Annotated in this window: 107 protein-coding genes, 7 tRNA genes and 2 pseudogenes (2 of these 116 running past the window's edge); 78 read left to right on the top strand and 38 right to left on the bottom strand. The window is 72.3% G+C overall.

Going from position 1 to position 111,747, the window contains the following annotated elements; translation table 11 throughout:
- Window positions 1-404 carry the 5' end (the start) of a RecB family exonuclease gene (locus IE207_RS18165; protein ID WP_373304725.1) on the bottom strand. Its footprint begins 523 nt before the window's first position, so only the first 404 of its 927 coding nucleotides appear in the window; its start codon is at window positions 402-404; the stop codon falls past the left edge of the window.
- Here IE207_RS18165 and IE207_RS18160 point away from each other — a divergent pair.
- From IE207_RS18160 to IE207_RS18150, 3 genes are all read left to right on the top strand, one after another.
- Complete coding sequence (locus IE207_RS18160) at window positions 403-1,779, top strand: site-2 protease family protein (RefSeq protein ID WP_373304724.1); 1,377 nt, start codon at window positions 403-405, stop codon at window positions 1,777-1,779. The genes IE207_RS18165 and IE207_RS18160 overlap by 2 nt on opposite strands.
- Before the next feature lie 18 nt (window positions 1,780-1,797).
- Window positions 1,798-2,706, top strand: coding sequence for a tRNA (adenine-N1)-methyltransferase (locus IE207_RS18155; RefSeq protein ID WP_190185276.1), 909 nt, complete (start codon window positions 1,798-1,800; stop codon window positions 2,704-2,706).
- A 216-nt stretch (window positions 2,707-2,922) separates the two neighbouring features.
- The gene (locus IE207_RS18150) at window positions 2,923-3,525 is read left to right on the top strand and encodes a hypothetical protein (RefSeq protein ID WP_373304723.1); all 603 of its coding nucleotides are present in this window, start codon (window positions 2,923-2,925) and stop codon (window positions 3,523-3,525) included.
- Window positions 3,526-3,529: 4 nt separating this feature from the next.
- Here the strand turns inward: IE207_RS18150 and IE207_RS18145 are convergent, their stop codons facing one another.
- Window positions 3,530-3,850: a ferredoxin gene (locus IE207_RS18145; protein ID WP_190185275.1), complete on the bottom strand. Its 321-nt coding sequence runs from the start codon at window positions 3,848-3,850 to the stop codon at window positions 3,530-3,532.
- Window positions 3,851-4,114: 264 nt separating this feature from the next.
- Here IE207_RS18145 and arc point away from each other — a divergent pair, with 264 nt between their 5' ends.
- The 6 genes and pseudogenes from arc to prcA all read left to right on the top strand — a co-directional run bounded on the left by arc (window position 4,115) and on the right by prcA (window position 9,989).
- Window positions 4,115-5,881, top strand: coding sequence for a proteasome ATPase (gene arc / locus IE207_RS18140; protein ID WP_190185274.1), 1,767 nt, complete (start codon window positions 4,115-4,117; stop codon window positions 5,879-5,881).
- A 251-nt stretch (window positions 5,882-6,132) separates the two neighbouring features.
- Window positions 6,133-7,644, top strand: a complete 1,512-nt coding sequence (dop, locus tag IE207_RS18135) for a depupylase/deamidase Dop (protein WP_190185273.1) — start codon at window positions 6,133-6,135, stop codon at window positions 7,642-7,644.
- Between the two features lie 204 nt (window positions 7,645-7,848).
- Entirely contained in the window at window positions 7,849-8,061 is a 213-nt protein-coding gene (locus IE207_RS18130; RefSeq protein ID WP_030016348.1) for a ubiquitin-like protein Pup, read from the top strand.
- Between the two features lie 144 nt (window positions 8,062-8,205).
- Window positions 8,206-8,388: pseudogene (locus IE207_RS18125) on the top strand (endonuclease domain-containing protein); the annotation flags it as partial.
- A complete protein-coding gene (gene prcB, locus IE207_RS18120; protein WP_190185272.1) occupies window positions 8,340-9,179 on the top strand; it encodes a proteasome subunit beta in 840 nt (279 codons plus the stop codon). The pseudogene IE207_RS18125 and the gene prcB, both read left to right, overlap by 49 nt.
- A gap of 45 nt (window positions 9,180-9,224) precedes the next feature.
- A complete protein-coding gene (gene prcA / locus IE207_RS18115; protein ID WP_136211123.1) occupies window positions 9,225-9,989 on the top strand; it encodes a proteasome subunit alpha in 765 nt (254 codons plus the stop codon).
- A 55-nt stretch (window positions 9,990-10,044) separates the two neighbouring features.
- On the opposite strand, the gene IE207_RS18110 is transcribed toward prcA, so the two are convergent.
- Window positions 10,045-11,043, bottom strand: a complete 999-nt coding sequence (locus IE207_RS18110) for a LacI family DNA-binding transcriptional regulator (RefSeq protein WP_190185271.1) — start codon at window positions 11,041-11,043, stop codon at window positions 10,045-10,047.
- Window positions 11,044-11,189: 146 nt separating this feature from the next.
- Between IE207_RS18110 and IE207_RS18105 the strand changes: the two genes are divergently transcribed.
- The 12 genes from IE207_RS18105 to IE207_RS18050 all read left to right on the top strand — a co-directional run bounded on the left by IE207_RS18105 (window position 11,190) and on the right by IE207_RS18050 (window position 23,346).
- The gene (locus tag IE207_RS18105) at window positions 11,190-12,476 is read left to right on the top strand and encodes an MFS transporter (RefSeq protein ID WP_229873797.1); all 1,287 of its coding nucleotides are present in this window, start codon (window positions 11,190-11,192) and stop codon (window positions 12,474-12,476) included.
- A gap of 58 nt (window positions 12,477-12,534) precedes the next feature.
- Window positions 12,535-13,896 (top strand): Pup--protein ligase, encoded by a 1,362-nt coding sequence (pafA, locus tag IE207_RS18100; RefSeq protein ID WP_190185270.1) that lies wholly within the window; start codon window positions 12,535-12,537, stop codon window positions 13,894-13,896.
- A gap of 129 nt (window positions 13,897-14,025) precedes the next feature.
- Window positions 14,026-14,967 (top strand): FKBP-type peptidyl-prolyl cis-trans isomerase, encoded by a 942-nt coding sequence (locus IE207_RS18095; protein WP_190185269.1) that lies wholly within the window; start codon window positions 14,026-14,028, stop codon window positions 14,965-14,967.
- A 54-nt stretch (window positions 14,968-15,021) separates the two neighbouring features.
- Complete coding sequence (locus tag IE207_RS18090; protein WP_190185268.1) at window positions 15,022-15,417, top strand: FKBP-type peptidyl-prolyl cis-trans isomerase; 396 nt, start codon at window positions 15,022-15,024, stop codon at window positions 15,415-15,417.
- Window positions 15,418-15,558: 141 nt separating this feature from the next.
- Window positions 15,559-16,515: a helix-turn-helix transcriptional regulator gene (locus IE207_RS18085; protein ID WP_190185267.1), complete on the top strand. Its 957-nt coding sequence runs from the start codon at window positions 15,559-15,561 to the stop codon at window positions 16,513-16,515.
- 87 nt (window positions 16,516-16,602) lie between these two features.
- On the top strand, window positions 16,603-17,571 hold the full coding sequence (locus IE207_RS18080; protein ID WP_190185266.1) for a helix-turn-helix transcriptional regulator: 969 nt from the start codon (window positions 16,603-16,605) through the stop codon (window positions 17,569-17,571).
- 8 nt (window positions 17,572-17,579) lie between these two features.
- Window positions 17,580-17,864 (top strand): CpXC domain-containing protein, encoded by a 285-nt coding sequence (locus IE207_RS18075; RefSeq protein WP_229873796.1) that lies wholly within the window; start codon window positions 17,580-17,582, stop codon window positions 17,862-17,864.
- A 26-nt stretch (window positions 17,865-17,890) separates the two neighbouring features.
- On the top strand, window positions 17,891-18,091 hold the full coding sequence (locus IE207_RS18070) for a hypothetical protein (RefSeq protein ID WP_190185264.1): 201 nt from the start codon (window positions 17,891-17,893) through the stop codon (window positions 18,089-18,091).
- A gap of 208 nt (window positions 18,092-18,299) precedes the next feature.
- A complete protein-coding gene (gene tatA / locus IE207_RS18065; RefSeq protein WP_190185263.1) occupies window positions 18,300-18,593 on the top strand; it encodes a Sec-independent protein translocase subunit TatA in 294 nt (97 codons plus the stop codon).
- 56 nt (window positions 18,594-18,649) lie between these two features.
- Window positions 18,650-19,606, top strand: a complete 957-nt coding sequence (gene tatC / locus IE207_RS18060; protein ID WP_190185262.1) for a twin-arginine translocase subunit TatC — start codon at window positions 18,650-18,652, stop codon at window positions 19,604-19,606.
- A gap of 131 nt (window positions 19,607-19,737) precedes the next feature.
- Entirely contained in the window at window positions 19,738-22,590 is a 2,853-nt protein-coding gene (locus tag IE207_RS18055) for a DEAD/DEAH box helicase (protein WP_190185261.1), read from the top strand.
- 90 nt (window positions 22,591-22,680) lie between these two features.
- A complete protein-coding gene (locus IE207_RS18050; RefSeq protein WP_190185260.1) occupies window positions 22,681-23,346 on the top strand; it encodes a TetR/AcrR family transcriptional regulator in 666 nt (221 codons plus the stop codon).
- 12 nt (window positions 23,347-23,358) lie between these two features.
- Here the strand turns inward: IE207_RS18050 and IE207_RS18045 are convergent, their stop codons facing one another.
- The 4 genes from IE207_RS18045 to IE207_RS18030 all read right to left on the bottom strand — a co-directional run bounded on the left by IE207_RS18045 (window position 23,359) and on the right by IE207_RS18030 (window position 28,202).
- A complete protein-coding gene (locus tag IE207_RS18045) occupies window positions 23,359-24,321 on the bottom strand; it encodes a pseudouridine synthase (protein ID WP_190185259.1) in 963 nt (320 codons plus the stop codon).
- A gap of 45 nt (window positions 24,322-24,366) precedes the next feature.
- Window positions 24,367-25,899, bottom strand: a complete 1,533-nt coding sequence (locus IE207_RS18040) for a serine hydrolase (RefSeq protein ID WP_190185258.1) — start codon at window positions 25,897-25,899, stop codon at window positions 24,367-24,369.
- A 508-nt stretch (window positions 25,900-26,407) separates the two neighbouring features.
- On the bottom strand, window positions 26,408-27,247 hold the full coding sequence (locus IE207_RS18035; RefSeq protein WP_190185257.1) for a siderophore-interacting protein: 840 nt from the start codon (window positions 27,245-27,247) through the stop codon (window positions 26,408-26,410).
- Between the two features lie 49 nt (window positions 27,248-27,296).
- Window positions 27,297-28,202, bottom strand: a complete 906-nt coding sequence (locus tag IE207_RS18030; protein WP_190185409.1) for a 5'-3' exonuclease — start codon at window positions 28,200-28,202, stop codon at window positions 27,297-27,299.
- Between the two features lie 198 nt (window positions 28,203-28,400).
- Here IE207_RS18030 and IE207_RS18025 point away from each other — a divergent pair, with 198 nt between their 5' ends.
- Both IE207_RS18025 and IE207_RS18020 read left to right on the top strand, forming a co-directional pair.
- On the top strand, window positions 28,401-29,036 hold the full coding sequence (locus IE207_RS18025) for a helix-turn-helix domain-containing protein (protein WP_373304722.1): 636 nt from the start codon (window positions 28,401-28,403) through the stop codon (window positions 29,034-29,036).
- A gap of 5 nt (window positions 29,037-29,041) precedes the next feature.
- The gene (locus tag IE207_RS18020) at window positions 29,042-29,761 is read left to right on the top strand and encodes a helical backbone metal receptor (protein WP_373304721.1); all 720 of its coding nucleotides are present in this window, start codon (window positions 29,042-29,044) and stop codon (window positions 29,759-29,761) included.
- Here IE207_RS18020 and IE207_RS18015 read toward each other — a convergent pair.
- Entirely contained in the window at window positions 29,758-30,876 is a 1,119-nt protein-coding gene (locus tag IE207_RS18015) for a TDT family transporter (RefSeq protein WP_190185256.1), read from the bottom strand. The two genes, IE207_RS18020 and IE207_RS18015, sit on opposite strands and share 4 nt — an antisense overlap.
- 70 nt (window positions 30,877-30,946) lie before the next feature.
- Between IE207_RS18015 and IE207_RS18010 the strand changes: the two genes are divergently transcribed.
- Window positions 30,947-31,870: a LysR family transcriptional regulator gene (locus tag IE207_RS18010; RefSeq protein WP_190185255.1), complete on the top strand. Its 924-nt coding sequence runs from the start codon at window positions 30,947-30,949 to the stop codon at window positions 31,868-31,870.
- Between the two features lie 125 nt (window positions 31,871-31,995).
- Here IE207_RS18010 and IE207_RS18005 read toward each other — a convergent pair whose 3' ends face one another.
- From IE207_RS18005 to IE207_RS17995, 3 genes are all read right to left on the bottom strand, one after another.
- Window positions 31,996-32,727 (bottom strand): gamma-glutamyl-gamma-aminobutyrate hydrolase family protein, encoded by a 732-nt coding sequence (locus IE207_RS18005; protein ID WP_190185254.1) that lies wholly within the window; start codon window positions 32,725-32,727, stop codon window positions 31,996-31,998.
- A 44-nt stretch (window positions 32,728-32,771) separates the two neighbouring features.
- Window positions 32,772-34,241 carry an ethanolamine permease gene (gene eat, locus IE207_RS18000; protein ID WP_190185253.1) on the bottom strand — a complete coding sequence of 490 codons (1,470 nt, stop codon included), beginning with the start codon at window positions 34,239-34,241 and terminating at the stop codon, window positions 32,772-32,774.
- Between the two features lie 160 nt (window positions 34,242-34,401).
- Window positions 34,402-35,148, bottom strand: coding sequence for a FadR/GntR family transcriptional regulator (locus IE207_RS17995; protein ID WP_190185252.1), 747 nt, complete (start codon window positions 35,146-35,148; stop codon window positions 34,402-34,404).
- 77 nt (window positions 35,149-35,225) lie between these two features.
- Between IE207_RS17995 and IE207_RS17990 the strand changes: the two genes are divergently transcribed.
- The 4 genes from IE207_RS17990 (at window position 35,226) to IE207_RS17975 (ending at window position 40,212) form a co-directional block, all read left to right on the top strand.
- Window positions 35,226-36,599: a glutamine synthetase family protein gene (locus IE207_RS17990; protein ID WP_190185251.1), complete on the top strand. Its 1,374-nt coding sequence runs from the start codon at window positions 35,226-35,228 to the stop codon at window positions 36,597-36,599.
- A 40-nt stretch (window positions 36,600-36,639) separates the two neighbouring features.
- Window positions 36,640-38,010 carry an aldehyde dehydrogenase family protein gene (locus tag IE207_RS17985; RefSeq protein WP_190185406.1) on the top strand — a complete coding sequence of 457 codons (1,371 nt, stop codon included), beginning with the start codon at window positions 36,640-36,642 and terminating at the stop codon, window positions 38,008-38,010.
- Window positions 38,011-38,016: 6 nt separating this feature from the next.
- A complete protein-coding gene (locus IE207_RS17980; RefSeq protein ID WP_190185250.1) occupies window positions 38,017-38,811 on the top strand; it encodes a 3-oxoacyl-ACP reductase in 795 nt (264 codons plus the stop codon).
- A gap of 105 nt (window positions 38,812-38,916) precedes the next feature.
- Window positions 38,917-40,212, top strand: coding sequence for a haloacid dehalogenase-like hydrolase (locus IE207_RS17975; protein WP_229873795.1), 1,296 nt, complete (start codon window positions 38,917-38,919; stop codon window positions 40,210-40,212).
- Window positions 40,213-40,227: 15 nt separating this feature from the next.
- Here the strand turns inward: IE207_RS17975 and IE207_RS17970 are convergent, their stop codons facing one another.
- Window positions 40,228-40,731 (bottom strand): FBP domain-containing protein, encoded by a 504-nt coding sequence (locus IE207_RS17970; protein ID WP_190185249.1) that lies wholly within the window; start codon window positions 40,729-40,731, stop codon window positions 40,228-40,230.
- 99 nt (window positions 40,732-40,830) lie between these two features.
- Entirely contained in the window at window positions 40,831-42,024 is a 1,194-nt protein-coding gene (locus IE207_RS17965) for an amino acid deaminase/aldolase (RefSeq protein ID WP_190185248.1), read from the bottom strand.
- A gap of 155 nt (window positions 42,025-42,179) precedes the next feature.
- Here IE207_RS17965 and IE207_RS17960 point away from each other — a divergent pair, with 155 nt between their 5' ends.
- From IE207_RS17960 to IE207_RS17950, 3 genes are read left to right on the top strand one after another with little or no spacing between them, the layout of a single operon-like run.
- Window positions 42,180-42,968: a hypothetical protein gene (locus IE207_RS17960; protein WP_229873794.1), complete on the top strand. Its 789-nt coding sequence runs from the start codon at window positions 42,180-42,182 to the stop codon at window positions 42,966-42,968.
- Window positions 42,965-44,143 carry a type VII secretion-associated serine protease mycosin gene (gene mycP, locus IE207_RS17955; protein WP_190185247.1) on the top strand — a complete coding sequence of 393 codons (1,179 nt, stop codon included), beginning with the start codon at window positions 42,965-42,967 and terminating at the stop codon, window positions 44,141-44,143. Before IE207_RS17960 ends, mycP begins: the two co-directional genes overlap by 4 nt.
- A gap of 2 nt (window positions 44,144-44,145) precedes the next feature.
- On the top strand, window positions 44,146-44,886 hold the full coding sequence (locus tag IE207_RS17950) for an SseB family protein (protein ID WP_190185246.1): 741 nt from the start codon (window positions 44,146-44,148) through the stop codon (window positions 44,884-44,886).
- 130 nt (window positions 44,887-45,016) lie between these two features.
- Here IE207_RS17950 and IE207_RS17945 read toward each other — a convergent pair whose 3' ends face one another.
- Window positions 45,017-45,403 carry a DUF1844 domain-containing protein gene (locus IE207_RS17945; RefSeq protein ID WP_190185245.1) on the bottom strand — a complete coding sequence of 129 codons (387 nt, stop codon included), beginning with the start codon at window positions 45,401-45,403 and terminating at the stop codon, window positions 45,017-45,019.
- A 356-nt stretch (window positions 45,404-45,759) separates the two neighbouring features.
- Between IE207_RS17945 and infC the strand changes: the two genes are divergently transcribed.
- From infC to IE207_RS17900, 9 genes are all read left to right on the top strand, one after another.
- Complete coding sequence (gene infC, locus IE207_RS17940) at window positions 45,760-46,494, top strand: translation initiation factor IF-3 (RefSeq protein WP_190185244.1); 735 nt, start codon at window positions 45,760-45,762, stop codon at window positions 46,492-46,494.
- A gap of 102 nt (window positions 46,495-46,596) precedes the next feature.
- Window positions 46,597-46,791 (top strand): 50S ribosomal protein L35, encoded by a 195-nt coding sequence (rpmI, locus tag IE207_RS17935; RefSeq protein WP_030387121.1) that lies wholly within the window; start codon window positions 46,597-46,599, stop codon window positions 46,789-46,791.
- A gap of 103 nt (window positions 46,792-46,894) precedes the next feature.
- Complete coding sequence (gene rplT, locus IE207_RS17930; protein ID WP_007263143.1) at window positions 46,895-47,281, top strand: 50S ribosomal protein L20; 387 nt, start codon at window positions 46,895-46,897, stop codon at window positions 47,279-47,281.
- A gap of 190 nt (window positions 47,282-47,471) precedes the next feature.
- A complete protein-coding gene (locus tag IE207_RS17925; RefSeq protein ID WP_190185243.1) occupies window positions 47,472-48,332 on the top strand; it encodes a TrmH family RNA methyltransferase in 861 nt (286 codons plus the stop codon).
- Window positions 48,333-48,389: 57 nt separating this feature from the next.
- A complete protein-coding gene (locus tag IE207_RS17920; RefSeq protein ID WP_190185242.1) occupies window positions 48,390-49,553 on the top strand; it encodes a sensor histidine kinase in 1,164 nt (387 codons plus the stop codon).
- Between the two features lie 151 nt (window positions 49,554-49,704).
- The gene (gene pheS, locus IE207_RS17915; RefSeq protein ID WP_190185241.1) at window positions 49,705-50,832 is read left to right on the top strand and encodes a phenylalanine--tRNA ligase subunit alpha; all 1,128 of its coding nucleotides are present in this window, start codon (window positions 49,705-49,707) and stop codon (window positions 50,830-50,832) included.
- Window positions 50,832-53,360: a phenylalanine--tRNA ligase subunit beta gene (gene pheT, locus IE207_RS17910; RefSeq protein WP_190185240.1), complete on the top strand. Its 2,529-nt coding sequence runs from the start codon at window positions 50,832-50,834 to the stop codon at window positions 53,358-53,360. Before pheS ends, pheT begins: the two co-directional genes overlap by 1 nt.
- Before the next feature lie 686 nt (window positions 53,361-54,046).
- On the top strand, window positions 54,047-55,384 hold the full coding sequence (locus IE207_RS17905) for an NsdA family TPR-like regulatory protein (RefSeq protein ID WP_190185239.1): 1,338 nt from the start codon (window positions 54,047-54,049) through the stop codon (window positions 55,382-55,384).
- Window positions 55,385-55,437: 53 nt separating this feature from the next.
- Window positions 55,438-55,968: an NUDIX hydrolase gene (locus tag IE207_RS17900; protein WP_190185238.1), complete on the top strand. Its 531-nt coding sequence runs from the start codon at window positions 55,438-55,440 to the stop codon at window positions 55,966-55,968.
- A gap of 4 nt (window positions 55,969-55,972) precedes the next feature.
- Here IE207_RS17900 and IE207_RS17895 read toward each other — a convergent pair whose 3' ends face one another.
- Window positions 55,973-56,866, bottom strand: a complete 894-nt coding sequence (locus IE207_RS17895; RefSeq protein WP_190185237.1) for a 3-hydroxybutyryl-CoA dehydrogenase — start codon at window positions 56,864-56,866, stop codon at window positions 55,973-55,975.
- A gap of 154 nt (window positions 56,867-57,020) precedes the next feature.
- On the opposite strand from IE207_RS17895, the gene IE207_RS17890 reads away from it, so the two are divergent.
- Window positions 57,021-58,262 carry a glycoside hydrolase family 10-like protein gene (locus tag IE207_RS17890; RefSeq protein WP_190185236.1) on the top strand — a complete coding sequence of 414 codons (1,242 nt, stop codon included), beginning with the start codon at window positions 57,021-57,023 and terminating at the stop codon, window positions 58,260-58,262.
- Between the two features lie 42 nt (window positions 58,263-58,304).
- Here the strand turns inward: IE207_RS17890 and IE207_RS17885 are convergent, their stop codons facing one another.
- Window positions 58,305-58,502, bottom strand: a complete 198-nt coding sequence (locus IE207_RS17885; protein WP_190185235.1) for a DUF1918 domain-containing protein — start codon at window positions 58,500-58,502, stop codon at window positions 58,305-58,307.
- Window positions 58,503-58,558: 56 nt separating this feature from the next.
- Window positions 58,559-59,464 carry a DMT family transporter gene (locus IE207_RS17880; RefSeq protein ID WP_190185234.1) on the bottom strand — a complete coding sequence of 302 codons (906 nt, stop codon included), beginning with the start codon at window positions 59,462-59,464 and terminating at the stop codon, window positions 58,559-58,561.
- Here IE207_RS17880 and IE207_RS17875 point away from each other — a divergent pair.
- Complete coding sequence (locus IE207_RS17875; RefSeq protein ID WP_190185233.1) at window positions 59,463-60,923, top strand: aminotransferase-like domain-containing protein; 1,461 nt, start codon at window positions 59,463-59,465, stop codon at window positions 60,921-60,923. The genes IE207_RS17880 and IE207_RS17875 overlap by 2 nt on opposite strands.
- Window positions 60,924-60,963: 40 nt before the next feature.
- On the top strand, window positions 60,964-61,710 hold the full coding sequence (locus tag IE207_RS17870) for an N-acetyltransferase (RefSeq protein WP_190185232.1): 747 nt from the start codon (window positions 60,964-60,966) through the stop codon (window positions 61,708-61,710).
- Window positions 61,711-61,725: 15 nt separating this feature from the next.
- Here the strand turns inward: IE207_RS17870 and IE207_RS17865 are convergent, their stop codons facing one another.
- Entirely contained in the window at window positions 61,726-61,866 is a 141-nt protein-coding gene (locus IE207_RS17865) for a hypothetical protein (RefSeq protein ID WP_190185231.1), read from the bottom strand.
- Window positions 61,867-61,984: 118 nt separating this feature from the next.
- Entirely contained in the window at window positions 61,985-63,199 is a 1,215-nt protein-coding gene (locus IE207_RS17860; RefSeq protein WP_190185230.1) for an MFS transporter, read from the bottom strand.
- Between the two features lie 82 nt (window positions 63,200-63,281).
- On the opposite strand from IE207_RS17860, the gene IE207_RS17855 reads away from it, so the two are divergent.
- The 6 genes from IE207_RS17855 (at window position 63,282) to IE207_RS17830 (ending at window position 68,916) form a co-directional block, all read left to right on the top strand.
- Window positions 63,282-63,851 carry a CGNR zinc finger domain-containing protein gene (locus IE207_RS17855; protein WP_190185403.1) on the top strand — a complete coding sequence of 190 codons (570 nt, stop codon included), beginning with the start codon at window positions 63,282-63,284 and terminating at the stop codon, window positions 63,849-63,851.
- Between the two features lie 70 nt (window positions 63,852-63,921).
- Complete coding sequence (gene argC / locus IE207_RS17850; protein ID WP_190185229.1) at window positions 63,922-64,950, top strand: N-acetyl-gamma-glutamyl-phosphate reductase; 1,029 nt, start codon at window positions 63,922-63,924, stop codon at window positions 64,948-64,950.
- A gap of 37 nt (window positions 64,951-64,987) precedes the next feature.
- Window positions 64,988-66,160, top strand: a complete 1,173-nt coding sequence (argJ, locus tag IE207_RS17845) for a bifunctional glutamate N-acetyltransferase/amino-acid acetyltransferase ArgJ (RefSeq protein ID WP_190185228.1) — start codon at window positions 64,988-64,990, stop codon at window positions 66,158-66,160.
- Window positions 66,157-67,095 carry an acetylglutamate kinase gene (gene argB, locus IE207_RS17840; RefSeq protein WP_190185227.1) on the top strand — a complete coding sequence of 313 codons (939 nt, stop codon included), beginning with the start codon at window positions 66,157-66,159 and terminating at the stop codon, window positions 67,093-67,095. The genes argJ and argB overlap by 4 nt, the downstream gene beginning before the upstream one ends.
- Window positions 67,092-68,369 carry an acetylornithine transaminase gene (locus IE207_RS17835; protein ID WP_190185226.1) on the top strand — a complete coding sequence of 426 codons (1,278 nt, stop codon included), beginning with the start codon at window positions 67,092-67,094 and terminating at the stop codon, window positions 68,367-68,369. The genes argB and IE207_RS17835 overlap by 4 nt, the downstream gene beginning before the upstream one ends.
- Window positions 68,370-68,376: 7 nt before the next feature.
- On the top strand, window positions 68,377-68,916 hold the full coding sequence (locus IE207_RS17830; RefSeq protein WP_190185225.1) for an arginine repressor: 540 nt from the start codon (window positions 68,377-68,379) through the stop codon (window positions 68,914-68,916).
- A 10-nt stretch (window positions 68,917-68,926) separates the two neighbouring features.
- Here IE207_RS17830 and IE207_RS17825 read toward each other — a convergent pair whose 3' ends face one another.
- Window positions 68,927-69,613, bottom strand: a complete 687-nt coding sequence (locus IE207_RS17825; RefSeq protein WP_190185402.1) for a L,D-transpeptidase family protein — start codon at window positions 69,611-69,613, stop codon at window positions 68,927-68,929.
- A 267-nt stretch (window positions 69,614-69,880) separates the two neighbouring features.
- Here IE207_RS17825 and IE207_RS17820 point away from each other — a divergent pair, with 267 nt between their 5' ends.
- Window positions 69,881-71,074: an argininosuccinate synthase gene (locus tag IE207_RS17820; protein WP_190185224.1), complete on the top strand. Its 1,194-nt coding sequence runs from the start codon at window positions 69,881-69,883 to the stop codon at window positions 71,072-71,074.
- 92 nt (window positions 71,075-71,166) lie between these two features.
- Window positions 71,167-72,594 carry an argininosuccinate lyase gene (gene argH, locus IE207_RS17815; RefSeq protein ID WP_190185223.1) on the top strand — a complete coding sequence of 476 codons (1,428 nt, stop codon included), beginning with the start codon at window positions 71,167-71,169 and terminating at the stop codon, window positions 72,592-72,594.
- Between the two features lie 57 nt (window positions 72,595-72,651).
- Here the strand turns inward: argH and IE207_RS17810 are convergent.
- Window positions 72,652-73,029 (bottom strand): annotated as a pseudogene (locus IE207_RS17810) (hypothetical protein); the annotation flags it as partial.
- Between the two features lie 97 nt (window positions 73,030-73,126).
- Between IE207_RS17810 and IE207_RS17805 the strand changes: the two are divergent.
- The 3 genes from IE207_RS17805 (at window position 73,127) to IE207_RS17795 (ending at window position 76,763) form a co-directional block, all read left to right on the top strand.
- Window positions 73,127-73,678, top strand: coding sequence for a TetR/AcrR family transcriptional regulator (locus IE207_RS17805; protein WP_190185222.1), 552 nt, complete (start codon window positions 73,127-73,129; stop codon window positions 73,676-73,678).
- Window positions 73,675-75,219 carry an MFS transporter gene (locus tag IE207_RS17800; protein WP_190185221.1) on the top strand — a complete coding sequence of 515 codons (1,545 nt, stop codon included), beginning with the start codon at window positions 73,675-73,677 and terminating at the stop codon, window positions 75,217-75,219. The genes IE207_RS17805 and IE207_RS17800 overlap by 4 nt, the downstream gene beginning before the upstream one ends.
- A gap of 68 nt (window positions 75,220-75,287) precedes the next feature.
- Window positions 75,288-76,763 (top strand): membrane-associated oxidoreductase, encoded by a 1,476-nt coding sequence (locus tag IE207_RS17795; protein ID WP_190185220.1) that lies wholly within the window; start codon window positions 75,288-75,290, stop codon window positions 76,761-76,763.
- On the opposite strand, the gene IE207_RS17790 is transcribed toward IE207_RS17795, so the two are convergent.
- Entirely contained in the window at window positions 76,764-77,411 is a 648-nt protein-coding gene (locus IE207_RS17790; protein ID WP_229873811.1) for a lysophospholipid acyltransferase family protein, read from the bottom strand. It lies immediately after the preceding gene.
- Between the two features lie 294 nt (window positions 77,412-77,705).
- On the opposite strand from IE207_RS17790, the gene IE207_RS17785 reads away from it, so the two are divergent.
- From IE207_RS17785 to IE207_RS17775, 3 genes are all read left to right on the top strand, one after another.
- Window positions 77,706-78,863: a glycerophosphodiester phosphodiesterase gene (locus IE207_RS17785; protein ID WP_190185219.1), complete on the top strand. Its 1,158-nt coding sequence runs from the start codon at window positions 77,706-77,708 to the stop codon at window positions 78,861-78,863.
- A 141-nt stretch (window positions 78,864-79,004) separates the two neighbouring features.
- Window positions 79,005-79,553, top strand: coding sequence for a sigma-70 RNA polymerase sigma factor region 4 domain-containing protein (locus IE207_RS17780; RefSeq protein ID WP_373304731.1), 549 nt, complete (start codon window positions 79,005-79,007; stop codon window positions 79,551-79,553).
- Window positions 79,554-79,590: 37 nt separating this feature from the next.
- A complete protein-coding gene (locus tag IE207_RS17775; RefSeq protein WP_190185218.1) occupies window positions 79,591-80,097 on the top strand; it encodes a GNAT family N-acetyltransferase in 507 nt (168 codons plus the stop codon).
- 7 nt (window positions 80,098-80,104) lie between these two features.
- Here IE207_RS17775 and IE207_RS17770 read toward each other — a convergent pair whose 3' ends face one another.
- On the bottom strand, window positions 80,105-80,548 hold the full coding sequence (locus tag IE207_RS17770) for a hypothetical protein (RefSeq protein ID WP_190185399.1): 444 nt from the start codon (window positions 80,546-80,548) through the stop codon (window positions 80,105-80,107).
- 1 nt (window position 80,549) lies between these two features.
- A complete protein-coding gene (locus IE207_RS17765) occupies window positions 80,550-80,918 on the bottom strand; it encodes a hypothetical protein (RefSeq protein ID WP_190185217.1) in 369 nt (122 codons plus the stop codon).
- 440 nt (window positions 80,919-81,358) lie between these two features.
- Between IE207_RS17765 and IE207_RS17760 the strand changes: the two genes are divergently transcribed.
- From IE207_RS17760 to IE207_RS17725, 8 genes are all read left to right on the top strand, one after another.
- Entirely contained in the window at window positions 81,359-82,444 is a 1,086-nt protein-coding gene (locus tag IE207_RS17760; RefSeq protein WP_190185216.1) for a methionine ABC transporter ATP-binding protein, read from the top strand.
- Window positions 82,441-83,109 (top strand): methionine ABC transporter permease, encoded by a 669-nt coding sequence (locus IE207_RS17755; RefSeq protein ID WP_190185215.1) that lies wholly within the window; start codon window positions 82,441-82,443, stop codon window positions 83,107-83,109. The genes IE207_RS17760 and IE207_RS17755 overlap by 4 nt, the downstream gene beginning before the upstream one ends.
- Before the next feature lie 119 nt (window positions 83,110-83,228).
- A complete protein-coding gene (locus tag IE207_RS17750) occupies window positions 83,229-84,092 on the top strand; it encodes a MetQ/NlpA family ABC transporter substrate-binding protein (protein ID WP_190185214.1) in 864 nt (287 codons plus the stop codon).
- A 180-nt stretch (window positions 84,093-84,272) separates the two neighbouring features.
- Complete coding sequence (locus IE207_RS17745) at window positions 84,273-84,953, top strand: GNAT family N-acetyltransferase (protein WP_190185213.1); 681 nt, start codon at window positions 84,273-84,275, stop codon at window positions 84,951-84,953.
- Window positions 84,954-85,032: 79 nt separating this feature from the next.
- Window positions 85,033-86,265: a precorrin-6y C5,15-methyltransferase (decarboxylating) subunit CbiE gene (gene cbiE / locus IE207_RS17740; protein WP_190185212.1), complete on the top strand. Its 1,233-nt coding sequence runs from the start codon at window positions 85,033-85,035 to the stop codon at window positions 86,263-86,265.
- A gap of 219 nt (window positions 86,266-86,484) precedes the next feature.
- Window positions 86,485-89,622 (top strand): nicotinate-nucleotide--dimethylbenzimidazole phosphoribosyltransferase, encoded by a 3,138-nt coding sequence (gene cobT / locus IE207_RS17735; RefSeq protein ID WP_190185211.1) that lies wholly within the window; start codon window positions 86,485-86,487, stop codon window positions 89,620-89,622.
- Between the two features lie 338 nt (window positions 89,623-89,960).
- Window positions 89,961-91,172, top strand: coding sequence for a uroporphyrinogen-III C-methyltransferase (gene cobA, locus IE207_RS17730; RefSeq protein ID WP_190185210.1), 1,212 nt, complete (start codon window positions 89,961-89,963; stop codon window positions 91,170-91,172).
- Window positions 91,173-91,235: 63 nt separating this feature from the next.
- Entirely contained in the window at window positions 91,236-92,057 is an 822-nt protein-coding gene (locus tag IE207_RS17725) for a TrmH family RNA methyltransferase (protein ID WP_190185209.1), read from the top strand.
- Between the two features lie 28 nt (window positions 92,058-92,085).
- Here the strand turns inward: IE207_RS17725 and IE207_RS17720 are convergent, their stop codons facing one another.
- The gene (locus IE207_RS17720; protein WP_190185208.1) at window positions 92,086-93,270 is read right to left on the bottom strand and encodes a serine/threonine-protein kinase; all 1,185 of its coding nucleotides are present in this window, start codon (window positions 93,268-93,270) and stop codon (window positions 92,086-92,088) included.
- Window positions 93,271-93,816: 546 nt separating this feature from the next.
- Here IE207_RS17720 and IE207_RS17715 point away from each other — a divergent pair.
- Window positions 93,817-94,002, top strand: a complete 186-nt coding sequence (locus IE207_RS17715; protein WP_190185207.1) for a hypothetical protein — start codon at window positions 93,817-93,819, stop codon at window positions 94,000-94,002.
- Between the two features lie 243 nt (window positions 94,003-94,245).
- Here IE207_RS17715 and IE207_RS17710 read toward each other — a convergent pair.
- From IE207_RS17710 to IE207_RS17690, 5 genes are all read right to left on the bottom strand, one after another.
- Window positions 94,246-94,320 (bottom strand) — tRNA-Val (locus IE207_RS17710).
- Between the two features lie 50 nt (window positions 94,321-94,370).
- Window positions 94,371-94,442 (bottom strand) — tRNA-Val (locus tag IE207_RS17705).
- 20 nt (window positions 94,443-94,462) lie between these two features.
- Window positions 94,463-94,534: transfer RNA gene (locus IE207_RS17700), tRNA-Val, on the bottom strand.
- A gap of 1 nt (window position 94,535) precedes the next feature.
- Window positions 94,536-94,609 (bottom strand) — tRNA-Cys (locus IE207_RS17695).
- 38 nt (window positions 94,610-94,647) lie between these two features.
- Window positions 94,648-94,720, bottom strand: a tRNA-Gly gene (locus IE207_RS17690).
- A gap of 180 nt (window positions 94,721-94,900) precedes the next feature.
- On the opposite strand from IE207_RS17690, the gene IE207_RS17685 reads away from it, so the two are divergent.
- The 3 genes from IE207_RS17685 to IE207_RS17675 are packed head-to-tail and all read left to right on the top strand — an operon-like array spanning window position 94,901 to window position 97,704.
- A complete protein-coding gene (locus IE207_RS17685; RefSeq protein ID WP_190185206.1) occupies window positions 94,901-96,004 on the top strand; it encodes a chorismate-binding protein in 1,104 nt (367 codons plus the stop codon).
- Complete coding sequence (locus tag IE207_RS17680) at window positions 96,001-96,822, top strand: aminotransferase class IV (protein ID WP_190185205.1); 822 nt, start codon at window positions 96,001-96,003, stop codon at window positions 96,820-96,822. Before IE207_RS17685 ends, IE207_RS17680 begins: the two co-directional genes overlap by 4 nt.
- 57 nt (window positions 96,823-96,879) lie before the next feature.
- Window positions 96,880-97,704 carry a GNAT family N-acetyltransferase gene (locus IE207_RS17675; protein ID WP_190185204.1) on the top strand — a complete coding sequence of 275 codons (825 nt, stop codon included), beginning with the start codon at window positions 96,880-96,882 and terminating at the stop codon, window positions 97,702-97,704.
- Window positions 97,705-97,737: 33 nt separating this feature from the next.
- Here the strand turns inward: IE207_RS17675 and IE207_RS17670 are convergent, their stop codons facing one another.
- The gene (locus tag IE207_RS17670; protein WP_190185203.1) at window positions 97,738-98,262 is read right to left on the bottom strand and encodes a DsbA family protein; all 525 of its coding nucleotides are present in this window, start codon (window positions 98,260-98,262) and stop codon (window positions 97,738-97,740) included.
- 188 nt (window positions 98,263-98,450) lie between these two features.
- On the opposite strand from IE207_RS17670, the gene IE207_RS17665 reads away from it, so the two are divergent.
- Window positions 98,451-98,915 (top strand): hypothetical protein, encoded by a 465-nt coding sequence (locus tag IE207_RS17665; RefSeq protein ID WP_190185202.1) that lies wholly within the window; start codon window positions 98,451-98,453, stop codon window positions 98,913-98,915.
- 215 nt (window positions 98,916-99,130) lie between these two features.
- Here the strand turns inward: IE207_RS17665 and IE207_RS17660 are convergent, their stop codons facing one another.
- Complete coding sequence (locus IE207_RS17660; protein WP_190185201.1) at window positions 99,131-99,751, bottom strand: CGNR zinc finger domain-containing protein; 621 nt, start codon at window positions 99,749-99,751, stop codon at window positions 99,131-99,133.
- Window positions 99,752-100,007: 256 nt separating this feature from the next.
- A complete protein-coding gene (locus tag IE207_RS17655) occupies window positions 100,008-100,421 on the bottom strand; it encodes an SsgA family sporulation/cell division regulator (protein WP_030011909.1) in 414 nt (137 codons plus the stop codon).
- A gap of 188 nt (window positions 100,422-100,609) precedes the next feature.
- Between IE207_RS17655 and IE207_RS17650 the strand changes: the two genes are divergently transcribed.
- The 4 genes from IE207_RS17650 (at window position 100,610) to IE207_RS17635 (ending at window position 101,975) form a co-directional block, all read left to right on the top strand.
- Window positions 100,610-101,047 (top strand): TIGR02611 family protein, encoded by a 438-nt coding sequence (locus IE207_RS17650; protein ID WP_190185200.1) that lies wholly within the window; start codon window positions 100,610-100,612, stop codon window positions 101,045-101,047.
- Between the two features lie 55 nt (window positions 101,048-101,102).
- Window positions 101,103-101,174 (top strand) — tRNA-Val (locus IE207_RS17645).
- 208 nt (window positions 101,175-101,382) lie between these two features.
- On the top strand, window positions 101,383-101,865 hold the full coding sequence (locus IE207_RS17640; protein ID WP_190185199.1) for an SRPBCC family protein: 483 nt from the start codon (window positions 101,383-101,385) through the stop codon (window positions 101,863-101,865).
- A 38-nt stretch (window positions 101,866-101,903) separates the two neighbouring features.
- Window positions 101,904-101,975, top strand: a tRNA-Val gene (locus tag IE207_RS17635).
- A gap of 73 nt (window positions 101,976-102,048) precedes the next feature.
- On the opposite strand, the gene IE207_RS17630 is transcribed toward IE207_RS17635, so the two are convergent.
- Window positions 102,049-102,774 carry a 3'-5' exonuclease gene (locus IE207_RS17630; protein WP_190185198.1) on the bottom strand — a complete coding sequence of 242 codons (726 nt, stop codon included), beginning with the start codon at window positions 102,772-102,774 and terminating at the stop codon, window positions 102,049-102,051.
- Between the two features lie 211 nt (window positions 102,775-102,985).
- Between IE207_RS17630 and IE207_RS17625 the strand changes: the two genes are divergently transcribed.
- A complete protein-coding gene (locus IE207_RS17625; RefSeq protein WP_190185197.1) occupies window positions 102,986-103,576 on the top strand; it encodes a DUF4365 domain-containing protein in 591 nt (196 codons plus the stop codon).
- Window positions 103,576-104,796, top strand: coding sequence for a hypothetical protein (locus tag IE207_RS17620; RefSeq protein WP_190185196.1), 1,221 nt, complete (start codon window positions 103,576-103,578; stop codon window positions 104,794-104,796). The genes IE207_RS17625 and IE207_RS17620 overlap by 1 nt, the downstream gene beginning before the upstream one ends.
- 47 nt (window positions 104,797-104,843) lie before the next feature.
- Here the strand turns inward: IE207_RS17620 and IE207_RS17615 are convergent, their stop codons facing one another.
- A complete protein-coding gene (locus IE207_RS17615) occupies window positions 104,844-105,323 on the bottom strand; it encodes a GNAT family N-acetyltransferase (protein WP_190185195.1) in 480 nt (159 codons plus the stop codon).
- A gap of 300 nt (window positions 105,324-105,623) precedes the next feature.
- Here IE207_RS17615 and thrS point away from each other — a divergent pair, with 300 nt between their 5' ends.
- Complete coding sequence (gene thrS, locus IE207_RS17610; RefSeq protein WP_190185194.1) at window positions 105,624-107,600, top strand: threonine--tRNA ligase; 1,977 nt, start codon at window positions 105,624-105,626, stop codon at window positions 107,598-107,600.
- 42 nt (window positions 107,601-107,642) lie between these two features.
- On the opposite strand, the gene IE207_RS17605 is transcribed toward thrS, so the two are convergent.
- A complete protein-coding gene (locus tag IE207_RS17605) occupies window positions 107,643-108,329 on the bottom strand; it encodes a potassium channel family protein (protein WP_190185193.1) in 687 nt (228 codons plus the stop codon).
- 67 nt (window positions 108,330-108,396) lie between these two features.
- Here IE207_RS17605 and IE207_RS17600 point away from each other — a divergent pair, with 67 nt between their 5' ends.
- Window positions 108,397-108,957 carry an HIT family protein gene (locus IE207_RS17600; protein ID WP_190185192.1) on the top strand — a complete coding sequence of 187 codons (561 nt, stop codon included), beginning with the start codon at window positions 108,397-108,399 and terminating at the stop codon, window positions 108,955-108,957.
- A gap of 30 nt (window positions 108,958-108,987) precedes the next feature.
- Here IE207_RS17600 and IE207_RS17595 read toward each other — a convergent pair whose 3' ends face one another.
- Both IE207_RS17595 and IE207_RS17590 read right to left on the bottom strand, forming a co-directional pair.
- A complete protein-coding gene (locus IE207_RS17595; RefSeq protein ID WP_229873792.1) occupies window positions 108,988-110,649 on the bottom strand; it encodes an AbeC-like domain-containing protein in 1,662 nt (553 codons plus the stop codon).
- Window positions 110,650-110,792: 143 nt separating this feature from the next.
- A protein-coding gene (locus IE207_RS17590) for an elongation factor G-like protein EF-G2 (RefSeq protein ID WP_190185191.1) crosses the window boundary here: on the bottom strand, window positions 110,793-111,747 show its 3' portion. It continues 1,241 nt past the right edge of the window; only the last 955 of its 2,196 coding nucleotides appear in the window; its start codon lies off the right edge, out of view; it ends in the stop codon at window positions 110,793-110,795.

Genomic DNA, 111,747 nt, shown 5'->3' with positions numbered 1-111,747 from the left:
AACCACCGCTCCACCAGTGCCTCGGCCTCCGTCAGCCAACGCGCCAGACCTTCTCCCTCATCACCCGCGGGGAACAGCTCCGTCAGCTCCGGCTTCGCCTCCAGCAGCCGGTCCCACTGCCCCGGGATCAACGCCTTCGCCCGCGGCGCCGTCCGCTCCTGCGCGGGATGATCGAACAGCCGCTCCAGCACCGCGTGCACCAGCGTCCCCCGCGTCGCCGCCGCACTCGGCTTCTCCGGCAGCTTGTCGATCACGCGGAACCGGTACAGCAACGGACAGCGCATGAAATCACTCGCCCGCGAAGGCGACAGCGAAGCGGGCCGCACCGCGCCACCCGCCCCATCGGGCGCGGCAACGTCATCGGCAGCAGCCACACCAGGAACAGGACCGGGGCTCGTCGTCATGCGTAAAACCCTACGACCCGCCACCGACAGCACGCGCATACCATCGACTCCGAGCCCCCTCGCACTGCATGATCAGAGCATCACACCGCGCTACCGCCCCACCACGCACCCGCACAACGCCCCGCACACCACCGGCGGAACCGCCCCACCGGACAGCACCGAACGAAGGACAGCCGTGCCAGACACCGACGAAACCGGAGAGCGCGCACCCAAGCGCTCCGACCCGGGGGGCGGACTCCTCATGGGCCGCCCCTTCGGCGTACCCGTCTACGTCTCGCCCAGCTGGTTCCTCGTCGCCGCCCTCATCACCTGGGTCTTCGGCAACCAGCTCGACCGCGTCCTGCCCGAACTCGGACCGGCCCGCTACCTCGTCTCCCTCTTCTTCGCCGTCGCCTTCTACGCCTCGGTTCTCGTCCACGAACTCGCGCACACCGTGGCCGCCCTGCGCTTCAGCCTCCCCGTCCGCCGCATCCGCCTCCAGTTCTTCGGCGGAGTCTCGGAAATCGAGAAGGAAGCCGAAACCCCCACCCGCGAATTCGTCCTCGCCTCCGTCGGCCCCCTGCTGTCCCTCCTCCTCGCCGGAGCCTTCTACCTCGGCATGGAGGCCGTCGACGCCCCCACCGTCCCCGGCGTCCTCCTCGCCGGCCTCATGATCTCCAACCTCCTCGTCGCCGCCTTCAACCTGCTCCCCGGCCTCCCCCTCGACGGCGGGCGCATGCTCCGCGCCCTCATCTGGGGCGTCACCGGAAAACCCATGGCAGGCACCGTCGCCGCCGCCTGGGTCGGCCGCGGCCTCGCCGTCACCGTCCTCATCGGCCTGCCCCTCGTCACCCAGACCGGACTCCTCGGCAACCGCAGCCAGGAAATCGGCGGCATGGACACCGTCATGGACGCCCTCCTCGCCGCGATCCTCGCCGCCATCATCTGGACCGGCGCCGGCAACAGCCTGCGCATGGCCCGCCTGCGCGAGCACCTGCCCGAACTCCAGGCCCGCGCCCTGACCCGCCGCGCGATCCCCGTCGAGAACGCCACCCCCCTCTCCGAAGCCCTCCGCCGCGCCAACGAAGCCGGAGCACGCGCCCTCGTCGTCGTCGACGGCCACGGGGACCCCACCGCCATCGTCCGCGAGACCGCCATCGCCTCCGTCCCCGAACACCGCCGCCCCTGGATCGCCGTCAGCACCCTCTCCCAGGACCTCACCCACGGCATGAAGGTTTCAGCGGAGCTCGCCGGCGAAGAACTCCTCGACCACCTCCGCGCCACCCCCGCCACCGAATACCTCGTCATCGAACCCGACGGCGGGATCTACGGGGTCCTGTCCACCACGGACGTCGAAAAGGCCTTCGTGAAGGCCATGGCGCGGCCCCAGTCCTGAACCCAATACACTGGTCACATGTCCGAACCGACCGGTGCCGCCCGCCGACGCGGGCCCTTCGAGGTCGGGGACCAGGTTCAGCTCACCGACCCCAAGGGCCGCCACTACACCTTCACGCTCGAAGCCGGGAAGAATTTCCACACCCACAAGGGTTCCTTCCCCCACGACGAGCTGATCGGTGCTCCCGAAGGCAGTGTTGTCCGTACCACGGGGAACGTCGCGTACCTCGCGCTGCGCCCCCTGCTCCCCGACTATGTCCTGTCCATGCCCCGCGGTGCCGCCGTGGTCTACCCCAAGGACGCCGGCCAGATCCTGGCCTTCGCCGATATCTTCCCCGGCGCGCGCGTCGTGGAAGCCGGCGTGGGCTCCGGCTCCCTCAGCAGCTTCCTGCTGCGCGCCATCGGCGACCAGGGCATGCTCCACAGCTACGAGCGCCGCGCGGACTTCGCCGAGATCGCCACCGCCAACGTCGAGCGCTACTTCGGCGGCCCCCACCCGGCGTGGCAGCTGACCGTCGGCGACCTCCAGGACAACCTGTCCGACACCGACGTCGACCGCGTGATCCTCGACATGCTCGCCCCCTGGGAGTGCCTGGAGGCCGTCTCCAAGGCCCTCGTCCCCGGCGGCATCCTCTGCTGCTACGTGGCCACCACCACCCAGCTCTCGCGCACCGTCGAGTCCATCCGCGAGTTCGGCTGCTACGCCGAACCGCAGCCGTGGGAATCGATGATCCGCAACTGGCACGTCGAAGGCCTCGCCGTCCGGCCGGACCACCGCATGATCGGCCACACCGGCTTCCTGGTCACCGCCCGCCGCCTCGCGGACGGCGTCGAGCCCCCGATGCGCCGCCGCCGCCCCTCCAAGGGCGCCTACGGCGAGGACTACGAGGGCCCGGGCAGCCAGAGCCGCGGCGCGGACCGCGACTGACCCACCGGCCCGCGCCCACCCCGGCGCAGACCCAACACGAAGGCGCTGTGGCGCAGTTCCCCGACCGGATCGGGAACTGCGCCACAGCGCCTTTTCGTTGACGGGGGGCGGCCGGACGGACTTCGCCGCATCCGTCCGGACCCGCCCGTTCCACCCTGGTGTGAGGTGTGGCACGATGCTGGCACCGCGTCACCCTTCGCACAGGAGACACCCCGCGTGCTGCACAGCCCCACCGAGCCGGCCCTCACACTGGACACCCTGGCCCACGGTGGCGCCGGTCCCCTCCACTGGGTCGCCACGGCCACCGCCATGGCCGCCGTCATCGCGGCAGCGGGCCTCCTCCAGCCGGAACCCGCGACCGGCACCCCCGTCACCGCCACCGCGGCAGCCGCCGCCGGCCCCCCGGCGGCCGCCCCCGACGCACACGCCGTCACCTACCCGCTGGACTGCAAGGGCGTCCCGCAAGCGGTCACGGCCACCGCCCAGGGAGACCTCGACGGCGACGACCGCCCGGAAACCGTGGCCGCCGTCCGCTGCGACGCCGGCTCCGGCACCCCGCCGCACGCCATCTACGTCCTGACCCAGGACAAGGCGAAAGGCGCCCCGCCACGCGTCGTGGCCACCTTGCTCGAAGCCGGACGACGCCAGACGGCCACGGACCTCACCATCAGTGACCGCACCGTGACGGCGAGTCTCCTCGGCTACTCCTCACCGGCGGTCCCGCGCTACAGCCCCGACACCAGACAGCTCGCCAAGTGGCGCTGGACGGGCGGAAAATTCCGCCAGGAGCTTACCGACTCACGTCCCGGAAGCGTTTGAACCGTCACTCGGCGTCAGGGCCGTACACCTCGACCCGGTCCGAAACGCGGCGGACGTGAATGCAGTCACCCGGGCATTCCTTCGCCGAATCGACCACGTCCTGGAGCAGCGTCAGCGGAACCGGAGTGGTCGCCCCCGGGTCCTGGAGAAGCTCGTCCTCGGCACTCTTCACGTACGCCAGACCATCGATGTCCAGCTCGAACACCTCCGGGGCGTACTGCACGCAGATGCCGTCGCCGGTGCACAGGTCCTGGTCGATCCACACCTCCAGCGACGCCTCGGCCTCGCCGGCGCCGCTCGTGGGAGCCTCCTGCTGCACGGTCATATCTCCTGCCGTTCCCTGCACTGAGTGATCCACCCCGGTCACAACTCGCGACAAGTCGCGCGGGCCCTGACGGGTGTTGAACGCTTCGACCTTACAACCGGCTGCTTTCCGATGCTGCTGGGTGGGTATTTCCCTGGCGAGAGGGAGTACGCAAGGGTGAAGATCGGACACACCTCTACCGTCTTTGTGATCTAGGGGTTTCAATCACCACCAGCCCAGGTAGGGTCAGGAAGCGTCCAGCTCCCCTTGGAGGAGGTGAGGACCGTGGCAGCCCACGACGACGACATCAACCGCGGCATCCGGCCCGGGCGAGGGTCCGAGGACCCCGCTGGCCAGGTTGCCTATCTCGAGCAGGAAATCGCCGTCCTGCGACGCAAGCTCGCCGACTCACCGCGTCACACGAGGATTCTCGAAGAGCGGATCATCGAGCTCCAGACGAATCTGGCCGGCGTATCCGCACAGAACGAACGACTGGCGAACACCCTCCGTGAGGCCCGCGACCAGATCGTGGCCCTCAAGGAGGAAGTCGACCGGCTCGCCCAGCCGCCGGCCGGCTTCGGTGTCTTCCTGCAAGCCAATGAGGACGGCACCGTCGACATCTTCACCGGCGGCCGCAAGCTCCGCGTGAACGTGAGCCCCAGCGTCGAGCCGGAAGACCTCCGGCGCGGCCAGGAGGTCATGCTCAACGAAGCACTCAACGTGGTCGAAGCGATGGAATTCGAGCGCGCCGGGGACATCGTCACCCTCAAGGAGATCCTCGAGGACGGCGAGCGCGCCCTGGTCATCGGGCACACCGACGAGGAAAGGGTGGTGAGGCTCGCCGAGCCGCTCCTGGACATCACCATCCGCCCCGGCGACGCCCTGCTCCTCGAACCCCGCTCCGGCTACGTCTACGAAGTGGTCCCCAAGAGCGAGGTCGAAGACCTCGTCCTCGAAGAGGTCCCGGACATCGACTACGACAAGATCGGCGGCCTGGGCGACCAGATCGAACTGATCCGCGACGCCGTCGAGCTCCCCTACCTCTACCCGGACCTCTTCAAGGAGCACGAACTGCGCCCGCCGAAGGGCATCCTGCTCTACGGCCCCCCCGGCTGCGGCAAGACGCTCATCGCCAAGGCGGTGGCCAACTCCCTTGCCAAGAAGGTCGCCGAGGTGACCGGTCAGCCCGCCGGGAAGTCCTACTTCCTGAACATCAAGGGCCCCGAACTCCTCAACAAGTACGTCGGCGAGACCGAGCGGCACATCCGCCTCGTCTTCCAGCGTGCACGCGAGAAGGCGAGCGAAGGCACCCCCGTCATCGTCTTCTTCGACGAGATGGAATCCCTCTTCCGCACCCGCGGATCCGGCGTCAGCTCGGACGTGGAGAACACCATCGTCCCCCAGCTCCTCGCCGAGATCGACGGCGTGGAAGGCCTGGAGAACGTCATCGTCATCGGCGCCTCCAACCGCGAGGACATGATCGACCCGGCCATCCTGCGCCCCGGCCGCCTCGATGTGAAGATCAAGATCGAGCGCCCGGACGCCGAGGCCGCGAAGGACATCTTCGCCAAGTACCTCAAGGCCTCGCTGCCCCTGCACGCGGACGACCTGTCCGAACACCAGGGCTCCACGGCCGGCACCGTCCACAGCATGATCCAGACCGTCGTCGAGCAGATGTACGCCGAAACCGAGGAAAACCGCTTCCTCGAGGTCACGTACGCCAACGGCGACAAGGAAGTCCTCTACTTCAAGGACTTCAACTCCGGAGCCATGATCCAGAACATCGTGGACCGGGCCAAGAAGATGGCGATCAAGGCCTTCCTCGAACACAACCAGAAGGGCCTGAGGGTCGCCCACCTCCTCCAGGCCTGCGTGGACGAGTTCAAGGAAAACGAGGACCTGCCCAACACCACCAACCCCGACGACTGGGCCCGGATCTCCGGAAAGAAGGGCGAGCGGATCGTATTCATCCGCACCCTCGTCACCGGAAAGCAAGGCGCGGACACGGGACGCTCCATCGACACGGTGGCAAACACCGGTCAGTACCTCTGACAAAGCGGGGCGGCTGCGGGTGCCCCCACCGGGGCACCCGCAGCCGACTGCTTTACCGACTGCTTTTCCAGCCGGTGGCAGGACAAATTCAATGACCGAAATGATCTCCCCACCAGCGCGGAGTGGTTCTAGGCTCTTCCGTACCGCAGGTCAAGCAGTGCGGGGACGGACGCCGCACACGACGCATCGGAGCACCAGCGGTACTTGAGCGCCGCTCCCGGCCGGGAGCGCCGCCGGGCAAGGAGGGCCGCATGACCGTACGGCGAGTAATGGGGATCGAGACGGAGTACGGGATCTCCGTCCCGGGCCACCCGAACGCCAATGCCATGCTCACCTCGTCCCAGATCGTCAACGCCTACGCGGCGGCGATGCACCGGGCACGCCGTGCCCGCTGGGACTTCGAGGAAGAGAATCCGCTGCGGGACGCCCGCGGCTTCGACCTCGCCCGCGAGGCCGCCGACAACAGCCAGCTGACCGACGAGGACATCGGCCTCGCCAACGTCATCCTCACCAACGGCGCCCGGCTCTACGTCGACCACGCCCACCCCGAATACAGCTCCCCCGAGGTCACCAACCCCCTCGACGCCGTGCTCTGGGACAAGGCCGGCGAACGGATCATGGCCGAGGCCGCCGAACGCGCCGCCCAGCTCCCCGGCGCGCAGCCCATCCACCTCTACAAGAACAACACCGACAACAAGGGCGCCTCCTACGGCACGCACGAGAACTACCTGATGAAGCGGGAAACCCCCTTCTCCGACATCGTGCGCCACCTCACCCCCTTCTTCGTCTCCCGCCAGGTCGTCACCGGCGCCGGACGCGTCGGCATCGGCCAGGACGGCCGCGACCACGGCTTCCAGATCAGCCAGCGCGCCGACTACTTCGAAGTCGAGGTCGGCCTGGAGACCACCCTCAAGCGCCCCATCATCAACACCCGCGACGAGCCGCACTCCGACGCCGAGAAGTACCGCCGGCTCCATGTGATCATCGGAGACGCCAACCTCTCGGAAATCTCCACCTACCTCAAGCTCGGCACGACCGCACTGGTCCTCTCCATGATCGAAGACCAGTTCATCAACGTCGACCTCGCCGTCGACCAGCCCGTACGCACCCTCCACCAGGTCTCCCACGACCACGGCCTCCACCACCTGATCACGCTGCGCAGCGGCCGGACACTCACCGCGGTGCAGCTCCAGATGGAGTACTTCGAGCTGGCGCGCAAGTACGTCGACGAGCGGTTCGGGACGGACGCCGACGAGCAGACCAAGGACGTCCTCACTCGGTGGGAGGATGTCCTGGGCCGGCTGGAGACCGACCCCATGAGCCTGTCGGGCGAGCTGGACTGGGTCGCGAAACTGGAACTGCTGGAGGGCTACCGCAGGCGCGACGGACTCGACTGGGACGCGGCCCGGCTGCACCTGGTGGACCTCCAGTACGCGGACGTACGCCCCGAGAAGGGCCTGTACAACCGCCTGGCCGCCCGCGGCAAGATGAAGCGGCTGCTGGAGGAGCCGGCCGTGGAGCGGGCGGAGGGCAAGCCTCCCGAGGACACCCGCGCCTACTTCCGGGGCCGGTGCCTGGAGCAGTACGCGGACGACGTGGCGGCGGCCTCGTGGGACTCGGTGATCTTCGACCTCCCGGGCCACGACTCCCTCCAGCGCGTTCCCACGCTGGAGCCGCTGCGGGGGACGCGGGCGCACGTGAAGGAGCTCCTGGACCGCTGCCGCACGGCGGAGGACCTGGTGCGGGTGCTGTCGGGGCGCTGAGCAGGCGCCGGACGCTTTCCGGACCCCGGACGGGGGCTGAAAGGGCCCCGTTTTGGGAATCATGGGAACACCCGGACGTTGTGAAAGTGCGGGGACGGATGTCGGACCCTCCTTGTAGGGTCCGGCATAAGGTCTGATCTTGGGAGGGGTCCCGGTCCGGGACCACTCGACGTGAGCGTGCGAACCGAGCGGGGTGAGGTAGACATGGCGACCAAGGACACCGGCGGCGGACAGCAGAAGGCGACGCGCTCGACCGAGGAGGTCGAGGAGGCGGCGGTCGAGGAATCGACCGACCTTAAGGAACGTCAGGAGAAGCTCTCCGACGACGTCGACTCGGTACTTGACGAGATCGACGATGTCCTTGAGGAGAACGCCGAGGACTTCGTGCGGTCCTTCGTTCAAAAGGGTGGGCAGTAGAGCCTATCTGCCTTCGATTCGAAGGTGTTGAAGGGGAGCGGTCAGGCTGGAGCCGACGAAGCGGTGCGCCCGGTGCGGTGAGGGAAAGCCGCATCGGGCCTGCGCTCCCGGCGGGCACATCCGGACCCACTGCAACGGCGCTTCGCGCAGGTTGATCACTGTCATCGGACGGGTAAGGTCCGGGGCGTACTTTGCTTCAACTGCAATACGGCTATCGGACTGTTGGGAGATGATCCCGGCACCATCCAGCGGGCCATCTCATACCTGGAGGGAAACGCGTGGAAGCCAACAATCTTGGCACGGGGCGTCTACCGGCAGCCTTCCTGACGCCGGGGTCCTCGTCCTTCATGGACTTCCTCGGGGCGCACTCGCCCGAGATGCTGCCCGGCAACCGGAGGTTGCCGGAGGGGATCGTCGAGGCGCCGCACGGGACGACCATCGTGGCCGCCACCTTCCCCGGCGGGGTCGTGCTCGCCGGTGACCGGCGGGCGACCATGGGGAACATGATCGCGCAGCGGGACATCGAGAAGGTGTTCCCGGCCGACGAGTACTCCGCCGTCGGCATCGCCGGTACGGCCGGTCTCGCCGTGGAGATGGTGAAGCTGTTCCAGCTGGAGCTGGAGCACTTCGAGAAGGTGGAGGGGACGACCCTCTCCCTGGAGGGCAAGGCGAACCGGCTCTCCACCATGATCCGGAGCAATCTGGGGATGGCGATGCAGGGGCTGGCCGTCGTGCCGCTGTTCGCCGGGTACGACGAGGCCAAGGAGAAGGGTCGGATCTTCTCCTACGACGTGACCGGCGGACGCTCCGAGGAGCACGGGTTCGCCGCCACCGGTTCCGGTTCGATCTTCGCCAAGGGCTCGATGAAGAAGCTGTTCCGGCCGGACCTGACGGAGGAACAGGCCACCACGCTGGTCGTGCAGGCGCTGTACGACGCCGCCGACGACGACTCGGCGACGGGTGGCCCCGACCTTTACCGTCACATCTATCCCATCGTCACCGTCATCACCGATGAGGGTTTCCGCAGGCTGAGCGACGACGAGTCGCAGGAAATCGCCCGTACGGTCACCAACCGTCGGCTCGAGCAGCCGGACGGCCCGCGCGCCGCCCTGCTCTGACCATCCGTCGCCCCGTAGGAACCGGAAGAAAGGGACGGACAGCCGGTGTCGACTCCGTTCTATGTGTCACCCCAGCAGGCCATGGCCGACCGGGCGGAATACGCCCGGAAGGGCATCGCCCGCGGTCGCAGCCTCGTCGTGCTGCAGTATGCCGACGGCATCGTGTTCGTCGGGGAGAACCCGTCCCGTGCGCTGCACAAGTTCAGCGAGATCTATGACCGGATCGGCTTCGCGGCCGCCGGCAAGTACAACGAGTACGAGAACCTGCGGATCGGTGGTGTGCGGTACGCGGATCTGCGCGGGTACACCTATGACCGTGATGACGTGACGGCCCGTGGGCTGGCGAACGTGTACGCGCAGACGCTGGGCACCATCTTCTCCAGTGCGGGTGAGAAGCCGTACGAGGTGGAGCTGGTCGTGGCGGAGGTCGGTGCGACGGCCGCGGGGGACCAGATCTACCGGTTGCCGCACGACGGGTCGATCGTGGACGAGCACGGTTCGGTCGCGGTCGGCGGCAACGCCGAGCAGATCAGTACGTTCCTGGACCAGCGGCACCAGGACGGGATGACGCTGTCCGAGGCGTTGAAGCTGGCGGTGCAGGCGCTGTCCAGTCAGGCGAACGGTGCGGACAAGTCGATTCCGGCGGAGCGGCTGGAGGTCGCCGTGCTGGACCGGACGCGGCCGCAGCAGCGCAAGTTCAAGCGGATCCGCGGCCGGCAGCTGGCGCGGCTGCTGGAGGCGGACGTACCGGCGGCGGCGCAGGCCGATGCGGTGTCGAACGACGAGGGTCCCGAGGACGACGCGGAGTAGTGCGTGCGGGGGAGCCCCGGTCCGCCCGTGAGGGCGGGTCGGGGCTTCGTCGTGTTCAGGGGGCGGGGGCGGGGCCGGAGGAGTCGCGGACGACGAGTTCGACGGGGATGTCGGGGGCGGACCAGTGGGTGCCTTCGAGGACGGCGAGGAGGGCGGTCATGCCTTGCCGGCCGACGTGTTCGGCGGGCAGGCGGACGGTGGTGAGCTCGGGCTCGACGGCGGTGGCGAGGGCGAGGTCGTCGAAGCCGGTGACGGAGAGGTCGTCGGGGATGCGCATGCCGAGGCGGCGGGCGGCCTTGCAGGCGCCGGCGGCCAGGATGTCGTCGTCGCAGATGACGGCGGTGGGGCGGGCGCCGGGGCCGGTGAGGGCGGCTTCGAGGGCGGTGCGCGCGCCGGTGACGGTGAGGGGGGAGCGCACGGTGCGCAGCTCGGCGGGGGCCTTAATGAGACCCGCGAGGGCGTCGGCGCGGGTGTGGAAGGTCCAGGAGTCCACGGCGGAGGCGAGGTGCAGGAAGCGGCGGTGGCCGTGGGCGAGGAGGTGTTCGGCGGTTTGGCGCATGCCGTCGGCCATGGCGAGGTTGACGTGGGCGGCGGCGGTACCGGAGGCGGGGTCGCTGTCGAGCATGACGAGGGGGAGACCGTTGCCGCCGATGGCGTCGAGGGCGTCGGCGGCCATGGAGGAGGCGATGACTCCGTCGAGGGCGGCGCGGGCGGAGGCGAAGGGGCTGCGGGCCGGGCCGGTGCCGTCGGGAGAGGGGTAGAGGACGACGCCGAAGCCGTGCTCGGCGGCGACTTGGGCTGCGCCGGTGTAGACGCGGGCGAAGAATTCGTTGGTGAGGGCGGGGACGACGAGGAGGGCGGTGCGGGTGCTGCCCAGGCGGAGGTTGCGGGCGGCGAGGTTGGGGCGGTAGCCGATGTGGGCGGCGGTCTCGCGGACGAGGGCGGCGGTGCGTTCGGAGACGCGGCCGCGCCATTTGTCGCCGAGGACGAGGGAGACGGTGGCCTGGGAGACCCCGGCGGCGTTGGCGACGTCCCGGCTGGTGGGTCTCGTCACGCGGGGCTCCTGTTTGGCGAGGTCACGGGGGTGCGGGGTGGGGGCGGGGGTTCCGTCGTATGGACTGGCGGGTCGTGGCCATGGTACGTATGGCGGGTCACGTTATACGTATTACTCCGGCTTGATCCGGGCAGGAAGGGGCGGACATGGCCGCGGGTTATGCGGAGCTGCTCAAATCCCGGCATGCCGCGAGGCTGCTGGCGGGGACGCTCATAGGGCGGCTGCCGAACGCGACGGCGCCGATCGCGATCGTGTTGCTCACCCGGGCCGAGGGCGGCAGCTACAGCCTCGCGGGGGCGCTGGCGGCCGTGTACGGGGTGGCCAACGCGGTGGGGCAGCCGTTGCTGGGCCGGGCCGTGGATCTGTACGGGCAGCCGCGGGTCCAGTTGCCGGCAGCGGTGGTGTCGGCGCTCGGAATGGTGTGGCTGGCGCTCGCGGGGACGGGGTCGGTGGTCGCGGCGTACGCGGCGGTGGTGGTCGCGGGGCTGTTCACGCCGCCGCTGGAGGGCGGTCTGCGGGCGCTGTGGCCGTCCGTGCTGGGCGGCAAGGAGGAACGGGTCCATGCCGCCTATGCGATGGACGCGGTGGCCCAGGAGGTCATGTTCACGGTGGGCCCGCTGCTGGTGACGCTGTTCGTGTCGCTGTGGGATCCGGCGGCGGCCCTGCTGCTGCTCAACGCGATCGGGGTGCTCGGCGCCCTGTCGGTGGTGGTGTCGCCGCCTTCGCGGGCGTGGCGTTCGGAGCCGCGCGAGGCGCACTGGCTGGGCGCCCTGCGCTCGCGGGGGTTGCTGGCGCTGCTGGGGGCGTTCTTCTTCGTCGGTACGGCGCTGGGGTCGATCACGGTGGCCGGTGTGGCCTACGCGGACGGTCATGGCGGTCAGGCGGTGTACGGCTGGCTGATGGCGGCCCTGGGGCTCGGTGCGCTGGTCGGCGGGGTGCTGTACGGGGCCCGGCAGTGGCCGGGGGCGCCGGAGCGGCGGCTGCGGCTGCTGGTGGCGCTGCTGGCGGCGTGTTACCTGCCGTTGATGCTGGTGCCGGGGGCGGTGGCGATGACCGCGCTGACGGCGCTCGCAGGGGTGTTCCTGGCGCCGGCGATCGCCTGCGCGTTCATCGTCGTGGACCGGCACGCTCCGGCCGGGACGGTGACGGAGGCGTTCTCCTGGCTGGTCACGTTCTTCGGGGTGGGCGCGGCGATCGGCACGGCGGCGGCCGGTCCGGCGGTGGAACTGGGCGGAACGGCGGCCGGTTTCGGTGTGGCGAGCGTGGCGGGCGCTGCGGCGCTGCTGGTGCTGATGGCCACTCAGCGGGTTCTGGCTTCCGGCGGCCGCGGCCGGCCGGTGGCGGGGTCGGCCGCGGGTGGTGCGGGGCAGGTGCCCGGACGAGCCGGTGCGGCCCGTGCGGACGGCGTGTCGGGGCCCTTCGCGGGAAACTGATCGGAACCCCGGTCTCGAACCCGGTTTCAGAACAGGGCAGAAGGCGTAATGTTCAGTCATGGACCGCCGCATTTTCGGGCTGGAGAACGAGTACGGCGTCACGTGCACGTTCAGGGGACAGCGCCGACTGTCACCTGACGAAGTGGCGCGCTACCTCTTCCGCCGTGTTGTGTCATGGGGCCGCAGCAGCAATGTCTTCCTGCGGAACGGCGCCCGCCTCTACCTTGACGTGGGTTCGCATCCGGAATATGCAACTCCCGAATGCGACAACCTGACCGAGCTGGTCACCCACGACAAGGCCGGCGAGCGCATTCTCGAAGGCCTGCTCGTCGATGCCGAACGCCGCCTGCACGAGGAGGGGATCGCGGGCGACGTCTACCTCTTCAAGAACAACACCGACTCGGCGGGCAATTCGTACGGCTGCCACGAGAACTACCTCGTGGCGCGGCACGGTGAATTCTCCCGCCTGGCGGACATCCTCATTCCGTTCCTCGTCACGCGCCAGCTGATCTGCGGCGCGGGCAAGGTGCTGCAGACGCCCCGGGGCGCGGTCTACTGCGTGAGCCAGCGCGCCGAGCACATCTGGGAGGGTGTCAGCTCGGCCACGACCCGGTCCCGGCCGATCATCAACACGCGGGACGAGCCGCACGCGGACGCGGAGCGCTACCGCCGGCTGCACGTGATCGTCGGGGACTCGAACATGTCCGAGACGACCATGCTGCTCAAGGTGGGTGCCACGGACCTGGTGCTGCGGATGATCGAGGCGGGGACCGTGATGCGCGACCTGACCCTGGAGAACCCGATCCGGGCGATCCGCGAGGTCAGCCACGACATCACCGGTCAGCGCAAGGTGCGGCTGGCCAGCGGGCGCGAGGCGTCGGCTCTGGAGATCCAGCGCGAGTACTACGACAAGGCGCTGGACTTCGCGGAGCGGCGGGGTATCCGTACTGGTGTCGTGGAGCAGGTGCTGGAGCTGTGGGGCCGTACCCTCGACGCGATCGAGGCGGAGGACCTGGACCGGATCGGGACCGAGATCGACTGGGTCATGAAGTACCAGCTCATCGAGCGGTACCGGGACAAGCACAACATGACGATGTCGAACCCGCGGGTCGCCCAGATAGACCTCGCGTACCACGACATCCACCGCCGACGCGGACTGTACTACTTGCTGGAGCGCAAGGGGCAGGCGGCCCGGATCTGCAACGACCTCAAGATCTTCGAGGGCAAGTCGGTTCCCCCGCAGACGACGCGGGCGCGGTTGCGCGGCGATTTCATCCGCCGGGCGCAGGAGCAGCGGCGGGACTTCACCGTCGACTGGGTGCACCTCAAGCTGAACGACCAGGCGCAGCGGACGGTGCTGTGCAAGGACCCGTTCCGGTCGGTGGACGACCGGGTGGAGAAGCTGATCGCCGGTATGTAAGGGCCGGTTGGCGTCGGCAAAGTGTGACATCTCACTGATCTCGGCCGGGGCCCCGTACGTATCTCGTACGGGGCCCCGTCCACGCCTTAGAGTGGCGGCGACCGTTGCCGTCTGAGATCTGAGGAACACGTGCGCCGACTTGCCGGCCTGCTGGTCGTACCCCTTCTGCTGCTGACGACGGCAGCCTGCGGTGACGACAGCGGCTCCGACTCCGCCCAGATGAAGAATGGGGTGCCCGCCATCACGAAGGGCGCCAAGTTCGGGGAGAAGCCGACCCTGTCGAAGGGGAAGGGTGACCCGCCGAAGGAACTGAAGGTGGAGGTCATCAGCGAGGGCAAGGGCCCGGCGCTCAAGGCCAAGGACATCGCCCAGGTCAATTACTACGGCCAGGTGTGGGACGGCAAGGAGCCCTTCGACGAGAGCTTCAGCAAGGGCAAGACGTTCGACGTGACCCTCGGCGCGGGCCAGGTCATCAAGGGCTGGGACCAGGGCCTGCAGGGCCAGAAGGTCGGCAGCCGCGTCGAACTGGTGATCCCGCCGGACCTCGGTTACGGCGCGCAGGGTTCGGGCGAGAAGATCAAGCCGAACGCCACGCTCGTGTTCGTGGTGGACATCGTCAAGGGTACGAGCGTCCCGGCTTCGGCGACGGGCAAGGAAGTCCCGCAGGACAACAAGGACCTGCCGAAGATCGGTACGAACACGGACGGCAAGGAAGTGTCCGTGACCATCCCGAAGGACACCGCGGAGCCCACGAAGCTGGTCTCGAACTACGTCCTGGAGGGCGACGGCCCGGTCGTGAAGGACACCGACACGGTCGTGGTGAAGTTCAACGGGAAGACGTGGAAGGACGACAAGACCTTCGAGAGCACGTACGCCACCGACTCGGTGGTGCCGTGGCCGATGTCCGACCTGTCGGTCAAGGGCCTCAAGGACGGCATCCTGGGCAAGAAGGCCGGCAGCCGGATCTTGCTGGTGATCCCGCCGGACCAGGCGTTCGGTGACAAGGAGCAGGGGACGATCCCGGCCAATTCGACGCTGGTGTTCAGCCTGGACATCCTCTCGGTGATGTAACACTGGTTCCGGTTTCCCCCGGCTCCGGCCGGGGGGCGCCCCCTGTTGGTTCGTATGAGGAGCAGTTCCGTGAGCGACAAGCTCGAGAAGCCCGAGATCGACTTCCCCGAGGGGCCCGCCCCGACCGACCTCGTGGTCGAGGACATCTGGGTGGGCGACGGCGCCGAGGCCAAGGCCGGCGCGTTCGTCAAGGTCCACTACGTGGGTGTGGCGTTCTCGACCGGCGAGGAGTTCGACGCCTCCTGGAACCGCGGCAGCGCGCTGGAGTTCCAGCTGGGTGTCGGCCAGGTCATCAAGGGCTGGGACCAGGGCGTCCAGGGCATGAAGGTCGGCGGCCGCCGCAAGATCACGATCCCCGCGCACCTCGCGTACGGTGACCGTGGCGCGGGCGGCGGCGTGATCGCCCCGGGCGAGACGCTGATCTTCGTGTGTGACCTGATGGCCGCCTGAGCGACCGCGCCGTCACACCGTCGGGGCCCCTGCCGTGAGGCGGGGGCCCTCGCTTTTGCCGGGGCCCTCCGGGGCGGTACGGTCAACGGTCACGGGTGTGTACGCCGGCGGGTGTTCGTCGGGAAGGGCGGAAGGGCGTCGATGGCGATTGCCAAGGCCGAGCGGCTGATGAACCTGGCGCTGTGCCTGCTGGGGACCCGCAGGCCGCTCAGCAAGCGTGAGCTGCGGGGTTCCATCGAGGCGTACCTGGAGGCGGGGAACGACGAGTCCTTCAACCGCATGTTCGAGCGGGACAAGGACGATCTGCGGGAACTCGGCCTGGTGATCGAGACGGTGGAGAACCTGGAGGGCGAGACCGGCTACCTGGCCCGCCGGGACAGCAACCGGCTGCCGCCCGTCTCCCTGGACGCCGAGGAGGCCGCGGCCCTGGGGCTCGCGGCGAAGGTGTGGCAGCAGGCCCGGCTGGCCGGGGCCGCGAGCGGGGCGCTGCAGAAACTGCGGGCGGGCGGGATGCCGGAGGCCGGCGATCCGTACGAGGGCCAGCACAGCGCGATCGAGCCGCGCATCCCGGTCCACGAGGCGGCCTTCGAGCCGCTGATGCTGGCCTGCCGGGACCGGCGGCCGGTGGTGTTCGACTACCGCAAGTCCACCGCGGCGCACCCGGAGACCCGGCAGGTCGAGCCGTGGGCGCTGGAGTGCTGGCGGGGCCACTGGTACCTGGCGGGCTTCGACCGCGACCGCGGGGCGGAGCGGGTGTTCCGGCTGTCGCGGATCACGGGCAAGGTCCGTTCGCGGGCCGGCAAGTACACGGCGCAGGTGCCGGACGTGGTGACGGTACGGGAGACCGTGGCGAGCTGGGCCGGGGAGAGCGCGGACCGCAGCGCGCGGATCCGGCTGCGGACCGGGGCCGGGTACCCGCTGCGCGCCAAGGCCACCTCCGTCAAGGAGGGCGGCGACGGCTGGGACGAGCTGGAGATCCCGTACGGGCACGGCCTGGACGCATGGCTGGTGGAGTTCGGCCCGGACGTGCTGGTGGTGGAGCCCGCCGACCTGCGGGCGGACGTGGTGGACCGGCTGCGCGCGGTCGCGCTCGGCTGACCCGGCCGGGGCGGGGAGCGGCGCCCGGGGAAGTTCCGTACCGCTCGGATGTCATGAACGCACGCCCTGAGGGGGAGACGTACCAGCATGGCTGCGAACGCCATTGACCAGACCCGCCGGATGCTGTCCTTGGTGACGTATCTGCGCGAACGCCCCGGGGCGCACGTCGCCGACGTCGCGCGCGCCTTCGGGATCACCGAGGACGAGCTGATCTCGGACCTCGACGTGCTGCCCATGTGCGGGACGAGCTTCCGGGGCGGGGACCTGCTCGACATCGACACCGACGGGGAGCGCATCTGGTGGCGCAACCCCGACGCGTCGGGGGAGTCGACGGCGGAGCCGCTGCGGCTGGCCGCCGACGAGGCGACCGCGCTGCTGGTCGCCGCCCGCGCGGTGGCGACCCTGCCCGGGCTGCGCGAGAGCGACCGCGACGCGCTGCTGCGGGCCACCGCGAAGCTGGAGGCGGCCGCGGGCGAGGCGGCGGGGGCCAGCTCCCGGCTGTCGGTGACCTTCGAGTCCGAGGGCGGGGTCTTCGCCGACGTGGACCGGGCCATCGCGGAGCGCCGCCGGCTCTGGCTGCGCTACTACTCGCCGGCGCGGGACGAGCTGACCGAGCGGAAGGTCGACCCGATCCGGCTGTTCGCGGTGGGGCACACGTACATGGAGGGGTGGTGCCACCTGTCCGAGGCCCGGCGCACCTTCCGTCTGGACCGGGTCGCGGAGATCCGGCTGCTGGACGAGCGGGCCGAGCCGCCCGCGATCGAGCCGCGTGACCTGTCCGAGGGGCTGGTCCAGCCGGCCGCGGAGGATCCGGAGGTCGTGGTCGAGGTCGGGCCCGGCGGGCGCTGGGTCGCCGAGTACTACCCGCACGACAGCGCCGAGGAACTGGCCGGGGGCGGCCTGCGGATCACACTGCGCAGCCCCGATCCGGCGTCACTGCGCCGGCTCGCGCTGCGGCTGGGCCGGGACGGGCGGATCGTGTCGCCCCCGGAGCTCGCGGAGAGCGCGTGCAGCGCCGCACGAGCGGCACTCGCGGGATACGGGGAACAGGGCTAGGGGGAGCGATGCCGTCATCATCGGGGGGCGGCCCGGGGCCGGCGGCCGGTCCGGGGCACAAGCGGCCGGGGGCCGGCGGCGGGCCGGTCACCTTCAAGGCCGGGTGCCCGCAGTGCCGGGGGCGTTTCGAGCTCGCGGCGGGAGCGCTGCGGCTGGCGATCGGCGGCAGCAGCCGCAGCACCTTCTACTCGTTCACCTGCCCCCAGTGCGGGGCGCAGGTGCGCAAGCCCGCCGGGGAACGGATCGTGGAGCTGCTGACGGGCGGCGGTGTGAGCACCCTGCGCAGCGTGTGAGGCGCCGTCGGCGCTAGGCTCCTCCCATGCTGTGGCCGATGCTCGCAATTGCCCTGGGTTTCCTCGGTCTCGCCGTGCTGGCGGTGCCGGCCGCGCGGGTCTTCCTGGAGGTGCGGCGGCTGTCGGCGCAGGTGGCCGAGGCCAGCCGCCGGGTCACCGAGGCCGCGGGCGACCTCGAGCGGGCCGCCTCCGACCTGGCCGGGGCCGGCCGGGCGGCGAGCCGGTAGGCGTACCCTCGTAGAAACCTGGCGTACGGGGTCGTACCATCCCCGGACCGGACCCGGGTCCGTCCGCCCCGTGCGGGCGGGGATGACCCCGGGGCATTGCCGGGCGTTAACCCCTGGGGGTTACGATCCATGCAGGAGCGGTGGCGGGATCTTCGTCCCGGCCCGCCCGCCACCCAACCAGCCGTTTCGGTGAGAAGGAAGTCAGCCCATGATCGGCAACCTGAAGCCTCTTGAACTCCTCCTGATCATCGCCGTGATCTTCCTGCTCTTCGGTGCCAAGAAGCTCCCCGACATGGCGCGCTCCCTCGGCAAGTCGGCCCGCATCCTCAAGAGCGAGGCCAAGGCCATGAAGCAGGACGGCCAGGCCGAGGATGCCGCCGCCGCCACCGTCGCCGACCAGGCCCCGCAGCAGGCGGCCGCTCCGCGCACCATCCAGGCCTCGCCCGGTGACGTGACCAGCGCCCGCCCGGTCGGCGAGCCGAACCGCACCACCCAGGGCTGACGGCCCGCGGCCTCACCGGTCACGCCAGTCATCTGCAACGAGACAAGGGACGTGGGTTGCTCAAGTCTGCCCGCAAGCAGGGTCAAAAGCACAAGGACGCCGAAGGGCGGATGCCCCTTGTCGAGCACCTGCGTGAGCTGAGAAACCGCTTGATGAAGTCGGTCCTGGCGATCCTCGTGATCACCGTGGTGGCGGCCTTCTTCTACAAGCACCTCATCGACTTCATGCTCAAGCCGATGCTGGACTCCGTGGGCTGCACCAACGGGGTGGTCTCGCAGCGCAACGGCCGTCCCTGCGCCGACATGACCGTGAACGGTCTCATCGCGCCGTTCTCGATCGCCCTCAAGGTCTCGCTCACCGCCGGTGTGGTGCTCTCCGCGCCGGTGTGGCTCTACCAGCTGTGGGCGTTCGTCGCCCCGGGTCTGCACAGCCACGAGAAGAAGTACGCCGTCGGTTTCGTCGCGGCCGGAGCGCCGCTGTTCGCCGCGGGCGCCGTTCTCGCTTACAAGATCCTCCCGCAGACCGCGATGATCCTGCTGGAGTTCACCCCGGAAAACGCGCGCAACCTGCTGCCGGTCGACGACTACCTCGACCTGGTCACGCGCATGGTCGTGGTGTTCGGTCTCGCCTTCGAGCTGCCGCTGCTGCTGATCCTGCTCAACTTCACCGGGGTGCTCACCGCGAAGCGGCTGGCGAGCTGGTGGCGGATCATGGTGCTCGGGATCACGATCTTCGCGGCGTTCGCGACGCCCACCGGTGACCCGCTCACCATGATGTCGCTGGCCGCCCCGATCATCGGCCTGTACTTCATCGCGCTCGGCCTGTGCCTGATCAACGACCGCAGGCGCAAGCGCCGCAACCCCGACGCCGGCCTGGACGACGACGAGGCCTCCGTGCTGGACCTGACGCCCGCGCCCATCGGCGCGGTGGAGGCGGCCCCGGCTCCCTCGGCCCTGCCCGGGCAGGACGACGGCGGGCGCGAGCGGATCAACGGGTACGACGACGCGACCTGACGGCCCCGGCCGTCAGGCCCGGCCGGTCACCGGGCCGGCAGGTCACCGGGGCCGGGCCGTCGGGCCCGGTCTTCGCCCTCCCCGTAAAGATCCGACTGTTGTCACAGGCGGCGGGTAGGCTCGAAGACAAGATGACCGAAGAACTCTCACCCGCGCAGCGGTACGCCGCTGCCCGGATCCGCGCCGCCGAAGAGGCCACCGCCCTGGCCCCCTTCCGCGAGATGTACGAATTCGGCCTGGATCCGTACCAGGTCGAGGCCTGCCGGGCCCTGGAGGCGGGCAAGGGCGTCCTCGTCGCCGCCCCCACCGGGTCGGGCAAGACGATCGTCGGCGAATTCGCCGTGCACCTCGCGCTGCGGCAGGGCCGCAAGTGCTTCTACACGACGCCGATCAAGGCGCTGTCGAACCAGAAGTACGCCGACCTCGTCAAGCGCTACGGCGCCGATAAGGTCGGCCTGCTGACCGGTGACAACAGCGTCAACTCCGAGGCGCCGGTGGTCGTGATGACCACCGAGGTGCTCCGCAACATGCTCTACGCGGGCTCCCAGTCCCTGCTCGGCCTCGGCTACGTCGTCATGGACGAGGTGCACTACCTCTCCGACCGGTTCCGCGGAGCCGTCTGGGAGGAAGTGATCATCCACCTCCCGGAGTCGGTGACCCTGGTCTCGCTCTCCGCCACCGTCTCCAACGCCGAAGAGTTCGGCGACTGGCTCGACACCGTGCGCGGCGACACCGAGGTGATCGTCTCCGAGGAGCGGCCCGTACCGCTGTGGCAGCACGTCATGGCCGGCCGCAAGGTCTACGACCTCTTCGAGGAGGAGTCCGACCACGGCGGCCGCGGCTCCGCCCGCCGCGAGGTCAACCCGGACCTGCTGCGCATGGCGCGGGAACAGAACAGCCGCACGTACAACCCCAAGGACCGGCGGCGCGGCAAGATGGTCCGCGAAGCCGACCGCGAGCGCGAGCGGCGCTCCCGAGGCCGGATCTGGACCCCGAGCCGGCCCGAGGTCATCGCCCGCCTCGACAACGAGGACCTGCTCCCCGCCATCAACTTCATCTTCAGCCGGGCCGGCTGCGAGGCCGCGGTCCAGCAGTGCCTGTACGCGGGCCTGCGGCTCAACGACGACGCGGCCAGGCTGCGGGTCCGCGAGATCGTCGAGGCACGGACCTCCTCCATCCCCACCGAGGACCTGCACGTCCTCGGGTACTACGAATGGCTCGAAGGGCTGGAGCGGGGCATCGCCGCGCACCACGCCGGAATGCTGCCGACCTTCAAGGAGGTCGTGGAGGAACTGTTCGTCCGCGGCCTGGTCAAGGCCGTCTTCGCCACCGAGACCCTCGCGCTCGGCATCAACATGCCCGCGCGCACGGTGATCCTGGAGAAGCTGGTCAAGTGGAACGGCGAGCAGCACGCCGACATCACCCCCGGCGAGTACACGCAGCTCACCGGCCGGGCCGGACGGCGCGGCATCGACGTCGAGGGCCACGCGGTGGTGCTGTGGCAGCGCGGCATGGACCCGGTCGCGCTCGCCGGGCTCGCCGGCACCCGCACCTATCCGCTGCGCTCCAGCTTCAAGCCCTCCTACAACATGGCCGTGAACCTGGTGCAGCAGTTCGGGCGGCACCGCTCGCGCGAGCTGCTGGAGACCTCGTTCGCCCAGTTCCAGGCCGACCGCTCGGTCGTCGGCATCTCCCGGCAGGTGCAGCGCAACGAGGAGGGCCTGGACGGCTACCGGGAGGGCATGACCTGCCACCTCGGGAACTTCGAGGAATACGCGCGGCTGCGCCGCGACCTCAAGGACCGCGAGACGGAGCTGGCCAAGCAGGGCGCGGCGCAGCGCCGCGTCCAGGCGGCCGGCTCGCTGGAGAAGCTCAAGCCGGGCGACGTCATCCACGTGCCGACCGGCAAGTTCGCCGGGCTCGCGCTCGTCCTGGACCCGGGCATGCCGGCGGGGCGGTCCAACGGCCACCGCGGGTACGAGTACACCGAGGGGCCGCGGCCGCTGGTGCTCACCGTGGAACGGCAGGTCAAGCGGCTCGCCGCGATCGACTTCCCGGTGCCGGTGGAGGCCATCGACCGGATGCGGATCCCCAAGACCTTCAACCCTCGGTCCCCGCAGTCCCGTCGGGACCTGGCGTCCGCGCTGCGGGCCAAGGCGGGGCACATAGTCCCGGAGCGGCGCGGGCGCGGGCGGGCCGCGGCGGCCGACGACCGAGAGATCGCCCGGCTGCGCGCCGAACTGCGGGCGCACCCCTGCCACGGCTGTGACGAGCGCGAGGACCACGCCCGCTGGGCGGAGCGCTACCACCGGCTCAAGCGGGACACCGTGCAGCTGGAACGGCGCATCGAAGGCCGGACGAACACCATCGCCCGCACCTTCGACCGGATCCACGCCCTGCTGACCGAGCTGGACTACCTGCGCGAGGACGAGGTCACCGTGCACGGCAAGCGGCTCGCCCGGCTGTACGGGGAACTGGACCTGCTGGCCTCCGAATGCCTGCGCGAGGGCGTCTGGGAGGGCCTGAACCCGGCCGAACTGGCCGCCTGCGTCTCGGCGCTGGTGTTCGAGGCGCGCCAGTCCGACGACGCGGTGGCGCCCAAGGTGCCGGGCGGCGCGGCGAAGACGGCGCTCGGCGAGATGGTCCGGATCTGGGGCCGGCTCGACGCGCTGGAGGAGGAGCACCGCATCAACCAGGCGGAGGGCGTGGGGCAGCGCGAGCCGGACCTCGGCTTCGCGTGGGCCGCCTACCAGTGGGCGTCCGACAAGAGCCTGGACGAGGTGCTGCGCGAAGCGGAGATGCCCGCGGGTGACTTCGTGCGCTGGTGCAAGCAGGTCATCGACGTGCTCGGGCAGATCGCGGCGGCGGCGCCCTCGTCGTCCGCCCCGCCGTCCTCCCAGGGCGGCAGCACGGTGGCGCGAAATGCCCGGAAGGCCGTGGACGCCCTGCTTCGGGGTGTCGTGGCCTACAGCTCCGTCGGCTAAGCGGATTTGGGTCTTCCTCCGAGAGGCGGGGAGGCCGGATCTCATCTCTTGCCATGATCGATCGGACGTGTCCTGTGCGACGATCGGCACATGAGTGGGGGAACGGACGAAGGGCCGAGACGGGTCGGCCGGCCACGCGCCGATCAGCACGGACGGCACAGCGGCCGGCCGCCGCGCGAGGAACTCCTGTGCGCGGCGGCCGAGCTGTTCACGGTGCGGGGCTACGCGGCGACCACCACGCGGACCGTCGCCGAACGGGCCGGAATGCGCCAGGCGACGATGTACCACTACTTCGGCGGGAAGGAGGAACTCCTCGCCGAACTACTGGAGTCCACGGTCGCGCCCTCACTGACGCTGGCCCGCCGGCTGCTGGCCGACAGTGCGCGGCCCGCCGCCCGGAGGCTGTGGGAGCTGTGCCGCTCCGATGTACTGCTGCTGTGCGGTGGCCCGTACAACCTGGGAGCGCTCTACCTGTTGCCGGAGGTGGGCGGTGCCCGTTTCACCCGGTTCCACCGGATGCGCGACGAACTGCGCGGAGCCTACCGGGAGTTGCTCCGGACCACCTCCGTCGGGACCGAACTGGCCGGTGACCGGGCCGGACTGGCCCTGCGCAACGACCTCGTCTTCGGCCTCATCGAAGGCGTCATGCTCATCCACCGCTCCGACCCGGCACGGCCGGTCGCGGCCTTCGCGGAAGCCGCTGCGGACGCGGCGCTGCGCGTCGCGGGGGTCAGGGAGAAGCCGTCAGGCCCTTGAGGCCGCCCGGGTTCAAGGGCCGGCCTCCCAGCCGGGCAGGTCGTCCCAGGCCCGCAGGGTCAGGCCGCTCTCCAGCCGGTGGTCGGTGCCGGTCAGGGGGTCGGTGAACGCGAGCCTGCGGGCCAGGAGTTGGAGCGGGCGCCGGTAGTCCGCCGGGTCCGCGGCCTGTGCGACCACCGGATAGACCGGGTCGCCGAGGATCGGCAGGCCCAGCGCGTTCATGTGCACCCGCAGCTGATGGGTGCGCCCGGTGTGCGGCGTCAGGCGGTAGCGGCCCAGCCCTCCTCGGGTGTCGACGAGTTCGACGAGGCTCTCCGCGTTCGGTTCGGCGCCCGCGACCTCCACCGCCGCCATCTCGCCGCGGACCTTCTCGATGTGGCTGCGCACCGTACGGGGAAGGGCGACCCGCGGATCGTGCGGTGCGATGGCCTCGTACTCCTTGAAGACCTTGCGCTGCTCGAACAGCGACTGGTAGGCGCCCCGGTCCTCGGGACGGATGCTGAACATCACCAGTCCGGCGGTCATCCGGTCGAGGCGGTGCGCCGGGCTGAGGGCGGGCAGGTCCAGCTCCACGCGCAGCCGCGCCAGGGCGGTCTGGAAGACGTGGCTGCCGCGCGGTGTCGTGGCCAGGAAGTGCGGCTTGTCCACGACCAGGAGGTGCTCGTCGCGGTGGACGACACGGATCGGGAACGGCACGACCGGCTCGGGGGGCATGTCCCGGTGGAACCACAGGAACGCGCCCGGCTCGTACGGGTCGCGGGGGCGCAGGACGCGCCCGCCCGGGCCGAGGACCCGGCCCGACTCCAGCAGCCGCGCCATGGACTCGGCGCCGCGGGTACCGGCGTAGCGGGCGGTGAGGTAGGCGCCGAGGTCCGGCCACAGTCCCTGCGGGTCGGGGGGCAGCCGCAGCCGGACCGGGTCGATGCCGGCCAGCTGGGGCAGGGGAGCGGGAGGGATGTGGGATCTGCGGCTCATCGGGGTCCAGCGTAGGCGCTGCACGGGTGACTGCCGGCCGGGCTGCTACCGGCGGGCGAAGGTGCCCAGGTGGCCGGCGTCCAGGTACTCGATGCGCAGGGCGCCGTCGGTGAAGGTGGCGCCGGTACGGCCCACGGCGAGCTCGCCCCGGGTCTCGAAGCTGAACGTGTCGCCGTCGTAGTGGGTGAGGGGGTAGCGCTGCGGCGCCGGGCCGAGGGAGAGGGTCAGGCCGCTGCCGTCGGGGTTCGCGGTGACGGTGGCCTTGCCGTAGTACGGGTTGTCGTACGTACCGGTGTACGCGGAGTCCGCCTTGGCGGGTTTCGCGGTGGCGGGAGGGTGGGCGTAGTCGGTGCGGGAGCGGCCCGCCTCGTCCATCTGGGCGTAGAGCCCGCCGAGCACCCCGAGCCAGTCGGTGGTCACCTTGCCGTGCTCGGCGAAGTCGAAGAAGTCGAACGCGACGGCGTCGGCGAGACCGACCGGGGCGCCGTTGGTCAGGACGACGATGCCGAGCCGTTCCAGGGGCAGCATCGTGACGTTGGTGTTGGCGCCGAGTTCGAAGGCCCCGGAGTGGCTCAGGCGCACCCGGCCGGCGCCGTCGTAACCGACGTTCCAGCCGAGCCCGTAGAACGAGCTGCTCCCGGTGGCGTTGACGGGCTGCGAGACGATCTCGGGGATGTGGGTGCGGGCGAGGGTGTCGGCGGGGATGATCCGCTTGCCGTCGAGGGTGCCGCCGGACAGCTGGAGGCGCATCCAGCGGGCCATGTCGCGGGCGGTGGAGCTGACGCCGCCGGCGGGGGCCTGGGCGTCGGGGTCGCGGACGAAGCGCGGGCTCCAGGTGCCGTCGGGGTTCTTGACGTGGGTGGCGGCGTGGTCGGGGGCGTGGGCGAAGGCGCTGAACTCGGTGCTGGTGCGGGTCATGCCGGCGGGCTTGAAGAGGGTGTCGTCGGCGAGCTTCTGCCAGCTGACGCCGTGGGCCCTGGCGATGGCCTCGGCGGCCGCGGTGAGGCCGAAGTTGGTGTAGGCGTAGCTCGCGCGGAAGGGCGTCAAGGGCTCCAGGCGCAGGTGGTCGAGGATGTAGGTCCGGTCGTAGCCGAGGTCTTCGAGGAGGTCCCCGGCGTGATCGGGGAGGCCGCTGCGGTGGGAGAAGAGGTCGGCCGTGGTGACGTGGTCGGTGACCCAGGGGTCCTTGAGCGCGAAGCCGGGGAGGGGGACGTGGTCGTCCCACTGGGCGGGGTCCTTGAGGACACCGGCGACGACGGTGGAGGAGATGGGCTTGGAGAGGGAGGCGACCTGGAAGACGGTGTCGGGGCCGACGGTCGCGGGCTCGCCGGTCTTGCGGACGCCGAAGCCTTTGAGGTGGATGACCTTGTCGTTGTGGACGACGGCGACGGAGACGCCGGGGACGCCGGTGCGGGACATCATGGCGGTGACGGTGGCGTCGAGGCGGGCCACGGCCGTCTCGACGGCGGCGTCGGTGAGGAGGGGGTGCGGGGGTGGAGGCGGGGCGGGGGCGGCGGCGGCCGTTGTGGTGAGGAGGGTGGCCGCCGCGGCGGTGGCGAGTGCGTGGACGGTACGCATGGGGTCAGTGTCCCGCTGAACGGGTTCCCCCGCCTGGGGGCTGCGCCGCTGCGGGTCCCACCCGGCTGCGCCGGGCCTTCCGGGGCTCCGCCCGGGTGGGGCTGGGTGGGGTGCGGCGCCGTTGCGCGGAGCGTCCCCGGCTGCGCCGGGCTCTCCGGGGCTCCGCCCCGGGCCCCGCGCCTCAAACGCCGGCGGGGCTGAAATGGGGCCGCGTGCCTCAAACGTCGGCGGGGCTGAAGCGGGGCCCCGCGCCTCAAACGCCGGCGAGGCTGAAATGAGGCTCCGCGCGTCAAGCGCGGGTGGGGCTGAAATGGGGGCCCGGGCCTCATGCGCGGGTTTGGCTGGGGGGGTGCGGCGCCGTTGCGCGGAGCGTCCCCGGCTGCGCCGGGCCTTCCGGGGCTCCGCCCCGGGCCCCGCGCCTCAAACGCCGGCGGGGCTGGAATGGGCCCCGCGTCTCAAGCGCCGGTGGGGCTGAAACGGGGGGCTCGGGGCGCAGGTGGGGGGCTGGTCAGGCGGCTGCGGCGGGTTCTTGGTCGGCTTCGATCTTGGCGTTCCAGTCGCGTTTGATCGCGCGCCAGGCTTCGTCGGTTTGGCCCAGGCGCCAGTAGCCGGAGATGGAGAGGCGTTCGCGGGGAATGCCGCGGGTCACGCGGAGGTGGTGGCGGAGGTCCCGCACGAAGCCCGCCTCGCCGTGGACGAAGGCGTGGACGTCCCGGGAGGGGAACTCCAGCGCCGAGACCGCCTCCACCAGCGCCTCGCCGATCGGGCGGTCGCCGCGGTGGAGCCAGACCGGGACGACGCCGTCCGGGGTGGCGATCTTCTGCTCGTCGGCGGGGCCGTCGACCTCCACGAACGCGTGCACCACCGCACCCGCCGGCATCCGCTCCAGCGCCGCACCGATCGCCGGCAGCGCGCTCTCGTCGCCCGCCAGCAGGTGCCAGCCCGCCGTCGGCAGCGGAGCGTACGCGCCGCCGGGGCCGAGGAAACGTACCTCCTCGCCCGGCTCGACCGCGGCCGCCCAGGGCCCGGCCAGGCCCTCGTCACCGTGCACCACGAAGTCGAGCGCCAGCTCCCGCTGCACCGGGTCCCAGCTGCGGACGGTGTACGCGCGCTGGCGCGGCCACTCCTCGCGGGGGTGCTCGGCGCGGATCCGGTCCAGGTCCCAGGGCGACGCGTAGTCGACGCCCTCGGGGGCGAAGAGGAGCTTCACGTAATGGTCGGTGAACTCGCCCGCACCGAATCCGGCCAGCCCGTCACCGCCCAGCACCACGCGGACCATGTGCGGCGTCAGCCGCTCCGTGCGTACGACGACGGCGGTGCCGACTGTGCGGGCGCGTCCTTCTGCCACGGCGTCTCCCCTGACTCCCCAGAAACTTAGGTTCCCCTAAGTTAGCACCTCAACGGTGCAGCGCGCTGCTTAGCCGGGTCACGGCTCCGCCCAGACCCCACCGGCGGGCCAGCGCCTCGACCATCTCGGGCTGGGCCGGCGCCGCCGGGAGCGCCGGGTCGAACGGGGGCAGCGGGACGTCCGAGGCGACCTTGACCACCTTCGGGGCGACCGCCAGGTACGCCCGGGATTCGTCCAGCCGCTTGCGCTGCGCAGGCGTCAGCTTCGACCTCGGGTCGTCGATCGCCGCGATGATCCCCGGCAGGCTGCCGAACGCGTCCAACAGCTTCGCCGCCGTCTTCTCGCCGATCCCCGGCACACCCGGCAGGCCGTCGCTCGGGTCGCCGCGCAGCAGCGCCAGGTCCGCGTAGCCGGGCCCGTCCACCCCGTACTTCTCCCGCAGCCACGCCTCGTCGGTCACCTGGAGCGAGCCCACGCCCTTGAGCGGGTACAGCACGCGCCGCTGCTTCTCGTCGTCGATGAGCTGGTACAGGTCGCGGTCGCCGGTGACGATGTCCACCGGGCCGGTGGCGCGGGCCGTGAGGGTGCCGATGACGTCGTCCGCCTCGTACCCGGCGACGCCCACCCGCGCGATCCCGAACGCGTCCAGCGCCGCCTCGATGATCGGCACCTGCGGGGTCAGGGTGTCCGGCGTCTCCTCGACGTCGGGGCCGCTCTCCGTCTCCTGCGCGACCCGGTGCGCTTTGTAGGAGGGGATCAGCTCCACTCGCCACTGCGGCCGCCAGTCGGCGTCCATGCAGGCCACCAGGTCGTCCGGGCGGTGGTCCTGGACCAGTCGCCCGATGAAGTCGAGCAGACCGCGCACGGCGTTGACGGGCGTGCCGTCCGGGGCCTTCACGGAATCCGGCACGCCGAAGTACGCGCGGAAGTAGAGGGAGGCGGTGTCCAGGAGCATCAGGCGTCGTGTCGTCACGCTGACGATGATGCCGCAGCCGCCCCGTCGGCCGCCGGGTGCGGCCGGTCCTGCCGTGAACGCGATTCCGGGGGCGGTTGCTGCGTAAGGTGCTTACAGCACACCGATGTGCGACGAGTGGCCCAGGGCATCCGACCCCGGTCCGCGTCGGACAAACCCTTAGGGGAGGGCAGCCCCGACATGAACGGCAAGGACGGCAGGGACGGAAAGATCGGCACGGACGGCAGGGACGAGAAGGAGAAGGACGCCAAGGAGCAACCGCTTCGGGTGGGCGTCGCCGTACGCAAACGGCGTCGCGCCCTCCACCTGACCCTTGCCGTCGTGTCGGCGCGCAGCGGCCTGTCCGTCCCCTTCCTGAGCCAGATAGAGAACGAGCGGGCCCGGCCCAGCATGCGTTCCCTGGAGCGGGTCGCGGACGCCCTGGAGACCACGGCCGTCGAACTGCTGGCCGCCTCCGACACCGCCCGTACGGTGGACCTCGTACGGGCCGGGGACGACTCCGGGCTGACGCCCGCCCCCGGCGTGCGTCCCCTCGTACGGGGGCACCACCAGCTGCACGCCCTGGAGTTCAGCGGGGACCAGGACGCGGGCCGCGAGTACCAGCACCGCAACGACGAACTCATGTACGTGGTCGCGGGCGCCTGTCAGGTGGAGGCCGAGGGGCGGGCGTACCGGCTGGAAAGCGGCGACGCGCTGTTCCTGTCCGGTGGTGTGCGCCACCGCTGGCGGGCCGTGAGCGAGGACACCCGGATCCTGGTGGTGGCGGTGGGGGAGCACATCCACGCCACGTCCGAGCCGCCCTCGCCGGAGCACTGAGCGGCGTGCGGCGCGTCGTCTCACTGGTGCCGTCGCTGACCGAGGCGGTGGCGGTGAGCGCGCCGGGCCGGCTCGTCGGGGTGACCGACTGGTGCACGCACCCCGAGGACCTCGGGGACGCGGTACGGATCGGCGGGACGAAGAACCCCGACGTGGCCGCCGTCATCGGGCTGCGCCCGGACCTGGTCATCGCCAACGAGGAGGAGAACCGGCCCCCGGACCTCGCCGCGCTGGAGGCGGCCGGGGTGCGGGTGCTGGTGACGGAGGTCCGGACGCTGCCGCAGGCCTTCGCGGAACTGGACCGGGTGCTGGTCGGAGCGCTGGGCCTGGTCCGGCCGGGCTGGCTGGGCGAGGCGGAGGCGGCGTGGGCCCGCGTGGAACCGCTGCCCGCGGCGCGGGCCGTCGTACCGGTGTGGCGGCGGCCGTGGATGGCCTTGGGCCGGGACACCTTCGCCGGGGACGTGCTGGGCCGCCTCGGAGTGCACAACGTCTACGCCGGCCACGCGGAGCGCTACCCGCGGTTCCGGCCGGACGAACCCGCGGTGGCGGGCTGCGACCTGGTGGTCCTGCCGGACGAGCCGTACCGGTTCACGGCCGGGGACGGCCCGGAGGCCTTCCCGGGCCTGCCGGCCGCGCTCGTGAGCGGCCGGCATCTGACGTGGTACGGGCCCTCGCTCGTGCGGGCTGCGGCGGTGCTGGCCGAGGCTCTGCGGGGGGCCGGTTAGCGGGGCAGCAGCCGGCCGGTGAACAGGCCGCGCAGGGTGTGGGTGGCGGCGGCGAGCCAGGTGGCCAGCAGCGTCAGGAACAGGGCGGTGGCCAGCCACGAGAAGGCGGTCAGGCCGGTGTGGCGGGCCAGGCCGGTGGCTCCGGTCACGCAGGTGCCGACGGGGAAGGTCAGCGCCCACCAGGTCATCGCGAACCCCATGCCGGCCCGGGCCGCCCGGGCCAGCATCGCGGCGGCGAGGACCAGCCAGAGCAGGGCGAAGCCCGTCACGGGCACCCCGTACACCACGGCGAAGGCGCCGAACGCGTGCGCGTAGGGGGCGCCGATCGACAGGGGGGCCATGTCGGCGAGCTGGTTCACGGCGGTGGTCGACTGGCCGAGGGGGCCCAGGACCAGGAACAGGGTGGGGGTCAGCGCCAGGGGCAGCGGTCCGCCGACGATCAGGCGACCGAAGACCAGGGGCAGCATCAGCAGGGTGGCCAGCAGGCTCACGCCGAACAGGGCGTAGCAGGCCAGCAGCATCGCCTCGCGGGCCTGGCCGGCGGGGAGGTGGGGGATGAGCAGGGGGCCGAGGGCGGCGGAGACCATGGGGGAGACCAGGGGCAGCAGCCACACGGGACTGGCCTGGCTCAGCTCGACCCGGTGCCGCACCACCATCAGGTAGGGGACCAGCACGGCCATCAGCAGGCCGGCAACGGTTCCGGCGGTGTACAGCACGGCGTCGGCGGCGACGGCCGCCGGGGCGCCGATCACGTCCTTGCCGACGAGCAGGGTGCCGGCGCCGACGGCCAGCAGGGCCATGGCCGCACAGCCGTAGAAGGGGGCCACGGCGGGGTCGAGGAGGTGGGCGCGTGCCTGGTCGCGGTGGTGGAGCCAGTGGCCGGCGCGGGCGGTGAGCAGGACGGCGAGGGCCGCGGCGGACAGCGCCCAGACGAGCTGGCAGGCCACGCGCTGACCGGGGAGCTGGTACGGGAGGGTGGTGCCCGCGTTGGCGACGATGGCCGTGCCCATGACGCAGGCGTACCAGTTGGGGCCGAGGTGGCGGAGCGCGGGGGCCTTGTGGGCGCGGAGCGCGGGTGCGGGGGTGGTGCGGGGTAGCACATGGGTGGTGGCCATGGACTCAGCGTCCGGGCGGGGGGCGGGTGGGGGCAGAGGGCGGTTCCGTATGACGGCATAAACTGCGTTTATGGGTAACGAGGAAGTGGTGCCACTGGCGCACCGGGTGCCGGACCTGGGCGCGCTGGAGCTGTTGCTCGCGGTCGCACGGGTCGGCAGCCTCAGCGGGGCGGCCCGGGGGCTGGGCATCACCCAGCCGGCGGCGAGCAGCCGGATCCGGGCGATGGAGACCCGGCTCGGGGTGGCGCTGGTGGACCGTTCGCCGCGCGGGTCGACGCTGACGGCGGAAGGCGCGCTGGTCACCGACTGGGCCCGGCGGGTGGTGGAGGCGGCCGAAGCCTTCGACGTGGGCGCGCAGGCGCTGCGGGGGCGGCGGGATTCGCGGCTGAGGGTCGCGGCCAGCATGACGATCGCGGAGTACCTGCTGCCCGGGTGGCTGATCGCGCTGCGCGGGCAGCGGCCGGGGACGGCGGTGTCGCTGCACGCGGGGAACTCGGCGATCGTGGCCGGGCTGGTCCTCGCGCACGAAGCGGACCTGGGGTTCGTGGAGGGGCTGTCCGTACCCGAAGGGCTGGACTCGGTGGTCATCGCGCAGGACCGGCTGGTGGTGGCGGTGGCGCCGGGGCACCCGTGGGCGCGCCGCTCGCGCGGGGTGGAGGCTGCGGAGCTGGCGGCGACCCCGCTGATCCTGCGGGAGCGGGGGTCGGGGACCCGGCAGGTGCTGGACGCGGCGCTGGCCGCGGCCGGGGGGCTGGCGCAGCCGCTGCTGGAGCTGGCGTCCACCACCGCGGTGAAGTCGGCGGCGCTGAGCGGGGCGGGGCCGTGCGTGCTGTCGGAGCTGGCGGTGGGGGACGAACTGGGGTCCCGGCGGCTGGTGGAGGTGCCGGTGGCCGGGACGGGGCTGGCGCGGGCCCTGCGGGCCGTCTGGCCGACGGGCGCCCGTCCGGCCGGTCCGGCCCGCGACCTGCTCTCCCTGACCCGCCGCCCCGCGTGATCGCCCGCGTGCTGTTCCCGGCGGCGGACCGGGCAGGGGCCGCCGGGGACGGCCGGCCCGTGCGGCCTTGCGTCCCTGACCCGCCGCCCGGCCCGGCCGGCCCGAGCCCGGCGTGATCGCCCGGGTTACAGCGTCGCCGGGGCGAGGGACGGGGTCGGGGTGGTGAGGTTGAACTCCGCCGCCGCGTCGATCAGGGCCGCCATCACACGGGTGTCCTTGTCGCGCTCCGGGTGCCACTGGACGCCCACCACCCAGCGGTCCGGGTCCGGGAGTTCGATGGCCTCGACCGTGCCGTCCAGCGCGTGCGCCGAGACGACCAGCCCCTCGCCGAGGCGGTCCACCGCCTGGTGGTGGTAGGTCGGGACCTCCGCCTCCTCCGGGACCAGCGCCGCGTAGCGGGTGCCGGCGACCGGTCGGACCGGGTGCCAGGACGTGACGCCCGGGGTGTGCACGTGGCCGTCGATGTGCTGGATCAGCGTGCCGCCCAGGGCCACGTTCAGCGCCTGCATGCCCCGGCAGATGCCGAGCAGCGGGGCACCGGACGCCAGCGCGGCCCCGATCAGCGCGAGCTCCCACGTGTCACGGACCGTCGCGGGTGCGCCCGTACGCGGATCGCGGGCGGCGCCGTAGCGCACCGGGTCCACGTCCGGTCCGCCCGCGACGACCAGGCCGTCCACCCGGCTCAGTACCTCGCCCGCCCGGGACGGCTCGTCCGGCGGCAGCAGCACGGCCGTACCGCCCGCAGCCTGGACGAGCTCGTAGTACCCGGAGGGGACGAGGGACGTGGCGAGGTCCCACACGCCGTAGCGGGTGGACTCCTCCACATAGGTGGTGATGCCGATGAGCGGCCTGGGCACGGTTCTACCTCCAGGTGGGCGGGATCCGAGTCAGCGTCAGGATTTCAGTCGCGGGTCAATTCCGCCTCGGCTTCGGCCAGCGCCGCGAACTCCTCCTCGGGCGCGGAGGCGACCAGACGGTGGCGGCTGTAGAAGGCGAAGTAGGCGAGGGCGACGGCGTACACGGCCAGCGCGATGAACGCCGCGTCCTTGTCCACCAGGAAGGTGGCGACCAGCGCCGACAGGGCCAGGACGAACGCCACCGAGGAGGTGACGGCCCCGCCCGGCGTGCGGTACGGGCGCTCCAGGCCCGGCTCGCGGCGCCGCAGCACGATGTGCGACAGGGCCATCAGGGCGTACGAGATGGTCGCGCCGAACACCGCGATGTTCAGCATGCGCGGGCCGTTCCCGGTGGCGGCGGCCAGGGCGAAACCGATCGCACCGGGGATCAGCAGGCCCAGGTAGGGGGCCTTGCGCTTCGAGGTGAGGGACAAGAAGCGCGGCAGGTAGCCGGCCCGCGACAGTGCGAAGAGCTGGCGGGAGCCCGCGTAGATGAGCGAGAAGAAGGAGGCGACGAGCCCGGCGAGCCCGGCGTAGTTGACGAAGGTCTTGAGCCAGGACAGCCCTGGTTCGCCCTCCAGCGCGACGACCAGCGGGTTGCCCGCGTCCTTGATGGCGTCCGCGCCGCGTGCGCCGGTGGAGGCCAGGAAGGTCATCAGGGCCAGCAGGACGAGGATGCCCATGGAGATCGACAGCGCGCGGGGCATCGAGCGCACCGGGTCCTTGGCCTCCTCGGCCGCCAGCGGGACGCCTTCCACGCCGAGGAAGAACCACATTCCGAAGGGGAACGCGGCCCAGATGCCGAGGAACCCGAGCGGCAGCCACGAACTCGCGCCCGCGGCGCCGGTGTCGACGGCGATGTCGTCGAGGCGGGAGGGGTCGAACTCGGTGAACGCGCCCAGCGCGAAGACGATGAGGGCGAGGACCGCTACGGCGGTGACGACGAGCGAGAAGCGCAGGGCCTCGCCCACCCCCCACAGGTGGATGCCGATGAACACGGCGAAGCAGGCGAGGTAGACGGGCCAGCCGGAGGTCAGGCCGAAGAGGTGGAGCGACTCGACGTAGTCGCCGATGAAGATGGAGATCGCGGCGGGCGCCAGGATGTACTCGATGAGGATCGCCGTGCCGGTGAGGAAGCCGCCCCAGGTGCCCAGCGCCCGGCGGGCGAAGCCGTAACCGCCGCCCGCGGTGGGCAGGATGGCCGACAGCTCCGCGAGCGAGAACACCAGGCAGGCGTACATCGCACCCATCAGGGCGGTCGCGATGGCGAGGCCGCCGAACCCGCCCTGGGCGAGGCCGACGTTCCAGCCGGAGAAGTCGCCGGAGACGACGTAGGCGACGCCGAGGCCGGTGAGCAGGAGCCAGCCGGCGCTGCCGCGGCGCAGTGTGCGGCGTTCCAAGTACGTGTCCGGGGCCTGTGCGGCCTTGGTGGTTACGGGCGCGGCGGTCAGCCGGGCCTCGGTGTCGTCGGCCATGTGCGCTCCTGCCTGGGGCAAGGTGGTGCAACGGGTGATGGGGGTGAGGCACGCAAAGGTTGTGAGGCGTACCTTTGCGTCATGCGGGTGGAGCGCGCAAGACCCTGGCGTTAAAGAGGGGTTACGAAAGGCTCTCGGCCGCAAGGCCCCCGTGGGCGGCTCACGTTAGGAAGCCCCGCAGCAGGGCGGCCGTGCCGCAGCAGTGCTCGCGCATCGTCTCGCGGGCCGAGTCCGCGTCCCGTTCCAGCACCGCCTCGACGAGCGCGGTGTGCTGCTGCTGGGAGTGTTCGAGGTTGCGCACCAGCAGCGGGATGCAGTCCAGCAGTTCGTTGACGGTGGCCCGGACGGCCGCGTACTGGGCCGTCAGGGTGGGCGAGCCGGCCAGTTCGCACAGGGTGAGGTGGAACAGGGTGTCCTGGCGCCGGTACTCCTGGAGCGGGGCGTCGTGGGTGGCCGCGAGGGCGGCCAGCAGCCGTTCCGTGCCCTCCTCGGTGAGCCCGTGCGAGGCGCACAGGCCGGCCGCGCCCACTTCGAGGACCTCGCGGAACCGCAGCGCGTCCTCGATGTCCACCCCCGCCACCCGGCGCCGCAGCTCCTGCTCGGCGCCGTCCGCCGGTGTGTCGGGGCGCGCGCGTACGAACGTCCCGCCGTAGCGGCCGCGCCGGGCCTCCACCAGACCCTGGTCCTGGAGTACTTTCAGCACCTCGCGCAGCGTGACCCGGCTGATGCCCATCCGCTCGGCCAACTCCCGCTCGGGCGGCAGTCGTTCCCCGCCCGGCACCAGACCCAGCCGGACCACCTGGAGGATCTGCTCGAGCGCCTCCTCGAAACCGTTGCCCGCCCGCACCTGCCGCAGCACGGGATTCAGCCGCGCGACCGCGTCGCCCTCACTCGCCGTATCGGTCATCTGGGCTCCACCCCTTCCCAAGCAATGGTTCTGTTCAATACCTTAGGCCCCCTCGGCTCACCGAAGGAGAGATTCCAGTGGTAGACCGCAAGCCCCCGCTCGCGCCCGAGGAGCTCCGCTCCCTGGTCGCCAGTGGCGAGATCGACACAGTCGTCCTGGCCTTCCCCGACATGCAAGGGCGGCTCCAGGGCAAGCGGTTCGCCGCACAGTTCTTCCTCGACGAGGTCCTCGACCACGGCACCGAGGGCTGCAACTACCTCCTCGCCGTCGACACCGAGATGAACACCGTCGACGGGTACGAGATGTCGTCCTGGGACCGCGGCTACGGCGACTTCGCCATGCACGCCGACCTCGCCACCCTGCGCCGCCTCCCGTGGAACCCCGGCAGTGCCTTCGTCCTCGCCGACCTCGCCTGGAACGACGGCTCGCCCGTCGTCGCCGCTCCCCGCCAGATCCTGCGCCGCCAGCTGGAGCGCCTCGCCGAACACGGCTACACCGCGATGGTCGGCACCGAGCTGGAGTTCATGGTGTTCAAGGACACCTACGAACAGGCCTGGGATTCCGGCTACCGCGGCCTGACCCCCGCCAACCAGTACAACATCGACTACTCCGTCCTCGGCACCGGCCGCATCGAGCCCCTGCTGCGCCGCATCCGCAACGAGATGCAGGCCGCCGGCCTGGTGGTCGAGTCCGCCAAGGGCGAGTGCAACCTCGGACAGCACGAGATCGTGTTCCGCTACGACGAGGCGCTCACCACCTGCGACCAGCACTCCCTCTACAAGACGGGCGCCAAGGAGATCGCCGCCCAAGAAGGCGTCTCGCTCACCTTCATGGCCAAGTACGACGAGCGCGAGGGCAACTCCTGCCACATCCACCTCTCGCTCACCGACGCCGACGGACACAACGCGATGGCCGGCGACGGAGACGACCGGGAACACGGCATGTCACCCGTGATGCGCCACTTCCTGGCCGGTCAGCTCGCCGCGCTGCGCGACTTCTCCCTTCTCTACGCCCCGAACATCAACTCGTACAAGCGTTTCAGGCCCGGATCCTTCGCCCCCACCGCCGTCGCCTGGGGCGCGGACAACCGGACCTGCGCCCTGCGCGTGGTCGGCCACGGCCGCTCCATGCGCTTCGAGAACCGCCTCCCCGGCGGCGACGTGAACCCCTACCTCGCCGTCGCCGGACTGGTCGCGGCCGGGCTCTACGGCATCGAGAACCGCCTCGAACTGCCCGAAGCCTGCACCGGCAACGCCTACACCGCCGACTACGCACACGTCCCCGCCACCCTGCGCGAAGCCGCGGAACTCTGGGAGACCAGCGAGATCGCCAAGGCCGCCTTCGGCCCCGAGGTCGTCGCCCACTACCGCAACATGGCCCGCGTCGAACTCGACGCGTACGACTCGGCGGTCACCGACTGGGAACTGCGCCGCTCCTTCGAACGCCTGTAACTCCCCCTACGCACACCCTGTGAGGAACCACGTGTCCGATGTGCTGGCCCCTCCCGCTCTGAGAGTGCTGAACCCGGCCACCGAGGAACTCGTCGCCACCGTCCCGGCCGCCACACGGGACGACGTCGACGCCGCCGTCACCAGAGCCGCCGCGGCACAGCGCGGCTGGGCCGCCGCGGCCCCGGCCGACCGGGCCAGGCTGCTGCGCCGCTTCGCCGCGGTGGTGGACGCGCACACCGAGGAACTCGCCCTGCTGGAAGTCCGCGAAGCCGGCCACACCATCGGCAACGCCCGCTGGGAAGCGGGCAACGTACGCGACCTCCTCGACTTCGCCGCCGGGGGAGTCGAGCGGCTGTCGGGCCGCCAGATCCCCGTCGCAGGCGGAATCGACGTCACCTTCCTCGAACCCCTCGGCGTCATCGGCGTGATCGCCCCCTGGAACTTCCCCATGCCGATCGCCGGCTGGGCCCTGGCACCCGCCCTCGCCGCGGGCAACGCCGTCATCCTCAAGCCCGCCGAGACCACCCCCCTCACCGCACTGCGCCTCGCCGAACTCGCCCTCGAAGCCGGGATCCCCGAGCACCTCTTCCAGGTGCTGCCCGGCCTGGGAGCCGTCACCGGTGACGCCCTCGTGGAACACCCCGGAGTCGCGAAGATCGTCTTCACCGGCTCCACCGCGGTCGGCAAGCAGATCATGGCCAAGTGCGCCGACCGGGTGAAGCGGCTCACCCTCGAACTCGGGGGCAAGAGCCCCAACATCGTCTTCGCCGACTCCGACGTCGAGGCCGCGGCGGCCGCCGCCCCCATGGCCTTCCTCGACAACACCGGCCAGGACTGCTGCGCCCGCACCCGGATCCTCGTCCAGCGCTCCGTCTACGACCGGTTCCTGGAACTCGTCGCCCCCGCCATCGAAGCCGTTCGCGTGGGCGACCCCGCCGACGAGAAGACCCAGATGGGCCCGCTGATCTCCCGGACCCAGCTCGAACGCGTCAGCGGGTACGTCACCGACGACCTCACCACCATCCGCGGCACCGCCCCCGAAGGGCCCGGCTTCTGGTACCCGCCGACCCTCGTCACCGGCGTCGCCCCCACCGCGCCCGTCGCCGTGGAGGAAGTCTTCGGCCCGGTGGCCGTCGTCCTGCCCTTCGAGGACGAGGAGGACGCCGTACGCCTGGCCAACGCGAGCGACTACGGCCTCTCCGGCTCCCTGTGGACCCGCGACATCGGCCGCGCCCTGCGCGTCTCGCGGGCCGTCGCCGCCGGGAACCTGTCCGTCAACTCCCACAGCAGCGTCCGCTACTGGACCCCCTTCGGCGGCTACAAGCAGTCCGGCCTCGGCCGGGAGCTCGGACCCGACGCCCTGACCGCATTCACCGAGACCAAGAACGTCTTCATCAGCACGGAGGCCTGAAAACCCATGTCCAGTCGAGTCAACGAAGAACTCATCTGCCGCCGCCTGGTCGGCCGTACCGCCGTCATCACCGGCGCCGGCAGCGGCATCGGCCTCGCCACCGCCCGCCGCCTCGCCTCCGAGGGCGCCAACGTCGTCTGCGGCGACATCGACGAGACCGCCGGCAAGGCCGCGGCCGAGGAAGTCGGCGGCACCTTCGTCAAGGTCGACGTCACCAGCCCCGAGGACGTCGAAGCCCTCTTCAAGACGGCCTTCGACACCTACGGCTCCGTCGACATCGCCTTCAACAACGCCGGCATCTCCCCGCCGGACGACGACTCCATCCTCACCACCGGTCTGGAAGCCTGGAAGCGCGTCCAGGACGTCAACCTCACCTCCGTCTACCTCTGCTGCAAGGCCGCCCTGCCCTACATGCAGCGCCAGGGCCGGGGCTCGATCATCAACACCGCCTCCTTCGTGGCCGTCATGGGCGCGGCGACCTCCCAGATCTCCTACACCGCGTCCAAGGGCGGCGTCCTCGCCATGTCCCGCGAACTCGGCGTGCAGTTCGCCCGCCAGGGCATCCGGGTCAACGCCCTGTGCCCCGGGCCCGTCAACACCCCGCTGCTCCAGGAACTGTTCGCCAAGGACCCCGAGCGGGCCGCCCGGCGCCTGGTGCACATCCCGCTCGGCCGGTTCGCCGAGCCGACCGAGATCGCTGCCGCCGTCGCCTTCCTCGCCAGCGACGACTCCTCCTTCATCAACGCCACCGACTTCCTCGTGGACGGCGGTATCTCGGGCGCGTACGTCACGCCCCTGTAGCAGCTCCCCACCCCTGTGCCATCGCGGCCGCCGGGCGTCGCGCGACGCCCGGCCGCCGTGCTCGGCCGCCCCCGACGACCCCCCGGAACAGGAAGGTCCACGCCAGTGACCCGACCCACCCGCGCAGGGCGGCTCCAGGCCGTGACCGCCGCCGTCACCCTCTGCGCCGGCGCCCTCGCGGCCGGCGCCCCCGCCGCCGGGGCCGCGCCCGCCGCACGCTGCACCACCCCGCGGCTCACGGGCGGCTGGTACGGGGACAACCGGGCGCGGCTCCAGCAGCTGATCGACCAGTACGGCACGTGCAACCCGTACCGCCCCGCCCGCACCAAGCCCGTCGCCGTCTTCGACTGGGACAACACCGTCGTCAAGAACGACGTCGGCGACGCCACGATGTACTGGCTGCTGCGCGGCGGCAAGATACGCCGGCCCGCCTCCGGCGACTGGTCCGCCACCAGCCGCTACCTCACCCCGGCCGCCGTCCGGGCCCTCGCCGGCGCCTGCGACACCCTTGCCCGCCCCGGCGCCCCACTGCCCACCGGCACCGCCGCCGGCGCGGCCTGCGCGGACGAGGTACTGGCCGTCTACGGCACCGCCGCCACCCGGGCCGGCGCCCCCGCCTTCGCCGGCGCGGACCACCGTACGGTCGAACCGGCCTACGCCTGGCTGGCGCAGCTGACACACGGCTGGCGCCCCGCCGAGGTCCGTGCCTTCGCGGCCGCCGCGCGGGCCGAGAACCTGGCGGCACCGGTCGGCGCCACCCAGCGGGTCGGCAGCACCACCGCCACCGCCTGGGTCCGCTACTACGACCAGCAGCGGGACCTGATCCACGGTTTGCGGCAGGCCGGCTTCGACGTGTGGATCACCTCGGCCTCGCCCCAGCCCGTCGTGGAGGTCTGGGCCGAAGGCGTCGGAATCTCCGCGGACCACGTCATCGGCATACGCAACACCACCACCCCCGGCGGCAGGTTCACCCCCCATCTGCGGGGCTGCGGGTCGGTGAAGGACGGCGCGGACACGATGATCACCTACATCGACGGCAAGCGCTGCTGGATCAACCAGGAGGTCTTCGGCGTCCGGGGAGCGGCCGCCGAGAAGGTCCAGCCCGCCGCCCGGCGCCAGGTCTTCGCCGCGGGCGACTCCGACACCGACGTGTCGTTCCTGCGCGACGCGACCGCCCTGCGGCTCGTCCTGAACCGGAACAAGAACGAACTGATGTGCCGCGCTTACGACAACAGCGACGGCAAGTGGATCGTGAACCCGATGTTCATCGAACCGAAGAAGCAGAAGAGCGCCCCGTACCCGTGCGCGACGACGGGCTACGTCGACCACGACGGCACCCCGGGCCCCGTCCGCCGGGCCGACACGAGCGTCGTCCCGGACCAGACGGACTCGGTCTACTAGGTCTACCAGAGGGCGTCAGCCGGTGACCTTGGCGGCGAAGGCGTCCAGGTTCGCCTCGGCGCGCGCGACGCGCTCCTCCAGGGACAGCGTCTCCTCGTAGCCGCGGGTACGCAGCTTCGGCTGCCGCTTGCCCCGCATGTAGAGGGAGCACGCCAGGTCGGCGCAGAGGTACGTACCCACGCTGTTGCCCTCCCGTCCGCGAGCCCCCGCCAAGGGGGCGACGAGGAGAGCGACGCCGGAGGAGGCGTGCCCCGTCAGGCATATCTGACAAATGCTGGACTTGAAGGCGCCCGCCCGGTTCGCGCCCGGGACCCGCAGCGTGATGCCGACGGGGGAACCGTCCGTACCGGGGCGCACGATGTGGGCGCGCAGCGGCGCGCCCGGGTCCACCCACCCCAGGAAGTCCAGGTCCTCCCAGGGCAGTTCGGCGAAGTCCAGGGGCAGCTTCAGCCGGGTCGCCTCGCCCTTGCTGCAGTTCACGAAGGACGAACGGATCTGTTGTTCGGTGAGCGGGTCCATGGACGGCACGTTACGTGCCGGTACGCCCCCCGGTCATCCGGAATTTCCCCGGGCCCCGGTGGGCTGCGGTCCCGGGAGGCCCACCGGCGGCGGACGCGGTCACAGGAAGGTGCGGCCCTCGCCCCGGTAGGTCGGGACGGTCGCGCCCACCCGGTCGCCCTCGACCAGGTGCAGCACGTCGAAGCGCTCGCACAGTTCGCCCGCCTTCGCGTGACGGAACCAGACCCGGTCCCCGATCAGCAGGTCGTCGGCCGGACCGCCCAGCAGCGGCGTCTGCACCTCGCCCGCGCCCTCCTGCGGGTCGTAGCGCAGACCCCGCGGCAGGTACGGCTGCGGCAGCCGGTCCGCTCCGGCCGCGCCCGAGGCCGGGTAGCCGCCGCCGAGCACCGTCACCACCCCGACGCCGGGCCTGCGCACCACCGGCTGGGCGAAGAGCGCCGCCGGGCGGCCCCGGAACGAGGTGTAGTTGTCGAACAGGCGCGGCACGTACAGCCCCGACCCGGCGGCGATCTCGGTGACCGCCTCCTCCGCGGCGGTGTGCTGCACGCTGCCGGTGCCACCGCCGTTGACGAACTCCAGGTCCGGGACGACGGCCCGCACCGCCCGTACCGCCTCGGCGCGGCGGGCGGCGAGCTCCTTGCGCGCCGCGGCCTGCATCAGCCGGATCACCCGGGAGCGCACGGGGCGTCCCGTGAGGAGGTCACCGACCCCGGCGACGTGGCCCTCGTAGCCCATCAGCCCCACCACCCGGAACCCCGGACGGGCCGCGACCGCGCGGGCCAGCGCGGCGAGCTGGGCCGGCTCGCGCAGCGGCGAACGGCGGGCTCCGACGCGGATCCTGCCGCCGAGCAGGTGCAGGGCGGTGTCCAGCTCCAGGCAGACCCGGACCTCCTGGGTGCCCCCGTCGCGGGAGCGCTCGATCAGCTCCAGCTGCGCCGGGTCGTCGACCATCACGGTGACGGCGGCGGCGAGCTTCGGGTCGCCGGCCAGTTCGGCGAAGCCGGCGCGGTCGGCGCTCGGGTAGGCGAGGAGCACGTCCTCGAAACCTGAGCGGGCCAGCCAGATGCTCTCCGCGAGGGTGTACGACATGATCCCGGCGAACCCTGGCCGGGCCAGCACCCGCTCCAGCAGCGCCCGGCACCGCACGGACTTGCTGGCCACGCGGACCGGCTTGCCGCCGGCGCGGCGGACGATGTCGTCGGCGTTGGCGTCGAACGCCTCCAGGTCGACGATGGCCAGCGGCGCGTCGAGGTGGGCGGTGGCCGCGTCGTACCGGGCACGGTCGGAAGTCATGGCGGCAGCCTGCCACGTGGGTGTACCCGTGGGTAGGGGTCTGCCGGGGCCGGGTTCGGCCGTCCCGCGCACGGGGGGACGCCACCGGGCGGCCCGCGCGACCTCGTAGAGTACGGACAAGGCCGCAGCGGACGAACGGGGGGCACAGCCGCCGGATGACGACGTCTACACCGCTGCCCGCGGACCTCACCGGACCCGAAGCGGCCCCGGCCGCGCCCCGCAGCCCCGCCCGCCTCACGGCCGCCGTGCTCTGCGCCCTGCTCGGCACCGGCCTCACCGCCGGGGCCGCCGCCACCGCCTGGAGCGACCACCGCGCCGCCCGGCGCCCAGTACCCGCCGAAGCCGCCTACCGGGCGGCCGCGTCGCTGTGGCGCAACGCCCCGGCCGACCGGCTCTTCCCGCCCCTGCTCGACGGCGCGGGCGACGGTCCCGGCGGCGCCGACCGGACCTGGACCCGGGTCGCGCTCGCCCCCGACGCGGACTGCGGCCCCGCCGCCCTCGGCGCCGACTGGCGCACCGCCCTGGCCCCCACCGGCTGCGCCCGCGTCCTGCGCGCCACCTACACCGACTCCACCCGCAGCTCCCTGGTCAGCGTCGGCCTCGTCTTCACCACCGCCGACCCCGCCACCATGAACGGACTGCGCGGGCACCTCCCCGCCCCCTCCGCCTACGGCTTCACCGACTCCCAGCGGGCCACCTGGACCGCGAGCGTCGTCCCCGTGGCCCCGGCCGTCGTCTACGCCGTCTCCGCCTTCGCCGACGGCCGGGTCCAGGACGCGCCCCAGGCCGCCGAGGAGGCGGCCCGGCCCGGCGCCACCGGAGCGCCCGCCCAAGCGGGACTCGGTCACGAGGCCAAGGCCGTCGCCGGGCGGATCGAACGCACCGTCGAGGAGCTCGCCGCCCCGCCCGCATCGCACCGCACGGACCCGGAACCCGCCCGATGAGCCGGCCCCGCACGGCCGCGGTCCTGACCCTCGCCGCCCTCCTCACCGCCGCCACCGCCCACCCCGCGGCCGCCGACACCATCCGCGACCGCCAGTGGGGCCTGCTCACCCTGCGCGCCGAGGAGGCCTGGGGCACCACCCAGGGCGAGGGGATCACCGTCGCCGTCCTCGACACCGGCGTCGACGGGACCCACCCCGACCTCACCGGCCAGGTCCTCGACGGAGCCGACCTCGTCGCCATGGGCGCCGGCCGCGGCGACCGCGCCTGGGCCCGCCACGGCACCGCGATGGCCGCCATCATCGCCGGGCGCGGCCACGGCCCCGACCGCGCCGAAGGCGTGCTCGGCGTCGCCCCGCACGCCAAGATCCTCCCGGTCCGCGTGATCCTGGAGGAGAGCGACCCCGGCCGCGCCAAGGCCCGCGACACCAAGTCGGGCGCCCTCGCCGAAGGCATCCGCTGGGCCGCCGACCACGGCGCCGACGTCATCAACCTCTCGCTGGGCGACGACAGCGAGTCCGCCCACCACGAAGCCGCCGAGGACGAGGCCGTCCAGTACGCCCTCGGCAAGGGCGTGGTCGTCGTCGCCTCCGCGGGCAACGGCGGCGAACACGGCGACCCCGCCTCCTACCCGGCCGCCTACCCCGGGGTGATCGCCGTCGCCGCCGTCGACCGCAGGGGCAAGAAGGCCGACTTCTCCACCCGCCACTGGTACGCCACCGTCAGCGCCCCCGGCGTCGACGTGGTCATCGCCGATCCCGACCGCGCCTACTACGAGGGCTGGGGCACCAGCGCCGCCGCCGCCTTCGTCTCGGGAACGGTGGCCCTGGTCAAGGCCGCCCACCCGGGCCTGTCCCCGGCGCAGATCAAGAAGCTGCTCCGGGACACCGCCTCGGACGCTCCGGCCGGAGGCCGCGACGACTCCCGCGGCTACGGCACCGTGGACGCCGCCGCGGCGCTCCAGGGCGCGGCGAGGCTCCGCCCGGAAGCCGCGCTGCCCACGCCCGTCGCCGCCGGGCGCACCTACTTCGGGCCCGGACCGGAGCCGGCCGGCCGCTCCGAGCGCCGGCCGCGCCTGGGCGCCCCGGAGGCGGCCGCCGCCGGTGTGGCGCTGCTCGCGGTGGCCGCGGTACTGGCCCGGCGCCCGCGCGGCCCGCGGCGGGATAGGGTCGGTTAACTGTGGCGAACAAGAACATTCCCGACCCCGGTTTCTCCGACGACGACGGCTCCGCCGATCCCGCACTGAGCGCGGCCCTGGCCGCCTGGGCGCAGGACCGCTCGCGCGAACCGCAGGTGCTGGCCGCCCTCAAGGGCGCCCGCCTGCTGGTGCCCGTCGTCGCCATGCTCGGCGAGGTCGAGACCGACCCCGAGACGGGCCTGCGGCGCGAGAAGACCAGCGACATGGCCGTCCCGACCCTGACCGCGGGCAACCGCCGGGCCCTGCCGGCCTTCACCTCCACGGCCTCCCTGGCGCTGTGGGACCCGGCGGCCCGCCCGGTGGCGGTCCCGCTGCACCAGGCCCTGGCGGCCGCCGCGCACGAGAAGGCCGACACGGTCGTGCTCGACCTGGCCGGTCCCGTCCCGTACCAGCTCACCGGCCCGGCCCTGCTGGCACTCGCCGAGGGGCGCACGGATGCGGACCCGCTGGCCGACCCCGCCGTGCGCGAGGCCGTGCGGGCGGCGGTGGCGGGGGAGCCCGAGGTGCTGCGCGCCCATCTCGGCCCGGGGAGCCCCGGATCCGACGGCACCCTCGCGATCGTGCCGGCCTCCGACGCCGTCGGCCCGGCGGCCGCCCGTCGGGTCGCCGAGGCGCTCGCGGCCGATGAGACCCTGCGCGGCAGGCTGGTGCGCGGGCTGGACCTGGCCCTGCTGCCGTCGGCCGCCGCACCGCCGCCGGGGGAGCCGCTCTTCACCCGCTGAGGCCGGGCAAGGAGGCCGTCCGGGCCGCCCACGACCACGGGGTGCTGCGCAGGCCACATGGGAAGGGCCGGGACAGCCGCTGAGGCGGCGGTCCCGGCCCTTCCCGTTCGGTGCGTGGGGGAGTGCGGGGTTACCCGTACACCGGACCCGTGAACTTCTCGCCCGGCCCCTGGCCCGGCTCGTCCGGCACGATGGAAGCCTCGCGGAAGGCCAGCTGGAGCGACTTGAGGCCGTCGCGCAGCGGGGCCGCGTGGAAGGAGCTGATCTCGGTGGCGCTCGCGGTGACCAGGCCGGCGAGGGCGGTGATCAGCTTGCGGGCCTCGTCGAGGTCCTTGTGCTCGGAGTCGGGCTTGTCCAGGCCCAGGTTGACCGCCGCGGCGCTCAGCAGGTGCACGGCCACCGTGGTGATCACCTCGACGGCGGGCACGTCCGCGATGTCGCGGGTCATGGCGTCGTAGTCGGGAGCGTCCGGGGTGGGGCCGGCCTCGGTGGCGGGGGTGGGGGTCGCGTCAGTCATGCTCCACACGATAAGCCGGGCCGCGCCGGCCGCGGACCGCCCGGCTCCGGGTGAGCGGCTCTGGCGCGGAATGCTATATTGGGCTACGACCGGCCGGAGACCTGTGTCCCCGGCCCACAAGTGGAGGCTCCGATTCTCCCACCTGACCGCCTTCTGGGGCGGCGGGTCACCGGTCTGGTGGTATCCATCGTTCCGTACGGACGATGGAAAGCCGCCCGAGTCTGCGCCCCGCGGTTCGCACGCGACGGTGCTCCGGTTGTGTTGGAGCCCCTGCCTGTGTCCCGGCGGGGCTTTTTTCATATCCCGCCGAGGCCGGTCTGACGACACCAACGTCAACGGCTGTCTGCCAGACAGTCGTGTGGTGCTACCGAGGAGGATCCATCAGCACCGAGCCCCGCATCAACGACCGGATTCGCGTTCCCGAGGTACGACTCGTCGGTCCCAGCGGCGAGCAGGTCGGCATCGTGCCGCTTGCCAAGGCGCTTGAGCTCGCGCAGGAGTACGACCTCGACCTGGTCGAGGTCGCGGCGTCCGCACGCCCGCCGGTCTGCAAGCTCATGGACTACGGCAAGTTCAAGTACGAGTCGGCCATGAAGGCCCGTGAGGCGCGCAAGAACCAGGCGCACACGGTCATCAAGGAAATGAAGCTCCGGCCGAAGATCGACCCGCACGACTATGACACCAAGAAGGGTCACGTCGTTCGGTTCCTCAAGCAGGGCGACAAGGTCAAGATCACGATCATGTTCCGTGGTCGCGAGCAGTCCCGGCCGGAACTCGGCTACCGACTGCTGCAGCGCCTCGCTTCGGACGTCGAGGACCTCGGGTTCATCGAGTCGAACCCGAAGCAGGACGGCCGAAACATGATCATGGTTCTCGGTCCGCACAAGAAGAAGACCGAGGCGATGGCCGAAGCCCGCGAGGCGCAGGCCGCCCGCAAGGCCGAGCGCCAGGGCGTGGCCCCTGCCGGCGAGGAGGAGGCTTCCGAGGAAGCCGACATCGCCGTCGAGGCCGACGCCGACGAGGCAGACGTCTCCGCCGAGGCCGCCTCCGACGAGGCGGACACCTCCCACGAGGCATCTGCCGAGGCCTGATCCCGAGGCAGCCCGTCTCGGAATCACCGACACAACATGACGCTCCCGTGAGCCGGTCCCCAGGACCGGCGGGAGCGCCACCGACGAGGAGATAACGGCGCTATGCCGAAGAACAAGACGCACAGCGGTTCCAAGAAGCGCTTCAAGATCACCGGCTCCGGCAAGGTGCTCCGTGAGCGCGCCGGCAAGCGCCACCTGCTCGAGCACAAGTCGTCCCGTGTCACCCGCCGCCTGACCGGCACCGCGGAGATGGCCCCCGGCGACGCCGCGAAGATCAAGAAGCTTCTCGGCAAGTGACGTACTCCGCTCCCCTCGCCGGGAGCGGTACGTCGAGACCGGGACCCCATCTGAATTCGGGCCGTGTGAAGACACCCACGGCCCCGCTACAAGGAGTTAAAAAGTGGCACGCGTCAAGCGGGCAGTAAACGCCCACAAGAAGCGCCGGGCGATCCTCGAGGCGGCCTCCGGCTACCGCGGTCAGCGTTCGCGCCTGTACCGCAAGGCCAAGGAGCAGGTCACCCACTCGCTGGTCTACAACTTCAACGACCGCAAGAAGCGCAAGGGCGACTTCCGTCAGCTGTGGATCCAGCGCATCAACGCCGCTGCCCGCCAGAACGGCATGACCTACAACCGCCTCATCCAGGGTCTCAAGGCCGCCAACATCGAGGTGGACCGCAAGATCCTCGCGGAGCTGGCCGTCAACGACGCCAACGCGTTCGCCGCGCTCGTCGAGGTCGCGCAGAAGGCCCTCCCGGCCGACGTCAACGCCCCGAAGGCCGCTGCCTAAGGACTGGCCGGCCGCGTAAAAGCAGTCGGCACCCACGGACCCGCAGGCGAATCGCCTGCGGGTCCGTGTGCTTTCGCCCCGCGCGACGGGGCCCCCGAGAACCCCGCTCGTCTCCGGCCGGCCGGGCCCCCGTGGCCGCCGCTCACGCCGGAGCCGCGCACCGGACACCCGAGAAAGAACCGCTGACGCCATGGGCACCCCCGCCGAGCTGATCTCCCCCCGGTCCCCGCGGGTGGCCGCCGCCAGGCGCCTGGCGCGACGCAACTTCCGCACCAAAGAGCGCCGGTTCATCGCCGAGGGCCCGCAGGCGGTCCGCGAGGCCGTCGAGCACCGCGGCCCCGGGGGCACCTCGACCCTGATCGAGCTGTTCGCCACCGTCGAGGCCGCCGAGCGGTACGCCGACATCGTCGAAGCCGCGCTGCTGGCCGGGGCGCGCGTGCACTACGCCTGCGACGAGGTGCTCGCCGAGGTCTCGCAGACCGTCACCCCGCAGGGTCTGGTCGGCGTCTGCCACTTCCTCGATTCGCCGTTCGAGGACATCCTGGCGGCCGGCCCCAAGCTGGTCGCCGTCCTCGCGCACGTCCGCGACCCCGGCAACGCCGGTACGGTCCTGCGCTGCGCGGACGCGGCCGGTGCCGACGCGGTGGTACTGACCGACGCCTCGGTGGACCTGTACAACCCGAAGTCCGTACGGGCCTCCGTGGGCTCCCTCTTCCACCTCCCGGTGGCGGTCGGGGTGCCCGTCGAGCAGGCCGTGCAGGGGCTGCGGGCGGCGGGCGTACGCATCCTGGCTGCCGACGGGGCCGGGGAGGACGACCTCGACGCGGAGCTGGACGCGGGCACCATGGGCGGCCCGACCGCCTGGGTCTTCGGCAACGAGGCGTGGGGCCTGCCGGAGGAGACCCGGGCGCTGGCCGACGCCGTCGTACGCGTCCCGATCCACGGCAAGGCGGAGAGCCTGAACCTCGCCACGGCCGCCGCGGTGTGCCTGTACGCGTCCGCGCGTGCACAGCGGGCGTCCGGAGGGTGCCGCTCCGTGACCCGCAGCTAGTAATGTGGCGGCCCGGGGGGCCCACTGCGGTACTCGGAGATGTGGGGTAGCGGGGACATGAGCGTCGGTACGAACAGCTCACCGGCGGCGGCCGGAGCGGCCGGTCCGTCGGGACGCGCCGTTCCCGCACAGGCCGCGCCGGCGCACCTGGGGGCCCTGGGGATAGACGCCGACGACCTGCCCGACGGGCTGGTCGTCGCCGACCACACCGGCCGGGTCATCTGCTTCAACTCCGCCGCCGCCCGGATCACCGCGCTCGCGCCCAGCGAGGCCCTCGGGGCACGGATCGACCGGGCGCTGCCGCTGGAGGACCTCGAAGGCCGCCGCTGGTGGACGCTGACCGACCCCTACGGGGGCCTGGCCACCCGGCGCGGACAGCCCGAGCGGAACCTGCTGCTCCCCGGCGGCCGGGAGGTCCTGGTCTCCGCCCGCTACGTGCGCACCCACCCCACCGGCCCGCTGCGCCGCCTGGTGATCACCCTGCGCGGCACCGAGGCGCGGCGGCGCACCGAGCGCAGCCACGCCGAGCTGATCGCCACCGTCGCGCACGAGCTGCGTTCCCCGCTGACCTCCGTCAAAGGCTTCACCGCGACCCTGCTCGCCAAATGGGGCCGGTTCACCGACGACCAGAAGCTGCTGATGCTGGAGACCGTCGACGCGGACGCCAATCGCGTCACCCGGCTGATCGCGGAGCTGCTGGACATCTCCCGCATCGACTCGGGGCGGCTGGAGGTGCGCCGGCAGCCGGTGGACATCGCCACCGCCGTCGGCCGGCACGTGCAGGCGCTGACCGCGAACGGGCAGGCCCCCGACCGGTTCCTCGTACGCGTCAGCCGCCCGCTGCCCGACCTGTGGGCCGACCCGGACAAGATCGACCAGATCCTGGGCAACCTGCTCGAAAATGCGGTGCGCCACGGTGAGGGAACCGTCACCATCGACGTATCGCCGACCACCTTCGCGAACGCCGCGGGGAAGACCGAGAAGGGAACCGCCGTCACCGTGACCGACGAGGGCCCCGGTATCCCCGAGGAGTCGATGGGCCGCGTGTTCACCCGTTTCTGGCGGGGCAGCAAACGCGGCGGCACCGGCCTGGGCCTGTACATCGTCAAGGGCATCGTGGAGGCCCACGGCGGCACCATCACGGTCGGCCGCGGCCCCGGCGGCGGCGCCGAGTTCCGATTTATCCTGCCCGTCGCCGCCCCGGCCTACCTCACGCAGTAACCCTGCGGAGCGTCTCGCCAGGCGGCCCACGGGCCCCCTTCACCCCCGGCGACCTTTAGACTCGTGCTTTGGCACCTTTGTGTCTCTGCTTCGATCGGTCCGATCGAGTCGTACGGGGACCACCAGCCAGCCATCGGAAGTACGGGAAGAGATGTCGGCACCGAACAAGTCGTACGACCCTGTCGAGGTCGAGGCACTGAAACCGGAAGAGATCGAGCGCATGCGGGACGAGGCGCTCGCCGCCTTCGCGGCCGCCGGCGACCTCGACGAGCTCCGTGAGGCGAAGACCGCGCACATGGGCGACCGCTCGCCCCTGGCGCTCGCCAACCGCGAGATCGGCGCCCTGCCGCCCCAGGCCAAGGCCGAGGCCGGCAAGCGCGTCGGCCAGGCCCGCGGCGCCGTGAACAAGGCCTTCGGGGCCCGCACCGTCGAGCTCGAGGCCGAGCGAGACGAGCGGGTGCTGGTCGAGGAGGCAGTGGACGTCACGCTGCCCTACGACCGCGTCCCGGCCGGCGCCCGCCACCCCCTGACCACCCTGATGGACCGCATCGCGGACATCTTCGTGGGCATGGGGTACGAGGTCGCGGAGGGCCCCGAGGTCGAGGCGGAGTGGTTCAACTTCGACGCCCTCAACTTCACGCCCGACCACCCGGCACGCCAGATGCAGGACACCTTCTTCGTCCAGGGGCCCGCCGGCACCGAGGGCGACGAGTCCGGCGTCGTACTGCGGACCCACACCTCCCCGGTGCAGGCGCGCTCGCTGCTGGAGCGCAAGCCGCCCGTGTACATCGTCTGCCCGGGGCGGGTGTACCGCACCGACGAGCTCGACGCGACGCACACCCCGGTCTTCCACCAGGTCGAGCTGCTCGCGGTGGACGAGGGCCTGACCATGGCGGACCTCAAGGGCACCATGGACCACATGGTCCAGGAGCTGTTCGGCGAGGGCACCACCACGCGTCTGCGCCCGCACTTCTTCCCGTTCACCGAGCCGTCCGCCGAGATGGACATGCAGTGCTACGTGTGCCGCGGCGAGTCGGTGGGCAACCCCGACCGCCCCTGCCGTACCTGCTCCAGCGAGGGCTGGATCGAGCTGGGCGGCTGCGGCATGGTCAACCCCAAGGTGCTCACCGCCTGCGGCGTCGACCCGGAGAAGTACAGCGGCTTCGCCTTCGGCTTCGGCATCGAACGGATGCTGATGTTCCGCCACAACGTTGAAGACATGCGAGACATGGTCGAGGGTGACGTCCGTTTCACCCGGCCGTTCGGGATGGAGATCTGATGCGGGTCCCGCTTTCTTGGCTGCGGGAGTACGTCGACCTCCCCGCGGGTGAAACCGGTCGCGACGTCGCGGCCAAGCTCGTCGACGCCGGCCTGGAGGTCGAGACCGTCGAGCAGCTCGGCGCCGGGCTCAAGGGCCCCCTGGTCGTCGGCCAGGTCCTGACCATCGAGGAGCTGGAGGGCTTCCGCAAGCCGATCCGCTTCTGCACGGTCGACGTCGGCCAGGCCAACGGCACCGGCGAGCCGCAGGAGATCGTCTGCGGCGCACGGAACTTCTCCGTCGGCGACAAGGTGGTCGTGGTCCTGCCCGGCGCGGTGCTGCCCGGCGACTTCGCGATCGCCTCGCGCAAGACGTACGGCAAGACCTCGCACGGCATGATCTGCTCCGGCGAGGAGCTGGGCATGGGCGACGACGGTACGCACGGCATCATCGTGCTGCCGCCGGAGCACGAGGTCGGCACCGACGCGATCGAGCTGCTCCAGCTCGTCGACGAGGTCCTCGACATCGACATCACCCCGGACCGCGGCTACTGCATGTCGATGCGCGGCGTGGCCCGTGAGGCCGCCACCGCCTACGGCCTGCCGCTGCGCGACCCGGCGCTGCTGGACGTGCCCGCGCCGAACTCGTACGGCTACCTCGTCAAGATCGACGACCCGGCCGGCTGCGACCGCTTCACCGCCCGTACGGTGACCGGTCTCGACCCGGAGGCCCGCTCCCCGATCTGGCTCACGCGCCGCCTGCAGAAGGCGGGCATGCGCCCGATCTCGCTCGCCGTCGACGTCACCAACTACGTGATGCTGGAGCTCGGCCAGCCGCTGCACGCGTACGACCGCTCGCGCCTGGACGGCGCCATCGGCGTCCGCCGTGCCGAGCAGGGCGAGAAGTTCACCACCCTCGACGGGGTCAAGCGCACGCTCGACGCCGAGGACCTGGTGATCACCGACAACAGCGGGCCGATCGGCCTCGCCGGTGTCATGGGCGGCGCGAACACCGAGATCGCCGACTCCGTCACGGACCCCGAGACCGGCCAGGTCACGGGCACCACGGACGTCGTCATCGAGGCCGCGCACTTCGACGCCGTGTCGATCTCGCGCACCGCCCGCCGGCTCAAGCTGTCCTCCGAGGCGTCCAAGCGCTTCGAGCGGGGCGTGGACCCGGCGGCCGCCTCCGCGGCCGCGCAGCGGACCGTCGACCTGCTGGTGCTGCTCGCCGGCGGCACCGCCGAGGCCGGAGTCACCGAGCTCACCGCCCCGGGCGCCCCGCGCACCATCGCGATGAGCGCGGACCACCCGGACCGGGTGGCGGGCATGGACTACGGCCGCGAGACCGTCGTACGCCGCCTCCAGGAGATCGGCTGCGACGTCTACGGGCAGGACGAGCTCGTCGTCACCGTCCCGTCCTGGCGGCCCGACCTCGCCGAGCCGAACGACCTCGCCGAAGAGGTCATCCGGCTGGAGGGCTACGGGAACCTCCCCTCGACCCTGCCGCAGGTGCCCTCCGGCCGCGGTCTGACCGCCCGGCAGCAGCTGCACCGCCGGGTCGGCCGCGCGCTGGCCGGCGCGGGCTACGTCGAGGCGCTCAGCTACCCGTTCATCGGCGAGGGCGTCTTCGACCAGCTCCAGCTGCCCGCGGACGACGCCGCCCGCAGGGTCGTCAAGCTGGTCAACCCGATCTCCGACGAGGAGCCGACGCTGCGCACGACGCTGCTGCCGGGCCTGCTGGGGGCGCTGCGCCGCAACGACAGCCGGGGCAGCCACGACCTCGCGCTCTTCGAGACCGGTTCGGTCTTCCTGGCCGGCGAGCGGCCGGGTGTCGCCGTACGGCTGCCCGTCGACCGGCGTCCCACGGACGAGGAGATCGCCACGCTGAACGCGGCCCTGCCCGCCCAGCCGCGGTACGCCGCGGTCGTGCTGGCCGGTGCGCGTGAAGCGGCCGGCTGGTGGGGCAAGGGCCGTCCGGCCGACTGGGCGGACGCGGTGCAGGCCGCGCGCTCGCTGGCCGTCGAGGCCGGTGCGGAACTCGTGGTGCGCCAGGGTCAGTACGGCCCGTGGCACCCGGGCCGGTGCGCGGAACTGGTCGTCACCCTGGACGGGGCGGAGACGGTCATCGGGCACGCCGGTGAGCTGCACCCGCGCGTGGTCAAGGCGATGGGCCTGCCGGCGCGCACCAGCGCCATGGAACTCGACCTGGACCGCCTCGCGGCGGCCGGCGGCGAGGCCGTGCGGGCGCCGCGGATCTCCACCTTCCCGGTGGCGACCCAGGACGTCGCGCTGATCGTGGACGCGTCGGTTCCGGCGTCCGCGGTGGAGGCGGCCCTGCGCGAGGGCGCGGGCGAACTCCTCGAATCGCTGCGGCTGTTCGACGTGTTCACCGGTGAGCAGGTCGGTGAGGGCAAGAAGTCCCTGGCGTACGCGCTGCGCTTCCGCGCGGCCGACCGGACGCTGACGGCGGAGGAGTCGACGGCGGCGCGGGACGCGGCCGTGGCGCTGGCCGCGGAGCGGGCGGGGGCGGTGCTGCGGGGGGCGTAGCCGCCGCAGGTCTTGAACGAGGGGCGCACCCGCCGACCGGGCTGCGCCCCTCACCCGTTCCCGGCCCCCGGCCGGGCCCTTCGGCCGCGCCGCCGCAGCGCAAGCGCCCCCGGCTGCGCCGGGCTTCGCGGGGCTCCGCCCCGCACCCCGCGCCTCAGACGCCGGCGAGGCTGGAATGCGCCCCGCACCCCGCGCCTCAGACGCCGGCGAGGCTGGAATGCGCCCCGCACCCCGCGCCTCAGACGCCGGCGAGGCTGGAATGCGCCCCGCATCCCGCGCCTCAGACGCCGGCGAGGCTGAACGTGCCTCCGGGGCGCGGTGGTTGCGCCGGACGAGACCCCGGACGGGACGGCGCACCGGGGCCCGGTGGAAGGGTCCCGGTGCGCGGTCGCCCCGGCCCCGGCGCGGCCCGGCGACCAACCGGGCACCCGCAGGAGCCGTGGCGCGCCGCCCGCCTGCCGTGGAGTGTCGGGCAGACAACAGGACGGGCGGCGCGGTGCCGGGTCGTCGCACTGTACGAGGGGGAGCCGACGACCCGAGCGGCCTCTTGGCGAGGCCCTTAAGTGAAGCGCCCCCGGGCGCCCCCGCGGCAGGGTGCGTATCGCATTTATGCGCGTACACGGTTCACACCCCGTGTGAACCCCGCACCCACTAGCCTGAGCGGGACAAGCCCATGGAGGGGCCCCATGCAGCCCAACGCCCTGCTCGACGCCCTCCTCGCCGAGGCGGGAATGTCCCACGCCGGCCTCGCCGCGCACGTCAACCATGCGGGCCGCTCCCGCGGACTCGCGCTGCGCTACGAACACACCGCCGTCTCCCGCTGGTTGAAGGGGCAGCGGCCGCGCGGCCAGGTACCCGAGCTGATCTGCGAGGTGCTCGGCGCGAGGCTGCGGCGGCCCGTCTCGCTGGACGACGCCGGGCTCGGCCTGCCCGGCCGGCCCGCGCTCCACCCGACCCCGCTCAGCGGCTTCGTCGACCGCGCCGCCGCGCTCTGGCGGGCCGACGAGCAGGGGCGCTCCCGCCCGTCGGCCGTGGAGGCGCTCACGGGGACGCCCGCCGTGATCCCGGTCTGGGAGTGGGAGAACCCGCCGGAGGACTGCGACGTGTCCCGCGAGGGCCCCCACCGCATCGGCCCCGAGCACATCGAGATCCTGGGCTCCGCCCGCGCCCACTACGAGCTGATGTACCGCCGCTCGGGCGGCCTCGCGACCCGTTCCCGCATCGTGCGCTTCCTCGGCAGCGAGACCGCGCCCATGCTGCGCGGGAGTTACCCCGACGCCCTCGGGCGGCAGTTGCACCGGGCGACCGGGTCCCTGGTGGCGGTGGCGGGGATCTGCGCGTACGACTCGGACGCCCACGGCCTCGCGCAGCGGTACTTCCACCAGGCGCTGCGGCTCGCGAAGGCCAGCGGCGACCGGGGGCTCGGGGCGTACGTGATCGCGCTGCTCGTCAACCAGTCGCTGCACCTGCGGGACCACCGGCAGGCCGTCGCCTTCGCCGAGGCCGCGCTGCGCTCCGCCGGACGGCACACCACCCCTGCCCTGGCCGCCGATCTGTACGCGATGCAGGCCAAGGCCTACGCCCGACTCGGCGACGGCGCGGCCGCGTTGGCCTGCATCCGGCACGCGGAGGCGGCCGCCGAACGGATCCGCCCCGGCGCGGAGCCGGCCGAGACCGGCTACGTACAGCCCGGGCTGGTCAACGTACAGGTGGCCGAGGCGCTGCTCAGCCTCGGCGACCTCGACGCCGCGCACGAGCAGGCGGCGGCCGCCGCCGGGACGCCGGCGCACGAGCGCGGCCGGGTCCACCGGCTGGCCATGCTGTGCGAGATCCAGCTGCGCCAGGGGGAGGCGGACCGGGCGGTGGCGTCGGCGGCCGAAATGGCGGAACGGGCCAAGGGAATGGAGTCGCTGAGGTTGCGCGACCGGTTGCGCGCGGTCCGCGAGCAGTTGCTGACCAGCGGCTGCGCCGGCGCCGAGGAGACGGCCGGGCTCATCGACGGGGCGCTGCGCGTTCCCCTGTGACGTCCCCGACTGCTGCCATGTTGCCACCCGTTCGAAGAGAAGGTGGCAAAGCCGTGCAGTGGACGAACCTGAGTGAGCAGACCGTGTACAAGAACCGCTGGTTCGATGTGAACCTCGCCGATGTGGAACTTCCCGACGGGCGGCACCTGGACCACTTCGTGATCCGGCTGCGGCCCGTCGCCGCGGCCACGGCCGTCAACGACGCCAACGAGGTGCTGCTGCTGTGGCGCCACCGTTTCATCACCGACAGCTGGGGCTGGGAGCTGCCCGCCGGGGTGGTCGAGGACGGCGAGGACATCGCGGCCGCCGCCGCCCGCGAGATGGAGGAGGAATCGGGCTGGCGGCCCGGACCCCTGCACCACCTGATGACGGTCGAGCCCTCCAACGGGCTGACCGACGCCCGCCACCACCTCTACTGGGCCGACGGAGCCACGTACACCGGCCATCCCGAGGACGACTTCGAGTCATCGCGCCGCGCCTGGGTCCCGCTCAAACAGGTGCCCGACATGATCGCCCGCGGCGAGGTACCGGCCGCCAACATGGCGGCCGGCCTGCTCCTGCTGCGCCATCTGCGCCTGGGCTGAGCGGTCAGCCGTACGGGTAGAAGCCCGCGCCCGTCTTGCGGCCGAGGCGGCCGGCGTCGACCATCCGCTGGAGCAGCGGGGGAGCGGCGTACAGCGGCTCCTTGAACTCGGCGTACATGCTGTCGGCGACCGAGGCGACGGTGTCCAGGCCGATCAGGTCCGCCAGCTTCAGCGGGCCCATCGGGTGGGCGCAGCCCAGTTCCATGCCGTTGTCGATGTCCTCGCGGCTGGCGATGCCGGACTCGAACATCCGGATCGCCGACAGCAGGTACGGGATGAGCAGCGCGTTGACCACGAAGCCGGACCGGTCCTGGGCGCGGATGGCGTGCTTGCCGAGCACGTCGCGCACCAGGGCGTCGGCCCGCTTGACGGTCTCCTCGCCCGTGGTCAGCGCCGGGATCAGCTCGACCAGCTGCTGCACGGGGGCCGGGTTGAAGAAGTGGATGCCGATCACCTGGTCGGGCCGAGAGGTCGAGACGGCCAGCTTGACCAGCGGGATCGAGGAGGTGTTGGACGCCAAGATCGCGTCCGGGCGGGTGACGACCTGGTCCAGGACCTGGAAGATCTCCGTCTTGACCTGCTCGTTCTCCACGACGGCCTCGATGACGAGGTCACGGTCGGCGAACTCGCCGAGGTCGGTGGTGAAGGTGAGGCGGGCCAGCGTGGCGTCCCGCTCCTCCTCGCTGATCTTGCCGCGTTCGGCGGCCTTGGTCAGGGAGTTGTACAGCCGGGTACGTCCGATCTCCAGGGCCTCGCCCGTGGTCTCGGCGACCTTGACCTCAAGGCCACTGCGGGCGCACACCTCGGCGATACCCGCGCCCATCTGGCCACAGCCCACTACGCCGACTCGAACGATGTCGGAAGGGAGGTCAGTCACTTCGTGCCTTTCGCTGCTCATCCGTCGGCGGGTCCCCCGTGCTCGGCAGTGGTAACTGCTGCCCGGCGCCCGCCACGCCCCACGACGTTACCCCCGACCTTCCACCGGGTGGCGGCCCGGGGCGGGCATGCTGGGCGAACGCGAGCGATGTCACACAGCGGAACGGAGCCGTCACATGGCGCACATCGGACGACGCAGGCTACTGGCGGGAGCGGCGGGCCTGCTGGCCGCGGGGGCGGTGGCCGGCCCCGCCCGGGCCGAACGGGTCGCGGGCGGGCGCCGCGGGGCCGGCCCGGCGGAGTTCCGGGGCATGTGGATCGCCTCCGTGGAGAACGTCGACTGGCCCTCGAAGGCCGGACTGTCCGCCGACCGGCAGCGCGCCGAGCTGCTGTCCCTGCTGGACACCGCCGTGGAGCGCCGGCTGAACGCCGTGATCCTCCAGGTCCGGCCCGCGGCGGACGCCATGTGGCCCTCCCCGCTGGAGCCCTGGTCGCAGTGGCTGACCGGGACCCAGGGCCGCGACCCCGGCTGGGACCCGCTGGGTACGGCGGTCGCCGCCGCGCACGAGCGGGGCCTGGAGCTGCACGCCTGGTTCAACCCGTACCGGGTGGCCAACCACACCGACCCCGACCGGCTCGCCGAGACGCACCCGGCCCGCCGCAACCCCGAGTGGGTGGTCCCGTACGGGGGGAAGCTGTACTACAACCCCGGGATGCCGCAGGTGCGGCAGTTCGTGCAGGACGCCATGGCCGACGCCGTGGCCCGCTACCCGGTGGACGGGGTGCACTGGGACGACTACTTCTACCCGTACCCCGCCGAGGGCGAGGAGTTCGACGACGACGCCGCGTTCGAGGAGTACGGCGGCTCCTTCGCCTCCCGCGAGGAATGGCGCCGCGACAACACGGACACCCTGGTCCGGGAGATGTCCGAGCGGCTGCGCCGCATCCGGCCGGGGGCCCGGTTCGGGGTGAGCCCGTTCGCCGTCTGGCGCAACGACGACGTGGACCCGCTGGGCTCGCACACCCGCGCGGGCGTGAGCACGTACGACGACCTCTACGCGGACACGCGCAAGTGGGTCAAGGAGGGCTGGCTCGACTACATCGTGCCGCAGGCCTACTGGCAGCTCGGGCACCCCACCGCCGACTACGCCGAGATCGTCCCCTGGTGGGCCCGTACGGTCGCGGGGACGGGAGTGAGCCTGTACGTGGGGGAGGCGCTGTACCGCTGCGACGCCGACAGCGCGACCGAAGCCTGGCGGGATCCCGCGGAACTGTCGCGGCACGTGCGGTTCGCCAAGGGCTACCCGGAGGTCCGCGGCCACGTCTACTTCTCGGCGAAGCAGGTGGTCGCGGACCCCAACGGGGCGATGGCCCGGGTGGTCGCCGATCACTATCCGACGCCGGTGCCACCGCGCTGAACCCGGCTGCGGTCGGGGTTCAGGGGTGAAGGAGAGGAGGGGTCACTGGGGGGATTCGGTCGGGTGCTTGACCACGCAGTCGGGGCCCGGGGACATCACGGCCTCGTGCCCGTCCTGGAAGCGGACGCGGTAGGGAGGGGTGCCGTTCTCTCCCAGGACCTGCGTGATCTCACCGACCTTGTCGTGCTGGCCCACGATCCTGCCGTGCTGCACCAGCTGGTCGCCCTCGGTCGCGCGCATAGCTGACCTCCTCGGTGGCGGTCCGATCCGTGTTTGCAGTTTAGGCCGATAGACAGCTATTTGACCCGTTGGGTCACCGCGATGCAGACCAGGACCGCGCAGGCGGCGACCGGCGCCGCCGGGGACAGTCGCTCGCCCAGCAGCGCCACCGACCAGACCAGGGTGAGCAGCGGCTGGGCGAGCTGGAGCTGGCTCGCCCGGACGGCCCCGATCTCCGCCATTCCCCGGTACCAGACGTACAGGCCGAAGAAGGACGACCCCGCCGCCACCCAGACGAGCCCGGCCAGCCCGTGCCAGTTCAGGTGCGCCGGCTCGTGGGCGAGCCCGACGGCCGAGCCCACCAGGCCGATGGGCAGGCACAGCACCAAGGCCCAGCCGATCACCTGCCAGCCGGGCAGCACCCGGGCCAGCCGGCCGCCCTCCGTGTAGCCGGCCGCGCACACCAGCAGCGCCCCGAACAGGTACAGGTCGCCGGCCGAGAGGGAGCCGCCGCTCTGCCCGAGGGTGAAGGCGAGCACGACGACCGCCCCGGTGACGGCGGCGGCCCAGAAGCGGCCCGAGGGCCGGGCCCCCGTACGCAGCGAGGACACCACCGCCGTGGTCAGCGGCAGCAGACCCACCACCACGGCGGCGTGCGAGGTGGTGGACGTCTGGAGCGCGAGGGTGGTCAGCAGCGGGAAGCCGACGACGACCCCGCCCGCGACGACCAGCAGCCCGGCCCAGTGCTCCCGGGCGGGCAGCGGCACGCGCAGGGCGAGCAGGAAGCCCCCCGCCACCAGGGCCGCGAGGACGCCGCGCAGGGCGACGAGGGACCAGGGGCCGAAGCTCTCCAGGCCCCAGGCGGTGCCGGGGAACGTCAGGGAGAAGGTGGTGACGCCGAGTGCCGCCAGTACGGTTCCGCTCCTCGCCGATCCTCGGACCGCTATCGGAGAGGCGAGAGTAGCGCTATTCTGTGCTGTCATGTACGAGCGTAGCAGTGTGGCGGCCCTGGCAGAATCCCTGCGAGCCGAACTGAACCGCTACTCGATAGGTGGAAAGCTGCCGTCGAGTCGTGCCCTGGTGGAGCGCTATCGGGTCAGCCCCGTCACCGTCTCCAGGGCCCTCGCCCAGCTCGCCGCCGAGGGGCTGGTGGTCACCCGGCCCGGCGCCGGGGTGTTCCGCGCGCCGCCCCGTACGTCGGCCCCCGCGCCCGGGGACACCTCGTGGCAGGAGGTCACCCTGACCGCCGAGGGCGCCGGAGACGTCGTACCGCGTTCTGTCGACGCCTCCGGGGTGCTGGTGACGCTGGCGGCGCCGCCGCCCGGGGTGATCGAGCTGCACAGCGGCTACCTGCACCCCTCGCTCCAGCCCGAGCGGGCCATGGCCGCGGCCCTGGCCCGGGCGGGGCGCCGGCCCGGCGCGTGGGGGCGGACGCCCGTGGAGGGACTGCCCGAGCTGCGCGACTGGTTCGCCCGGGAGATCGGCGGCGCGGCCCGCGCCCTCACCGCGGCCGACGTCCTGATCACCGCGGGCGGCCAGAGCGCGCTGACCACCGCACTGCGGGCGCTGGCGCCGCCCGGGGCCCCGATCCTGGTGGAATCACCGACCTACCCCGGCCTGCTGGCGATCGCCCGCGCCTCGGGGTGCCGGCCCGTGCCGGTCCCCGTGGACTCCGAGGGGGTCCGGCCGGAGCTGCTGGCCGCCGCCTTCGAAGCGACGGGCGCGCGGGTCTTCGTGTGCCAGCCGCTGTTCCAGAACCCGACCGGCGCGGTGCTGACGGAGGCCCGGCGCGCAGAGGTGCTCCGGATCGCCCGGGCCGCCGGGGCCTTCGTGGTCGAGGACGACTACGCCCGTGCGCTGGCCCACGAGGACGCCGGAGCACTGCCCCCGACGCTGGCCGCCGAGGACGAGGACGGGGTGGTGGTCCACGTACGGTCCCTGACCAAGGTCACCTCGCCCAGCATGCGGGTGGGCGCGCTGGCCGCCCGGGGCCCGGTGTTCGACCGGCTGCGCGCCATCCAGGTCGTGGACAGCTTCTTCGTGCCCCGGCCGCTCCAGGAAGCCGCCCTCGAACTGGTCGGCGCGCCCGCCTGGCCGCGCCACCTGCGCGCCGTCGCCGCCGAGCTGCGCCACCGCCGGGAGGTGCTCGCGGGCGCGCTGCGCCGGGAGCTGCCCGCCCTGGAGGTGCCCCACCTTCCGCGCGGGGGCTACCAGTTGTGGGTCCGGCCGGGGGAGGGCATCGACGACGCCGCCTTCGTGGCGGCCGCGCTGCGGGCCGGAGTGGCGGTCGCACCGGGCCGGCCCTACTTCTGCGCCGAGCCGCCGGGCCCGTACGTCCGCCTCAGCTTCGCCGGGGTCGCGGCCGCGGCGGAGCTCACGGAGGCGGTCCGGCGGCTGCGGGACGGCCTGGGGGCGGTGGGCGCCAACGGGATTACGGCGTAAAGCGCTTGAGGGGGCCCGGGAGCGGGCTTAGCCTCCGGGCATGACCGGCATCCTGATCACCACCCTCGCGCAGCGGCCCGAACTCGCCGGGCGGCTGTGGGACATGGCGAACCCCTGGCCGGCGTTCGCCGAGAACGACCCCGTCGCCTCGTTGCTGTACCCGTGGATGGTGGCCCGGCTGGACGAGTACGTGTTCATCGCCACGGACGGCGACGAGGTGGTCGCCCGGGCCTTCAGCGTGCCCTTCGCCCTGCACGCCGACGGCCGCGGGGCGCTGCCCGCACGGGGCTGGGACCAGGTCCTGCTGTGGGCGTTCGCGGACCGGCGGGACGGGGTCCGGCCCGACACGGTCAGCGCCATCGAGATCACGGTCGCCCCCGGCCGGCAGGGTCGGGGACTGTCCCACCTCATGCTCGCCGCCATGCGGGACAACGCCCGGGCGCACGGTTTCGCGGAAGTGGTGGCACCCGTACGGCCGAACGGGAAACCGGCCGAGCCGGACACGCCGATGGGGGAGTACGCGTACCGCACCCGTGAGGACGGGCTGCCCTGCGACCCGTGGCTACGGGTCCACGTGCGGGCGGGCGCCGTCATCGACTCGGTGGCCCCGCTGTCCATGACGATCAGCGGCTCGCTGGCGCAGTGGCGGGAGTGGACGGGCCTGCCGTTCGACGAGCCGGGGCCGGTGCGGGTGCCGGGAGCGCTGGTGCCCGTCCACTGTGAACCGGAGCACGACCATGCGGTCTACGTCGAACCGAACGTATGGGTCCGCCACCGGCTGGGCTGAGCCGTCTCGCGGGCCTCAGACCTCGGGGCCGGGGCTCTGCTCGGCGGTCACCTCGACGGGTTCGGCGGTCGGAGGGGACAGGAGGTCTTCCAAGGCGCCCATCCCGATGAGGAACAGCATCATCAGGACCGGTACGCACAGGGCTGCGAAGAGCACGAGAGCCTCCCCATGGGAACCCTAAGGAACTCCGCCTGGCTGGGCCGGCCACTCCGGCGGGGCCAAGCTCAGTGTGCGTCCGAACGGGGTGCGCTGCATCTCGGCGGCGCCGCGGCCGTCAGCGGGGGCCCTGGCCGGCCGGTGCGGCGGTCTTCGCCGGTGCCGGCCGGGGCCGCGGGGTGCGGCTGACGAGCGGACCGACCAGGAGGAGTTGGGCGGCCGCGAGGGCGAGGCACAGGCCCGCGGTCCCGGCCCACAGGGCGGTGACCCCGGCGCGGGCGAGGAGCTGGGTGGCGGTGACCGGGGCGGCGGTCGTGGCGATTCCCCAACTGATGCCGTACACGGCGAGGTAGCGGTCCGTGCCGCCCGGCGGCGCCAGGTCCGCCACGACGCTGAACGCCCGGCCGAGGATGAGCACGTCGCCCAGGCTCCACACGGCGGTGGCCGCCAGGAGCGCCGGCAGGGTGTGCGCCACCGCGTAGCCGGCCAGGCCCGCTGCCATCAGCGTGTAGCCGAGGGCGAGGGCCGCCGAGGCGGGCAGTGCGGCCAGGCGCCGCAGGCGCAGCGCCGGCTGGGCGGCGACGACGGTCACGGCCGAGGTGGTGAACAGCAGCCCGGCGTCGGCCGGTGCGAAGCCGACGCGGCCCAGGGTGAGGGGCAGTGCGACCACGATCTGCATGGACACCAGCGCGAAGACGGTGCCGGCCGCGAACACGGCCCACAGCGCGCGGTCCCGCCACGGCCGGACCGGCTGCCCGCCCGCGCCGCGCCGGGCGGACGCGCGGAGGGGGCCGTCGGCGGGCAGCGCGATGCGCAGGACCAGTGCGCAGGCCAGGCAGGTGAGCGCGTCGGCGACGAACAGCCAGCGCAGGTCCCACCGGCCCAGGGCCGCCGCGATCAGTCCGGCGCCGGTGCCGCCGGCGGCGAGCGCGGCGTTCAGCAGGCTGTACGCGCGCACCCGCTCGGCGGGCGCGACGGCGTCGGCGATCATCGCCTGGCTCGGCGGCTCGTACAGCTCGAAGGCCAGGCCGAGCAGGATCGCGAAGGCCGCCACCACGGGGAGGGATCCGGCGGCGGCGATGCCCAGCTGCGCGAGGGCGCATCCCGTGAGGCCGAGCACGATCGTGCGGCGCCGCCCGAGGCGGGCCGCCAGGCGGCCGCCGGCCAGCCGGGAGGGGATCGTGGCGAGGCCGAAGGCGGCGCTGAGCAGGCCGGCGGTGCCGGCGCTCGCGCCGAAGTCCGTGCTGATCAGCACGGTCAGGAAGGGCAGGGAGAAGGCGCCGAGCCGGTTGATCGCCCGCGCCGCCACCAGCAGCCATACGGTCCGCGGCATGGCGCCACCCTTCGCGTAACTGTCGAATCGGCTAATGTCAGTCACAAACACGCTAACCATGGAAGGAGTGACTGGTCAAGTGATGTTCGACAGTCACGTGGCGGTACTGCTGGACCAGGCCGTGTCGCTCGTGAACACGTTGACCGACGGGGAAGCGCGCGGCCGCCCCTACACCGCGCCCCGGGGGGCGGAGCTGCCGGAGGCGATCGACAGCGCCGTGTCGCGCCACGCCGCCTCGCTGCCGCGCGACATCGATGCCGCGCAGGCGCAGTACATGGTCGAAGCGGCGGCCCGGATGCACGAGGTCTTCCAGGCCGTGCAGGACGGGGACTCGGACGCCGCCGCCCGGGCCGTGAACGCCCTGCTGTGCGACACCGCGGCCAGGCCCCGGCTGGACCGCGCCGAGGGCGGGTCCTGGCAGGTGCACTTCCACGGCCGCAACGACTCGTTCGCGGCGGGATGCAGCGCCAGCTGTGCGACCGCCCTGGCCCTGGCGGTCGGCGGCGGCCTCGCCGGCCGGCTGGGCGTCTGCCGCGCCGACCGCTGCGACCGCGTGTACGTCGACGCCTCCCGCAACGCGGCCCGCCAGTTCTGCTCCACCGCCTGCCAGAACCGCACCAAGGCCGCCGCCTTCCGTGCCCGCAGGGGATAGCCGGGCGTTCCGACTTCTTTGCATAAAACTGCGGAGAACCGTATAGTCATGCCATCGAGGAGGAGGTCCGATGGTGGTACGTGTAGCGGTGGCCGGAGCGAGCGGGTACGCGGGCGGGGAAGTGCTGCGCCTGCTGCTCGCGCACCCCGAGGTGGAGATCGGCGCGCTGACCGGGAACACCAACGCGGGGCAGCTCCTCGGCGCGCTCCAGCCGCACCTCGTGCCCCTCGCCGGACGGACGCTCGAGGCGACGACCCCCGAGGTGCTCGCCGGGCACGACGTCGTGTTCCTGGCGCTGCCGCACGGGCAGTCCGCCGCCGTCGCCGCGCAGCTCGGCAAGGACGTGCTCGTCGTCGACATGGGCGCCGACCACCGGCTCAAGGACGCCGCCGACTGGGACGCCTTCTACGGGGCCCCGCACGCCGGAACCTGGCCCTACGGGCTCCCCGAACTCCCCGGCGCCCGCGCCGCCCTGCAGGGCACCAAGCGCATCGCCGTCCCCGGCTGCTTCCCCACCGCCGTCTCCCTCGCCCTCTTCCCGGCGTACGCGGCCGGCCTCGCCGAGCCCGAAGCCGTGATCGTCGCCGCCACGGGCACCTCCGGCGCGGGCAAGGCGCTCAAGCCGCACCTGCTGGGCTCCGAGGTGATGGGCTCCGTGACCCCCTACGGGGTCGGCGGCGGCCACCGGCACACGCCCGAGATGGTGCAGAACCTGAGCCCGCTCGCCGGACGGCGGGTGTCGGTGTCCTTCACGCCGACCCTGGTGCCCATGGCCCGCGGGATCCTCGCGACCTGCTCGGCGAAGGCCCTCCCCGGCACCACCGCCGACGCGGTCCGCGCCGCGTACGAGAAGGCGTACGCCGACGAACCCTTCGTCCACCTCCTCCCCGAGGGGCAGTGGCCGGCCACCCAGTCGGTCCACGGCTCCAACGCCGCGCAGATCCAAGTCGCCCACGACGGCTCCGCGCAGCGGATCATCGCGATCAGCGCCATCGACAACCTCACCAAGGGCACCGCCGGCGGTGCGGTGCAGAGCATGAACATCGCCCTCGGGCTGCCCGAGCAGCTCGGGCTCTCGGCGATCGGAGTCGCTCCGTGAAGACCGGCCCGGAAGCCATCACGAAGAAGGAGATGCAGTGAGCGTCACGGCAGCACAGGGATTCACGGCGGCGGGCATCGCCGCCGGGATCAAGGCGAACGGAAACCCGGACCTGGCCCTCGTGGTCAACAACGGGCCGCGTCTGGCCGCCGCGGGCGTCTTCACCTCCAACCGCGTCAAGGCCGCGCCCGTCCACTGGTCCGAGCAGGTCATGCGCGGTGGCGCCGTCAGCGCCGTGATCCTCAACTCGGGCGGCGCCAACGCCTGCACCGGACCCAAGGGCTTCCAGGACACCCACGCCACCGCCGAGAAGGTGGCGGCCACCCTGAACGGGCTCGGCCCCGGCGCGGAACACAACGCCGGCGAGATCGCCGTCGCCTCCACCGGGCTGATCGGCGTCCCGCTCCCCATGGACAAGCTGCTCCCGGGCGTCGACGCGGCGGCGGCCGCCCTCTCCGCCGACGGCGGCGAGGCCGCCGCCATCGCCATCAAGACCACCGACACCGTCCACAAGACGGCCGTCGTCACGCGGGACGGCTGGACGGTCGGCGGCATGGCCAAGGGCGCGGGCATGCTCGCGCCGGGCCTGGCCACCATGCTCGTCGTCCTCACCACCGACGCCGACGTGGACAGCGCCGGCCTGGACAAGGCGCTGCGCGCCGCCACCCGCACCACCTTCGACCGGATCGACTCCGACGGCTGCATGTCCACCAACGACACCGTGCTGCTGCTCGCCTCCGGCGCGTCCGGCCAGGTGCCCGCGTACGACGAGTTCGCCGAGGCCGTACGGGCCGTGTGCGACGACCTCGCCCGCCAGCTGATCGGCGACGCCGAGGGCGCGAGCAAGGACATCCGCATCGAGGTCATCGGCGCGGTGAACGAGGACGACGCGGTCGAGGTCGGCCGGTCCATCGCCCGCAACAACCTCCTCAAGTGCGCCATCCACGGCGAGGACCCCAACTGGGGCCGGGTGCTCTCGGCGATCGGCACCACCAAGGCCTCCTTCGACCCGGACCGGCTCAACGTCGCCATCAACGGCATCTGGGTCTGCAAGAACGGCAGCGTCGGCCAGGACCGCGACCTGGTCTCGATGAAGGACCGCGAGGTCCGCATCACCGCCGACCTGGCCACCGGTTCCGAATCGGCAGTGATCTGGGCCAACGACCTGACCGCCGAGTACGTCCACGAGAACAGCGCGTACAGCTCATGAGCGCCGACAAGGCCGGACAGCCCGGCACCGGAACCGCGCGCAAGCACACCGCGCTGCCCAAGGCGCAGATCCTCATCGAGGCGCTGCCCTGGCTCACCCGCCACAACGGCAAGGTCGTCGTCATCAAGTTCGGCGGCAACGCCATGATCGACGAGGACCTCAAGGCGGCCTTCGCCCAGGACGTCGTCTTCCTGCGCCAGGCCGGCCTGAGGCCCGTCGTGGTGCACGGCGGGGGCCCCCAGATCAACGCCCAGCTCGACAAGCAGGGCCTGGTCAGCGAGTTCAAGGCGGGCCTGCGCGTCACCACCCCGGAGGCCATGGACGTCGTACGGATGGTGCTGGCGGGCCAGGTCCAGCGCGAGCTGGTCGGGCTGCTCAACCAGCACGGGCCGCTCGCCGTCGGCATGACCGGCGAGGACGCCCACACCATCACCGCCACCAAGCACACCCCGCGGATCGGCGGCGAACGCGTCGACATCGGACGGGTCGGCGAGATCACCGCCATCGACACCGGCGCGATCGAGGCCCTGCTCGCGGACGGCCGGATCCCGGTCATCTCCTCCATCGCGCGCAGCGCCGACGACCACCACGTGTACAACGTCAACGCCGACACGGCGGCCGCCGCGCTCGCCGCGGCGCTCGGCGCCGAGACGCTGATGGTCCTCACCGACGTCGAGGGCCTCTACGCGGACTGGCCCAACAGCGACGAGGTGATCAGCCGGCTGACGGTGAGCCAGCTGGAGAAGCTGCTGCCCGAGCTGTCCAGCGGCATGGTGCCCAAGATGGAGGGCTGCCTGCACGCCGTCCGCGGCGGTGTCGGCACCGCCCGCGTGATCGACGGGCGGGTCCCGCACTCGATCCTGCTGGAGATCTTCACGGACGAGGGCATCGGCACCATGGTCGTGCCCGACGCACAGGGAGGGGAACCCGAATGACCGGCACGTCCGGCAGCACCGGCAACCAGGAGTACGCGGCCCGCTGGCAGCAGGCGCTGACCGACAACTACGGCACGCCCGCGCTGGCCCTCGTACGCGGCCAAGGGGCGCAGGTCTGGGACGCGGACGGCAAGCAGTACACCGACTTCGTCGGCGGTATCGCCGTCAACGCCCTCGGGCACGCCCACCCGGCGGTCGTCGCGGCGGTGACCGGACAGGTCTCCACACTCGGCCACGTCTCCAACCTGTACGCCTCCGAACCGGTGCTCGCGCTCGGCGAGCGGCTGCTCCAGCTCTTCGGCCGTCCCGGGCGCGTGTTCTTCTGCAACTCCGGCGCGGAGGCCGTAGAAGCCGCCTTCAAGATCGGCCGGCTCACCGGGCGCACCCACATGGTCGCCACCACCGGCGGCTTCCACGGCCGGACCATGGGCGCCCTGGCCCTGACGGGTCAGCCCGCGAAGCAGACCCCCTTCCTGCCCCTGCCCGGCGACGTCACCCACGTGCCCTACGGGGACGTGGGGGCGCTGCGGGCCGCCGTCACCGAGGAGACGGCGCTGGTGGTCATCGAACCGATCCAGGGCGAGAACGGCGTCGTCGTGCCCCCGGCCGGCTACCTGACGGCCGCCCGGGAGATCACCCGGGCGACCGGGACCCTGCTCGTCCTCGACGAGGTGCAGACCGGGATCGGGCGCTGCGGCCAGTGGTTCGAGCACCAGGCCCACGAGGGCGTGGAGCCCGACCTCGTCACGCTCGCGAAAGGCCTCGGCGGCGGGCTGCCGATCGGTGCGGTGGCCGCCTTCGGCCCGGCCGCCGACCTGCTCCGGCCCGGCCAGCACGGCACCACCTTCGGCGGGAACCCGGTCGCCTGCGCCGCGGGCCTCGCCGTGATCGACACCATCGCCACCGACGGGCTGCTGGACCGGGTCAAGGCGCGGGGCGAGCGGCTGCGCTCGGGAATCGAGGGCCTGTGCGGGGGGAACGGCCACCCGTTGGTCTCCCACGTCCGCGGTGCGGGCCTTTTGCTGGGTATCGTGCTGACCGGGCCGCTCGCACCGCTGGTGCAGCAGGCGGCCCAGGACGCCGGCTTCCTGGTCAACGCGCCCGCCCCCGACGTCGTACGGCTCATGCCGCCGTTCGTACTGACCGAGGCCGAGGCGGACGCGTTCGTCCGGGCCCTGCCCGGCGTCCTCGACGCGGCCCAAGCCGCGGCGAACGGGGCCGAAGAGGCCAATGAGGCCGATGGGGCCCATGGGGACGGACGAACCGGGGAATGAGACGACGATGAGCCAGGCGCAGGATTACGAGCAGAACGGTAGCCAGTCCGTCCCGCAGACCCGCACCGCCCGCCACCGCCGGATCGTGGACATCCTCAACCGCCAGCCGGTCCGCTCGCAGAGCCAGCTGGCCAAACTGCTCGCGGACGACGGGCTGAGCGTCACGCAGGCGACGCTCTCCCGCGACCTCGACGAGCTCGGGGCGGTGAAGATCCGCAACACCGGTGGCGAGCTCATCTACGCGGTTCCCAGCGAGGGCGGCTTCCGCACCCCGCAGGCCCCGCTCGGTGAGTCGGCGAAGGAGGAGCGCATGCGGCGCCTCTCCGGGGAACTGCTGATCTCGGCGGAGGCTTCCGCGAACCTCGTGGTCCTGCGCACCCCGCCGGGCGCGGCCCAGTTCCTCGCCTCGGCGATCGACCAGGCGGAACTCCGGTCGATCCTCGGCACGATCGCGGGGGACGACACGCTGATGCTGATCAGCCGGGACCCCTCGGGCGGCCAGGCCCTGGCGGACCACCTGCTGCGACTGGCGCAGAAGGAAAGCTGACGGGCACGCCCTAGTAGCCGGTCACGGCCAGTGCCCCGGACTCCGTGCCGATGACGATGTGCGGGTGCCTGCGCGGGTTCGCCCAGCGCAGGACCGCCCGCATGGCCGGCTCCGGGACGGACACGCAACCGGCCGTCGCCCCCTTGCCGTTGACGTGGAGGAAGATGCCCGCGCCACGGCCGCGCACCGGCCGGTCGTAGTTGAAGCCGATGACCATGGCGTGCGCGTACTGCTGCCCGTAGGCGGCCAGGTGCTCCGCCTCGCCGGGCCTGCAGTCGGCGGGCAGCGGCTCCACCCAGCGGTTGTAGCTGCCCGAGGCGTTGTCCTGGCACCACCACGAGCGGTCCCACACCCGGCGGTAGGGGTACTCCGTGACCGCGGGGGCGTGCGCGAGACCGAAGGCGTACGGGAGGTCGTACAGGCCGGCCGGGGTGGTGTCCGTGCCCTGGACCCGGCTCGCGCCCTCGGTCAGCCCGTTCGCCCCGAACCGCGCGGGCGCCCGCCCCTCCTCGTACCACCGCCCCGCGCGCCGGTCCCACCAGCTCAGCCACCCGGCGCTGGAACCCGCCGAGGACGCCACGGCCACGATGAGCTGACCGCCCCCACCGGTATCGGCGAGCCGCGCCGGCAACGGCGGACGGGCCTGGGGGAGCAGGCTGGTGACGGCCAGTGAGGCGGCGAGGAGCGCGGTACGCAGCACATGTCAGACGGTACGGCGCACCAGGGGCAGAGGCGGCGCGGACAGGCCGGGGAACCGCGGACTCCGCACCCGGAGCGGTCCAGCAGCCCCCGCAGCGGCAGCGCGTCCCGCCCGCGGTCCACAGGAAGAGCGGTCATCGTCCGGATATTCATGCTGGTCAGCGAAGTGCGGCGGGCTGTGATTGACGAAACATACGGAGCAGTGCATAGTTATGCCTAGTAACGCTCGCAGCATCCCGCCCGTGAACACCGTGAGGAGAAACCCGTGACCGAGCGCGTCGTACTCGCCTACTCGGGCGGCCTTGACACCTCCGTCGCCATCGGCTGGATCGCCGAGGAGACCGGCGCCGAGGTCATCGCCGTCGCCGTGGACGTCGGGCAGGGCGGCGAGGACCTGGACGTCATCCGCAAGCGCGCGCTCGCCTGCGGCGCCGTGGAAGCCGAGGTCGCGGACGCCAAGGACGAGTTCGCCGACGAGTACTGCCTCCCGGCGATCAAGGCCAATGCCCTCTACATGGACCGCTACCCGCTGGTCTCGGCCCTCTCCCGGCCCGTCATCGTCAAGCACCTCGTCGCCGCCGCGAAGAAGCACGGCGCCACGACCGTCGCCCACGGCTGCACCGGCAAGGGCAACGACCAGGTCCGCTTCGAGGCGGGCATCGCCGCCCTCGGCCCCGACCTCAAGTGCATCGCCCCGGTCCGCGACTACGCGATGACCCGTGACAAGGCCATCGCCTTCTGCGAGCAGAAGGACCTCCCGATCGCGACCACCAAGAAGTCCCCGTACTCGATCGACCAGAACGTCTTCGGGCGCGCCGTCGAGACGGGCTTCCTGGAGGACATCTGGAACGCCCCGATCGAGGACATCTACGAGTACACCGCGGACCCGGCCACCCCGCGCGAGGCCGACGAGGTCGTCATCTCCTTCAAGGAGGGCGTCCCCGTCGCCATCGACGGCAAGCCCGTCACCGTGCTCCAGGCCGTCCAGCAGCTCAACGAGCGCGCCGGCGCCCAGGGCATCGGCCGCATCGACATGGTCGAGGACCGCCTCGTGGGCATCAAGTCCCGCGAGGTGTACGAGGCCCCGGGCGCGATCGCCCTGATCACCGCCCACCAGGAGCTGGAGAACGTCACCGTCGAGCGCGAGCTGGCCCGCTACAAGCGGCAGGTCGAGCAGCGCTGGGGCGAGATGGTCTACGACGGCCTGTGGTTCTCCCCGCTCAAGCGCGCGCTGGACGGCTTCGTCAACGAGGCCAATCAGCACGTCACCGGTGACGTCCGGATGACCCTGCACGGAGGCCGCGCCGTCGTCACCGGCCGCAAGTCGGACGAGTCGCTCTACGACTTCAACCTGGCGACCTACGACTCCGGCGACACGTTCGACCAGTCCAAGGCCCAGGGCTTCATCGAGATCTTCGGCCTGTCCTCGAAGATCGCCGCACGCCGCGACCTCGCCTGAGCCGAGTCGTTCCACGCAGTACGAAGGCCGGCTCCCCGCTCCCTCCGCGACGGGGAGCCGGTCGTACACCCACCTCTTGAGGAGCAGTAGCTGTGAGCAGCAACAACGGTGACGTCCGGCTCTGGGGCGGCCGGTTCGCCGACGGCCCGGCCGAGGCCCTGGCCAAGCTGTCCGCGTCCGTCCACTTCGACTGGCGCCTCGCGCCGTACGACATCGCCGGGTCCCGCGCCCACGCGCGCGTGCTCGCCAAAGCGGGCCTGCTCACGGCCGACGAGCTCGACCGCATGATCGCGGGCCTGGACCGGCTCGAAGCCGACGTGGCCGACGGCTCCTTCACCGGCACCATCGCCGACGAGGACGTGCACACCGCCCTGGAGCGGGGCCTGCTGGAGCGGCTCGGCGCCGACCTCGGCGGCAAGCTGCGCGCCGGCCGGTCCCGCAACGACCAGGTGGCCACCCTCTTCCGCATGTACCTGCGCGACCACGCCCGGATCGTCGGCGGCCTGCTCGCCGACCTCCAGGACGCGCTGGTCGGCCTCGCCGAGGCGCACGCCGACGTGGCCATGCCGGGCCGCACGCACCTCCAGCACGCGCAGCCGGTGCTCTTCGCCCACCACGTACTGGCCCACGTCCAGTCCCTGTCCCGGGACGCGGAGCGGCTGCGCCAGTGGGACACCCGCACCGCGGTTTCCCCGTACGGCTCCGGGGCCCTCGCCGGGTCCTCGCTGGGCCTGGACCCGGAGGCGGTCGCCGCGGACCTCGGCTTCGAGCGCGGCTCGGTCGGCAACTCCATCGACGGCACGGCCTCGCGTGACTTCGTCGCCGAGTTCGCCTTCATCACCGCGATGATCGGGATCAACCTGTCCCGGATCGCGGAGGAGATCATCATCTGGAACACGAAGGAGTTCTCCTTCGTGACGCTGCACGACGCCTTCTCCACCGGGTCGTCGATCATGCCCCAGAAGAAGAACCCGGACATCGCGGAGCTGGCGCGCGGCAAGTCCGGCCGCCTCATCGGCAACCTGACCGGCCTGCTCGCCACCCTCAAGGCCCTCCCGCTCGCGTACAACCGCGACCTCCAGGAGGACAAGGAGCCGGTGTTCGACTCCTGCGACACCCTTGAGGTCCTGCTGCCCGCCTTCACCGGCATGATGGCGACGCTCACGGTCAACCGCGAGCGGATGGAGGAGCTGGCTCCGGCGGGCTTCTCGCTCGCGACGGACATCGCGGAGTGGCTCGTCAAGCAGGGCGTACCGTTCCGGGTCGCGCACGAGGTGGCCGGCGAGTGCGTCAAGGAGTGCGAGGCGCTCGGCATCGAACTGGACGAACTCACGGACGAGCAGTTCTCGAAGATCTCGGAGCACCTGACGCCGGAGGTCCGTACGGTCCTCAACGTCAAGGGCGCCCTCGCCTCCCGCAACGGCCGCGGCGGCACCGCGCCGTCGGCGGTGGCCACCCAGCTGACCGAGCTCAAGGCGGACCTGGTCATCCAGCACGCCTGGGCCACGCACAAGCAGTAACCGCGGCACCCCCCGGGGGGGCGGCCGGAGCACCCGCTCCGGCCGCCCTCCCGTCGTTTACGCCCAGGCCGCGAGCGCCTCGAAGTCCGCCCGGACCAGCCCGACCCGCTCGTCTATCCGCATCAGCAGCGCCCGCGCGGGGTGGCGCCGGCCGACGTACTCCCGGTCCATGGCGGTGATGTCGTCGTCGATCCACGCGAAGGGCCGGTGCCCCGCGTACTCCAGGACGTGCTGGGTCTTCCAGAAGGTGCCGCGCGGCGACCGCCCGTGCATCTGCGGCCAGTCGACGAACGGCAGCCGGGGCAGCCCCAGGGGCGGCCCGATCCACTCGTTGGCCTCGTCCTTCCAGGTCGTCGCCCAGGCGAGCTCGTACGCGTCCGCCAGCGCGAGCAGTTCCACGCCGTGACCGGGGTTCAGCCACACCCGCAGCGGCTTCAGCGGTTCCATCTCGGGTTCCTTCCGGCTGCCGCCAGGGCAGCCCATTTTCCGATTGAATGAGACATTGACGTCTCATTCGAGGTATCGTTGTCTCATGGCCATGGATCGTGACCAGGTGCTCCGCGCTGCGGCGGCCCTGCTTTCCCGGAAATCGACCGCGACGATGGACGAGGTCGCCCGCGCCGCAGGCATCGGCCGCGCGACGCTGCACCGGCACTTCGCCGGGCGTGACGCCCTCGTGCGGGCCCTGGAGGAGATGGGCATCCGGGAGTTCGAGGTGGCGTTCGACAACGCCCGCCTCGGCGAGGGCACGGCCGTCGAGGCGCTCAGGCGGCTCGTCGCGGAGAGCGAGCCCAACGCCCAGCTGCTGGCCTTCCTCGTCACCGAGAACCAGCTCTTCGAGGGCGATCAGGTCCACGAGGGGTGGGCCCGCCTCGACGCCCGCGTCAGCGCCCTGTTCCGGCGCGGCCAGGAAGAGGGCACCATCCGGATCGACCTGAGCCCCGCCTGGCTCACCGAGGCCCTCTACGGCCTCATCGGCACCTGCGCCTGGGCCGTCATGGACGGCCGGGTCGCGGCCAAGGACTTCCAGTACATGATCATCGAGCTGCTGCTCGGTGGCGCAAGACGGAGTGTGGAGAAATGACCCGTACCGAACAGCTCAAGCGGCAGAAGGGGGCGGAGGAAAGGAGCAGCGGCCGTTGGCTCGCGCTCTGCGTACTCGTCCTGGCCGTCCTGCTGGTCGCGGTCGACGCCACGGTACTCGGTCTCGCCACGCCCTCCCTCAGTGAGGACCTCAAGCCGTCCGGCACCCAGCTGCTGTGGATCGGCGACATCTACTCCTTCGTCATCGCCGGTCTCCTCGTCTCCATGGGCTCGCTCGGCGACCGCATCGGCCGCAAGAAGCTGCTGCTCATAGGCGCCACCGCCTTCGGCGCCGTCTCCGTGCTGAACGCCTGCGCGACCAGCCCCGAGATGATGATCGCCGCCCGGGCGCTGCTCGGCGTGGCCGGCGCGACCCTGATGCCGTCCACCCTCGCGCTGATCCGCAACATCTTCCACGACCCGCGCGAGCGCAGCCTCGCCATCGGGATCTGGGGCGCCACCGCCTCGGCCGGCGCCGCCGTCGGGCCCGTCGTCGGCGGCGCCCTGCTCCAGCACTTCTACTGGGGCTCGGTCTTCCTCATCAACCTGCCCGTGATGGCCGTCCTGGTCGTCGTCGGCATCAAGCTGCTGCCCGAGTCGAAGAACCCCGTCGCCGGCCCCTGGGACCTGCTCAGCGTCGCCCTCTCGCTCGTCGGTGTCATCGGCGTGGTCTACGCCGTCAAGGAAGTCGCCACCCACGGCCTCACCTGGGAGGTCGCCACCGCCGCCGTCCTCGGCGCCGGAGCCCTGTACACCTTCGTGCGGCGCCAGTTCACGCTGAGCGCCCCGCTGCTCGACATGCGGCTGTTCAAGCACCGCGGCTTCTCCGGCGCGGTCCTCGCCGACCTGCTCACCGTCTTCGGGCTGTCCGGGCTCGTCTTCTTCCTGTCCCAGTTCCTCCAGCTCGTCCAGGGCCGCGACCCGCTGGAGGCGGGCCTGGCCGAACTGCCCGCCGCCATCGGCGCGGTCGTCACCGGACTGGTGGCAGGGCGCTACGCCCGCCGCTACTCGGTCCGGGTGGTCGTCAGCGGTGGTCTCGCCGCCATCGGCCTGGCCCTGGGCGCGCTCACCCTGATCCACAAGGAGAGCGCCTACCCGGTGCTCGGCGCGGCCCTGCTCGTCGTCGGCCTCGGCGCCGGATTCTCGTTCACCGTCACCGCCGACGTGATCCTCTCCAGCGTGCCCAAGGAGCAGGCGGGTTCGGCGTCGGCCGTCTCCGAGACCGCCTACGAACTGGGCGCCGCCCTCGGCATCGCCCTGCTCGGCTCCATCGTGACCGGCGTCTACCAGGGCTTCACCGCCCCGGCCTCGGTCCCCGCGGCCGTCGCCGACTCCGCACACGAATCGCTGGGCGGCGCCGTCGAGGCGGGCCGGATGCTGGACCCGGGGACCGCGCAGACGATGGTCGGCGCGGCCCAGGACGCCTTCGTGGACGGGCTCCGGCTCGCCTCGGGCGTCGGTGCGGCGGTCCTGCTCGCCACCGCCGCGGCCGCCTGGTTCCTGCTGCGCGGCCAGGCACTCCAGGACGGCATCGAGCACTGAGCCACCCCAAGGGAGGGTGTTCCGGCCGGAGTTGACACCCCGTCGATCTTCGGGACACCATCCCGGCGATGGAGACCAACGATCTGACGCCCGCCGAACGCCGCGTATGGGACGCCTTCCCGCGCGGCGAGGGCGTCGACTTCCGCGAAGAGCCCGGGGACAGCTCCGTCGACGGAGCCGACTGGGGACCGGGCCGCACGGTCCGCGCCGAAGTGCTCCGGGCCCTCCTGCTCGGCGCCGGGCCGGCCGAAGAGGGCCAGGTCGCCGGGCTCAAGGTCAAGGGCGCCCGGATCACCGGCGCACTCGACCTCAGGTACGCCGTCGTCGACCACCCGATCCGGCTGCGGGACTGCTTCTTCGAACGCAAACCACTCCTGTACGGAGCCCAGTTGAAGGCGCTCGTGCTCGGCTACTCGACGCTGCCCGGCCTGACCGCGGCCACCGTGCGCGTCGAGGTGGTCCTGCGGCTCTCCTGCTGCCGGATCACCGGGCCCGTCCGCCTCCAGGGCGCCCGGATCGCCGGAGGTCTCTTCCTCCAGGGAGCCGTGATCGAACCCGCCCCCGGGGACGAGGCGGGCGAGGCCGCGCTCCAGCTCAACCACGCCGAGATCGGCACCGACATCATCGCCAACGACCTCACCGTCCACGGCCAGTTCCGGCTGAACGGCGCCATCGTGGGCGGACAGGTCCAGCTCGACGACGCCCGCCTCCTCCACCCCGGCGCGATAGCCCTGCACGCCGAGACGCTGACCGTCGGCACCGACCTGCGTGCCGCCCGGCTGCACGCACGCGGCATGGTCAACCTCACCGGATCGCGCATCCCGGGACAGGCCATGTTCACCCGCAGCGACCTCGCCAACCCCGGCGGAACCGCCCTGCGCGCCTCCAGCTGTTCCATCGGCGAGCTGTGGCTGCGCCGGTGCCCACCGATCGGGGGCGGTGTGAACCTGCGCCGCGCCTCCCTCGACATGCTCCACATCGAGCCGCAGACGTGGCCGGAGCGCATCGCCGTCGACGGCCTCACCTACCGCACCCTCGCGCCGCACCTGGCCGCCGAGGAACGCCTGCCCGCACTGGAGCGGGAGGAGTCGGGGTACCTTCCCTACGCCTACGAACAGCTCGCCGCGGCCTACCGGACCGCCGGGGACGAGGCGGCGGCCCGGACCGTCCAGCTCGCCAAACTGCGCCGCCACCGGCACACACTGCCCCGCTACGCCAGGCTGTGGGGGCTGCTCCAGGACGTCACCGTCGGGTACGGCTTCCGGCCCCTGCGCGCCGCGCTCTGGCTGCTGGCGCTGCTGGTGTCGGGCTCGCTCGCGTACGCCCTCCACCACCCGCGGGAGCTCAAGCAGGGCGAGGCCCCGGACTTCAACCCGGTGTTCTACACGATCGACCTGATGCTGCCGATCATCGGCTTCGGCCAGGAGGAGGCCTTCGCGCCGAGCGGCTGGTACCAGTGGCTGTCGTACCTGCTGGTGGTGACCGGCTGGGTCCTCGCCACGACGACCGCGGCGGGCGTCAGCCGGTCACTGCGACGCCAGTAGCTACGCGGCTTCGGCCACTCCGGCTTCCTTGGCCTTGGTGGCGTACATGTCGACGTACTCCTGGCCCGACAGCCGCATGACCTCGGCCATCACCGAGTCGGTGACGGCGCGCAGCACGTAGCGGTCGCGGTCCATGCCCTCGTAGCGGGAGAACTCCATCGGCTCGCCGAAGCGGATGGTCACCCGGCCCGGGCGGGGCATGCCCTTGCCGCCCGGCTGGAGCTTGTCCGTGCCGATCACCGCGAACGGCACCACGGGCGCGGTGGTCATCAGGGTCAGGCGGGCGATGCCGGTGCGGCCGCGGTAGAGCCGGCCGTCGGGGGAGCGGGTGCCCTCGGGGTAGATGCCGAAGATCTTGCCCTCTTCGAGGATGCGGCGGCCCGTCATCAGGGCCGCGACTCCGCCGTTCGCGCCGTCGCGGTCGACGGGGATCATGCCGGAGCCGGTGAAGAACCACGCCATCAGGCGGCCCTTGACGCCCTTGCCCGTCACGTACTCGTCCTTGCCGATGAAGTGGACCGTACGGTCGCAGACGAGCGGCAGGATCATCGAGTCGATGAAGGTGAGGTGATTGCCCGCGAGGATCACGGGACCGGTGCCCGGGATGTTCTCGATGCCCTCCACCCGGGTGCGGAACATCAGCCGCATGACCGGTCCTACGGTGGCCTTGATGAGCGCGGTACGGAACAACGTGAGCCCTCCGGCATCGAAAAGCGGCTTCGCACGACACAGTGGTAGTGCAGGTGAGGACGATACTCGCCGGGCCTCCCTGATCGCACATTGGGTTCACGTGTCGGATACGCAGTGTTGACATGTGTTTGCGCCATGTTCCGCCCGGAACCCCCTCCGGGCCACCGCCGGCTGCCTACCATCGGCGGGCCGGGCAGGCCCGTGACCTGGAGATCCCCGGGCGGGCGGCCCTCTGAGACAGGGAGTGCACTCATGACGCAGGGCGGGGCAGCACGGCGTACGGTCCTGGGAGCCGCGGTTCTCGCGGCGGGGACCGGCATCACCGGACTGGCGGCAGGACCGGCCGCGGCCGCGGCCGACCGCCACGAGGGCGGCTACCGGGACCTGCCCGTCCCGCTGATCGTCGGTCACCGCGGGTCGAGCGGCTACCGGCCCGAGCACACCCTGGGCTCCTACCAGCTGGCCCTCGACCTCGGCGCCGACGTCATCGAGCAGGACCTCGTCCCCACCAAGGACGGCCACCTGGTCTGCCGCCACGAGAACGAGATCGGCGGCACCACCGACGTCGCCGACCACCCCGCGTTCGCCTCCCGGCGGACCACCAAATCCGTCGACGGGGTCTTCGTCACCGGATGGTTCACCGAGGACTTCACGCTCGCCGAGCTCAAGACCCTGCGCGCGAAGGAACGTATCCCCGCCGTCCGCCAGCGCAACACGCTCTACGACGGCCGGTGGGACGTGCCGACCTTCGAGGAGGTGCTGCGCTGGGCCGACCAGGAGGGCCGGCGGCGCGGCAAGCGGGTCTGGCTGCACGTCGAGACCAAGCACCCCAGCTACTTCCGGGCGCTGGGCCTCGGCCTGGAGGAGCCCCTCGCCAGGCTGCTGCGCCGCTACGGCCGCGACGGGAAGAACGCACCGCTGTTCCTCCAGTCCTTCGAGCCGTCCAGCATCCAGCGGCTCTCCCGGCTGGTCTCCGCGCCCCGCGTGGTGCTGCTCGGGGCGGCGAACACCCGCCCCTGGGACTTCGAGCTGGCCAAGGACCCCCGCACCGTCGCCGACCTCGTCACGCCCGAAGGCCTCAAGTGGATCGCCGGCTTCGCCCAGGGCATCGGCCCCACCCTCGACCTGATCGTGCCGCGGGACGCGGACGGCAAGCTGGGCACCCCGACGACCCTGGTGCGCGACGCCCACGCGCAGCGGCTGGTCCTGCACCCCTACACCGCGCGCAACGAGAACAGCTTCCTGCCGGCCGAGTACCGCAAGGGCACCGACCCGACCGCGTACGGGGACGCCTTCGGCGCCTTCCGCCGCTACTTCGAGCTCGGCATCGACGGCATCTTCACCGACAACCCGGACACCGGGCTGCTCGCGGCCGAGGCCTTCCGGCCCGGGCGGGGCCCGCGCCGGTAACGCCCGCGCCGGTGACGCCGCCGTCCGCAACGCCCCGGCCGTAGCGCCGCAGAGGCGTCAACGGCCGGGAGGATCTCCTCGTACGGGTGTGCTGTGCCCGGCAGGGAAACCGCCGGGCACGGCCACCGCGTCCCGCCCGGCATGGACGCGATGAAGGACACCGACCTCCTGAACGAGCTGGGCCCGCTGCTCTCCGCCGAGGCCGCCGCGGAGGCCCCGGCCGCCGGGGTCGACGCCGCCGACCTGGAACAAGCCGTCTGGGTCAGGCTGCTCGAACGCGGCCCCGCGGCCTCCGGTCAGGCCGTCGCCTCGGCCGGCGCCTCCGCCGAACGGGCCCGCTGGCTGCGCCGGGCGGTGCGCTCGGAGGCCCGCCGGGCCAGGCGGCGGGCGCTGCGCGAAGTGCCGTACGGAGCGCGGCCCGGCTGCGCCGGCGCCGATCCCGAGGACGCGGTGCTGCACGGGGAACAGCGCAGGGTCCTTCGATCGGCCGTCGCCCGGTTGCCCGGACGGTGTCCTGAACTAATAGGGGCACTTCTGTCGCCGAGGGACCTCACTTACCGTGAAATCGCAGGAGAGTTGGGTATCTCACAAGGAAGTTTGGGGCCGGTGCGTTCCCGTTGCCTGGGATGTCTGCGCAGAATGCTGGCTGCAGAGGTTGCGGCGCCACCCCTTCGGGGAATGGAGCGGTAGACCATCGGGCTACCAGGTGAGCTGGAGGCATGCGCACATGGGTATGAGCGTGACCATTTCGGCGGCGGCCGCCGAGGACGTCGAGCAGATCTTCAAGCTCCAGTACCTGGCGTTCCAGCGCGAGGCCGAGCTGTACGGCAACTACCGCATCCAGCCGCTCACCCAGACCCTCGACTCCCTCAAGTCGGAGCTCGCGACCGACACCGTTCTCGTGGCCCGGCTCGGCGACGAGGTCGTGGGCACGGTGCGCGGCAACGTCGACGCCGACGGCACCGGCAAGATCGCCAAGCTGTGCGTCCACCCCCGGCTCCAGGGCCACGGGCTCGGCGCCCGGCTGCTGCGCGCGGTGGAGGAGGCCCTCGCGGGCAATAGCGGCACCAGCCGGTTCCGGCTGCACACCGGCCACAAGAGCGAGTCCAACCTGCGGCTCTACCGCAAGGCGGGCTACGTCCGGGTCGGCGACCGGACCGCCTCCGACGGGGTCCACCTCGTCATCCTGGAGAAGGAAGCGAAGGACGCGGCCGACTTCGCGGTCAGCGCCTGAGCCCCTGTCAGACCTGTCCGCGCTTCGCGCGCAGCCACAGCATCCCGGTGACCGGCAGGATCACCGGGATGAACAGGTAGCCCATGCCGAACTGCGACCACACGGTCGTGTCGGGGAACGCCTCGGGCCGCACCACGGTCCAGGTCCCGACGACGAGCACGCCGGTCAGCTCGGCGGCGCAGCACACCCGCGCCGCCTTGCGGGCCGTCTCCCCGCCCCGCACCAGCGAGTACGTGATGAAGACGTACACGAGCGCGGCCAGCGCCGACAGCGAGTACGGCAGCGGGGCCCGGTCGAACTCGGTCGAGATCTGGTAGGCCGAGCGCGAGACCGCGCCCACCGTGATCACCCCGTAGAGCCACACCAGCAGCAGCCCCGGCCCGGAGACCAGCCGCTCGCGTCGCGCGGGCGCCCCGGCGGTACCGGCCGTGGCGGAATCGGTGTCGGGCAGATCAGGCACCGGCGGTTCCCCAGATGTCGTAGAGGCGTACTTCGAGGACGGCGAGGACGACCGCACCCGCCGCCACCGTCACCGAACCCCACTTCGTGCGTTCGGTGAGCGAGAGCAGCCCGGCCGCCGGGACCGCCGCGAAGGCGCCCAGCAGGTAGGCGACGAACAGCACCGTGCCCTGTTCGGGCCTCTCGCCCGAGCCCAGCTTGACCAGGCCGACCACCAGCTGGGCGAGGACCAGGACGGTCACCACGGCCATGCCGATGAAGTGCCAGTCCTTGGTCGGCTGGTTCCGCAGCGCGGCGAAACCGCACCAGGCGGCGAGGGCGAGGGCGGCCGCGCCGAGGGCGACCGTCAGGGCGTCGAGCATGCAGCGAGGGTATTACGGGGCGGAAGATCCGCTGCGCGCGCCCCTGAGGGCCGTCCGCCGCCGTCCCCCTGCCCGTCCGACATGCGAACCGATTGCGTCCGCTATGCGGACAACGTTGAACGCTCAGTCGATCGGTCTGGTTTACTGGGGCCCATGACCACGACGAGCAGCCGCACCCTTGCGACCGAGGCGACGATGACGCCCGGTGCTCGTTGTATGTGTCGAATGTGCGCCTTCTGAGGGCCCCCTCCCCGCAGTCTCGCGCCCCGAAGCGAGACCGGCCGAGCCCCGTGGACACCACCGTGTGACACCCGGAACGCTCCCGCCCCGCGCATGCGTCCGCCTCACCCTTTTGTGACGGTAGACCCGTATCGCGTGCCAGATGTTTGCCCCGTGCCGGCACCCCGCTGCGCCGCGCACTCGACAGCGACGGAAATCCTGTGATCACCACATCGGGCCTCACGAAGGTCTACCAGTCCCGTGGCCGCGAGGTCACCGCCCTGGACGGCGTCGACCTCCACGTCCGCGAGGGCGAGGTATACGGAGTCATCGGCCAGAGCGGCGCCGGCAAGTCCTCCCTGATCCGCTGCGTGAACCTGCTGGAGCGCCCCACCAGCGGCACGGTGAGCGTCGACGGCGTCGACCTCACCGCGCTCGCGGGCCGCGGCCGCCGCGCCGGCAAGGAGCTGCGCCAGGCCCGCAGCCGCATCGGCATGGTCTTCCAGCACTTCAACCTGCTGTCCTCGCGCACCGTGCAGGGCAACATCGAGCTGCCCCTGGAGATCCTCGGCGTCTCCGGTCGCGAACGCTCCCGCAAGGCCGCCGAGCTCCTCGACCTCGTCGGCCTCGCCGACAAGGCCAAGGCCTACCCCGGCCAGCTCTCCGGCGGCCAGAAGCAGCGCGTCGGCATCGCCCGCGCCCTGGCCGGCGACCCCAAGGTGCTCCTGTCCGACGAGGCAACCAGCGCCCTCGACCCCGAGACGACGCGCTCGATCCTCCAACTGCTGCGCGACCTCAACCGCCAGCTCGGCCTGACCGTGCTGCTGATCACGCACGAGATGGACGTGGTCAAGGCCGTCTGCGACTCCGCCGCGCTGATGAAGGGCGGCCGGATCATCGAGTCCGGCACCGTCTCGGAACTGCTGGCCACCCCCGGCTCCGAGCTCGCCGGTGAACTCTTCCCCGTCAGCGGCGCCGCCACCGGCCCCGACCGCACGGTCATCGACGTCACCTTCCACGGCGAAGCCGCCACCCAGCCGGTCATCTCCCAGCTCGCCCGGACGTACAACATCGACATCTCGATCCTGGGCGCGGCGATGGACACCGTCGCCGGCAAGCAGATCGGCCGGATGCGCATCGAGCTGCCCGGCCGCTACGAGGAGAACGTGGTCCCGGTCGGCTTCCTGCGCGAGCAGGGCCTCCAGGTCGACGTGGTCGAAGACGACGCGGACGCCGCACAGGACGTGGACGAAGACGTGATCGCTGACGCCGAGCTCGCCGAGCTCGTCAAGGACGGTGCCAAGTGACCTGGTCGGAAATGCAGCCCCTGCTCACCCAGGGCACCTACGACACCCTCTACATGGTGCTGTGGTCGACGCTGGTCACCGTGGCGGGCGGCCTGCCCATCGGCATCCTCCTCGTCCTCACCGACCGCGGCGGCCTGCTCCAGAACCAGCCGCTCAACAAGGCGCTCGGCGTGATCGTGAACATAGGCCGCTCGCTGCCGTTCATCATCCTGCTGATCGCCCTGATCCCCGTCACCACCGCCGTCGTCGGCACGTTCATCGGCCCCACCGCCATGATCGTCCCACTCGCCATCGGCGCCGTCCCCTTCTTCGCCCGGCTCGTCGAGACGGCCGTCCGCGAGGTGGACCACGGTCTCATCGAAGCCGTCGAGTCCATGGGCGGCGGTGTCCCGACCCTGGTCGGCAAGGTCCTGCTGCCGCAGGCCCTGCCCTCCCTGATCGCCGCGGTCACCACCACCGTCATCACCCTCGTCGGCTACTCGGCGATGGCGGGCGCGGTCGGCGGCGAAGGGCTCGGCTCCAAGGCCATCACCTACGGCTTCCAGCGCTTCGAGACCGGCTTCATGGTCGCCACCGTTGTCGTCCTGATCGCACTCGTCACGGTGATCCAGCTCATCGGCGACGGCGCCGTACGCCTCCTCTCCCGCCGCGGCCGCACCGCCTGAGCGGATACGGCCGCCGCCCCCCAGACCCCCCACAGAGCCCGCACTTGTCGTGCTTGGGCCACCATCCCGCAAGATCCGCGCACGATCCGCGCACTTGCAAGCAAGGAAAGGCACTCTTCGTGCGTAAGAACATCAAGCTCACCGCCTTCGCCGCCGCCTCCGCCGCGCTCGCCCTCGGCCTCACCGCCTGCGGCAGCTCCTCGGACCCGTCCTCCACCAAGGCCGACGGCGGCAAGACCGACGCGAGCAAGCCGCTCGTCATCGCGGCCTCTCCGAGCCCGCACGCCGACATCCTGAACTTCGTCAAGGACAAGCTGGCCGCCAAGGAAGGGCTCAAGCTGGAGGTGAAGGAGTTCACGGACTACGTCCTGCCCAACACCGCCACCGAGCAGGGCCAGGTCGACGGCAACTACTTCCAGCACAAGCCGTACCTCGACGACTTCAACAAGAAGAACGGCACGCACATCGTGCCGGTGGTGAACGTGCACCTGGAGCCCCTCGGCCTCTACTCCAAGAAGGTCAAGGCCGCCGGTGACATCAAGGCCGGCCAGACGATCGCCGTCCCCAACGACACCACCAACGAGGGCCGCGCGCTCCAGCTGCTCGCCGCCAACAACCTGATCACCCTCAAGGAGGGTGTCGGCACCGGCGCCAAGCTGTCCGACATCACCGACAAGAAGGGCCTGGAGTTCAAGGAGCTGGAGGCCGCCACGGTCCCGCGCGCCCTGAACGACGTCGACGCCGCCGTCATCAACGGCAACTACGCCCTGGAAGCCAAGCTCGCGCCCGCCAAGGACGCCCTGATCCTGGAGAAGGCCGACGGCAACCCCTACGCCAACTTCCTCGCGGTCAAGGACGGCAACCAGAACGACCCGCGCATCCAGAAGCTCGCCAAGCTCCTGAACTCCGACGAGGTCAAGAAGTTCATCGAGGACAAGTACCAGGGCTCGGTCACCCCCGCCTTCGGCACTCCCGCGGCCTGACCCCGCCAGGGCTTTCGGCCCCGCCCGCCCACACCGGGCGGGCGGGGCCGGCGCCTGCCCGCATCCGGGCAGCCCGGCCCTGCACATCACCACGCCGATGCTGCATGCTGTGGCCTACGACCCGCACGAACGGTCCCCCCGCACCACGGTCGCACCACGGTCTCAGGCATGGAGCTGCGCATGACTACCACCTTCCCGGACGTCACCATCAGCACGGACCGGCTGGTGCTGCGCCCCTTCGAGGAAGAGGACGTCACCGCGCTCGCCGAGATGATGAACGACGAACAGGTCATCGCCTGGACCTCCGCCCCCCACCCCTACACCCGGGCCGACGCCCACGACTGGGCCACCCGGCGCTCACAGGCCGAACGCACCGAGGGACGCGGCATCGTCCTCGCCGTCACCGAGTTCCTCACCCACCGCCTCGTCGGCGCCGTCCACCTGCGCAACACCGACTGGCGCACCCGCACCACCGAGGTCGGCTACCTCACCGCCCCCTGGGCCCGTGGCGAGGGCTACGCCAGCGAGTCCGTCCTCGCGGTCGCCCAGTGGCTCTTCGACGACCTGCATTTCGAGCGCCTCGAACTGCGCACCGCCGCCGACAACGCCGCCTCCCAGCAAGTGGCCCAGAAGATCGGCTGCATCAGCGAAGGCGTCCTGCGCAACGCCTGCATAGTGCGCACCCCGACCGCGGACGGCACCTGGACCGAGACCCGCAGCGACCTCATCGTGTGGGGCCTGGTCCCCGAGGACCTCGACGACAACGGCGGCTACGACGAGTACCCCGGATACGGCGAGCGGTACGAGTTCCGGGAGCGGGCCGACGTGAGCGGCCACACCGTCGGCGCCGACCGGAAGTGACCCGATGAGCAGGTAGTCTCACCGTGCCCGCCCCGCCCGGCGAAGCTCCGCATGCCCCCACCCCAGGAGACTGACGACGATGGCCGACCGGGTCACGGTGATCGGCTGGGACGGCTCCGCGCTGACAGCGGCCGCCCGGTCCGCGCTCTCGGCCGCCACCCTGGTGGCCGGCGCCGCCCACCACCTCGCACTGCCCGAGGTACCGCCCGCCGCCGAACGCATCCGCCTCGGCAGCATCGGCCTCGCCGCCCGCAGGATCGCCGGCCACCGCGGCAGCGCCGTCGTGTTCGCCGACGGCGACCCCGGCTTCTTCGGAGTCGTGCGCACCCTGCGCGCCCCCGAGTACGGCCTCGAAGTCGAGGTGGTCCCCGCGGTCTCCTCCGTCGCCGCCGCCTTCGCCCGCGCCGGAATGCCCTGGGACGACGCCCAGGTGGTCGTCGCCCACCCGCGGACCCTGCGCCGCGCCGTCAACGTCTGCCGTGCCCACCCCAAGGTCGCCGTCCTCACCTCGCCCGGCGCGGGGCCCGCCGAACTCGCCCTGCTCCTCGGCCCGGTCCACCGCACCTTCGTCATCTGCGAGGAACTCGGCACCACCGGGGAACGGGTCACCGTCCTCACCTCGGACAAGGCCGCCGACCACAGCTGGCGCGACCCCAACGTCGTCATCGTCATCGGCGGCCAGGCCCCCGCCGCGGCCGAACCGGCCTGGCTGCTCGGCCAGAACGCGGCCCGCACCGCCGGACGCGGCTGGGCCCGGCCGCATCCCGGCACCGGCGAAGGCGAGTCGGCCCCGCTGCGCGCCGCGCAGCTCGCCCGCCTCGGCCCGCGCCCGGGCGACCTCGTCTGGGACATCGGCGCCGGCTCCGGCGCACTGGCCGTGGACGCAGCCGCGTTCGGCGCAGCCGTCATCGCGGTCGACGCCGACCCCGGCGCGTGCGAACGCGTAACGGCCCTCGCCCGCACGCGCGGAGTGCAGATCCAGGTCGTCGCCGGGCGCGCACCCGTCGTACTCGAAGACCTGCCCGAACCCGACGTCGTACGCGTCGGCGCCGGGGGAGCGGCGGTGGTCTCCGCCGTGGCCGACCGCCGGCCCGAACGGATCGTCAGCCACGCGTCCACCCGCGACGAGGCCGAGGCCATCGGCCGCGCCCTCACCGAACACGGGTACGCCGTCGAATGCGCGCTCCTCCAGTCCGTCGGGCTCGACACCCGCACCTGGGACGAACAGGACCGTTCCGTCGTGTTCCTCCTGGCAGCCGAACGACCTCGAACTGCCCCGGCAGGCCACGGTGCCGGGCCCGGGGTAGGCTGACCGATCGTCGTACTGCCCAGGCAGCACGCGAGACGTGGCGCAGTCCACAGCGGACCGTGCTGGTTTATGGCCCACACCGCGGCCGACGAGCGCGACAATGCTCAGTAGTTGTTGTGCAGGCGAACGCGGCTCACGGCAACCCCGCACGGCAACTCCGCGCGGCGGCCCTGTGGGCGACCGGGCGACCGAAGAGGCAACACCGATGGGCGAGGGGTACGCATGACTGACACCGGCCAGGTCCCGGGCGAGGGTCACCCGGACAACGCGGGCATGGTGGATCAGCAGGGCATCCCCGCTCAGGTCCAACCCCTTCCCCCCGTCGCCCCGCAGGCCCCCGCGGGCTACGCCTTCCAGGACCTCGTGGACGACTCCGCCGAGGGGGAGGACGAGGAACTCCTGCTGATGCCGAGCGGTCAGGGCGCCTGGAGCGACCCGCAGCCCGTCCCGCCGGCCCCCGCATTCCCCGTCGAGCCGTCGCAGGCGTACCCCGAGTACCCGCAGCCGCTCTACACGGAGGCGACCGGCGGGGTCTACGCCGAGACGCCGTACGCGCAGACCCCGTACGACGAGGCCCCCGCCGCGGACAACGGCTACCCGGGCTTCCCGGACGCCGCGCACCCCGCGCCCGTGCAGCCCGAGCCCGCCTACAGCGCCGGCGCGCACGAGGCGGGTGGCCGGGACTCCGGGGCGCTCGGCCTCGGCGGCCTCGTGGTCCCGCCGCCGGCCGCCGCGCCGGTGGCCCCGGCCGCCACGGCCCGGCGCCCGCTGCACATGGGCCCCGCCGTGCCGGAGGCCGGCGGGCTCGTACGGTCCCTCGCGGACCGGGGCCCCGCCACCGCCCCCGCGGCGGCCGCGCCGGTGACGCCGACCCCCGTGCGCCGGTCCGGCCCGCCCACCACCGGCCCGGAGTACCTGGACGTCCCGCAGCCGGAGGAGGCCGCCGAGGCCGCCGTACCGCCCGCGCCCGCACCGCAGTCCGCCGAGATCCCGCCGCAGGCCGGGACGCCGTGGACGGCGGAGCCGGTGGCCGAGGCCGCCGCCCCGCAGCCCGTGGCCGAGCCGGAGCCGCAGCCCGTGGACGCCGCGCCCGTGACGGAGCCCGTGGCCGAGCCCGTGGCGGAGCCCGCTCCGGAGCCGGCCGCCGCGGTCGAGCCCGCGCCGGAGCCCGTCACCGCGGTCGAGCCCGCGCCGGAGCCCGTCGCCGCGGCCGAGCCGCAGCCGCAGCCCGTCGCCGCGGTCGAGCCGCAGCCCGCACCGGAGCCCGTGGTCCCGCCGGAGCCGGTCGCCGCCGAGGCGGAGCCCGCCGCCGCGGAGCCCGCGCAGGCCGCCCAGGAGCCCGAGCCGCAGCCCGAGCCCGCTCCGGCCGCCGCGGAGCCCGCCCCGGCCGCCCCCGAGGCCCCCGTCGCCGCCCCGGCCGAGCCGGAGCCGCTCCCCGCCGAGGCCGCGCCCGCGCCCGTGGCGGAGCCCGCCGCCGAGCCGCAGGCGCAAGCCCCCGAGGCGGCGGCGCCCGCCGAGCCCCTCCCGGCCCCCGGCGAAGCCCCCGCGCCCGCCGCCGAGGCCCCGGAGCTCCCCGCCGACGCGGTCACCGAGGCCCCCGAGGTCCTGGAGCCCGCCGTCGCCCCGGGCGAGCCGGCCCCCGCCTACGCCGACGCCGACCGCGAGGCCATCCAGCGCGTCATGCGCGAGCGCCGCGACATCCGCAAGGGCTTCCGCCCCGACCCGATCCCGCACGACGTCCTGCTGCGGGTCCTCGAAGCCGCGCACACCGCACCCAGCGTCGGCCACTCCCAGCCCTGGGACTTCGTCGTCATCCGGTCGGCCGAGACCCGCCGGACGATGCACGAACTCGCCCAGCGCCAGCGCGAGGCCTACGCCAAGTCGCTGCCCAAGGGCCGGGCGAAGCAGTTCAAGGAACTCAAGATCGAGGCCATCCTCGACACCCCCGTGAACATCGTCGTCACCGCCGACCCGACCCGCGGCGGCCGCCACACCCTGGGTCGGCACACCCAGCCCCAGATGGCCCCGTACTCCTCGGCCCTCGCCGTCGAGAACCTCTGGCTCGCCGCCCGGGCCGAAGGCATCGGCGTCGGCTGGGTCAGTTTCTTCGACGAGCGCGAGATGGTCCGCGAACTGGGACTTCCCGAGCACCTGGAAGTCGTCGCGTACCTGTGCGTCGGCTACGTCGACGAGTTCCCCGAGGAGCCCGAGCTGGCTCAGGCCGGCTGGTCGCAGCGCCGGCCGCTCGCCTGGGTCGTGCACGAGGAGACCTACGGGCGCCGCGCGCTGCCCGGCGAGGAGCCGCACGACCTGCTCTCCGAGACGGTCGCCGGCATCCGCCCGCTCGACGCGAAGGCGCTCGGCGAGGCCTGGGAGCGGCAGAAGCGCATGACGAAGCCGGCCGGAGCGCTCGGCATGCTGGAGATCATCTCCGCGCAGCTGGCGGGCCTGTCCCGGGTCTGCCCGCCGCCGATCCCGGAGCCGGCCGCCGTCGCGATCTTCGCCGGTGACCACGGTGTGCACGCCCAGGGCGTCACCCCCTGGCCCCAGGAGGTCACCACCCAGATGGTGGCCAACTTCCTGGGCGGCGGAGCCGTCTGCAACGCCTTCGCCAACCAGGTGGGCGCCGAGGTCTGCGTGATCGACGTCGGCGTCGCCGGGGACCTCCCCGCCACGCCCGGTCTCCTTCCCCGCAAGGTCCGCCCGGGCACGGCCGACCTCTCGACCGGCCCGGCCATGACCCGCGAGGAGGCGATCCAGGCCATCGAGGTGGGCATCGAGACCGCCCGCGACCTGGTCGCGGCGGGTAACAAGGCCCTGCTCACGGGCGAGATGGGCATCGCGAACACCACGGTGTCGGCCGCGCTGATCTCCGTGTTCACCGGAGTGGACCCGGCCGAGGTCACCGGTCGCGGTACGGGCATCAACGACGAGACGCACGCCCGCAAGGTCGAGGTCGTCCGCCGCGCCCTGGAACTCCACCAGCCCGACCCGGCGGACCCGATCGGCGTCCTCGCGGCCATCGGCGGCCTGGAGCACGCGGCGATCGTGGGCCTCCTGCTGGGCGGCGCGTCCCTGCGCACCCCGGTGATCCTGGACGGCGTCAGCGCCGGCGCGGCCGCGCTCGTCGCCCGAGCCATCGCCCCCGAGTCCCTGTCGGCGTGCATCGCGGGCCACCGCAGCGCGGAGCCGGGGCACGTGGCGGCCCTGAACAAGCTGGGCCTGCGGCCGCTGGTGGACCTGGACCTCCGCCTCGGCGAGGGCACGGGTGCGCTGCTGGCCCTGCCGCTGGTCCAGAGCGCGGCCCGCGCGATGCACGAGGTCGCCACCTTCGACTCGGCCGGAGTCACCGAGAAGTAGCCGCGCGATCCCCGTCGCGAGCCGTTGCCCCTCCCCGCCCCTTCCCTCCACCGGGGGGCGGGCCCCCGGCCCCCGGTCCGTGCGCTCCGCGCCCGGGCGCCCAGACGCCGCGCTGGCTGGATTCGCGCAGCAATCCCAGCCCCGCCGGCGATTGAGGCGCGGGGTCCGGGGCGGAGCCCCGGTTCAGGGAAGGGGCGGGGAGGGGCAAAGACCCCGCGCAGCGGCGGACGCGGCGGGTCGTATCGTGGACCCGCACACCCGAAACCGCACGTCACACCCGACAAGCCGCTCCAGCGCAGCAGCGGCAGACACACCGCCGTATCAGGAGCCGCCCCGCCATGGCCGAACACCCCGCGTACCCCGTCGGTCTGCGCCTCGCCGGCCGCCGCGTCGTCGTCATCGGCGGCGGCCAGGTCGCCCAGCGCCGCCTGCCCGCGCTGATCGCGGCCGGGGCCGACGTCCTGCTCGTCTCGCCCTCGGCCACGCCCTCCGTGGACGCCATGGCCGAGACCGGCGAGATCCGCTGGGAGCGCCGCCGCTACGAGGACGGCGACCTGGCCGGCGCCTGGTACGCCCTCATCGCCACCCGGGACCGCGAGGCCAACGACCTCGCCTCCGCCGAGGCCGAGCGCAACCGCGTATGGTGCGTACGCGCCGACGACGCCGAGGCGGCCACCGCCTGGACCCCGGCCACCGGCCGCGTCGAGGGGGTCACCGTCGCCGTCCTCAGCGGCAACGACCCCCGCCGCTCCGCCGCCGTCCGTGACGCCGTCGTGGAGGGGCTGCGCGACGGCTCCCTCACCGCGGCCCGCACCCGCACTCCCGGCGTCTCCCTCGTCGGCGGCGGCCCCGGCGACCCCGACCTGATCACCGTCCGCGGCCGGCGCCTGCTCGCCGAGGCGGACGTCGTCATCGCCGACCGGCTCGGCCCGCGGGACCTCCTCGACGAACTCCCGCCGCACGTCGAGGTGATCGACGCGGCGAAGATCCCGTACGGCCGTTTCATGGCCCAGGAGGCCATCAACAACGCCCTCATCGAGCACGCCAAGGCCGGCAAGGCCGTGGTCCGGCTCAAGGGCGGGGACCCGTACGTCTTCGGCCGCGGCATGGAGGAGCTCCAGGCCCTCGCGGAAGCCGGGATCCCCTGCACCGTCGTGCCCGGCATCTCCAGCTCCATCTCGGTGCCCGGCGCGGCCGGCATCCCGGTCACCCACCGGGGCGTCGCCCACGAGTTCACCGTCGTCAGCGGCCACGTCGGCCCCGACGACCCGCGCTCCCTCGTGGACTGGGCCTCCCTCGCCAAGCTGACCGGCACCCTCGTCATCCTCATGGGCGTCGACAAGATCGGCCTGATCGCCGAGGCCCTGGTCCGCCACGGCCGTCCCTCGGACACCCCGGTCGCCGTCGTCCAGGAAGGCACCACGGCGACCCAGCGCCGCGTGGACGCCACCTTGGCCACGGTCGGGGAAAGGGTGCGTGCCGAGGAGATCCGCCCGCCGGCCGTCATCGTCATCGGCGCGGTCGTCGCGGTCAACGCCCCCAAGGCCTGACAACCTCCGCCGGCGCCTGACCGGGCCGTTGGCACCACACCCAGGACAAGGCAGTATCACCCTGTGGCTGATCTCATCACCGTCGAAGACCCCGACGACCCGCGCCTGAGCGACTACACGGGCCTGACCGACGTCGAACTGCGGCGCAGGCGCGAGCCCGCCGAAGGGCTCTTCATCGCCGAGGGCGAGAAGGTCATCAGACGCGCAAAGGACGCCGGCTACGAGATGCGCTCGATGCTGCTGTCCGCGAAGTGGGTCGACGTCATGCGCGACGTCATCGACGAACTCCCGGCTCCCGTCTACGCCGTCACCCCCGAGCTCGCCGAACGGGTCACCGGCTACCACGTGCACCGCGGCGCCCTCGCGTCGATGCAGCGCAAGCCGCTCCCGGCGCCGGACGAACTGCTGGCCGACGAGTCCGAGGGCCGCCGCATCGGCGTCTTCGAGGGCTTCGTGGACCACGCCAACCTGGGCGCCGCGTTCCGCAGCGCGGCGGCGCTCGGCATCAGCGCGATACTGCTCTCGCCGGACTGCGCGGACCCCCTGTACCGGCGGGCCATCAAGGTCTCGATGGGCTCGGTCTTCTCCGTCCCCTACGCGCGCCTCGACCAGTGGCCGGCCGACCTGGAGAAGGTCCGTGAGGCGGGCTACCGGATCCTCGCCATGACGCCCAGCCCCAAGGCGACCCCCTTGGACCAGGTCCCGCCGGAGCGCTTCGAGCGCTCGGCGATCATGCTGGGCTCCGAGGGACACGGCCTGTCGACGTACGCCCTGCGGGCCGCCGACGAGTGGGTCCGCATCCCCATGGCGGAGGGCATCGACTCCCTCAACGTGGCCGCGGCCTCGGCAGTGGCCTTCTACGCGACCCGTCCGCCGTCCGCGTAGGCCACGGGCCCGGGAGCTCTCGGAGCTGTTAGAGCTTCTGCGCGGCGGCGATGCCCAGCGCGACGATCAGCGTCACCACGACGAACACGATCAGCCGCTGCCGCATCAGCTTCGGGTCGGGCCGGGCCGGGCGGCGGCCCGTCCCCGTCGTCCGGGGCGCCGGGCGGCCGCCCGTACGCCCGGCGGTGGAGCCGGGGTTGCGGGGCGACGAGGGGCGCGAGTGCGGGCCGCTGTGCGGGCCCTGCGGCCGCGGTGTGGCAGCGCCCGCGCCGCCCCCGCCTCCGGTACGCCGCTCCGTGGGCTGTTCGGTGTACTGCTCGGTCAGCCGGCCCGTGGGCCGCTCGGTACGGGCGCGCTGCGTCGGCGGCCGCACCTCGCCGAGCCCCTGCGCCTCGCGGGCCGCGATCTCCTTGAGCCGCATCGACAGCTGGAGCGTGCTCGGCCGGTCCTCGGGATCCTTGGCCAGGCAGGCCCGTACGAGGGGCGCGAGGGCGTCCGGGACCCCCTGCAAGTGGGGCTCCTCGTGCACCACGCGGTACAGCATGACCTCGGAACTGCCGTGCCCGAAGGGCGAGTCGGCGGTCGCCGCGTAGGCGAGGGTGGCGCCGAGGGCGAACACGTCGGTCGCGGGGGTCACGGCCGCGCCGCGCACCTGTTCGGGGGCGAGGAACCCGGGGGAGCCGACCGCGGTACCCACGTGGGTCAGCGTGCTCGCCCCGGTGGCCCAGGCGATCCCGAAGTCGATGATCCGCGGGCCCTTGGGGGAGAGCAGGATGTTCGAGGGCTTGAGGTCGCGGTGGACGACCCCCGCCTCGTGGACCGCCACCAGGCCCTCCGACAACGCGGCGCCGATCGCGGCGATCTGCGCCGCCGTCAGCGGGCCCTCCTCGGCCACCTTGTCGTGCAGGGAGGGGCCGGGCACGTACTGGGTCGCGAACCACGGCCGCTCGGCCTCCAGGTCGGCGGCGACCAGCCGGGCCGTGCAGCCCCCGCGGATCCGGCGCGCGGCGGACACCTCACGCGCGAAGCGCGAGCGGAACTCCTGGTCCTCCGCCAGGTCCGGCCGGATCACCTTCAGCGCGACCCGTTGCCCGCGCCGGTCGGACCCCAGGTAGACGACGCCCATGCCGCCGGCCCCGAGCCGCCGGTGCAGCCTGAACGAGCCGACGACACGCGGGTCCTCGCGCCGGAGCCGCATCATCGCCATGTCCACCCCGCTGCCCGGTCGTCCTGTTGACGTGCCACAGCTTACGGACCATCCGGCATGTGCGCTCAGAGGCCGCGCCCTCGCCGGGGCAATCGATCGTCAGTGCGGGGCACGCCACTTGAGGGTGGCTCAGATGCTCCCGCGGCTCTTCGGGCCCCTGTGCCGGATTCCTCCAAACGGCCCCCGCGCCAAGGCGATTGGCCCCTGCGCCGGTCCCCGCGGCCCTCGCCGCGCCGCCGGCCGGACCCGCGGCCGTCACTCCCGGCGCGGACAGCCCGTAGGAAGACACGCGTGTGCGGGGAGTGACGGAAGTGAGCGAAGTCACTACCCTCCGGTCATCCCTTCCGGGGAGACCCTCACCCCAGGGGAGTGATCTCCACCCAGGGGAGTACACGGGAGGGCGGTCCCTCATCCTCCCGGAGGCCCGGCAATGGGTACGAGGGCATGAGGCCAGGGCCCCCCGGCCCGCCTAGTGTTGAGAACAAGCGGCGGGCGGCACACTCGTCCCCCGAGGTCACGAGCCCGCCGCTGCCAGACGACAGGGAGAGGACCATGGCGGACTCCGCACGGCAGGGGCGCAAGGCATTCGCGTTCAACAGCCACGAGTCCGGTACGCGCCACCCACTGGTGGCCGCGGCGATGGTGCTCCCCCTGGCCGTCCTCCTGGTCTTCCTCTTCGGAGGCTTCGATCAGGTGGCGGCACAGGCGTCGTCCGTGGGCGCGATGCTGGGGCGCTGAGCGGCGCTCCAGGCCCGGGAGAGCGGCCCGGGCCGGGACATCGCCCTGTCGAACCCCGTGGGGACGGGGGCGCGACGGACGGCAGGTGAAGGGTGCTGCCCGTACGGCTGGGGAGCCGGACGGGCAGCACCCTTTCTCACGCCCTCCAGGCCTTTTCACGCCCTCCACGCCCGCTCCGTCTCCCGCGCCGTGTGCCGCAACGGGAAAGAGCCCCGGCCGTGGAGACGGCCGGGGCTCTTGCGGTGGTGCGCGATACTGGGATTGAACCAGTGACCTCTTCCGTGTCAGGGAAGCGCTCTCCCGCTGAGCTAATCGCGCGGGATCACGGCTCGAAAGCCGCAGGTGGAGCAGGTGTTACAGGTGCTGCGTGCGCGATACTGGGATTGAACCAGTGACCTCTTCCGTGTCAGGGAAGCGCTCTCCCGCTGAGCTAATCGCGCGGGTGGTCCTCGCGGACCAGTGGACGATACTGGGATTGAACCAGTGACCTCTTCCGTGTCAGGGAAGCGCTCTCCCGCTGAGCTAATCGTCCTTGGAGGTGGAGACGGGATTTGAACCCGTGTAGACGGCTTTGCAGGCCGTTGCCTCGCCTCTCGGCCACTCCACCAGGAGCTGCGGGGATTCTCGGGAAGACCCCCCACTTCGAGCGGACGACGAGACTCGAACTCGCGACATCCACCTTGGCAAGGTGGTGCTCTACCAACTGAGCTACGTCCGCAGGTCACCGTGTTCGCTCCGGGGGTGTTCCCCTTCGCTCCCTGGCGACGTGTTGAACTCTAGCGGATTCCCGGTCCAGCTCAAAAACGCGTTTCCGCAGCGTGCTGCCGCTCGATCACCGCCGGTCACCCCCCTGTCACCTCTCCGGCGCCATCCCGTCACCGGTCATAGACTCGCAGCCGTGCACGACCTGCCTCCCATGGCCCGCTTCGGCGGCCGCCTCGCGACCGATCTCCGCGACGTCACCAGCGACCCCTCCGCCCTCGACTCCACCGGCTTCTGGGCGGTGGCCGCCGACTTCGGGGGCCGACTGGTGTGCGCGCGCTTCGGGGACGTACGACCCGACCCCGTGCCCGCGCCCGTCCCCGGCGCCTGGCGCGGGCCCGCCGCCGGCCAGTGGGCGTCCTCGCTCGACCGGGCCGCGTACGTGGCGGGCGTGCGCCGCATCCGCGAGCACATCGCCCGCGGCGAGGTCTACCAGGCCAACCTCTGCCGCGTGCTGTCCGCGCCGCTGCCCGACCCGGCCCGTGCGGACGTCGACGCCCTCACCGCCCTGCTCGCGCGCGGCAACCCCGCGCCCTACGCAGGAACGATTCGGCTCCCGGCCCACGGCGTCGAGATCGCCACCGCCTCACCCGAACTGTTCCTGCGCCGCGGCGGCCGGCACGTGGAGTCCGGGCCCATCAAGGGAACCGGTCGCACCGCCGCCGACCTGCTCCCCAAGGACCACGCCGAGAACGTGATGATCGTGGACCTGGTGCGGAACGACCTCGGCCGCGTCTGCGCGCCGGGCTCGGTCACCGTTCCCGAACTGTGCGCCGTCGAAGAGCACCCCGGGCTGGTCCACCTCGTCTCCACCGTCAGCGGGGAACTGGCCGAGGACGCCGGCTGGCCGGAGCTGCTCGCGGCCACCTTCCCGCCCGGTTCCGTCACCGGCGCCCCCAAATCCTCGGCGCTGCGGATCATCGAGGCCCTGGAGACGGCCCCGCGCGGCCCCTACTGCGGGGGCATCGGCTGGGTCGACGCCGATCGGGGCACCGCCGAGCTCGCCGTCGGCATCCGCACCTTCTGGATCGACCGCGAGGTGCCCGGCGGGGCCCGCCTGAGGTTCGGCACCGGCGCCGGCATCACCTGGGGCTCCGACCCGGAACGGGAGTGGGCCGAGACCGAACTGAAAGCGGCCCGGCTGCTCACGGTAGCGTCGGGGACGCACGATTCGTACGAGACGCGCGAGCCTCATGAGGCACACGATGCGCATGGGCTGAGTGAAGGGACCGTTCGGTGAGGATCTGGCTCAACGGGGAGCTGCGGGACGCGGACGCGGCGAAGGTGTCCGTACTGGACCACGGGCTGACCGTGGGCGACGGCCTCTTCGAGACGCTCAAGGCTCAGGACGGGAAGGTGTTCGCGCTCACCCGCCACCTGGACCGGCTGACCCGCTCGGCCCGCGGCCTCGGGCTGCCCGACCCCGACCTGGACGAGGTGCGCCGCGCCTGCGCCGCCGTACTGGAAGCCAACCCGATGCCGCTCGGCCGGCTCCGCATCACCTACACCGGCGGCGTCTCCCCGCTGGGCTCCGAGCGCGGCAAGACCGGCCCCACCCTGGTCGTCGCCGTCGGCCAGACCACCCGGCGCCCCGACACCACCGCCGTGGTCACCGTGCCCTGGGTCCGCAACGAGCGCTCGGCGCTGACCGGACTCAAGACCACCTCGTACGCCGAGAACGTGGTCGCGCTCGCCCGGGCCCACGGGGCGGGTGCCTCCGAGGCCCTCTTCGCCAACACCGTGGGGCAGCTCTGCGAGGGCACCGGCTCCAACGTGTTCGTCGTCCTGGACGGGGAACTGCACACCCCGCCCGTCGCCTCCGGCTGCCTGGCGGGCATCACCCGGGCCCTCGTGGTGGAGTGGACCGGAGCCAAGGAGACCGACCTGCCCCTCGACGTACTGGAGCGCGCGGACGAGGTCTTCCTCACCTCCACCCTGCGCGACGTCCAGGCGGTCCACCGCATCGACGGCCGCCTCCTGACGGCCGCCCCGGGGCCCGTCACCGCCAAGGCCATGCGGATCTTCGACGAGCGCGCGGGCTCCGACCTCGACCCGTAGACGTACCGGGCGCCCGCGCCCTGTCGCGGCGGCCGTGCGGAGGGTAGAACTCGACGGATGACCACCACTCTGCGGCCGAGCGGGCCGCTCCAGCAGGGCGAGGACGGCGCGCGCTCGCGCCCGTACGAGGTACGCGTCAACAGCAGGCGCGTCGGAGAGCTGGTGATCCGCGCCGGAACCGCGTTCGGGCCGCAGGTCGGGGAGATCGGCGATCTGGTCATCGACCCGCCGGACCGCCGCCGGGGCCGCGCCACCGTCGCCGCCCTCGCCGCCGAGGAGGTGCTGCGGGGCTGGGGCTGCCGGCGGGTCCGGGTCTCGGTTCCCGCCGGGTCGCCGGGCGGGCTGCGGCTGGCCGAGGCCCTTGGGTACACCGAGTACAGCCGCTACCTGGCCAAACCGCTCCCGGCCGAGCCGCCCGCCCTGCCCGAAGGCGTCACGGCCCGCCCCATGACGGAGGCCGAGTACACGGCCTGGGCCGCCGGGGCGCCGGCCGGGTACGCGGCGGAGCTGGCCGCGCGGGGGATGCCGGAGCGCGACGCGCACGCGCGGGCGGTCGCCGACCACGCGGCCCGCTTCCCGGCCGGCCGGGACACCGCGGGCGTCACCCTCGCCGTCCTGGAGGCGGCCGGCGTCCCCGTCGGCCGCCTATGGCTCGCCGCGCACGGCCAGGACGCGTACGTCTTCGAGGTCGAGGTCGCCGAGGGGCACCGCAGGCGCGGCCACGGCCGTGCGCTGATGCTGCTCGCGGAACGCGAGGCCCTCAGCGCGGGCCACCGGAGGGTCGCGCTCCAGGTCTTCACCACGAACGCCCCGGCGCTGCGCCTGTACGAGTCCCTCGGCTACCGGCCCACGGACCTGAACTACGCCAAGGACCTGCTGTAGCCGCCCACCCGTACCCCGCTCACCCTTGGCCGCTCAGCCCGCGAGCAGCCGGTCGGCGATCTCCTCGATGCGGGCGCGCAGGCCCCGCTGGCTCTTGCCGCCGTCGAGGCGCTCGCCGCCGATCACGTACGTGGGGGTGCCGCTCACGCCGATCGCCTTGCCCTCGGCCTGGTCGGCGTCGACGATCAGGATGTGCCGTCCGTCGACCAGGGCGGTGTCGAACTCCTCCACGTCCAGGCCGAGTTCACGTGCCACGTCGAGCAGTACCGGCTCCCCGCGCTCGGCCAGCTCGGCGGTGCGGGCCAGTACCGCCTCCGCGTACGGCCAGCCCTGTCCCTGCTCCGCGGCTTCCTCGGCGGCCTGGGCCGCGGCGAAGGCGTGCTTGTGCTTCTCCAGCGGGAAGTGCCGCAGCACGATGTCCAGCCGGTCGCCGTAGCGGGCCCTCAGGGCGCGTACGTCCTCAAGGGCCGCGTGGCAGTCCGGGCACTGGAGCTCGCACCACACCTCCAGGACGACGGGGGCGGCGGAGGCGGAGTCGGGGGAGTGGGAATCGGTCATGCGCACAGTCTCCCAGCTCGCCCTGCGCCGCACCGACCGGCACCTGCGGAGGAGGGCCGACCCCGAGATGTCCCGGAGATCGGTCCGGGAGCCGCGCGGGGCGTGGCCGCCGCTGCGGTGGCCGGTGCACGATGGACGGGGACGGACCACCGCTCCCCGTCCGACCCCGTCGGCTCCTGGAGGACAGCATGCTCGCCGAGACCATTTGTTCCGCGGTGTCCGCGGCGGGCCTGGGAATCGCCGCGGTGACCGCGTACCGCAGGCGTTTCCTCACGGCGACGCGCATCGCCGCGTACGCGCTGGTACCCGTCGCGCTGGTGCTGACCGGTGCCGTCGAGTGGGTCGCGGGGATGGTGTTCAAGCCGTCCGTGTGGATCGGCGTCGGGCTGCTGGGCGTGGCGTGGCTGCTGCTCATGGCCACCCGGGCCGTCGAGCGCCGCACGCTCGGCCGGCCCGCCAAGCAGAAGGAGCCGAGGGGGCAGAAGGAGCCGAGGGCGGCCGGGGGCCGGCCCGCCCGGGACGCCGTCGCTCCCGACGCCTCCGCGCCCTCCCTCGGCGCCGGCCCGCGGCCCGGCCGGGCGCCGGAGCGGGCCGCGGCCCCGGCGGACGACTTCTCCGACATCGAGGCGATCCTCAAGAAGCACGGCATCTGACCGGGGCGCATGCGGCCCCAGTACCGGCCCGCACGTCACGGGATAGGGCGAACTCCGCCGCGCCACTGGCGTGTTGAGGGGCGAATCCGGGTGCGCTGGGCGATCATCGGCCCGACATGCCGGACACATCACCTGGTGAGCCGTCGGCTCACACCCCCGCCGAAGAAGCCCGCGGCTGCCTCTTCGCGCTGTCCCAGCCGCCCCTGATGATCTTCCTAGCGGTGATCGGCACCCTGTTGCTGCTCGCCGCCGTACACGACCTCTTCCTGCTCTGAGCCGTGCGTGTCCGCCTCCTTGCGGCGCGCCCGGTACGCGGCCACGTGCAGCCGGTTTCCGCAGGTCCGGCTGTCACAGTAGCGCCGCGAACGGTTGCGGGAGAGGTCGACGAAGGCCCGTCGGCAGTCCGGGGCCTCGCAGCGGCGCAGCCGCTCCTGCTCTCCCGAGACCACGATGAACGCCAGCGCCATGCCGCCGTCCGCCGCCAGGTGGTCACCCACCGAGGCGCCCGGCGCGAAGTAGTGCACGTGCCAGTCGTAGCCGTCGTGATCGGTCAGGCGCGGCGTGGTGCCGGCCGTGGCAACCAGTTCGTTGATCAGTGCGGCCGCGGCACGGGGGTTCGGAGCGGCGAAGGTCTGCGCGAACTTGTCCCGGACGGTGCGCACCCCGGCGAGGTCGCGGGCCCCGAGCTCACCCACGTCGCTGATCGCGTACTCCTGGACGAAACCGCGCAGCGCGCCCACATCGGACAGCCCGTCGGGCCTGCCGGGTTCGGCCGCGGTGTTCACCAGCGCGACGACGACGTCGAGCGCGCGACGGGTGTCGTGGGGGATCTGCACGGGGTCTCCCTGGGGGCCGGGCCTGCGGCGATCGGTCTTGGCCGCGTTGGGGGCCGACTCTAGCCGCCCCCGGCCGCCGCCGGGAGGTGCGACCGTTGCGTTCCCGCAACGCACGACGGCGCCGCTCCCGCGGTTGGATTCCGCGAGAACAGCGCCGGCACTGCCGCATGTGGTGTTGTTCCTCCCGCACCGTCGCCCCGAGTCGGACGGTGTCGGGTGGCCCCCGGCCGCTGCCGGGAGGAGTCCTCGTCCTGGGTCAGCTTTCGGCCAGGATGTGGGAAAGCTCCTTGTCGAGGTCGAAGTGCCGGTGTTCGGTCCCGGGTGGGACCGCGGCGTCCGTCCGCTTGAGGAAAGACTCAAGGGCTCGGGCGGGTGCTTCGAGCAGTGCTTCTCCTTCCGGAGAGCTGAGGGCGATGCAGACGACTCCCTGACCGTGGCTGCGGGACGGCCAGACGCGGACGTCGCCGGTGCCGGTGGGCCGGTGGAGGCCCTCTGCGAGGAGGTCGCGGGCGAATACCCATTCGACCGTCTCCTCGGCGCCGGTGTGGAAGGTGGCGTGCACGGCGTAGGGATCGGCCGTGTCATACCGCAGGCCCGCGGGAACAGGCAGTGAGGACTCGCTCGACACAACGAGGCGCAGGTGCAGCTCGCAGCTGACCGTGGTGTTCATAAGCGCCAGGGCCTTTCGCTCAGTGTGCGCTCGGGGATTCGCACGTCGGCGAAATCGACATGCCACCTACGGTGGCGTTGTAAACCCCTCTGACCGTTTTGCGGACCTCTGGGTCCCTCGTACGGCGGATCCAAACGGCCGATCCCATGTGCTTCCGGCCCGCGTTCCACCTCCGGTAGATTCGACCCATGAATACGGGGAGTGACCGCGAGACCAACGAATCCGCGCAGGGCGGAGCGGATTCCGAAGCCCAGCCGCACGTGTCGAAGGCGCCCGCCTTCGTCAAGGCCAACCGCAGCCTGCACCTGAGCTGGCAGATCGGGGTCTTCGTCGTCGGCCTGGCCGTCATCGCCGCGGGCGTCGCGATGCTCGTCCTGCCGGGTCCCGGCTGGGTCGCGATCTTCGCGGGTCTGTTCATCTGGGGGACCGAGTTCGCCTGGGCCCAGGTGGTGCTGCGGTGGACGAAGCGCAAGGTCGCCGAGGCCGCCCAGAAGGCCATGGACCCGAGGGTGCGCCGGCGCAACCTCATCCTGACCGGCGTCGGCTTCGCCGTGGCGGCCGCGCTGATCGGCTTCTACCTGTGGAAGTACGGCTTCATGCTGCCCTGGAACATCAAGGACCAGTGATCGGCACCGATGGCGTAGAGCGCCGCTGACATGCGGTAATGTTTGCGGTGCGTCCGGGCGATTAGCTCAGTGGGAGAGCACTTCGTTCACACCGAAGGGGTCACTGGTTCGAACCCAGTATCGCCCACCGGACCAAAGGCCCGGAGACTCGTGAAGAGTCTCCGGGCCTTTGTCGTGCGCGGGGCCCGTGAGGGGGTTCTCGCGCCCCCGCGGGTGGTTGCCGGTCCCGTCCGGCGGGCGGGGTGCCGCGGGGGCGTCATGGGGCCTGAGCCCTTCGTGGGGGGGCAGGGGCGCCGACCGGGATAGCCCGTCCGTGGCCGGGGCAGGCTCGCGGCATGGACCGCAGCCCCCGCCGTCGACCGAGTCGTTTCCGCTTCCGCAGCGTGTGGGACCTCGACGCCCCGCCCGCAGTCGTCTACCGAGCCCTGGAACGGGCCGCGGACTACCCGCTCTGGTGGCCCCAGGTCCGCCGCTTCGAGTCCGGCGACGCCGACGGGCGCACCGGTACCGCCGTCATCCGCTCCGTGCTCCCGTACGCCCTGCGCGTCACCGCCACCGAACTGCTGCGCGACCCCGCCGGCGGCGTGCTGGAGGTCGCGCTGAGCGGGGACCTGGAAGGCTGGGCGCGGTGGACCGTACGCCCGCGCGGGACCCGCACCCGCGCCCTTTACGAGCAGGAGGCCGAGGTGCGCCGCCCGTTGCTGCGCCGCCTCGCGGTGCCCGGGAGGCCCCTGTTCCGGCTGAACCACACCCTCATGATGCGCGCCGGACAGCGGGCCTTGGCCGCACGGCTGGAGGCCCAGCCGGAAGCGGTTTGAACAGAACCCCGGGGCTCTTGTATTGTTCAACCCGTTCCGGGCGATTAGCTCAGCGGGAGAGCACTTCGTTCACACCGAAGGGGTCACTGGTTCGATCCCAGTATCGCCCACCGGGACAGGCCGGTCCGTCGCAAGACGGACCGGCCTTCCGCTTTCCCGGGTGCTTCGTTCCCGGGTGCTCCGTCATGCCGCGGCCGGGACTTCGGGACGCAGCGGCCAGTGCGGGTCCACCGGTTCCGGGGTGCCCTGGCGGGCGAACCAGGCCTGGAGCCCCCGCGCCTGAGCCGCGTGCCACACCGCCTGGAGCGTGTGCAGTTCCGCCGGCGTCAGCCGCTCCAGCCGGCCCGCGAACCGGCGCCCGAGCGCCCGTACGAGTTCCAGCGACGCGAGCGCGTCCGCCGCCGCGTCGTGCGCCCCCTCCAGCTCTATCCCGTAGTGCGCGCAGAGGTCGCCCAGGGTGCGGCGGCCCTTGCGGTAGCGGTCCAGGTGCTTGTCCAGTACCCGCGGGTCCAGCACCGTCAGCGGCCGGTCGTCCAGGTACCGCGCCAGTGAGGACGCCCGGTGCCTGCGCAACTCCCGGTCCAGCAGCGTCAGGTCGAACGGCGCGTTCATCACCACCAGCGGCCGGCCCGCCAGGCGCTGCTCACCGAGCGAACGGGCTATCTCCTCCACCACCGGCGCCGGCCAACGGCCGTTGCGCTGGAGGTGTTCGTCGGTCAGGCCGTGCACTTCCGTGGCGCCCCGGGGCACCGGGATGCCCGGATTGACGAGCCAGCGCGTGGTGCGGACCCGGCCGCCCGCACACTCCTGCACGACGAGCGCGGCGGACACGATCCGGTCCTGCTCGACGTCCAACCCGGTCGTCTCCGTGTCGAATGCGGCCAGCGGTCCCTCGTACCAGCGTGTCATGGCGAACTCCTCGTCCCCGATCGGCAGATGGGGCGCGACATGAGCTCGCCACCCCCTTGCCCGAAACGGTGATACCCGGGCTGTTTGCCCCGTACGCCGTTTGCCGGGCCTCTGCTGCGGAGACAACCTCCTTGGGGGACCGCACACCTGATCGGGCGTCACCCCCACCACCCCTCACGAGGCAGAGCCCGCAAGGCATGGGGAGCCGGCCATGGCGCTCGCGCAGCCCGAACCGGGCGGGGTGCTGCAGGGGCGGATCGGACCGCGGACGGACGCGGGAACCGGACCGCTGCGCGGCTCCCTCGCCACCACCGCCTGCATGGAGACCCTCCAGGTGGGCTACCTGCACGCAGTCGCCGCCGCGGCCGGCTGCTCGCTGTCCCAGCCCTTTCCCGACAACGGCATCGACTGGCACGTCAGTCACGGCGCGTCCGAGCACGTCGTCGACGACGAGGTCACCATCAAGGTGCAGTTGAAGGCGACCTACCAGATACCGCCCCGGCCGGCCGGGGCCACCTTCGGCTTCACCCTCGACAACGAACACCTCGTGAAGCTGGCCCGCACGCCGGTCGCCGTCCACAAGATCCTCGTGGTGATGCTCGTCCCGCGGGAGCGCGGGCAGTGGCTGAGCGCCGGGCACGACCGGCTCGACCTGCGGCACTGCTGCTACTGGACGAATCTCGCCGGGCAGCCCGTGACCGGCCGGCGCCGGACCACCGTACGGATCCCCACCACGCGGATCTTCGACGACCGGGCGCTCTGCGAGATCATGACCCGGGTCGGGTCGGGAGGGACACCCTGATGAACCGGAACGCACCACGTCTCGAACCGCTGTCGTCCCCGTCGCCGTACGCGGACCCCGCGTCGAGCGGGACGCCCGACGCGGCGCACGTCGACCCGGCCGTGCTCGGCGCGCTCCTGCACCGGCACGGCTGGCTGCGGCGGGGCGGCGCCGCCGGACGGTACGGGCGCTGGACCCCGCCCGGACAGGCGGGCACCAGCCTGCTCGTGCCGGAGAGCCGGACCTTCCCCGACTGCGCAGACCTCATGGAGGAGGCGCTGACCGCCCTCTCGCGCGGCGGGCTGCCCGCGGCCAGGGAGGTGCTGCTCGGGCTGAGCGTGCCGAGCGACGAGATCCACTGGGAGCGGGAGTTCCCCGAGGGCGCGTACGCGGCGCACCGGGCGGAGGCCTGGCCCGTGCAGGAGCAGCTCCGCTCGGCCGCCCGGCAGCTGCTGCTGGCCGGGGCGCTCGCCGCCCGCGCCCGGGCCGGGTACTACGGCGCGCGGCACCGCGCCCAGGCCGAGCGGGCGCTGGACGGCGTGCTCGTGGGCCCCTCGCCGGGCGGCCGCCGGCTGACCGCGTACCTCCCGGTGGACGGGGGGCGGGCCGTGGTGACCCGGCTGCACCACGCCCTGCACGCGGCGCGCGAAGCCGTGGACTACCGGCGGGCCACCGGCGGCATGGACGCCTTCGACGCGGCGGTGGGGGCCGGGGTCAGCCGGGAGCTCGCGGACGCGCTGATCGCGCTCGTACGGGGTTCCGAGGGGGCCCGCGTCTCGCTGGCCTGGGCACCGGCGGCCGGGGTCCCCGCCGGGTGCGCGGCGCGGCCGGAGCCGGTGGAGTTCTCCCCGGGCGACCTGCCGGTGCTGCGGGAGGCGGCGGCCCGCTACACCCGGGACGAGCCGGCGCTCCCGGTGCGCCTGGCCGGGGCGGTGGTCCGGATGCGGCGCTCGGCCCCGGGGGGCGGCGGGACGGTCCGGCTGCGGGTGCTGGCGGGGGTGGAGGTGCCCTACGTACGGGCCAAGCTGGACGAGGAGGCCTACCGGGTCGCGGGCCACGCCCACCTGGTGGGTCTGCCGGTCCGGGTGAGCGGCCGGCTCCAGCGCCGGGGCGGCTTCCGCCGGCTGACCGACGCCACCGACGTCACCCCGGTCCCGCTCGACGAGGTGGAGCGCGACCGCCTGATGAAATCGCTGGACGAGTCCTTCGACCCGTCGGACGCACTGCCCTCCGACGACTAGGGGGTGTCTGGCGGATCATGCCCGGGCCCGGGTCCGCCAGACACCCCCTAGGCCCCGGCCGGGGCGCGCGTGAAGGAGGCCATGCGCAGGCCCGGGGCGGGGGAGAAGTCCTCGCCGCGGTCGAAGCCCAGCCGTTCGTAGAGCCCCACCGCGGGGACGTTGGCGGCGCCCGTGGTGACCTCGACCGGGCGGCCCGGGAAGAGCTCGGTCAGCGCGTGGCGCAGCAGCAGGGAGGCGATGCCCCGGCGGAACCAGGCCGGTGCCACGCAGAGCCGGTCGATGCAGACTCCGCCGTCGGCCCGGTCCTCCCAGGCGAGGAATCCCGTGAGCTCCCCGGTCCCGGAGACGGCGCCGACCCACCTCAGGTCCTGCGCCCGCATCTCGGGGAGGCTCTCGCGCAGCGCCGGGATGCCGTCGAAGCCGATCAGCCCGGCCTCCACCGCGTAGGAGTCGCGCCCGATCCGGAACACGGCGGCCGCGGTGGCCTCGTCGGCCAGGTCCAGCGGACGGATCTGCGGGCTCGCCATACGGTTCCCTCCGGCGGATTAGGGCGGTCGGCCCACAGTAGCGGGCGGGCGCGGGCCCCCCACGGGCCGCCCGCGCCCGTGAAGGGAAGCACCACGTCCACCGGGGCCGCGCCCCGGTGTGGCCTTCCCGCACGGTTGTCCGGGCGTGGAGGGGCGCCGCCGCACCCGGCGGCCCGGGCCGGGCACCGGGCCCCCGTGGGGCGGGCCCGGCAGTAACCGTTTAGCGGCGCGGCCACAACGCTCGGTACGATTCAGGCGCGCAGTGTTCGCTCGCGCACCCCCAGAGTTCAGGAGAGACCGGTGTCAGACGTCCGTGTGATCATCCAACGCGATTCCGAGCGGGACGAGCGCGTGGTGGCCACGGGCACTACGGCGGCCGAGCTCTTCGCCGGCGAGCGCACCGTCGTGGCCGCGCGCATCGCGGGCGAGCTCAAGGACCTCTCGTACGAGGTGAGGGACGGCGAGTCCGTCGAGCCGGTGGAGATCTCCTCCGAGGACGGCCTGAACATCCTGCGCCACTCGACCGCGCACGTCATGGCGCAGGCCGTGCAGGAACTCTTCCCCGAAGCCAAGCTGGGCATCGGCCCGCCGGTCCAGAACGGCTTCTACTACGACTTCGACGTCGCGAAGCCCTTCACCCCCGATGACCTCAAGGCCATCGAGAAGAAGATGCAGGAGATCCAGAAGCGGGGCCAGAAGTTCTCCCGCCGCGTGGTCACCGACGAGGCGGCCCGCGAGGAGCTCGCCGACGAGCCGTACAAGCTGGAGCTCATCGGCATCAAGGGCTCCGCCTCGACCGACGACGGTGCGAACGTCGAGGTGGGCGGCGGCGAGCTGACCATCTACGACAACCTGGACGCGAAGACCGGCGAGCTGTGCTGGAAGGACCTCTGCCGCGGTCCCCACCTGCCCACCACCCGCAACATCCCGGCGTTCAAGCTGATGCGCAACGCCGCCGCCTACTGGCGCGGCAGCGAGAAGAACCCGATGCTCCAGCGCATCTACGGCACCGCCTGGCCCTCCAAGGACGAGCTCAAGGCGCACCTCGACTTCCTCGCCGAGGCCGAGAAGCGCGACCACCGCAAGCTCGGCAGCGAGCTGGACCTCTTCTCCATCCCGGACGAGATCGGCTCCGGCCTGGCCGTCTTCCACCCCCGCGGCGGCATCATCCGCCGGGTCATGGAGGACTACAGCCGCAAGAAGCACGAGGAGCACGACTACGAGTTCGTGTACTCGCCGCACGCCACCAAGGGCGCGCTCTTCGAGAAGAGCGGTCACCTGGACTGGTACGCGGAGGGCATGTACCCCCCCATGCAGCTCGACGGTGGTACCGACTACTACCTCAAGCCCATGAACTGCCCGATGCACAACCTGATCTTCGACGCGCGCGGCCGCTCCTACCGCGAACTGCCCCTGCGGCTGTTCGAGTTCGGCACGGTCTACCGTTACGAGAAGTCGGGCGTCGTGCACGGTCTGACCCGTGCCCGCGGCTTCACCCAGGACGACGCGCACATCTACTGCACCCGCGAGCAGATGGCCGAGGAGCTCGACCGCACCCTCACCTTCGTGCTCGACCTGCTGCGCGACTACGGCCTGAACGACTTCTACCTGGAGCTGTCCACCAAGGACCCGGAGAAGTACGTCGGCTCGGACGAGGCGTGGGAGGAGGCCACCGCGGTCCTCCAGTCGGTCGCCGAGAAGCAGGGCCTCCCGCTGACCCCCGACCCGGGCGGCGCGGCCTTCTACGGCCCGAAGATCTCCGTGCAGGCGCGTGACGCCATCGGCCGTACCTGGCAGATGTCGACCGTCCAGCTCGACTTCAACCTCCCGGAGCGGTTCAACCTGGAGTACACCGCGTCCGACGGCTCCCGCCAGCGGCCGGTCATGATCCACCGCGCCCTGTTCGGCTCCATCGAGCGGTTCTTCGCCGTACTGCTGGAGCACTACGCGGGCGCCATGCCGCCGTGGCTGGCCCCGGTCCAGGCGGTCGGCATCCCGATCGGCGACGGGCACGTGGAGTACCTCCAGGAGTTCGCCGCCGCGGCGAAGAAGAAGGGGCTGCGCGTCGAGGTGGACGCCTCCTCCGACCGCATGCAGAAGAAGATCAGGAACCACCAGAAGCTCAAGGTCCCGTTCATGATCATCGTCGGTGACGAGGACATGGCCGCCGGCACCGTCTCCTTCCGCTACCGCGACGGTTCGCAGGAGAACGGCATCGCCAAGGACGAGGCGCTGGCCAAGCTGGCCCAGGTCGTCGAGGACCGCGTCCAGGTCTGACCGGCACGGCCCGGCCGGCCCGCTCTGGCCGGCACGGCCCCTTCAAGGAGCCTCCGGCGAACTTCGGTTCCCCGGAGGCTCCTCCTCGTCCTCCTGGCGGAAGACCTGGATCAGCCAGGACGAGAAGCTGCCCGTCACCGCGCCCAGCAGCGCGAGCCCGCACACCATCAGCCCGACCGCGATCAGCCGGCCTACCGGGGTCACCGGGGTCACGTCGCCGTACCCCACCGTCGTCAGCGTCTCGCACACCCACCACACCGCGTCCCCGAACGTGCGGATGGAGGAGTGCGGGTCCTGGTGCTCCTGGTGGTAGACGCCGAGCGCCCCGGAGAAGCCGAGCAGGACGGCCGAGAGACCGGCGTACATGATCACCCGCTGGTACAGCCCCCGGCGCGGCCGCTCCCGGCGGGCCTGGATGGCGTCGTGGACCTTGACCATGCGCAGCGGCCGCAGGGTGGGCAACACGACGATCAGGGTGTCCAGCCAGTGCCGGCGCACGAAACGCAGCGGCCGGCCGCCGCTGAGCACCAGCCGCACCCCGTAGTCCCCGATGAAGCACAGCCAGGTCAGCAGGACCACGAGCCCCGCCCCGTCCCGCCACAGGTGTTCGCTCCGGGGGGCGAGCACGCGCACCGCGTACCCGGTGATGAAGAGCAGGGAGGCGTAGAACAGCGGCAGCTCGGTACGGCGCTCCCAGAGCTCCTCGCGGGTCGGCGGATCGTCGTGCATCCGCCCAGCATCGCCGGTCCCCGGCCGGTGTCCGCCCCGGCGACACGCCCAGCGGGGGCAAGGTCATATGCTGCATCCCATGACGAGTGAGCCGGAGCAGCAGATCGGTGTGGGTACGCAGGACGCGTTCCAGCGTCTGTGGACGCCCCACCGGATGGCCTACATCCAGGGCGAGAACAAGCCGACCGGCCCGGAGGCCGGGGACGGCTGTCCCTTCTGCGGGATTCCGGAGATGTCCGACGAGGACGGCCTGATCGTGGCCCGGGGCAAGCACGTGTACGCCGTGCTGAACCTCTACCCGTACAACGGCGGCCACCTGATGGTCGTCCCGTACCGGCACGTCGCCGACTACACCGAGCTGGACGGCCCCGAGACGGCCGAGCTCGCCGAGCTCACCAAACGGGCCATGACCGCGCTGCGCAAGGCTTCGGGGGCGCACGGCTTCAACATCGGCATGAACCAGGGCGCGGCGGCGGGGGCCGGCATCGCCGCGCACCTGCACCAGCACATCGTGCCCCGCTGGGGCGGGGACACGAACTTCATGCCGGTGGTCGGCCACACCAAGGTGCTGCCCCAGCTCCTCGCGGACACCCGCCGGATGCTCGCGGAGGCCTGGCCGGCCGACTGACCTCTGGTCGGCTGACCGGCCGGCCCGGGCCTACGCGTCGTAGACGTCCGCCTTGCGCGGGGCGGGCTCCTGGATGAGGCCGCTCATGATGGACGAGCGGTTCGTGAAGCGCTCGGTGTCCACGCCGTTCTCCTCCAGCACCCGGAACGCGGCGGCGTGCACCGCCCGCAGCACCGGCGTCACCGTGCGCAGGGCGTCGTCGGCCATGAACCGGTGGCGCCACATGGAGCCCGCCCAGACGTGGCGGACGCCGAAGGGCTCCGGGAGGATCAGCTTGCCGCCCAGGTAGTCCAGGAGCGGCGGGTACCAGGTCAGCGGGGCGCGCACGGCCAGCCGTACCACCTCGTCGGCGTCCACCAGCGGCAGCCGGCGCTCCACCGTCTCCCAGAACCGGACGGACTTGGCGACCTCGACCGTCTTGGGCGCGGACTTCGTGGTGAACAGGCCGTGCACGGGACCGAGCGCGTGCGCGGTGACGTCCACGCGGAGGGTCTTGTACAGCACGGTGACGGTCACCATCATCGTGATCACCAGCTGGCCGTCCCAGAGCGGGTACTGGATGCCCAGGTAGTGCCGGTTGCCGGCGCTGAACTGCTGCTCGTTGCAGATCCGGGTGATCTCGTGCGGCTTCACCAGGAAGGTGTCGACGTCCTCGCCGGTGGGGCGGGCCACTTCGGTGGCGCCCTCGCCGATCGGCGTGACGATCCAGTGCTGGATCGAGGCGGTCGGGAAGCCTCCGGTGTGCAGGGGGCCGCGCTCCAGCTTGCGCAGTTCGGTGTCGATCGCGCGTATGACGTCCCAGCTGCGGAACGGGTGGATCTCGGCGCCCTCGGTCCTCGGGACCAGTTCCTCGGCCATCTGCCAGCTGCCCCAGCGGGTGCCCATGCCGAGGATGCCCTTGGGGCCGGCGTAGAAGACGGAATTGCTGCGGTCTTCGGCGGTCAGCCTCGCCAGCTGGCGGCGCAGGTCCTCGCGGGCCTTCTCGTCGGGGTTGCCGGGCACCGCCTCCGGGATCTTCGCGGCGACCCCGCCGCCGCCGAGCAGCCCGTCCCAGCGCGAGCGCATGTCGGCGGCGGTGGTCTCGCAGAGCCGGCGGGCCACGAACCAGCCCACGGCCGGGGCGATGACCATGGCGCGCAGGTAGAGGCCGAAGAACCCGGTGAACGGCAGCCGGAACATCAGTACGGCGATGACGACGCCCACGCCGACCAGGAGCGCGGTGCCCGCCCAGGACCCGCGCTTGCCCTTGGCGAGCCACTTGCGGAGCTGGAACAGGCCCAGCCAGAGCATCAGCCCGGGCAGGAACACCACCCCGCACACCAGGGTGATCAGGCGCAGCTTGCGGTCGCGCTCCTTGCGGATGCGGGACGCTGCCAGGCAGTGCTCCACCACGGTCTGCGGGTCGGCGCCGAAGGACTGGATCAGGGGTTTGCGGGCGGCGCCCAGGGTGCGGGCCTCCACGGCCCGGCAGAAGGCCTCGCCGAGGTTGGGTTCCAAGAGGGAGATCTTGCCCGGCTTGACCTTCGACTCGTGGTACTCGTTGTTGGCCTTGAGGATCTCGTCGACCTTGCCGTCGCGGTAGGCGGCGGAGGCGAGCGCGTTGGTCGCGGCGGTCTGCCCACCGCCCCCCTGGAGCGGGATCTGTGCCCCGGGCCTGAAGTCGAAACCGTCGTCCGCCACCGTTGCCCCCATCGACGTACCGTCATGCGTTGTGCCGCGCCTGCGCTCTGCCCCGGTCGAGAGCCTATCGGCGGGACCCACCCCTTGGTATGGGACAGGGAAATACCGCCCACCGCAACAAGGTTGAGCAGGCGGCATCCCATGTGCTATGTCGGTTAACTTCCCTTCTCCGCCCGTTCGCGAACCTTGTCCGCCAGCTGCGGGGGCATCGGCTCGTGCCGGGCGTACGTACGGCTGAACCCGCCCGTGCCGTGCGACACGGAGCGCAGCTCCACCGCGTACCGGCCGATCTCGATCTCGGGGATCTCGGCGCGGACCCGGGTCCTGCCGGGGCCGGCCTGGTCGGTGCCCACGACGCGGCCGCGGCGGCCCGCCAGGTCGCTCATCACGGGGCCGACGTACTCGTCCGGGACCAGGACGTCGAGTTCCGCGACGGGCTCCAGCAGGTGGATGGAGGCCTCGGCAGCGGCTTCGCGCAGGGCGAGGGCGCCCGCGGTCTGGAACGCGGCGTCGGAGGAGTCCACCGAGTGCGCCTTGCCGTCGAGCAGGGTGACCCGTACGTCGACCAGCGGATAGCCGGCCGCCACTCCGCGGGCGGCCTGGGCGCGTACGCCCTTCTCCACGGACGGGATGAACTGCCGCGGCACGGATCCGCCGACGACCTTGTCCACGAACTCGATGCCGCTGCCCGGCGGGAGGGGTTCGACCTCGATCTCGCAGATGGCGAACTGGCCGTGGCCGCCGGACTGTTTGACGTGCCGGCCGCGCCCGGCCGCCTTGGCGCCGAAGGTCTCGCGCAGGCTCACCTTGTGGGGCACGGGGTCGACCTGGACCCCGTAGCGGGTGCGCAGCCGCTCCAGGGCGACGTCCTGGTGGGCTTCCCCCAGGCACCACAGCACGAGCTGGCCGGTGTGCGGGTTCTGCTCCAGCCGCATGGTCGGGTCCTCGGCGACGAGCCGGGCCAGGCCCTGGGAGAGCTTGTCCTCGTCGGCCTTGCTGTGGGCCTCGATGGCGAGGGGCAGGAGCGGTTCGGGCATCGGCCAGGGCTCCATCAGGAGCGGGCCGTCCTTGGCGGAGAGGGTGTCGCCGGTCTCGGCCCGGCTCAGTTTC

It is taken from the genome of Streptomyces cirratus, assembly GCF_014650775.1.
Taxonomy (GTDB): domain Bacteria; phylum Actinomycetota; class Actinomycetes; order Streptomycetales; family Streptomycetaceae; genus Streptomyces; species Streptomyces cirratus.
Note: the sequence above shows the minus strand (reverse complement) of the source record. Positions and strands in the feature narration are given on the sequence as shown.

Bases quoted from the DNA above. Each gene is read 5' to 3' on its own strand.
- IE207_RS18160 (WP_373304724.1), top strand. From the start codon at position 403: ATGCGTAAAACCCTACGACCCGCCACCGACAGCACGCGCATACCATCG.
- IE207_RS18155 (WP_190185276.1), top strand. From the start codon at position 1,798: ATGTCCGAACCGACCGGTGCCGCCCGCCGACGCGGGCCCTTCGAGGTC.
- IE207_RS18145 (WP_190185275.1), bottom strand. From the start codon at position 3,850: ATGACCGTGCAGCAGGAGGCTCCCACGAGCGGCGCCGGCGAGGCCGAG.
- dop (WP_190185273.1), top strand. From the start codon at position 6,133: ATGACCGTACGGCGAGTAATGGGGATCGAGACGGAGTACGGGATCTCC.
- IE207_RS18130 (WP_030016348.1), top strand. From the start codon at position 7,849: ATGGCGACCAAGGACACCGGCGGCGGACAGCAGAAGGCGACGCGCTCG.
- IE207_RS18105 (WP_229873797.1), top strand. From the start codon at position 11,190: ATGGCCGCGGGTTATGCGGAGCTGCTCAAATCCCGGCATGCCGCGAGG.
- pafA (WP_190185270.1), top strand. From the start codon at position 12,535: ATGGACCGCCGCATTTTCGGGCTGGAGAACGAGTACGGCGTCACGTGC.
- IE207_RS18090 (WP_190185268.1), top strand. From the start codon at position 15,022: ATGAGGAGCAGTTCCGTGAGCGACAAGCTCGAGAAGCCCGAGATCGAC.
- IE207_RS18085 (WP_190185267.1), top strand. From the start codon at position 15,559: ATGGCGATTGCCAAGGCCGAGCGGCTGATGAACCTGGCGCTGTGCCTG.
- IE207_RS18080 (WP_190185266.1), top strand. From the start codon at position 16,603: ATGGCTGCGAACGCCATTGACCAGACCCGCCGGATGCTGTCCTTGGTG.
- IE207_RS18075 (WP_229873796.1), top strand. From the start codon at position 17,580: ATGCCGTCATCATCGGGGGGCGGCCCGGGGCCGGCGGCCGGTCCGGGG.
- IE207_RS18070 (WP_190185264.1), top strand. From the start codon at position 17,891: ATGCTGTGGCCGATGCTCGCAATTGCCCTGGGTTTCCTCGGTCTCGCC.
- tatA (WP_190185263.1), top strand. From the start codon at position 18,300: ATGATCGGCAACCTGAAGCCTCTTGAACTCCTCCTGATCATCGCCGTG.
- IE207_RS18055 (WP_190185261.1), top strand. From the start codon at position 19,738: ATGACCGAAGAACTCTCACCCGCGCAGCGGTACGCCGCTGCCCGGATC.
- IE207_RS18050 (WP_190185260.1), top strand. From the start codon at position 22,681: ATGAGTGGGGGAACGGACGAAGGGCCGAGACGGGTCGGCCGGCCACGC.
- IE207_RS18045 (WP_190185259.1), bottom strand. From the start codon at position 24,321: ATGAGCCGCAGATCCCACATCCCTCCCGCTCCCCTGCCCCAGCTGGCC.
- IE207_RS18040 (WP_190185258.1), bottom strand. From the start codon at position 25,899: ATGCGTACCGTCCACGCACTCGCCACCGCCGCGGCGGCCACCCTCCTC.
- IE207_RS18030 (WP_190185409.1), bottom strand. From the start codon at position 28,202: ATGCTCCTGGACACCGCCTCCCTCTACTTCCGCGCGTACTTCGGCGTG.
- IE207_RS18025 (WP_373304722.1), top strand. From the start codon at position 28,401: ATGAACGGCAAGGACGGCAGGGACGGAAAGATCGGCACGGACGGCAGG.
- IE207_RS18015 (WP_190185256.1), bottom strand. From the start codon at position 30,876: ATGGCCACCACCCATGTGCTACCCCGCACCACCCCCGCACCCGCGCTC.
- IE207_RS18010 (WP_190185255.1), top strand. From the start codon at position 30,947: ATGGGTAACGAGGAAGTGGTGCCACTGGCGCACCGGGTGCCGGACCTG.
- eat (WP_190185253.1), bottom strand. From the start codon at position 34,241: ATGGCCGACGACACCGAGGCCCGGCTGACCGCCGCGCCCGTAACCACC.
- IE207_RS17995 (WP_190185252.1), bottom strand. From the start codon at position 35,148: ATGACCGATACGGCGAGTGAGGGCGACGCGGTCGCGCGGCTGAATCCC.
- IE207_RS17980 (WP_190185250.1), top strand. From the start codon at position 38,017: ATGTCCAGTCGAGTCAACGAAGAACTCATCTGCCGCCGCCTGGTCGGC.
- IE207_RS17970 (WP_190185249.1), bottom strand. From the start codon at position 40,731: ATGGACCCGCTCACCGAACAACAGATCCGTTCGTCCTTCGTGAACTGC.
- IE207_RS17965 (WP_190185248.1), bottom strand. From the start codon at position 42,024: ATGACTTCCGACCGTGCCCGGTACGACGCGGCCACCGCCCACCTCGAC.
- IE207_RS17960 (WP_229873794.1), top strand. From the start codon at position 42,180: ATGACGACGTCTACACCGCTGCCCGCGGACCTCACCGGACCCGAAGCG.
- mycP (WP_190185247.1), top strand. From the start codon at position 42,965: ATGAGCCGGCCCCGCACGGCCGCGGTCCTGACCCTCGCCGCCCTCCTC.
- IE207_RS17945 (WP_190185245.1), bottom strand. From the start codon at position 45,403: ATGACTGACGCGACCCCCACCCCCGCCACCGAGGCCGGCCCCACCCCG.
- rpmI (WP_030387121.1), top strand. From the start codon at position 46,597: ATGCCGAAGAACAAGACGCACAGCGGTTCCAAGAAGCGCTTCAAGATC.
- IE207_RS17925 (WP_190185243.1), top strand. From the start codon at position 47,472: ATGGGCACCCCCGCCGAGCTGATCTCCCCCCGGTCCCCGCGGGTGGCC.
- IE207_RS17920 (WP_190185242.1), top strand. From the start codon at position 48,390: ATGAGCGTCGGTACGAACAGCTCACCGGCGGCGGCCGGAGCGGCCGGT.
- pheS (WP_190185241.1), top strand. From the start codon at position 49,705: ATGTCGGCACCGAACAAGTCGTACGACCCTGTCGAGGTCGAGGCACTG.
- pheT (WP_190185240.1), top strand. From the start codon at position 50,832: ATGCGGGTCCCGCTTTCTTGGCTGCGGGAGTACGTCGACCTCCCCGCG.
- IE207_RS17905 (WP_190185239.1), top strand. From the start codon at position 54,047: ATGCAGCCCAACGCCCTGCTCGACGCCCTCCTCGCCGAGGCGGGAATG.
- IE207_RS17895 (WP_190185237.1), bottom strand. From the start codon at position 56,866: ATGAGCAGCGAAAGGCACGAAGTGACTGACCTCCCTTCCGACATCGTT.
- IE207_RS17890 (WP_190185236.1), top strand. From the start codon at position 57,021: ATGGCGCACATCGGACGACGCAGGCTACTGGCGGGAGCGGCGGGCCTG.
- IE207_RS17885 (WP_190185235.1), bottom strand. From the start codon at position 58,502: ATGCGCGCGACCGAGGGCGACCAGCTGGTGCAGCACGGCAGGATCGTG.
- IE207_RS17875 (WP_190185233.1), top strand. From the start codon at position 59,463: ATGTACGAGCGTAGCAGTGTGGCGGCCCTGGCAGAATCCCTGCGAGCC.
- IE207_RS17880 (WP_190185234.1), bottom strand. From the start codon at position 59,464: ATGACAGCACAGAATAGCGCTACTCTCGCCTCTCCGATAGCGGTCCGA.
- IE207_RS17870 (WP_190185232.1), top strand. From the start codon at position 60,964: ATGACCGGCATCCTGATCACCACCCTCGCGCAGCGGCCCGAACTCGCC.
- IE207_RS17860 (WP_190185230.1), bottom strand. From the start codon at position 63,199: ATGCCGCGGACCGTATGGCTGCTGGTGGCGGCGCGGGCGATCAACCGG.
- IE207_RS17855 (WP_190185403.1), top strand. From the start codon at position 63,282: ATGTTCGACAGTCACGTGGCGGTACTGCTGGACCAGGCCGTGTCGCTC.
- argC (WP_190185229.1), top strand. From the start codon at position 63,922: ATGGTGGTACGTGTAGCGGTGGCCGGAGCGAGCGGGTACGCGGGCGGG.
- argB (WP_190185227.1), top strand. From the start codon at position 66,157: ATGAGCGCCGACAAGGCCGGACAGCCCGGCACCGGAACCGCGCGCAAG.
- IE207_RS17835 (WP_190185226.1), top strand. From the start codon at position 67,092: ATGACCGGCACGTCCGGCAGCACCGGCAACCAGGAGTACGCGGCCCGC.
- IE207_RS17830 (WP_190185225.1), top strand. From the start codon at position 68,377: ATGAGCCAGGCGCAGGATTACGAGCAGAACGGTAGCCAGTCCGTCCCG.
- IE207_RS17805 (WP_190185222.1), top strand. From the start codon at position 73,127: ATGGCCATGGATCGTGACCAGGTGCTCCGCGCTGCGGCGGCCCTGCTT.
- IE207_RS17800 (WP_190185221.1), top strand. From the start codon at position 73,675: ATGACCCGTACCGAACAGCTCAAGCGGCAGAAGGGGGCGGAGGAAAGG.
- IE207_RS17795 (WP_190185220.1), top strand. From the start codon at position 75,288: ATGGAGACCAACGATCTGACGCCCGCCGAACGCCGCGTATGGGACGCC.
- IE207_RS17790 (WP_229873811.1), bottom strand. From the start codon at position 77,411: ATGCGGCTGATGTTCCGCACCCGGGTGGAGGGCATCGAGAACATCCCG.
- IE207_RS17785 (WP_190185219.1), top strand. From the start codon at position 77,706: ATGACGCAGGGCGGGGCAGCACGGCGTACGGTCCTGGGAGCCGCGGTT.
- IE207_RS17780 (WP_373304731.1), top strand. From the start codon at position 79,005: ATGGACGCGATGAAGGACACCGACCTCCTGAACGAGCTGGGCCCGCTG.
- IE207_RS17775 (WP_190185218.1), top strand. From the start codon at position 79,591: ATGGGTATGAGCGTGACCATTTCGGCGGCGGCCGCCGAGGACGTCGAG.
- IE207_RS17765 (WP_190185217.1), bottom strand. From the start codon at position 80,918: ATGCTCGACGCCCTGACGGTCGCCCTCGGCGCGGCCGCCCTCGCCCTC.
- IE207_RS17745 (WP_190185213.1), top strand. From the start codon at position 84,273: ATGACTACCACCTTCCCGGACGTCACCATCAGCACGGACCGGCTGGTG.
- cbiE (WP_190185212.1), top strand. From the start codon at position 85,033: ATGGCCGACCGGGTCACGGTGATCGGCTGGGACGGCTCCGCGCTGACA.
- cobT (WP_190185211.1), top strand. From the start codon at position 86,485: ATGACTGACACCGGCCAGGTCCCGGGCGAGGGTCACCCGGACAACGCG.
- cobA (WP_190185210.1), top strand. From the start codon at position 89,961: ATGGCCGAACACCCCGCGTACCCCGTCGGTCTGCGCCTCGCCGGCCGC.
- IE207_RS17715 (WP_190185207.1), top strand. From the start codon at position 93,817: ATGGCGGACTCCGCACGGCAGGGGCGCAAGGCATTCGCGTTCAACAGC.
- IE207_RS17675 (WP_190185204.1), top strand. From the start codon at position 96,880: ATGACCACCACTCTGCGGCCGAGCGGGCCGCTCCAGCAGGGCGAGGAC.
- IE207_RS17670 (WP_190185203.1), bottom strand. From the start codon at position 98,262: ATGACCGATTCCCACTCCCCCGACTCCGCCTCCGCCGCCCCCGTCGTC.
- IE207_RS17665 (WP_190185202.1), top strand. From the start codon at position 98,451: ATGCTCGCCGAGACCATTTGTTCCGCGGTGTCCGCGGCGGGCCTGGGA.
- IE207_RS17655 (WP_030011909.1), bottom strand. From the start codon at position 100,421: ATGAACACCACGGTCAGCTGCGAGCTGCACCTGCGCCTCGTTGTGTCG.
- IE207_RS17650 (WP_190185200.1), top strand. From the start codon at position 100,610: ATGAATACGGGGAGTGACCGCGAGACCAACGAATCCGCGCAGGGCGGA.
- IE207_RS17640 (WP_190185199.1), top strand. From the start codon at position 101,383: ATGGACCGCAGCCCCCGCCGTCGACCGAGTCGTTTCCGCTTCCGCAGC.
- IE207_RS17630 (WP_190185198.1), bottom strand. From the start codon at position 102,774: ATGACACGCTGGTACGAGGGACCGCTGGCCGCATTCGACACGGAGACG.
- IE207_RS17625 (WP_190185197.1), top strand. From the start codon at position 102,986: ATGGCGCTCGCGCAGCCCGAACCGGGCGGGGTGCTGCAGGGGCGGATC.
- IE207_RS17620 (WP_190185196.1), top strand. From the start codon at position 103,576: ATGAACCGGAACGCACCACGTCTCGAACCGCTGTCGTCCCCGTCGCCG.
- IE207_RS17615 (WP_190185195.1), bottom strand. From the start codon at position 105,323: ATGGCGAGCCCGCAGATCCGTCCGCTGGACCTGGCCGACGAGGCCACC.
- IE207_RS17605 (WP_190185193.1), bottom strand. From the start codon at position 108,329: ATGCACGACGATCCGCCGACCCGCGAGGAGCTCTGGGAGCGCCGTACC.
- IE207_RS17600 (WP_190185192.1), top strand. From the start codon at position 108,397: ATGCTGCATCCCATGACGAGTGAGCCGGAGCAGCAGATCGGTGTGGGT.
- IE207_RS17595 (WP_229873792.1), bottom strand. From the start codon at position 110,649: ATGGGGGCAACGGTGGCGGACGACGGTTTCGACTTCAGGCCCGGGGCA.